We start from the raw sequence: 106,429 nt of genomic DNA, 5'->3' as shown, positions 1-106,429 counted from the left end.
TGGCATGCTGATCCACGATTACTAGCGATTCCACCTTCATGCACCCGAGTTGCAGAGTGCAATCCGAACTGAGACGGCTTTTGGGGATTGGCTCCGGCTCGCGCCTTCGCTGCCCACTGTCACCGCCATTGTAGCACGTGTGTAGCCCAGCCCATAAGGGCCATGAGGACTTGACGTCATCCCCGCCTTCCTCCGGCTTGTCACCGGCGGTTCCCTTTGAGTGCCCCGCCCCACCTGATGGCAACTAAGGGCAAGGGTTGCGCTCGTTGCGGGACTTAACCCAACATCTCACGACACGAGCTGACGACAGCCATGCAGCACCTGTGCGGGGTCCAGCCGAACTGATGTCTCCGTCTCCGGAGACTGCGACCCCCATGTCAAGGGCTGGTAAGGTTCTGCGCGTTGCTTCGAATTAAACCACATGCTCCACCGCTTGTGCGGGCCCCCGTCAATTCCTTTGAGTTTTAACCTTGCGGCCGTACTCCCCAGGCGGTGCGCTTATCGCGTTAGCTGCGCCACCGAGAAACTATGTCCCCCGACGGCTAGCGCACATCGTTTACGGCGTGGACTACCAGGGTATCTAATCCTGTTTGCTCCCCACGCTTTCGCGCCTCAGCGTCAGAAACGGGCCAGATGACCGCCTTCGCCACCGGTGTTCTTCCCAATATCTACGAATTTCACCTCTACACTGGGAATTCCGTCATCCTCTCCCGCTCTCAAGTCTGGCCGTATTGAAGGCACCTCCCAGGTTGAGCCCAGGGCTTTCACCTCCAACTGACCAAACCGCCTACGCGCCCTTTACGCCCAGTAATTCCGAACAACGCTCGCCCCCTCCGTATTACCGCGGCTGCTGGCACGGAGTTAGCCGGGGCTTCTTCTCGGGCTACCGTCATCATCGTCGCCCGTGAAAGAGCTTTACAACCCTAAGGCCTTCTTCACTCACGCGGCATGGCTGGATCAGGCTTGCGCCCATTGTCCAATATTCCCCACTGCTGCCTCCCGTAGGAGTCTGGGCCGTGTCTCAGTCCCAGTGTGGCTGATCATCCTCTCAGACCAGCTACCGATCGAAGGCTTGGTGCGCCGTTACCACACCAACTACCTAATCGGACGCGGGCCCCTCCCAAGGCGATGAATCTTTCTCCCTCAGGACACATCCGGTATTAGCCGCCGTTTCCAGCGGTTGTCCCGGACCTCGGGGTAGGTTCCCACGCGTTACTCACCCGTGCGCCACTCTCTCCGAAGAGAGCGTTCGACTTGCATGTGTTAGGCCTGCCGCCAGCGTTCGTTCTGAGCCAGGATCAAACTCTCAGGTTGACCTCGCCCCAACCAACCCAGCCCCCGATAAGGACCAGACCAGCCGGAGCTCGTCGACCAGGATCCGTCTACTCAAGCTTTGCGCATAAGTCGTCAGGACCCCATAACCCCACACCCGTCAACCCGAGATCGCTCCCAGATGACAAGGCGCAGAGCCAAAGGCCCCAACCAAAGATGCCCACTCGGCAGACGGTCCAATTCCAGCCGCTCTCGCTAGCCAGCAGAACCGCCGCCCAGGCATCCCTTCCTACTCACCAACAATGTCAAATAGCGTTGGAGCCCTTGGCTCCGGAAGCAAACAGCGCGGCCGGGGCGAACCCGGCGTCGCGCTGTGGGCCGGGTGTATATGGCGGCCTGCCGGGGGGTGTCAAGCGCTTTGTTGCAGCTTTCTTGCGGTCCGTCGCGGCGGCCGCCGCGGGCCGGGGCACGGCCGGCAAGCAGAGGGTCTCGCGGCGCGCGGCCCTCTCATGTTAACCATGAGGAAAGATCCTTCGCCTAGACCGGCGGCGGCGCCGGCTTCGATCGTTGACAAGCGCCGCGAAGCTTAGCATGGTGGCTGGATATCGGTTCAACTTCGTGTCGGAACCGTCTGGGAAACAAGACAGAATCGCGACTCGCCTTAACAGGTTGGTAACGCGACGGGACGTAAAGGGGCAGGGCGGGAGCGAGCGGATGCCCGGCAGGGCCGGTCGGTCCCTTGGATAAGAATCACTGGGGGTTACCATTCAAGCGAGAGACAACTCGAGGCCGTCGTATCGGACCAGGCTGCGTGCCGGGCTCGCGGCGTCTGCCATCGGCCTGGTCGGCGGCGTCCTGCTGCTCGGCCTCGCGCCGCTGTCCGGCATCCCCGATGCCGTCCGCCCGCAGCCCGGCCGGACGCAGGAGCAGGTCGCGGCGCCGCAGGCGGCCCACGACCTGGAGGCCGACCTGCCGGCCCTGCCGCAGGTCATGCTGGTCAGCGCCTACAACGTCGCGCACCAGTCTGCGACGCGCGCGCCCGAGACGCTGCAGCTGACCCTCGAGGTCTCGCGCGGCGACACGCTGATGGGCATGCTGACCGACGCCGGCGTCACGATGAGCGAGGCGCACGCCGCGATCGAATCCCTGCGCGAGGTCTTCAGCCCCCGCGACCTGCGTCCCGGCTTCGAGATCCGCCTGTCCCTGGAGAGCCCCGGCGGCGGCAAGGCCAAGGCCGCCGACGGCCAGGGCTTCAACCCGATCGCCGACGGCATGCGCGACGCCTTCCGCCTGGTCGGCCTGAGCTTCGCGCCCGACGTCGACCGCGACGTCAAGGTCGAGCGCAGCAAGGACGACGACGGCTTCGTCGCGAGCACCACCGAGAAGGTGCTGGCCCCGGTCGACGCCGGCGCCATCGGCCTCATCGACAGCTCGCTCTACGAAGCCGCGATGAAGGCCGACGTGCCGACCAACATCCTGCTCGAGGCGATCAAGACGCTGTCCTACGACGTCGACTTCCAGCGCGACATCCAGCCCGGCGATTCCTTCGAGGTGCTCTACCAGAACATGGTCGACGAGCAGGGCCGGCCGCTGAAGGCCGGCGGTCTCGACTACGTCGAGCTGATCACCGGCGGCCGCGACATCAAGCTCTACCGCTTCACGCCCTCGAGCGGCTTCGCCGACTTCTTCGACGACAAGGGCCGCTCGGTGCGCAAGACCCTGATGCGCACGCCGATCGACGGCGCCCGCATCTCCTCGACCTACGGCATGCGCCGGCATCCGATCCTCGGCTACAGCAAGATGCACAAGGGCGTCGACTTCGCGGCGCCGACCGGCACGCCGATCTATGCGGCCGGCAACGGCACCGTCGAGGTCGCCGGTCGGGTCAACGGCTACGGCAACTACATCCGGTTGCGCCACGGCGGCCCCTACAAGACCGCCTACGCCCACATGTCCCGCTTCGCCAGGGGCGTCCACGTCGGCTCGCGCGTCCACCAGGGCGACGTCATCGGCTACGTCGGCATGACCGGCCGGGCGACCGGGCCGCACCTGCACTACGAGGTGCTGGTCGACAACCACCAGGTCAATCCGGCGAGCGTCAAGCTGCCGGCCGGCGAGACCCTGACGGGCAGGGACCTGAAGGCTTTCGCCGAGGCCAAGCGCGCGATCGACCGGCGCCGCTCGGCGATCGCGCCGGTGCTGCAGGTCGCCGCGACCCCGGACGACAAGAGCAAGAGCGCCGATTCGGACGAGTGACCGGCCGGCCCTGCGGCCGGCAGACGGAAGGGCCCGCCTCGGCGGGCCCTTTGCCGTTCGGGCGGGACCGTCGTCCGAGCGGCCCCGCGCTCAGGGCCGGTAGTCCGGGGCGCGCCCCGCGGCGTCGTGGATCCAGCCGTTGAGCGTGATCCGGCCGTCGGCCGGATCGGTGCTGTCGAGGCGGATCGGCCGCACCTCGTGCAGCACGACGCTGGGAAAGAAGACCACCGAGTTGTCGTCCGGCTCGACCAGCGTGCCGTCGCGCAGCGCCTGGCCGCTCCGCGGATCGGTGTCGAACAGCAGCAGCTCGCCGCCGGAGAAGCGCCGGGGCCGCCGCGCGAAGTAGGCGACGAAGGAGATGCGGCGCGGGTCGGTCTCCTCGGCCGGCGCCTCCGGCCAGCCGGTGTCGCGGTGCTGGTCGTAGAAGCCGCCGTCGCCGTGAAAGGTCAGCTGCAGCTCGACGCGCCCGACCTCGAAGGCCGGCATGCCAAGCCGCCGCCGGACCTCGGGAAGCGACCGGCGGAGCAGCGGCACGAACCACTCCAGGATCGGCTCGGGCTCGTAGAGCACCGAGGCCCGGCGCACGCCGGTCATCGCCTTGTAGCCGTCCGGCTGCCAGACCGTCGCGTCGGCCATCTCGCTGCGGTGCGACAGGGCATAGGCGAAGACCTCGTCGCGCCGCTCCAGCGGCAGCCAGTCGGTCCAGCGCACGAAGGGGCTCGGCAGCACCAGGCCCGGCGCATGGAGGGCCGGCGGCTCGCCGGCGAAGAGCGCGGCACCGGCCCGGGCCAGGGGGTTCATCGGCCGGAGCGCCGCCAGCCGCCGGTAGTGGTCGAGCGCGGCCGGATAGTCGCCGGCGACGCGCGCCGCGTCGGCGCCCAGCCGGAGCGCCCGCTCGCTGGCCGGGTCGAGGGCCAGCACGCGCTGCAGCAGCGACCGCGCCTTGCCGGGCTGGCCGCGCGCCAGCAAGCCCTCGGCGACGTCGAGCAGCGGCAGGGCCTCCTGGCGGGCGGCCTCGCGCTCCGCCGCCTCGGCCTCCTGCATCCGCCCGGCCGCCTCCAGCAGGCCGGCCAGCGCCCGCCAGGCCGCGACATGGGCGGGCTGCCGCTCGAGCAGCTGCCGGTAGAGCCGCTCGGCCCGCTCCCGCTCGCCACCCGCCAGGGCGGCGCCAGCGGCGCTGAAGAGGTCCTCGGTCTCGGCCATGGCGGACACTCTAGAGCAAGAGAACGGCGGCAGTCATGAGACGGCCGCCGTCCGCTTCGTCGCGCCCCGGGTTTCCGCCGGGAGCCCTGCGGGCTCCTCGGTCAGGCGGCCTTGACCAGCTCGCCGTCGATCAGCAGGCCGCCGTCGCCGGCGGTGACCCGCACCCGGTCGCCCTCGCCGACCCGGCCCGCCAGAATCCGCTCGGCGAGCGGATTCTGCAGCTCGCGCTGGATTGTCCGCTTGAGCGGCCGGGCGCCGTAGACCGGGTCGTAGCCGGCCTCCGCGAGCCAGCGCTTGGCCGCCTCGTCGAGCTCCAGGGCGACGCCCCGGTCGGCCAGCAGGGCCTGCAGGTGCCTGAGCTGGATGTCGACGATGCCGGTCATCTGCTCGCGGGTCAGGCGCTGGAACAGCAGCACCTCGTCGATGCGGTTGAGGAATTCCGGCCGGAAGTGGCCGCGCACCACCTGCATGACCTGCTCGCGCACCAGGTCGCTGTCCTGGCCGCCGCCGCCGCCCTGCGCCGCCAGGATCTCGGAGCCGAGGTTCGAGGTCATGACCAGCAGGGTGTTGCGGAAATCGACCGTGCGGCCCTGGCCGTCGGTCAGGCGGCCGTCGTCGAGCACCTGCAGCAGCACGTTGAAGACGTCCGGATGGGCCTTCTCGACCTCGTCGAACAGCACGACCTGGTAGGGTCGCCGGCGCACCGCCTCGGTCAGCGCCCCGCCCTCGTCGTAGCCGACGTAGCCCGGCGGCGCGCCGATCATGCGGGCGACCGAGTGCTTCTCCATGTACTCCGACATGTCGAGGCGCAGCAGCGCGGTCTCGTCGTCGAACAGGAAGGCGGCGAGCGCCTTGGTCAGCTCGGTCTTGCCGACGCCGGTCGGGCCCAGGAACAGGAACGAGCCGATCGGCCGGTTCGGGTCCTGCAGGCCGGCACGCGCCCGGCGCACGGCCTGGCTGACCGCCTGGATCGCCTCGTCCTGGCCGACGACCCGGCTGTGCAGCATCTCTTCCATGTGCAGCAGCTTGTCGCGCTCGCCCTCGAGCATCTTGTCGACCGGGATGCCGGTCCAGCGCGAGACCACGCCGGCGATCTGCTCGGGCGTCACCTCCTCGTTGAACAGGCCGGACTCCTCGACCTGCTCGGCCTCGGCGAGCTTGCGCTCGAGGTCGGGGACGATGCCGTAGCGCAGCTCGGCGGCCCGCTCCAGGTTGCCCTGCCGCTGGGCCATCTCGATCTCGCTGCGCGCCCGGTCGAGCTCCTCCTTGAGCTTCTGGGCGCCGGCCATCTTGTCCTTCTCGGCCTGCCAGCGCAGGGTCAGCTCGCGCGACTTGGCCTCGAGCTCGCCGAGCTCGTCGCTGAGCTTCTCCAGCCGCTCCTTGGAGGCGCGGTCGCTCTCCTTCCTGAGCGCCGCCTCCTCGATCTTGAGCTGGATGATCCGGCGGTCCAGCTCGTCGAGCTCCTCGGGCTTGGAGTCGACCTCCATGCGCAGGCGGCTCGACGCCTCGTCGACCAGGTCGATCGCCTTGTCGGGCAGGAAGCGGTCGGTGATGTAGCGGTTCGACAGGGTCGCCGCCGCGATCAGCGCCGAATCGGTGATCCGCACGCCGTGGTGCAGCTCGTACTTCTCCTTCAGGCCGCGCAGGATCGAGATGGTGTCCTCGACCGTCGGCTCGGCGACGAAGACCGTCTGGAAGCGCCGCGCCAGGGCGGCGTCCTTCTCGATGTGCTTGCGGTACTCGTCCAGCGTGGTCGCGCCGACGCAGTGCAGCTCGCCGCGGGCCAGGGCCGGCTTCAGCATGTTCGAGGCGTCCATCGCGCCCTCGGCCTTGCCGGCACCGACCAGGGTATGCAGCTCGTCGATGAAGACGATGATCTCGCCGGCCGCCGAGGCGATCTCCTGGAGCACCGCCTTGAGGCGCTCCTCGAACTCGCCGCGGAACTTGGCGCCGGCGACCATGGCACCGAGGTCGAGCGCCAGCAGGCGCTTGTTCTTCAGGGTCTCGGGCACGTCGCCGTTGACGATGCGCTGCGCCAGGCCCTCGACGATCGCCGTCTTGCCGACGCCCGGCTCGCCGATCAGCACGGGATTGTTCTTGGTCCGGCGCGACAGCACCTGGATGGTCCGGCGGATCTCCTCGTCGCGGCCGATCACCGGATCGAGCTTGCCCTCGCGGGCCCGCTCGGTCAGGTCCTGGGCGTACTTCTTGAGGGCGTCGTAGCTCTGCTCGGCGCTGGCGCTGTCGGCCGTGCGGCCCTTGCGCAGCTGCTCGATCGCCTGGTTCAGGTTCTGCGCCGTGACCTTGGCGTCGGCCAGAGCCTTGGCGGACGGCGTGCCCGCGGCCATGGCCAGGGCCTGCAGCAGCCGCTCGGCGGTGACGAAGGAGTCGCCGGCCTTCTCGGCCAGGGTCTCGGCCTGCTCGAAGACCCGCGCCAGCTCGGGCGAGAGATAGAGCTGCCCGGCGCCGGCGCCCTCGACCTTGGGCAGCCGCGCCAGCTCGGCCTCGATGCCGGCCAGGGCCTGCTTCGGATCGCCACCGGCGGCGCGGATCAGGCCGGCGGCCAGTCCCTCGCTGTCGTCGAGCAGCACCTTGGCCAGGTGCTCGGGGGTCAGACGCTGGTGGCCGCGCCGCTGCGCCAGGGTCTGCGCCGACTGCAGAAAGCCGCGCGAGCGCTCACTGTACTTCTCGAGATCCATCTGTTCCTGCCCTCCTCGGTCGCGTCTCGTCGAGCCCGCGACGATGATGCCTTCGATCGACCGCTGCGCCCGGCATAGCGGCACACGGCGGCCGGCCGCCTTGATCCAGCTCAGCGGCCAGGATGCATATGGTCCTGTTGCAGAATTGCCACAAGCCCCGCCCGGCCATTCTTCCCGGCCCGCCTTCCAGGCAGATGGGCGGCCTCTAGCGCTCGCTCAATCCCAGGTGCAGGCCGAGGCCGACCAGCAGGCCGCCGCCGGCCCAGCGGGCGAGGCGCTGCAGGCCTTCGCTGCGCCGGATCCCCGCCAGCACCCGGTCGGTCAGCGCGACGGTCAGCAGGTCGGCCGAGGAGAAGGTGAGATTGACCGCCGTGCCGAGCAGCAGCAGCTGCGCCCAGACCGGCAGCCCGGCGGAGGGATCGACGAACTGCGGCAGGAAGGCCAGAAAGAACAGCGCGGCCTTGGGGTTCAGCACCTCGACCAGCATGCTCTCCAGGAAGGCGCGGCGCGCCGAGCGGCCGGCGACCGCCGGCAGGGCCGAGAGGTCGATCCGGCGCCGCATCGTCTGCAGGCCGAGCCAGACCAGATAGGCGGCGCCGGCCAGCTTGACGGCGGCATAGGCCGCCGGCACGTGCAGCAGGATCGCGGAGAGCCCCAGCGCCGCCGTCGCGACGTGGAGGTAGCCGCCGCAGTGGATGCCGAGCGCGGCCCTCAGCCCGCCGCGCCGGCCGCGCGCCAGGGTCTGGGCGGCGGTGTAGAGGATCGCCGGCCCCGGCAGGTAGGCGAAGACCAGGGTCGCGGCCGCAAAGGCCAGCAGGCTCTCGACGGGTGGCATGGCATCGCTCCTCGGCCGGCTCGCTCGATGCCGCCGATCTTCGCCCAGGCCGGCGCGCTCCGGAAGCCCCGGCCGGAGCGACGAGCCACCATCGGTTGACGAGGCCGCGCCGCTCGGATTGACTGGCGGGAACTCCTGAAGGCCCGCCCCATGCCCGCCCGCCCTGCGCCCCATCCCGAACCGCGCCTGGCCGCGATCCAGCGCTTCCCCGTCAAGGGCCTCTCGGCCGAGAGCCTCGAGCGCGTGTCCCTCGCCGCCGGCGCCATGCTGCCGGGCGACCGGCGCTTCGCCCTGGTCTACGGCGACCCCTCGTCGCCGGGCGGCAGGCCGCGCTTCGCGGCGCTGAAGAGCGAGCCGCGCCTCGCCGAGCTGGACTCGCGCTACGACGCGGCAAGCGGCGAGCTGGTGCTGTCGCGCCGTGGCCGGCCGGTCGCCCGCGGCGTGATCACCGAGCCGATCGGCAAGACCCTGATCGACCAGTTCCTGCTGTCGTTCCTGGGCGCCGGCGGCCGCGGCGCGGTCCGCCTGATCGAAGCCGAGGCCGGGGCCGCCGGCTTCGGCGACACTGGCGGCGGCCACGTCAGCCTGCTCAACCTCGCCAGCGTGCGCGACCTGGAGCGCGTGACGCGTGCGCCGGTCGATCCGCGCCGCTTCCGCGCCAACTTCTGGATCGAGGGCCTGCCGCCCTGGGTCGAGCGCGGCTGGGCGCACCGGGACCTGACCCTCGGCCCGGTGCGCCTGCACGGCATCGAGCCGATCGAGCGCTGCAGCGCGACCAACGTCGATCCGGAGACCGCCCAGGTCGACATGAACCTGCCGCTGACCCTGAAGCGCGCCTACGGCCACGCCCAGTTCGGCCTCTACTGCCGGGCGCTGACCGACGGCGAGCTCGCGATCGGCGACCGCCTGGAGCCGCCGGTCGAAGCCGCGGCCCGGGCGGACTAGCGGCGGTCAGCCGCGCCCGGCGGCATCCGGCCGGCGGCGCTTGCGCCGGCGCGTCAGGTTGACCGCCTCGACGGCTGCCGAGAAGGCGACGGCGAAGTAGAGGTAGCCGCGCGGGATGTGGAACTGCAGGCCGTCGGCGACCAGGGTCACGCCGATCAGCAGCAGGAAGGCCAGGGCCAGCATCTTGACGGTCGGGTGACGGTTGACGAAGTCGCTGACCGGCTCGGCGGCCCAGAGCATCACCGCCATCGCGGCGACGACCGCGGCGATCATGATCGCCAGCTCGCCGCTCATGCCGACCGCGGTCAGCACCGAGTCGATCGAGAAGACGGCGTCGAGCAGGACGATCTGCAGCACGACCAGGCCGAAGGAGGCCTTCCCCGCCCCGGCCGACGCCTCGTCCTCCTCCTCGGCCTCCATGTAGCCGTGGATCTCGCCGGTCGCCTTGAACAGCAGGAACAGGCCGCCGGCCAGCAGCACCAGGTCGCGCCAGGAGAAGGCGCGCCCGGCCAGCTCGAGGACCGGCTCGGTCAGGCCGATGATCCAGGTGATCGAGACCAGCAGCGCGATGCGCAGGGCGAGGGCGAGCAGCAGGCCGATCCGCCGTGCCGCCGGCTGGCGCGGCGCCGGCAGCTTCGCCGAGACGATCGACAGGAAGATGACGTTGTCGATGCCGAGCACGATCTCGAGCAGCGTCAGCGTCAGCAGGCTGGCCCAGGCATTGGGGTCGGCGAAGAGCTCGAACACCGGAAGGTCTCCCTGAATTGCGCGGGCATCGCGGGCGTTCCGGAGCGACAGGATCGGCAGCTGCCGCACTCAAGACAAGACCCGGGACGCCCGGAGCCGGAACGGCAGCGGGCGACCCGGGTCCTTGTCGCTTGCAGGCGGCCGTGCCGGAAGCCGGCCGGCCGTCGCCGTCAGTCGGCCGAGCCGTCCTTGGCCTCGGCTTCGGCCGCGATCTCGGCCTTGGTGCGGCGCCGGCGGCGCGGCTTGGCGGGCGCGGGCTCGGCTGCAGCCGCCTCGCCAGCCGGCACCTCGGCGGCAGCCGCCGCCACGGGCTCGGCCTTGGCCGGCTGCACCTCGGCGCGCGGCTCCTCGCCGAGCATCTTGCGCAGGCCGGCATCGACCTCCTCGTCGGCGTTGCCGTTCGGGCGCTCGCCCTCCTGGTTCTCGCCGCCGCGGCGCCGGGTCAGGATGCCTTCGCCGTTGCGGCGGTTGAAGCGCTCGCGCAGGCGGGTCTCGCGGACGTCGTCGCCTTCGCGCGGCGCGGCCTCGCGCCCACCGGATTCGCGGCCGCCGGCCTCGCGCCCGCCGGTCTCGCTCCTGGCCTCGTCGCCTTCCGGCGCGGCGGACGGGCGCGGCTCGCCGCCGCGCTCGGCCTGGCGCCCGCCGTTGTTGCCGCCCTGGCCGTTCGGCCGGGCCTCGTCCCGACGGCGCTCGTCCGGGCGCCGCTCGTCGGAGCGTCGCTCGTCCGGCCGGCGCTCGTCTGACCGGCGCTCGTCCGACCGGCGCTCGTCCGACCGGCGCTCCGGCGAGCGATCGCCGTAGCGATCGTCGCGCCGGTCGTAGCCCCGCCCGTCGCCGCGATAGTCGTCGTCCTCGTCGCGCTCGTCCCGCTCGTCGCGCTGGCCCTGGCCCTGCTGCTGCTCGCGCGGCCGCATGTCCGGGTCGGTCGAGTCGTTCATGACCCGGAAGTAGTGCTCGGCGTGCTGCTGGAAGGCTTCCGCGAGAACCCGGTCGCCGGCCCCATGAGCGTCGCGCGCAAGGGCCAGATACTTCTCGTAGACCTGCTGCGCGTTGCCCCGAACGCGGCCCTCTGGGCCGTTCGAGTCGAAGTTCTGTGAGCGCGTGGGAATGTTCGGACGCCGCCCGGAGCGGCCACGGCCTCGCCGCGGATTGTTCATGGGTCTCATCGATCCGTTACGGTTGAACCGGCAGTCTGTTCCTGCCCATTTCGGCCCCCCTGGCGCCAACCGACCCGCTCGAGAGCTGGAAAGGTTTCGGCGCAAGCGTCTCCGCGGCGGATGCCCGGCCCGACGAAGATCTCGGAGGACGGATAAGCGTCCAAGCTCCCCAGGACGCAAGAGCCAAACGGCTCGTCGCTTTCTCTTTAACGGTCCTAAGCTGTCATTCCAACCTCTTTTTTACAAGGGGGTGCCTGCGCTCGACGCATGGAACAGCAGGCCTCTCGGCCGGCCGGCGAGGTCGCTCAGCAGGCGCGGCGCCGGCAGGCCGCCGGCGGTCAGGACGGCGCCCGCCGAGGCCGCCTGCCCGGAGCCGATCTCGAGCGCGGCGACGCCGCCGGGTCGCAGCAGGCGGGGCAGCGCCGCGGCGAGGGCGCGATAGGCATCGAGCCCGTCCGGCCCGCCGTCGAGCGCCGCCGGGGGATCGTGCCGGGCGACCTCAGGATCGAGCCCGGCCAGCTCGTCGCGGGCGATATAGGGCGGATTGCTGACGATCAGGTCGAAGCGGCCGTCGAGCGCCGCGGCCCAGTCGCCGGCCAGGAAGGCCGCGCGGTCGCCGAGGCCGAGGGCCGCGGCATTGCGCCGCGCCGCCGCCGCCGCCGCAGGCGCGCGGTCGATGCCGAGGCCCCAGGCCGCCGGCAGCTCCGAGAGCAGCGCGAGCAGCAGACAGCCGCTGCCGGTGCCGAGGTCGAGCAGCCGCAGCGGCCGCTGCCGGTCCCCGACCTCGGCGAGCAGCGCCTCGACCAGGGTCTCGCTGTCCGGCCGCGGATCGAGGGTCGCCGGCGACAGGGCGAAGGACAGCGACCAGAACTCCCGGCGGCCGAGGATGCGCGAGACCGGCTCGTGGGCGGCGCGCCGCCGGACGTGGCTCTCGAAGGTCGCACGCGCCGGCCCGGCGAGCGGCCGCTCGGGCCAGGCGACGACGGCAGCGGGCTCCAGGCCGGCAGCGTCGGCGAGCAGCAGGCGGGCGTCGCGCCGCGCGCCCTCGACGCCGGCCGCGGCCAGCTCGGCCGTCGCCGTGGCCAGGGCGGCGCCGAGGCTGATCGCCGGGCCGGGCTCGGCGCGGCTCACGGCGGTCCCCGCGCTGGTCACCGGGCGGCTCACTGCAGGTGGGCCAGGCGCGCCGACTGGTCCTCGGCGATCAGCGCGTCGATGATCTCGTCGAGCTCCTCGCCCGACAGGATGCGGTCGAGTTTGTAAAGCGTCAGGTTTATGCGGTGGTCGGTGACCCGGCCCTGCGGGAAGTTGTAGGTGCGGATCCGCTCGGAGCGGTCGCCGGAGCCGACCTGCTGGCGGCGCGCCGCGGCCAGCTCGCTCTGCTGCTGCTGCCGGGCATGGTCGTAGAGCCGCGCCATCAGCACCTTCATCGCCTTGGCCTTGTTCTTGTGCTGCGACTTCTCGTCCTGGCACTGCACGACGATGCCGCTCGGCAGGTGGGTGATGCGCACCGCGGAGTCGGTGGTGTTGACGTGCTGGCCGCCGGCGCCCTGGGAGCGGTAGGTGTCGATGCGCAGGTCCTTGTCCTCGATCGCGACGTCGACCTCCTCGGCCTCCGGCAGCACGGCGACGGTCGCCGCCGAGGTGTGGATGCGCCCGCCCGACTCGGTGACAGGCACGCGCTGCACCCGGTGCACGCCGGACTCGTACTTGAGCTGGCGGAACACGTCCTGGCCGGCGATCTCGGCGCTGGCCTCGCGGATGCCGCCCAGCTCGGTCTCCTGGTAGTCCAGGGTCTCGAAGCGCCAGCCGTGCTTCTCGGCATAGCGCTGGTACATGCGGAACAGCTCGGCGGCGAACAGCCCGGCCTCCTCGCCGCCGGTGCCGGCGCGCACCTCGAGGATCGCGTTGCGCGAGTCGGCCTCGTCGCGCGGCAGCAGCGAGACCAGCACCCGGCGCTCCAGGTCGGGCAGCCGGTCGCGCAGCTCGTAGTATTCCTCCTCGGCCAGATCGCGCATCTCGCTGTCGCTGGCCGCGTCGTGGCGCAGCTGGTCGAGCTCCTCGAGCTCCTGCTTGGCGCCCTTGAAGTCGCGGATGCCCTCGACCACCGGCGTCAGGTCGGCATACTCCTTCATCATCCGGGTGTAGTCCTTGGAGCCCGGGTCGGGATGGCCCGACACCAGGGCCTCCAGCTCGGCGTAGCGCGACAGCACCCGCTCCAGATTCTGCTCCAGGCTCACTGATCCTCTCCTCTGGCCGGGGCGAGGCGGAACAGCCGCGCCAGGGCCTTCTCCAACAGGGCACGCTCGCCCGGATCGCCGGCTGCGGCCGCGCGCAGCACCTCCGACGGGTCGTGCAGCAGGCGGTTGAGCAGCAGGCGGGTCGCCGCCTCGGCGTCGCCGCCGCGCTCGGCCAGCACGTCGCGGCGCAGCGCCTCGGCGTGGCGGCGCAGGGCGAGCAGGGCGTCGAGCCCCTCGCGCTCGGCCTGCTCGCGGCGGAACTGCCGGAGCTCCTGGTCGATCAGCCGCCAAGCCGCGCCGGCCGCGCTCTCGCGGTGGCTGCGCCCGGCCTGCGCCAGGCGCTCCAGGTCGTCGAGATCGTAGACGAAGGCGCCGTCGATCTCCTCGACGCCCGGCTCGACGTCGCGCGGCAGCGCGGCGTCGACCAGGAACAGCGGCTTGCGCCGGCGCCGCTTGAGCACCCGCCGGACCAGCTCGCGGTCGACGGCGTAGCGGCCGCTGCCGCTGGCCGCGACGACGATGTCGGCGCCGACCAGGGCGGCCTCGCGCTCCTCCCAGCTGCGCCGGTGGCAGCGCAGCCGCAGCGCCGCCGACTGGGCACGCCGCTCCTGGGGATGGCAGACCGCAAGGTCGCCGAGCCCGGCGCTGCGCAGCTCGCCGGCCAGCAGCTCGCCCATCTCGCCGAGGCCGAGGATCAGCGCGCTGCAGCGGCCGAGGTCGCCGTGCAGGTCGCGCGCGACCCGCAGCGCCGCCGCCGCCAGGGTGACCGGCCGCTCGGCCAGCGGGGTCTGGCCGCGCACCTTGCGTGCCGCCTGCAGGGCGGCCTGGACCGCGCGGTCGATCAGCGGCCCGCCGAGCCCGGCCTCGCCGGCCAGGCGCAGGCTGTCGCGCAGCTGGCCCAGGATCTGCGGCTCGCCGAGGATCTGGCTGTCGAGCGCGGCGGCGACCGCGAAGAGATGGCGCAGCGCCGCCTCGCCGCTCAAGGCATAGGACTGCGCCTCGACCGCCTCGGCCGGCCAGCCCGCCCAGGCGGCGAGCCGGTCGCGCGCGACCGCGGCCTCGGCCTCGAGGTCGGCGGCGGCGAGCAGCAGCTCGACGCGGTCGCAGGTCGAGAGCAGCAGCGCTTCGCCGAAGCCCGCGGCGCGCAGCTCGGCCAGGCGCTCGGGCAGCGCCTCCTCCGGCTGGAACAGGCTCTCGCGGAGATCGAAGGAAGCGCTCTTGTAGCTGACGCCGACGATCAGCAGCTCGGCCGGGTCGCGCAGCCCCGCCGAGGGGGACACTGCGGACATGGCGCTAATGGCGACCGGACGGGCCGCCGCGGGACTCGCAGGATCGCCTTGGCCGGAGCGCCCCCACGCGCCGGCTTCCTACTGTGCGGCCGCCGGCGCGGCCTCGGCCCCAGTCAGACCGGCGGCCTCGGCGCGCGCCTTCTCGGCCTCGATCTCGGCGGCCTTGCGCTCGACCATCCCGACCAGGTGATCGACGATGTCGTCGTCCTTCAGGCGGTGGTCCGGCAGGCCGTTGACGTAGACCTGGTGGGTGCCCTTGCCGCCGCCGGTGAAGCCGATGTCGGTCATCGTCGCCTCGCCCGGTCCGTTGACGACGCAGCCGATCACCGAGACGGTCATCGGCGTGGTGATGTGGGCGAGGCGCTTCTCCAGCACCTCGACCGTGCGGATCACGTCGAACTGCTGGCGCGCGCAGGAGGGACAGGAGATCACGTTGACGCCGCGGTGGCGCAGGTTGAGCGACTTCAGGATGTCGAAGCCGACCTTGACCTCCTCCTCCGGCTCGGCCGAGAGCGAGACGCGCAGGGTGTCGCCGATGCCCGACCAGAGCAGCATGCCGAGGCCGATCGACGACTTGATGGTGCCGCTCCTCAGGCCGCCGGCCTCGGTGACGCCAATGTGCAACGGATAGTCGCAGGCCTCGGCGAGGCCCTGGTAGGCGGCGACCGCCAGGAACACGTCGGAGGCCTTGCAGGAGATCTTGAACTCGCGGAAGTCCTCGTCCTCCAGGTACTTGGCGTGCTCCAGCGCGCTCTCGACCATGGCCTCGGGGCAGGGCTCGCCGTACTTCTCCAGCAGGTGCTTCTCGAGCGAGCCGGCGTTGACGCCGATGCGCATCGAGCAGTTGTTGTCGCGCGCCGCCTTGACGACCTCGCGGACCCGCTCGCGCGAGCCGATGTTGCCCGGGTTGATGCGCAGGCAGGCCGCCCCGGCCTCCGCCGCCTCGATGCCGCGCTTGTAGTGGAAGTGGATGTCCGCGACGACCGGCACGGTGACCTCCGGCACGATCTCGCGCAGCGCCCTGGTCGAGGCCTCGTCCGGGCAGGAGACGCGCACGATGTCGGCGCCGGCCAGCTCGATGCGGCGGATCTGCTCGATCGTGCCCTTCACGTTGGTGGTCCGCGTGTTGGTCATCGACTGCACGGTGATCGGGGCGTCCCCGCCAACCGGCACCTTGCCGACCATGATCTGGCGCGACTTGCGGCGGATGATATCCCGATAGGGCCGGACGCTCATGACGTTGTTCGCTCCCGCTGACTGACTGGATGGCCGGCACCGGCCGACCGGCCGGACGGCTCTCTGCCTCGCAAAATGCCCTTTGGTCGGGGCGACTTCAAGGCCGGGCACCGGGCACCGGCCCCGCGGCTACTGCGCGCCGCGCAACAGGCTGTCGGGATCGAGCGTGATGTCGCGGCGCACCGCGCCGCTCGGCCCCAGCGCCGGCGCCGGCTTGCCGTCGACCAGCACCTGCAGGCCGCCGGCGTTGCCGGTCAGCAGGGTCAGGCCGGGCTCGTTCGGCACGTTGTAGCTGTCGCCGGCGCGCAGCACCTGGGTGAACAGCAGGTCGGAGCGGGCGTTGCGCACCTGCACCCAGCTGTCGGCGGTCGCGCGCAGCACGATCCTCGCGCCGGTGTTGGCGGTGCCGAAGACGCGCGCCGCGCGCCCCGCCTGGCCGGCCTCGCCGGTCGAGGGGATCGGCGGCACCGGGATCGCCTCCTCGCGCGCCACCGTGGTCTGGGGCGACGGCTCGCTCGCCGCCTGGGGCTGCGGCTCCGGCGCCGCCTGCGGGGCGACGTCCTGCACCGCCTCGCCGGCGGGCGCCTCGGCGAGCGCAGCGCGCGAGGTGGTCGAGGAGCTCGGCGGCGCGTTGCCCGGCGAGACCGAGGGCAGGGACTCGGCCGGCGCCGCGACCTCAGGGGCGCTCTGGCTCTCCGGCAGCGTCCCGGCCTCGGGCGCCGTCTCGCTCGACGGCTCGACGACCTGGGCCTGGCCGCCCGTGTCGGGCACGGTCTCCTCGACGACCGGCGCGACGTCCTCCTCCTCCGGCGGGCTGGCGGTCCCGTCGGCCGGCGCCGCGGACGGAGCCTCGGCCATGGCCGACGGCGCCGGGGCGGTCCTGGCGGTGCCCGCGGCGCCGGAAGCGGTCGCGGCCGGCGCGGCCGGCTTCGGAGCGGCGGGCGCGAGGGCGGTCTGGGCAGGTGCGGTCCGGGTGGGCGCGGCGGGAGCCGTCGCCTTGGGCGCCGCGGCCATGGGAGCGGCCGGCTTCGGCGCGGCCGGCTGGGTCGCAGGCTTGGCCGCCGTCGGCGTCTGCGACGTCGCGCCGGGCGGCGTCTCGCGCACGATCAGGCTGTTCAGCTCGTCGCCGAACTCGTTGAAGGCGTACCAGCCGCCGTAGGCGAGGCCGACCAGCAGCAGCGAGATCATCACCAGCGCGCCGCCGGGAATCTTGCCCTCGGGCTTCGGCGTCGGGAAGACCAGCTGGGTCGAGCGGGGGATCCCGCTCATCTCTTCCTTGAAGCGCTCGACCATGGCCCGCGAGTCGAGGCCGAGGTAGTCGGCGTAGGTGCGCACGAAGCCGACCGCATAGGTCTGGCCCGGCAGCTCCGAGAGCTGGCCTTCCTCGAGCGCGCGCAGATGGGCATAGCGGATGCGCAGGGTCTCGCTGACCTGCCGCAGCTCCAGCCCGAGATCCTCCCGGGCGTTGCGCAGCAGCTCGCCGACGGACCGGCTCGGTCCGCCGATGAAAGGCTCTACGTTGTCGGCCGCGTGCCGGTGCTCAGCTTCCGCCGTTGCCTTATGTCTCATCTCAGGCCTTCTCGTTTCCCGACCGCCGATAGACGTCCCCCCTCCGAGGCCCGGAAACCCGGTCGTTCTAGCAAACTCTTCGGCGCCGCGGCAAATGCCATCGAGGGCCGGTCAGATCGCCACGCCACGGTCGCGAGCATAGGCCCTGAGCTGTTCCCGCACACTGCGCGCCGGCTGCTCCATCAGGCGGTCGAGCAGGCGCTCCAGCGGCGCCAGCTCCAGCGAGCGGATGGTCGTGCGCACCGGTCCGATCTCGGCGGCCGGCATCGAGAGGATGCGGAAGCCGCAGCCGACCAGCGCCATCGCCTCGAGCGGATGGCCGGCCATTTCGCCGCACAGCGACAGCGGCACGCCGGCCGCGCCGGCCTGGCCGGCGACCGAGCGCAGGAAGGCCAGCGACGGCGGCGACAGCACGTCGTAGCGGCGCGCCAGGCGCGGGTTGCCGCGGTCGGTCGCGAAGAGGAACTGGAACAGGTCGTTGCTGCCGACCGAGATGAAGTCGACCCGCTTGAACAGCGCCGGCAGCTGCCAGACCAGGGCCGGCACCTCGAGCATGACGCCGGCCTGCAGGCGCGCCGGCGGCTCGCCGCCGGCGGCGACCTGGCGCTCGACCTCGCGGTCGAGCAGGGCGCGGGCGCGCACGAACTCCGAGACCTCGCTGACCATCGGGAACATGACCCGCAGGTGCCGGCCGGCCGCGGCGCGCACCAGGGCGCGCAGCTGCTGGCTGAGCAGCGCCGGCCGGTCGAGGCCGATGCGGATCGCCCGCCAGCCCATGATCGGGTTCTCGTCGACCTCGCTGTGCCAGTAGGGCAGCGCCTTGTCGCCGCCGATGTCGAGCGTGCGGAAGGTCACCGGCCGGTCCTTCGCGAGCTCCAGGATGCGGGCGTAGAGCTGGGTCTGGGCGCCGACGTCCGGGAAGGCCTCGCGCACCATGAAGGGGACCTCGGTGCGGTAGAGTCCGATGCCCTCGGCCCCGGCCTCGTGGAGCTGCGGCACGTCGATCAGCAGGCCAGCGTTGATCTGCAGCGAGACGCGCACGCCGTCCAGCGTCTCGGCCGGCAGGTCGCGGCTCAGCGCGAAGCTGGCGCGGCGCCGGGCGCGCGCCTCGATGGCGTCGGAGAAGGACTGGCGCACCGAGAGGCGCGGGCGCAGCAGGACCTGGCCGGTGTCGCCGTCGCAGACCACGAAGTCGCCAGGCTTGACCCGGGTCAGCAGGTCGCTGCAGCGCCCGACCATCGGGATGCCGAGGGCGCGCGCGACGATCGCGACATGGGCGGTCGGCGAGCCCTCCTCCAGGATCACGCCCTTGAGGCGCTTGGCGTCGTAGTCGAGCAGCTCGGCCGGGCCGAGCGCGCGGGCGACCAGGATCGAGTTCTCGGGCAGCACCGGTCCCTCGGCGCCGCCCTCGGCGCGCAGCAGGTGCTGCAGCAGGCGGTTGCCGAGGTCGTCGAGGTCGGCGTAGCGCTCGCGGATGTAGGGGTCGCGCACCTTGGCCATGCGCTGGCGGGTGTCGCGCTGGACGCGCTGCACCGCCGCCTCGGCGGTCAGGCCGCCGCGGATCGCCTCGCGGATGCGCTCCAGCCAGCCGCGGTCCTGGGCGAACATGCGGTAGGTCTCGAAGACCTCCAGGGACTCGCCGGCCTCGGCCAGCTCGCGGCGGGTCATCAGGTCGTCGAGCGCCTCGAGCATCGCGGCGAGGGCGGCGTCGAGCCGCTCCAGCTCGGCGGCGCTGTCCTCGGCGACGACCTGGCGGATGACGATGCCGCGCTCGTGCGGCACGGCCTCGCCCATGCCGATGCCCTCGTTGAGCACGACGCCGGAGAGGCGCGCCGGCAGGGTCGAGGCGGTGTCGAGATGGCGGCCCTCGACGCCGCCGATCAGCTCGCCCGCGGCGATCGTCTCGGCGAGCACCATGGCGACCGTCTCCAGCGCCTCGACCTCGTCGTCGGTATAGCTGCGCTGGGTCTTGTTCTGGACCGCCAGCACGCCGACGACGCGGCCGTCGCGCAGCACCGGCACGCCGAGCATCGAGTGGAAGATCTCCTCGCCGGTCTCGGGCCGGTAGGCGAAATTCGGATGGCTCTGGGCGTCCGAGAGGGCGAGCGGCCGGCCGCTCGAGGCGACCGCGCCGACGATGCCTTCGCCGACCGCCAGGCGGGTGCGGTGCACCGCCTCGGGCCTGAGGCCCCAGGTCGCGAAGAGCTCGAGCACCTCGCCGGGCCGGCGGACGTAGAGCGAGCAGACCTCCGCGACCATGTCGTCGGCGATCATGTGGACGACGCGGTCGAGCCGCTCCTGTCCGCCCGAGCCGCCCTTCATCAGGTCGCGGAGCTGACGGAGCAGACGACGCGACCCGACCCAGCTGACGGGTTGCGTCGTCACGGGACGCGTCTCCCCTCTATCCGCCGGGGCCCCGCGTCACGCCGCGTCGAGCCCGTAGGCCGAGTGCAGGCTGCGCAGAGCCAGTTCAGTGTACTCTTCGGCGATCAGCACCGAGACCTTGATCTCGGACGTGGTGATGACCTGGATGTTGATGCCCTTCTCGGCAAGGGCCGAGAACATCATCTGGGCGACGCCGGCATGGCTGCGCATGCCGACGCCGATCACCGAGACCTTGACGACGTTCTTGTCGATCGACATCGCCTTGAAATCGAACTTGTCGCGGTTCGCCTCGATGACCTCGACGGCGCGCTCGAGGTCGGCGCGGGTCACGGTGAAGGTCATGTCGGTGGTCTGCTGGTCGGCCGAGATGTTCTGCACGATCATGTCGACGTTGACCGAGGCCTCGGCCAGCGGCCCGAAGATGGCCGCGGCCACGCCCGGCCGGTCGGTGACGTTGCGCAGGGTGATCTTCGCCTCGTCCCGACTGTAGGTGACCCCGCTGACGACTGCCTGTTCCACGATCTCTTCCTCGTCCACGACCAGGGTGCCGGTGCCTTCCTGGAAGCTCGACAGCACCCGGACCGGCACCCGGTGCTTCATCGCCATCTCGACCGAGCGGGTCTGCAGGACCTTGGCGCCCTGCGACGCCATCTCCAGCATCTCCTCGTAGGTGATCCTATCGATCTTGCGCGCCCGCTGCACGATGCGCGGATCGCAGGTGTAGACGCCGTCGACGTCGGTGTAGATGTCGCAGCGGTCGGCCTTGAGCGCCGCCGCCAGGGCGACCGCCGAGGTGTCGGAGCCGCCGCGGCCGAGCGTCGTGATGCGCCGGCGCACCGGCTCGAAGCCCTGGAAGCCCGCGACCACGGCGACCTCGCCCGCGGCCATGCGGCGCAGCAGGTCCTCGACCTCGATCTTCTCGATGCGCGCCGAGCCGTGCGCCCCGTCGGTCAGGATCGGGATCTGCCAGCCCTGCCAGGAGCGGGCCTGGACGCCCCTGTCCTGCAGCACGATCGACAGCAGGCCGGCGGTGACGTTCTCGCCCGAGGAGACGACGGCATCGTACTCGCGCAGGTCGTAGAGCCGGGCCGCCTGGCCGGCATAGCCGACCAGCTGGTTGGTCACCCCGGCCATGGCCGAGACGACGACGGCGACCTCGTTGCCGGCCGCGACCTCGGCCGCGACCTTGTCGGCGACGTTGCGAATGCGATCCAGATCGGCGACGGAGGTGCCGCCGAACTTCATGACGATGCGGGCCATGGGTCTAGGGGCCTGAGAGCGGTGGACCAGCGGGCGACGGCGGGGCATGCCGGAAGCGCGGCGGCGGCAAGGCCGCCTTGCCGAGCGATTCGGCGCTATCCATACTGAAGAGGCACGCGAAAAGGCAAGCGAGGTCGTAGTGACGACAACCCGGGAACGGCAGAAGACCCACGCGACGGTCGATCCGGCCGAGGTCGAGAAGTTCTCGGCCCTGGCCGAGGACTGGTGGGACCCCGAAGGCCGCTCGCGGGCGCTGCACCGGCTGAACCCCGTGCGCCTTGCCTACATCCGCGACCGGGCCTGCCGGCGCTTCGGCCGCAACCCGCTGGCCGAGCGCCCGCTCGCTGGCCTGTCGGTGCTCGACGTCGGCTGCGGCGGCGGTCTGGTCACCGAGCCCCTGGCCAGGCTCGGCGCCCGGGTCACCGGCCTCGACGCGACGCCCGCGGCGATCGCCGTCGCGGAGGCTCACGCCGGCGCCCAGGACCTGGAGATCGAGTATCGCCAGGCGACCGCCGCCGAGCTGGTCGCCGAGGGCCGCGCCTTCGACCTGGTGCTGGCGCTGGAGATCGTCGAACACGTCGCCGAGCCGGCCGTCTTCCTGGCCGACTGCGCCGCCCTGGTCGCCCCGGGCGGCGGCCTGGCGCTCTCGACCTTCAACCGGACCGGCAAGGCCTTCCTGCTCGGCGTCGTCGCCGCCGAGTACCTGCTGCGCTGGGTGCCCCAGGGCACCCACGACTGGCGGCGCTTCCTGCGGCCCTCGGAGGTCGCCGGCGCGCTGCGTCCAGAGGGCCTGACGGTGCGCGACGTGCAGGGGCTGGTCTACAACCCGCTGACCGAGGCTTGGCGGCTGTCGCGCGGCGACCTCGACGTCAGCTATCTGCTGTGGGCGGAAAGGGACTAGCCGGGGCCGGCGCGGCTCAGGCGTCGCCGGCATCGATCCAGGGCAGGCGGGCGACCGCGACGCCCTCCTCGGCCAGGGCCTCGGCCTCCTCGCGGCTGCTCTCGCCGTAGATGCCGCGCGGATCGGACTCGCCGTAGTGGATGCGCCTGGCCTCCTCGGCGAAGCGCGGACCGACGTAGTCGCAGTTGGCCTCGACCTGGCGGCGCAGCTCCAGCAGCTGCGCGCGCAGGGCCCGGGCCTTCGGGTCGAGCGGGGCCGGATCGGCGGCCACCGCCTTGGTCTGCCCGGGGGTCGGCCCGCCGGACTGCTCGGGGGACTGCTCGGCGGCCTCGCCGCGGCCGCGCGCGACGCGCGGCGCCATGATCGCCTTCTGGACGGCGGTCGAGCCGCAGTGCGGGCAGGCGACCAGCTTGCGCTTCGCCTGCTTGTCGAAGGCGGCGCTGTCCTTGAACCAGCTCTCGAACTCGTGCTCGCTGTCGCAGCGGAGGGTGTAGAGAATCATGGCGCTCGGCCGCAGGTCCCTGGTTTCACCAAGATGATAGATGGCGATCTCATGACAGAAGGTAAAGCAGGTCCCGGCAGAGTCCACCAGGGAGTGCCAATGCCCTCGGCCTGGATCTGCCGCTTCGCGCCGCTGGCGCCGGCCGGCGGAGCGGTGCTCGACCTAGCCGCCGGCAGCGGACGCCACAGCCGGCTGTTCCTGGCGCGCGGCCATCCCGTGACGGCGCTCGACCGGTCCGTGGCGGACCTGGAGCGAATCGGCGACCCGCAGCTCGAGGTCGTGCGGGCCGACCTCGAGGACGGCAGCCCCTTCCCCCTCGCCGGCCGGCATTTCGCCGCCGTCGTCGTCGCGAACTACCTGCATCGCCCGCTGCTGCCGGCCCTGGTCGAGGCGGTGGCGCCCGGCGGGCTGCTGCTCTACGAGACCTTCGCCCAGGGCAACGAGGCCTTCGGCAAGCCGAGCAACCCGGCCTTCCTGCTGGCCCCCGGCGAGCTGCTGGAGGCCGTGCGCGGCCGCCTGCGCGTCCTCGCCTACGAGGACCTGACGGTCGCGGTGCCGCGCCCGGCCGCCGTCCAGCGCATCGCCGCGCAACGCTGCTGATGCGCCGGCCCGGCTCGTCTATGCTCGCGCCCGTCCCTGCCGCCACCCCCTGACCCCGGGAGCGCCGATCATGCCCGTCTTCGTGCCGATGCCGGGGGAGAGCCTCTGGTACGAGCATCACCATCCCGAGGGCGACGGCGTCACCTTCGTCTTCGTCAACGCCCTGCTCGGCAGCGCCGCGCGGTGGGAGGCGATCGTGGCGCCGGCCCTGCGCGCGGCCGGGCACGGCACCCTGGCCTGGGACTACCGTGGCCAGGCCGACAGCCACACCGCCGAGGAGACCGAGCTGACCCCGGACCTGATGGTCGGAGACCTGGAGCAGCTGGTCGCCGAGCTGGGACCGCGCCGCCCGGTGCTGGTCGGCCTGGCGCACGGCGGCCTCTTCGCGGCGCGCGCCGTGCTGGCCGGGCTCGAGGCCGAGGGGCTGGTGCTGATCGACGCCCTGCGCCGGCCCGTCGGCGGCACGGAGGCGGCCCGGCCCGGAGGCGGCGCGCGCCTCGCCCGCCTGCTGCGCGACGCCGACAGGGTGGACTGGGACCTGCCGTGGGAGCGGCTCGCCTTGCCGGTCCTGGTGATCGAGGGCCTCGCCGACAGGCCGTCCGGCGGTGCGTCGCCGGCGGCCGCGCTGGCGGCCCGGCTGCCCGACGCGCGAGCGGTCGAGCTGGCCGGCGTCGGCCACGACGTGCCGGGCGAGGCGCCGGAGGCGACGATCGACGCCCTGCTCGGCTTCGCCGACGACCTGGCGAGCCGGCGCGGCTGAGGCGCCGGGCCGCTCAGTCGGCCAGCCAGCGTCGCATCGCCGGAAAGGGGTCGGGCGCCGCCGGGTCGCCGAAGGGCGGCGGCGCGGCGCAGAAGCCGAAGCGGGCGAGCCACTGGATGCCGATGAACAGGCCCTGCTCGAGCTGGCCGGCCAGCTGGTCCGGCGTCTGCCCGGGCGGCATGCGGTAGGTGCCCGGCCAGAACAGGCAGGTGGCCGGCACGCCGATCCGGCGGGCCGCCGCGTAGGACCAGGCGATCGCCATGACCTCCGTGTGGGCCAGCGCCTCGCGCTCGGCCGCGTCGGGCGGCGCCTCGCCCTCGCCCGCGAGCAGGCCGGCGATGACGGCATCGACGTCGTCGTCGAGCTGGCCGCGAAAGCGCGCCGGCACCAGGGCGATATGGCCGGCCTCGTGCAGCAGGTCGCCCGGCGAGCCGAGCCTTTCGGAATCGTAGAGCAGCCGGCCCTCGGCGATGGCGACGCCGGGCAGGAAGCTGTCCGGCGGCACCGCGCCCGGCCCGCAGTCGAGGCCGAGATCCTCCAGGAAGCGGCAGATCGGCCCGAGCTGCCCCGGGAAGATCACCGGAGCCTCACTCGCCCGCCTGGCGCAGGGCCTCCTCCTCCGGGGTCGCGGGCGGCGCGAAGGGCCGGTCGTGCTGCAGCGAGGGCACCATGCGGCGCGCCTCGGCGACCTTGGCGGTGTCGATCTCGGCGGTGACGAAGCCGGGCTCCTCGCCGCCGTCGGCCAGGACTTCGCCCCAGGGCGCGACGATCAGCGAGTGGCCGTAGGTGCGGCGCTCGCCGGCGTGCAGGCCGCACTGGGCCGGGGCGAAGACGAAGCAGCCGGTCTCGATTGCCCGGGCGCGCAGCAGCACGTGCCAGTGCGCCCTGCCGGTGAACTCCGTGAAGGCGGCCGGGACCGAGAGGAAGGAGGCGCCGGCCTGGGCCAGGCTGCGGTAGAGGGCGGCGAAGCGCAGGTCGTAGCAGACCGTCATGCCGAGCCGGCCCCAGGGCAGCTCGGCCAGCACGGCCTGGCGGCCCGGCCGGAAGGTCGCCGACTCCCGGTAGGTCTGGCCGTCCGGGATCTCGACGTCGAACATGTGGATCTTGTCGTAGCGCGCGGCAACCGTGCCGTCGGGCGCGAAGAGCAGCGAGCGGTTGGCGCAGGTCTCGGGGCCGAGCTTGATCGTCGCCGAGCCGACCAGCAGCCAGCGGCCGAGCTCGGCGGCGAGCGCCGAGAAGGCGGCGACCGCCGGGTGGCTCGCCTCCGGATGGGCGTTGGCCAGGCTGTGGGCCCGGCGCGGCGTCACCATCGGCGTGTTCTCGGGCGTCATGATCAGATCGGCGCTGGCGGCCGCGGCCGCGCGGATCGTCTCGCCGGCCCGGGCGATGTTGTCCTGCAGGTCGTCGCTGCTGGTCAGCTGGACGCAGGCGGCCTTGAAGGTCGTGCCGGCGCTCATTGCGCCGCCGCTCCGGCGAGACGGGCATCGAGCTCGCCGCGCGCCTCGAGCGCATAGAGGCCGTCGCAGTCGCCGAGGTACTGGTCGTCGACGAAGACCTGCGGCACCGAGGTCCGGCCGCCGGCGCGCTGGACCATCTCGGCCTTGCGCGAGGGGTTCATCATGACGTCGATCTCCTCGAACTGGACGCCCTTGGACGACAGCAGCTTCTTGGCCCGGTAGCAGAAGGGGCAGAAGGCGGAGGAATAGACTTCGACCTTGGGCATCGCAAAGGGGCTCCTGGTGCCGGAAAGCAAGAGTGACGCTCCGCCCGGATATAGGCAAGGCCGGGCGCGATGCCAGGGGCGTCCCCGGACCCGGCCGCGGCACGCAGGCCCGACCGCCCACGGCCGGCGCTGTGCCGCTCTGCCGCTCTCAGGCCTCGGGTGACCACCTTCCTGCGTCAGGCATCCGCTCGACCCTGCGGAAGCGATGCGGGAGCCGGCTGCCGTCAGCTTCGTTGGCGACGTCGATTTCCGGCGGGCCCATTCCACGTCATCATGTGACGCAAGAGCCACTGGCTCGGGCTAGGAGACGAACGCCATGACCCCCACCATTACCGCCTTCGAACGCTCGCCCGACGGCGGCAAGGGCCTGGCGCGCGACACGCGCGTTCGCTGGGCGCTCGAGGAAGTGGGCCAGCCCTACGAGGTGCGCCTCGTCTCGTTCCCCGCGATGAAGGAGCCGGCGCATCTGGCGCTGCATCCCTTCGGTCAGATTCCGACCTATGAGGAAGGCAATCTCGCCCTGTTCGAGACGGGAGCGATCGTCTTCCACATCGCCCAGAGGCATGCGGGCCTGCTGCCGAAGGAGGCTGACGCGCGGGCGCGGGCGATCACCTGGATGTTCGCCGCGCTCAGCACGGTGGAGCCGCCGATCCTCGATCTCTCGACCGCCAAGACAATAGAGGCCGGCGAGCCCTGGGCCCGCGATCGCCTGCCGCTGGTCGTGGACCGAATCCGGGTCCGGCTGGGACAGCTCTCCGCTCGCCTGGGCGAGGCCGACTGGCTGGAGGGAGCGTTCAGCGCAGGCGACCTGCTAATGGTGTCGGTGCTGCTCCGCCTGCGGATGTCAGGCATCTTGGACGAGTACCCGAACCTGGCCGCCTATGTCGCCCGCGGCGAGGCACGGCCAGCCTATCGCCGGGCCTTCGCCGCACAGCTGGCGATCAATGCCCCGGCCGGCTGAAATCCCCCGCGAAGCGGGGCCCCTGGCAAGTCGATAGCCGGTGGTCACGTGCGTTCTCGCACGACCTGCCCCGGCGCCGTCACGGCCGGGCACGCACCACCCGGGCCAGCACCAGGGCGTCGACCGAGGCCGCGCCGGCTCGCTTGAGCGTCCGCGCGCAGGCCGAGAGCGTCGCGCCGGTGGTCAGCACGTCGTCGACCAGCAGCACGCGCTTGCCCTTGAGCGCGAGGCGCTGCTCGGCGGGTACGGCGAAGGCGCCGGCGACGTTGAGCCTGCGCCGGCGCCGGCTGAGCCGGCCCTGGGACGGCGTCGCGCGGCGCCGCACCAGCAGCAGCGGCGCGTAGGGCTTGCCGCCCAGCCGCGCCAAGCGCTGGGCCAGCAGGCCGGCCTGGTTGTAGCGCCGCAGGAACAGCCGGCGCCGGTGCAGCGGCACCGGCACCACCAGGTCGGCCTCGCGCAGCAGCTCGGCGCCGGCCTGGCGCATCCAGGCGGCGAAGGCCGGCGCCGCGTCGGTGCGGTCGGCATGCTTGAAGCGCAGGATCAGCGGTTTGGACGCGGCGTCATAGGCGAGCGCCGCGCGCGCCCGGTCGAAGGCCGGCGGGCTGCGCCGGCAGGCCGCGCAGAGCGCCTCGCCCGCCAGGTCGGGCGCCTGCTCGAACTCGAAGGGATAGCCGCACTGGCGGCAGCAGGGCGTGCCGAGGAAGCGCAGGCCCGACCAGCAGGCGGCGCAGACCCGGCCCGGCTCGCCGACCGTGCGGCCGCAGGCCAGGCAGCGCGGCGGCAGCAGGGCGTCGAGCGCGGTGCGCCAGAGCCGGTAGGAGAGGCGACGGGCGAGCCCGGCGGCGGCCATCATTGCCAGCGGCTCCGCGGGCTGCCATATCGCCGCCCATGTCCGAGCTCGAGCGTCCCTTCGACCGCGCCGTCGTGCGCCGCCACCGCGAGCGTGCCGCCGCCGGCTGGCCGCGGCACGACTTCCTGGTCCGCGAGGTCGCCGACCGCCTGGCCGACCGCCTGGGCGACATCCGCCGCGCCTTCCCGCTGGCCCTCGACCTCGGCTGCCACGGCGGCGAGCTGGCGCAGGCGATCGCCGGGCGCAACGGCATCGAGACCGTCGTCGCCTGCGACCTCGCGCAGGCGATGGCGCGCCGCGCCGCCCTCGTCGCGCCGGCCCTGGCCGCGGACGAGGAGGCCCTGCCCTTCGCCGCCGGCGGCTTCGACCTGGTCGCCAGCGCGCTCAGCCTGCACTGGGTCAACGACCTGCCCGGCACGCTGCTGCAGGTCCGCCGCATGCTCAGGCCCGACGGCCTGTTCCTGGCGGCGCTGCTCGGCGGCGAGACCCTGGCCGGCCTGCGCGCCGCCCTGGTCCAGGCCGACACGGAGACCGGCGGCGGCGCGATCGGCCCGCGGGTCTCGCCCTTCGCCGACCTGCGCGACTGCGGCGGCCTGCTGCAACGCGCCGGCTTCGCCCTGCCCGTCGTCGACAGCGACCTGATCGAGGTGACCTATCCGGACGCCCTGGCGCTGATGCGGGAGCTGCGCGGCATGGGCGAGAGCGGCGCCCTGACCGCCGGCCGCAAGTCCTTCACCCGGCGCGAGACCCTGCTGCGCGCCGCCGAGCTCTATGCCGAGCACTTCGCCGGACCCGACGGCCGCGTCGCCGCGACCTTCCAGGTCGTCTACCTGACCGGCTGGGCGCCGCACGCCTCGCAGCAGAAGCCGCTCAGGCCCGGCAGCGCGGCGCAGCGCCTGGCCGAGGCGCTCGGCACGGCCGAGCGGCCGGCCGGCGACAAGGCGGATCCGGGCACCGATCCAGGACATCGCGGGCGCTCCCCGGGCAAAGCCTGATCCTGGCGCCGGATCATCCGGCCTTCCCGCAAGGGCTGCAAGCCCGCGCGGCTGGTCAGAGCAGGTCGCGCAGCAGGGCGACCAGGGGGATGTCGGCCGGCGGCATCGGGTAGTCGGCGAGGCGCGCCGGACGGACCCAGGCCAGCGTCTGGCCTTCCAGCGGCTGCGGATCGCCCTGCCAGACCCGGCAGGCGAAGAGCGGCATCAGCAGGTGGAAGGACTCGTAGCCGTGCGAGGCGAAGGCGACCGGGGCCAGGCAGGACTGCCGGGTGTCGATGCCCAGCTCCTCCTTGAGCTCGCGGACCAGCGCCGCCTCCGGCGTCTCGCCCTCGTGCACCTTGCCGCCGGGGAACTCCCAGAGCCCGGCCATCGCCTTGCCCTCGGGACGCTGCGCCAGCAGCACCCGGCCGTCGGGATCGATCAGCGCCGCCGCGGCGACCAGCACGACCGGCTTCGGCGCCGGCTCGGCCAGGCGCGCCGCCGCCTCCCAGCAGCCGGAATCGGTCATGGGGCGGCCCGCCTGGTCATGTGGTTGTCTCCGTCAGGGCGCGCGCCTGCATGGTTCGCCAGGCTCACGAAGCGCGCGTCGGGTCTTGCGCCTACACATCCCTCGACAAGCTCGGGATGAAGCGAACGCCGGGCCGGCTCGAACAGTTGCTTCGTCCCGAGCTTGTCGAGGGGCGTGGAGGCACCGTCGGCCGCCCCGCGCGTCCTCAGCTCCGGTAGGAGCCGTTGATGTCGATGTAGCCGTGGGTCAGGTCGCAGGTCCAGACGCGGGCCTTGCCGCGGCCGATGCCGACGTCGACCTCGATCAGGATCTCCTGGCCCTTCATGTGGGCGGCGACCGGCGTCTCGTCGTAGCCCTCGACGCGCTGGCCGTTCTCGGCGACCGCGACGCCGCCGATGGCGATGCGCAGGCGGTCCCGGTCGGCCTTCTCGCCGGCCTTGCCGACAGCCATCACGACACGCCCCCAGTTGGCGTCCTCGCCGGCGATCGCGGTCTTGACCAGCGGCGAGTTGGCGATCGCGAGGGCGATGCGCTTGGCGGCACGGCCGCTGGCGGCCCCGGTCACCGCGATCTCGACCAGCTTGGTCGCGCCCTCGCCGTCGCGCACGACCTGCAGGGCGAGGTCGGTCAGCAGCTCCTCGAGGGCGCGCCGGAAGCCGCGCAGCAGCGGCGAGCCGGGGCCGTCGACCTCCGGGTTGCCGGCGGCGCCGGTGGCGAAGAGCAGCAGGGTGTCGCTGGTCGAGGTGTCGCCGTCGACCGTGATCGCGTTGAACGAGCGGTCCGCGCCGCGCCTCATCAGGCCCTGCAGGACGGCAGCCGGGATCTTCGCGTCGGTCGCGACGAAGGAGAGCATCGTCGCCATGTCCGGCGCGATCATGCCCGAGCCCTTGGCGATGCCGACCAGCGTGACCTCGGTCGCGCCGATCTTCGCCTTGCGCACGGCGCCCTTCGGGAAGGTGTCGGTGGTCATGATCGCGCGCGCCGCCCGGGCCCAGGCGTCGGCGGCGAGGCCGCGCTCCAGGCCGGCAAGGTGCTCGGCGATGCGCTGGTCGGGCAGCGGCTCGCCGATCACGCCGGTCGAGGCGACGTAGAGCTGCTCGCGGCCGCAGCCGAGGGTCGTGCCGAGCGCGCCGAGCAGGCGGTCGACCGAGGCCATGCCGCGGGCGCCGGTGAAGGCATTGGCGTTGCCGGCGTTGACCAGCAGGCCGGCGGCGGGGCGGCCGCTGGCCAGGGCCTCGCGGCACCACAGCACCGGGGCGCTGGCGGTCAGCGAGCGGGTCAGCACGCCGGCCGCCGTCGTGCCCGGCGCGAAGCGCATCATCAGGAGGTCGTCCCGGCCCTTGTAGCGGATGCCGGTCGCGGCCGTCGCGATCTCGACGCCGGCAACCGGCGGCAGGTCCGGAAAGCGCTCCGGTGCCAGGGGCGACAGCTTGCTCATGACGGCTCTCTCACCTGCAGTCTTCGGACGAGAAAGAAGACGGCCGGGCGCGGCGCCCGGCCGGAAGGGTCACTGGGCCTTGGGCTGGGTGCCGTCGGCCGGCGCCTCGCCGCCGGTCGCCGGAGCGGCGGCGTCCGGGGCGGCGGTACCGGGCGCGGCGGCCTGCTGCTTGATGTCGATCTTGGCGGTCTTGCGCAGCGCCTGGACCTCGTCGTCGATGACCTTGCGGGCGAGCTGCTCGCGCAGCTTGGACTCGACCTCGGCGAAGCTCGGCGCGGCCTTGGTGCGGCGATCCTCGACCTTGATCACGTGCCAGCCGAACTGGGTCTTGACCGGCGCCTTGGTGTACTCGCCCTTCTTGAGCTCGAAGGCGGCCTTGGAGAAGGGCTCGACCATCTGGTCCTTGGCGAACCAGCCCAGGTCGCCGCCCTGCGCCGCCGAGGGGCCGGTCGAGTTCTCCTTGGCCAGCTTCTCGAAGTCGGCGCCCTTGTTCAGCTGGTCGATGATCTTCTCGGCCGACTCCTTGTCCTTCAGCAGGATGTGGCGGGCCTTGACCTCCTCGCCGGCCGGGTTCTCGGCCAGATACTGCTTGTAGGCCTCCTGCAGCTTCTCGTCGGTCATCGCGGCGTCGATCTTGTCCTCCAGGTAGACCCGGCGGACGGCGTCGGTCTCGGCCTCGGCGACCAGCTCCTTGACCCGCTTGTCGTCGGCGAGGCCCTGGTCACGGGCCGCCTGGCTCAGCAGGGTCAGGTCGACCAGCCGCTGGATCAGGGCCGGAAACAGCATCGAGATCTGCGCCTGCATCTGCGGCGGCAGGTCCTTCGCCGAGCGCAGCACGTCGGACTGGTGCAGCTCCTGGCCGTTGACGACGGCGACGACCGGATCGTCGCCGGCCGGCGCCGTGGCGTCCTCGGCCACGGCCAGCGACGGCCCGATCAGGAGGGCGGCGCCGACCAGGGCCGAAACCAGGAAGCGGGAACGGGTCATGGGAGATCCTTTCGAGCAGGCCCGCCGCGGCAGCGCGGGCTGGAATTCTCTGTCGTGGCGGCGGCTGCCGCTGCGCCTCGGCGCGCGCCACGCTGTCCGCCGGCACTATGCAGATATAGCGCCGCGTAACAAGGGTCGCCTTGGCCGCGTCGCCGCCGCGGGCGCGCTCCCGCGGCTGCGGCCAGGACCCGCACGGACGGGGCGTTTCGTTGACAGTCCGGGCCCTTGCCCATATCTGTCACCACGCAGGGCTGGCGCCCGCTCGCGGCGCCCGGCCCGTCGCCCCGTGCCCCGAGGACTTCATGATCGGTTCCATCGCCAAGCGGCTGTTCGGTTCGGCCAACGACCGCTTCGTCAAATCGCTTCGCCCCCTGGTCGTCAAGATCAATGCCCTCGAGCCGGAGGTCGAGAAGCTCTCGGACGAGGAGCTGAGGGCGCGCACCCCGGCGTTCCGCCAGCGCCTGGAGGCCGGCGAGACGCTCGACGACCTGTTGCCGGAAGCCTTCGCGACGGTGCGCGAGGCGGCCAAGCGCACGCTCGGCCAGCGCCACTACGACGTCCAGCTGGTCGGCGGCATCGTGCTGCACCGCGGCATGATCGCCGAGATGAAGACCGGCGAAGGCAAGACCCTGGTCGCGACCCTGGCGGTCTATCTCAACGCGCTGGCCGGCAAGGGCGTCCACGTCGTCACGGTCAACGACTACCTGGCCCAGCGCGACGCCCAGTGGATGGGCCAGATCTACGAGTTCCTCGGCCTGACCGTCGGCTGCATCGTCCACGCCCTGCCCGACGAGGCGCGGCGCATGGAGTACGCCAAGGACGTCACCTACGGCACCAACAACGAGTTCGGCTTCGACTACCTGCGCGACAACATGAAGTTCCGCCTGGAGGACATGGTCCAGCGCGACTTCAACTACGCGATCGTCGACGAGGTCGACTCGATCCTGGTCGACGAGGCGCGCACGCCGCTGATCATCTCCGGCCCGGCCGAGGACTCCTCGGAGCTCTACCGCCAGGTCAACGCGCTGATCCCGAAGCTGATCGACGAGGACTACGAGAAGGACGAGAAGCAGCGCTCGGTCACGCTGACCGAGGCGGGCGTCGAGCACATCGAGGCGCTGCTCGCCGAGGTCGGCCTGCTCAACGAGGGCACGCTCTACGACATCGGCAACATCGGCGTGCTGCACCACGTCAACCAGGCGCTGCGCGCCCACAAGCTGTTCGCGCGCGACACCGACTACCTGATCAAGGACGACAAGGTCGTCATCGTCGACGAGTTCACCGGCCGCGCGATGGAGGGCCGGCGCTATTCCGAGGGCCTGCACCAGGCGCTGGAGGCGAAGGAAGGCGTCACCGTCCAGCAGGAGAACCAGACGCTCGCCTCGATCACCTTCCAGAACTACTTCCGGCTCTATCCGAAGCTCGCCGGCATGACCGGCACGGCGATGACCGAGGCCGAGGAGTTCGCCGACATCTACAAGCTCGAGGTCATCGAGATCCCGACCAACCTGCCGGTCGCCCGCCTCGACAACGACGACGAGGTCTACCGCTCGGTCGTCGAGAAGTTCGAGGCCATCGCCACGCAGATCGAGGAGTGCCGCCAGCGCAAGCAGCCGGTGCTGGTCGGCACGGTCTCGATCGAGAAGTCCGAGATGCTCTCGGCCCTGCTCAAGAAGAAGAAGGTGCCGCACCACGTGCTGAACGCGCGCCAGCACGAGCAGGAGGCCTTCATCGTCGCCCAGGCCGGCACGCCGGGCGCGGTCACCATCGCGACCAACATGGCCGGCCGCGGCACCGACATCCAGCTCGGCGGCAACGTCGAGATGCGCGTCGCCCAGGAGATCCCGGCCGAGGCCGACGAGGCGACCCGCCAGGCGGCGATCACGAGGATCCGCGCCGAGGTCGAGGCCGCCAAGCAGGTCGTCAAGGAGGCCGGCGGCCTGTTCGTGCTGGGCACCGAGCGCCACGAGAGCCGGCGCATCGACAACCAGCTGCGCGGCCGCTCCGGCCGCCAGGGCGACCCGGGCGCCTCGAAGTTCTTCCTGTCGCTCGAAGACGACCTGATGCGGATCTTCGGGTCCGACCGCATGGAGGGCGTGCTGCGCCGCCTGGGCCTGCAGGAGGGCGAGGCGATCGTCCATCCCTGGGTCAACAAGGCCCTGGAGAAGGCGCAGTCGAAGGTCGAGGCGCGCAACTTCGACATCCGCAAGAACCTGCTGAAGTTCGACGACGTCATGAACGACCAGCGCAAGGTCGTCTACGAGCAGCGCAAGGAGCTGATGCTCGTCGAGGACGTCAAGGACACGGTCGTCTCGATGCGCGAGGAGGTGCTCGGCGACATGGTATCGCGCTGCATCCCGGCGCGCGCCTATGCCGAGCAGTGGGACGTCGCCGGCCTGCACGAGGAGGCCCTGCGCCTCTTCGGCCTCGACCTGCCGGTCGCCGAGTGGGCCAAGGAGGAGGGCATCGCCGACGACGAGATCCGTCAGCGCATGACCCGCGAGATCGACCGCAAGATGGCCGCCAAGGAGGTCAACTTCGGTCCGCAGCTGATGCGCCTGGCCGAGAAGCAGATCCTGCTGAACGTGCTCGACCGGCAGTGGAAGGACCACCTGCTGAGCCTCGACCACCTGCGCCACGGCATCGGCCTGCGCGCCTACGCCCAGCGCGATCCGCTGAACGAGTACAAGAAGGAGGCCTTCGACCTCTTCGAGAACATGCTGGGCCGCGTGCGCGAGGAGACCACCGCGCTGCTCAGCCACATCGCGATCCGCAGCAGCGACCCGGCCGAGATGACGCCGCAGCGCCCGGCCCAGGAGATGCACGAGACCCGCCAGGATCCGGCCCTGCAGGGCACGCCCGAGGCCGCCCGCGAGCCCGAGCTGGTCGGTGCCGGCGGTCCGGCGCGGCCGGCCGAGGCGGCCAAGCCGCAGCCGATGCGCCGGCCGGCCGCGAGCGCCTTCGACCCCGGCGATCCGGCGACCTGGGGCAAGGTGCAGCGCAACGCCCCCTGCCCCTGCGGCTCGGGCAAGAAATACAAGCATTGCCACGGCAAGCTCTCCTGAGGCGAGCGGACGGGCGGCCATGCGCTGCCTCGTCCTGATCAATCCGAACAGCGGCCGCGCCCAGGAAGCCGAGGGCGCCGTCGCCTCGCTGCGCGACGCCGGCCTGGAGGTCGAGATCGAACGGCCGAAGGACCTGACCGCGGCGCGCGGCCTGATCAAGCGGCGCGCCGCGGACGTCGACGCGATCGTCGTGGCCGGCGGCGACGGCACGTTCCACGGCCTGGCCGAGCGTCTGGTCGCCGCCCGCAAGCCGCTCGGCATCCTGCCGCTCGGCACGGCCAACGACCTGGCCCGGGCCCTGCACATCCCCAACGACCTGAAGCAGGCGGCGAAGGTCGTCGCCGCGGGCCGGCGCAAGCGGATCGACCTGGGCCGCGCCGGCCACACCCTGTTCTTCAACGTCGCGACCATCGGCCTGGGCGCCGAGGTCCCGCGCTTCCACCGGGGCGAGCGCAAGCGCCATCTCGGCATCCTCAGCTATCCGATCAGCCTGTGGCTGGCTTGGCGCCAGAACCGCTCGTTCCGGGCCCGGATCGAATGCGACGGCACGACCGCCAGCGGCCGCTTCATCCACATCGCCGTGGGCAACGGGCCGAACTTCGGCGGCGGCCTGGTCGTCGACGAGGACTGCCGGATCGACGACGAGACGCTCTACCTCTACGCCATCAAGCCGGTCGGCCTGTGGCGCCTGATGCGGCTCGCGCCCTGGATCCGCGCCGGCCAGCTGCGGCCCTGGCCCGAGGTCCTGACCCTGCGCGGCAAGCGGATCTCGGTCTCGACGCCGGGGCACCGGCGCCGGCTCAACCTGGACGGCGAGCTCAACGGCCGCACGCCGCGGGTCTTCACGGTCGAGCCGAAGGTGCTTGAGGTCTTCGTGCCCAGGGCACAGGTATAGCGCTGCGCCGGGCGCAGCCGCCGAAGCAGATCCGACGGAAGGGACCGCGGGAGCCATGAGCACCATCAAGGACGAGTGGACCGTCGCCATGGAGGACGTGGCGCGGGCGCTGCACGGCACGATCGCCGTGCTGGGCCGCGTGCAGAAGTCGATCGAGGACACCCTGCTCGACGCCGACGTGCTGGCCGACGCGCCGCAGCAGCACGAGCAGGCGCTCAACCAGCTCGAGGCGATGATCCGCAGCCACGGCGAGCTGCCCGACGACTACGATCCGGAGCAGGACCTGGCGCGCGACGCCCTGGCCTCGCTGCGCGAATCCTTCGCGACCAGCGGCACGGTCGAGATCCTGCGCGAGGCCGAGGAGGCCGAGGAGGCCCTGGTCGCCGCGACCGCCGAGGCGTTGTCCCTGGAGGAGCTCGGCCCGGAATCCGAGGAGCTGCTGGCCGGGCTCGGCCGGCTCGCCGTCGAGACCGGCAGCGACCTCGCCCGCCTGCGCCTCGCCGCGATCCTGACCTGGGCCTGAGCCGAGGGCCGGCCTCAGCCCAGTCCCTTCTGGCCCATCGCCAGGAACTTGTCGCGGCGCTGCGCCTTGAGGGTGCCGCCGTCGAGCCGGCCGAGCGCCTGCAGCGCCTCCTCGATGGCGTCGCCGACCGCGGCCATGGTCTTGTCGCGGCCGCGGTGCGCGGCGCCCAGCGGCTCCGGCACGATCTGGTCGATGACGCCGAGCTTCTCCAGGTCCTGGGCGGTCAGGCGCAGGGCCTCGGCGGCCTCCTGGTTCTGCTCGGCCGAACGCCAGAGGATCGAGGCGCAGCCCTCCGGGCTGATCACCGAGTAGATCGAATGCTCCAGCATGATCACCCGGTTGGCGGTGGCGAGCGCGATGGCGCCGCCCGAGCCGCCCTCGCCGATCACCGTCGCGATCACCGGCACGCGGAGCTGCAGGCCGAGCTCGATGCAGCGGGCGATCGCCTCGGCCTGGCCGCGCTCCTCGGCGCCGATGCCGGGATAGGCGCCGGCGGTGTCGACGAAGGTGACGAGCGGCAGCTTGAAGCGCTCGGCCAGCTGCATCAGGCGCTGCGCCTTGCGGTAGCCCTCGGGCCGCGGCATGCCGAAGTTGTGGGTCACGCGGCTCTGCATGTCGTGGCCCTTCTCCTGGCCGAGCACGACGCAGGAGTGGCCGCGGAAGCGGCCGAGGCCGCCGAGGATCGCCCGGTCCTCGCCGTACAGCCGGTCGCCGGCGAGCGGCACGAAGTCCTCGATCAGCGCCGCCAGGTAGTCGGCCGAGTGCGGCCGCTCGGGATGGCGCGCGACCTGGCATTTCTGCCAGGCCGAGAGCTTGGTGTAGGTCTGGCGCAGCAGGCGGTCCGCCTTGCCCTGCAGCCGCGCGACCTCGTCGGCGATGTTGAGCTCGCCGCCGTCCGACAGGTGGCGCAGCTCTTCGATCTTGCCTTCGAGCTCGGCGATCGGCTTTTCGAAATCGAGATAGTGACGCATGGCGGGCCCGACATAGCACAGCCCGCGACGGCGTCACACCGGTTCCGTGGGCCGCGCGAGGGCGATTCGCCGCGCGCCGACGGGCCCGGACGGGCCGGCTCGGCCGGCAGCCTGTTGCGCCGCCGGCGCCGGCGCGGCATGCTGCCCGCCGTTGGTTCCTAGGGGTGTCCTCGCATGCGAGGGCTGAGAGTCCGCCGGCCGTGGCGGTGACCCTTAGAACCTGATCCGGGTCATGCCGGCGCAGGGAAGGAACCGGAAGCGGCCCGGCCCCCGCCCTCGCGCGTCCCGCCCGTCCCCTTCCGTCTTCCCAGGGAAACGCAGAGACGGAGGTTGGACGACCGATGAGAACGATTGCCCCCAGAACGCCTTTCACGCGGACGCTTTTCGCGTGGACACTCTTCGCGCTGCTGCTGGCCGGCGCGGCGCAGGCCACACCGGCCGCGCAGGCCGCAACCGGCAAGTACACGGTGCTGCTCGACTGGTTCCTCAATCCCGACCACGCACCGCTGGTCGTGGCGCTCGAGAAGGGCTTCTTCACCGAGGAGGGCCTCGACGTCGAGCTGGTCGAGCCGGCCGATCCCAACGACCCGCCGAAGCTGGTCGCCGCCGGTCAGGCGGACCTGGCGGTCAGCTACCAGCCGATGCTGCACATCCAGGTCGCGGCCGGCCTGCCGCTGACCCGCATCGGCACGCTGATCGCGACGCCGCTCAACGCGCTGCTGACCCTGGCCGACGGGCCGGTCAAGACGATCGAGAACCTGAAGGGCAAGCGCGTCGGCTATTCGGTCGGCGGCTTCGAGGAGGCGCTGCTGAAGACCATGCTGGAGCGCCACGGCCTGTCGCTCAAGGACATCACGCTGGTCAACGTCAACTTCGCGCTCAGCCAGTCGCTGCTGTCGCACCAGGTCGACGCCGTGATCGGCGCCTACCGCAACTTCGACAGCCACCAGCTCGAGCAGGCCGGCGCCAAGGGCCGCTTCTTCTACGTCGAGGAGGAGGGCGTGCCGCCCTTCGACGAGCTGATCCTGGTGGCCCGCAGCGACGTGCCGCCGGATCCGCGCCAGGCCGCCTTCCTGCGCGCGCTCGAGAAGGGGGTGCAGTTCCTGGTCAACCACCCGGAGGAGAGCTGGGAGCTCTTCGTCAAGTACAAGCCGGACCTGGACGACAAGCTCAACCGCGAGATCTGGGACGACACGCTGCGGCGCTTCGCGCTGCGGCCCGCGGCGAGCGATGCCGGGCGCTATCGCCGCTTCGCCAAGTTCCTGCAGGACCAGGGCGTGGTCGGCGCCCTGCCGCCGGTCGAGAGCTACCTGCGCGAGGCCGACTGAAACGGCACCGGGCCGGCGCGAGAGCGCCGGCCCGGTCACCGTCTCCGAATCGGGCCGCCGCGTCAGGCGGCGCGGATCTCCTTGAGGAAATCCGAGACCTGACGCTTCAGGTTCTCGGCGAGCTCGGACAGGCCGCCCGAGGAGCCGTGGATCTGCTGGGCCGCCTGGGTGTTGCGGCCGATGCTGTCCGACAGGCGCGCGACGTTGCCGGCCGTCTCCTGCGTGCCGCTCGCCGCCTCCTGAGCGTTGCGCGCGATCTCGTTGGTCGCCGCGGACTGCTCCTCGACCGCGCCGGCGATGGCCGTCGAGATCTGGCTCATCTCCTGGTTGGTCTGGCGGATCAGGTCCATCGCCTGGGCCGCCTCGACGGCGACCCCCTGCATCGCGGCGATCTGCTGGCCGATCTCGTCGGTCGCCTTGGCGGTCTGGGTCGCCAGGTTCTTGACTTCGGAGGCGACCACGGCGAAGCCCTTGCCGGCCTCGCCGGCCCGCGCCGCCTCGATCGTCGCGTTCAGCGCCAGCAGGTTGGTCTGCTCGGCGATCTCGTTGATCAGGTTGACGACCTCGCCGATCCGCTCCGCCGAGGTCTTGAGCGAGCCCACCGTCTCGCTCGTGCGGTCGGCCTGCGAGGCCGCGTTCAGCGCGGTCTTCGAGGCCTCCATCACCTTGGCGCTGACCTCGTGGATCGAGGCCGACAGCTCCTCGGCCGCCGAGGCGACGGTCTGGACGTTGCCGGCCGCCTGCTCGGTCGTCGCCGAGATCGCCGTGCTGCGCTCGCTGGCGTCCTGAGCGCTCGCCGCCATCTGGGCGGCGGTGTCCCGCATGCCCAGGGCCGAGCGTGCCGCGTTCTCGACCAGGCCGCCGACCGACTGCTCGAAGTGCGCGGCCAGCTTCTCGAAGGCCGCCTTGCGATCGATCTCGGCCTGGCGCCGCTGCTGCTCGGCGGCGGACTCGAGCTCGCGCTTCTCGACCGCCTGCTCCTTGAAGATCTGCAGCGCCTGGGCCATGCCGCCGATCTCGTCGCGCCGCTCGGCGCCGACCACCTCGACCGACAGATCGCCCTCGGCGAGCTGGCGCATGCGAGCCGACAGTACTGTCAGGCCGCTGACGATGTTGCCGCGGATCGCGAGGATCACGGCGGCCGCGATCAGCGCCAGCACCACGATCGCCCCGCCCAGCTTGCCGGCCAGCGACCAGAAGGCCGCGTCGACGTCGTCGATGTAGACGCCGGTGCCGATCGCGACGCCCCAGGGTGCGAAGCCGACCGCGTAGCTGAGCTTGCTGATCGGCTCGTCCGAGCCGGCGCGCGGCCACTCATAGGCCACGACGCCGCCCTCGGGCCGCTTGGCCGCCTCGACCAGATTGCGCACGAAGTAGGTGCCCGAGGTGTCCTTCACGTCCCAGAGGCTCTTGCCGACGAGCTTGGCGCTGCCGCCGTTGGCGACCGAGACGCCCTTGTCGTCGATGACGAAGAAGTACTCCTTCGTCGGCAGGTAGCGCATGCTGCTGACAGTCTCGAGGAAGCGCGCGTAGGCCGTGTCGTGGTCCAGCTTCCCGTCGTCGACCTGCTGCTGCAGGGAGACGGCCACGTTCCGGGCCGACTCGACCAGGGCGCGGAGCATCGTCACGCGGTCGTTGACCATCTGCGCCCTGGCGATCCAGAGAGCGACGCCGGCGGCGACGATCAGCGCGACCACCGTGAGGGCGAAAATCGTCATCAGCTTCGTGCCGATGCGCAGACGGCTCAGGAACATCTCGCTCCTCCGGAGGGCAGGGAAATTGGAGCCACCGATACCCTTCAGAAATGAAGAAACACTTTATTCACATCCCAATTGCATTCGTCAGACATATCAGCCCGCATGGAGAGAAATGCCCGGCGCGCCTCATCGAAGGGCGCGAGCGTGCAGCGACCGCCCGGCTTCCGGAGCGGATTCCCGGGGGCCCGTCTAGCCGAAGAGGGGCGCGAGCAGCGCGCGCAGCAGGTAGGCGAAGCCGGCCACCGTCGCCACGCCGGCGAGCCAGAGGCCGAGGAACCAGAGCAGCCGGCGGCCGCGCTCGCTCATCGGTCGGCCCTGGCTCCGCGCCTCAATGATAGCCCTCGTCGCGCACCTTGCCGCGGAACACCCAGTAGCTCCAGACGCCGTAGCCGAGGATCAACGGCATCAGCACGACGAAGCCGATCAGCGCGAAGCCCTGGGTCTCCGGCGGCGCCGCCGCCGCCCAGATGTCGACCTCGCGCGGGATCGCATAGGGCCAGAGCGAGATGCCGAGGCCGAAGAAGCCGAGCAGGAACAGCCCCGCGGCGCTGAGGTGGGGCAGCCACTCCGAGCGGCGCGCCAGCGCCAGCGCGTGCAGCAGCGCGACCGCCAGCACGGCGACCGGCACCGGCCAGAGGAAGGCGATGTTCGGCCAGGAGAACCAGCGCAGGGCGACGGCCTCGTCGGTGATCGGCATCCACAGGCTGACCGCGGCCATCGCCAGCAGCACGACCGGCAGCAGCAGGGCCGACCAGCGCCGGGCCCGGGCCTGCAGCGCGCCTTCGGTCTTCAGGATCGTCCAGCCGGCGCCGAGCAGCCCGTAGCCGGCGACGAGCGCGAGGCCGACGAACAGCGGGAAGGGCTCCAGCCAGTCGAAGCTGCCGCCGCCGAAGACGCCGTCCTCGACCGGCACGCCACGCACGAAGCCGCCGAGCACGATGCCCTGGCAGAAGCCGGCGACCAGCGAGCCGAGGAAGAAGGCCGCCGACCAGAGGTGCTTGCGGGTCGTCGAGCGGAAGCGGAACTCGAAGGCGACGCCGCGGAACACCAGGGCCAGCAGCATCGCGACCAGCGGCAGATAGAAGGCCGGCAGCACCACCGAGTAGACCAGCGGGAAGGCGGCCAGCAGGCCGGCGCCGCCGAGCACCAGCCAGGTCTCGTTGCCGTCCCAGACCGGCGCCACCGAGTTCATCATGCGGTCGCGCTCGGCCTCGTCGCCGGCGAAGGGATAGAGGATGCCGATGCCGAGGTCGAAGCCGTCGGCCAGCACGTAGACGACGACGCCGAAGACGATGACCAGCGCCCAGAGGACCGGCAGAATCGTGTCGAGATCCATGTCCCCCCTCCCCTACTCGCCCGGCAGGCGGATCGCCGGCGCGTCGATGTCGGACTCGGCCGCCCCGGACCAGGCCGGCCCCTGCGCCGCGATGCGTGCCAGGTACCAGACACCGGCGCCGAAGACGCCGCAGTAGACCAGCACGAAGCCGGCCAGCGACGCCGCCACGCTGCCGCCGGAAAGCGGCGCCAATGCGTCGGCGGTGCGCAGCTGGCCGTAGACCACCCAGGGCTGGCGGCCGACCTCCGTGGTGACCCAGCCGGCCAGCACCGCGACCAGGCCGAGCGGCGAGGCGAGGAGCGCCAGCCAGAGGAACCAGCGGCTGTCGTAGAGCTGCCGGGTGAAGTAGAGGATCGTGCCGACCAGGCCGAGGCCGAGCATCGCGAAGCCCGAGGCGACCATGATCCGGAACGACCAGAAGACGATCGTCACCGGCGGCCGCTCGTCCTCGGGCCAGGACTTGAGGCCGCGCACCACGCCGTCGACCGAGTGCGTCAGGATCAGCGAGCCGAGCTTCGGCACGGCCAGCTCGAAGCGGTTGCTCTCGGTCTCGGGATCGGGCAGCGCGAAGAGGATCAGCGGCATGCCGCTCCGGGTGTCCCAGTTGGCCTCCATGGCGGCGATCTTGGCCGGCTGGTGCGCCAGGGTGTTGAGGCCGTGCTGGTCGCCGGCGACGATCTGCAGCGGCGCCACCACCGCGACGAACAGCACCGACATGGCGAGCATCGTGCGCGTCCGCGTCTCCTCGCGGCCCTTCAGCAGGTGCCAGGCGGCGATGCCGCCGACCAGCAGGCCGGTCGAGAGGTAGGCCGCCAGCACCATGTGCACCAGGCGGTAGGGAAAGGAGGGGTTGAAGATCGCGGCCAGCCAGTCGGTCGCCCGGAACTCGCCGCCGACCAGGCTGTAGCCGGCCGGCGTCTGCATCCAGGAGTTCGCCGAGAGGATCCAGAAGGCCGACATCAGCGTGCCGGCCGCGACCAGGCAGGTCGCCAGGAAGTGCAGCCGCGGCCCGACCCGGTTCCAGCCGAACAGCATGACGCCGAGAAAGCCGGCCTCCAGGAAGAAGGCGCTCAGCACCTCGTAGGCGAGCAGCGGCCCCATGACGTTGCCGGCGGCCTGGGACAGCCCCGACCAGTTGGTGCCGATCTGGTAGCTCAGCACGACGCCCGATACGACGCCCATGCCGAAGCAGACCGCGAAGAGCTTGCTGAAGAAGCGGTAGAGGTCGCGGAAGCGGGCCTCGCCGGTGCGCAGCCAGAGCAGCTCGAGCAGCGCCAGATAGCTCGCCAGGCCGATCGTGATCGCCGGGAAGACGATGTGAAAGGCGATGGTGAAGCCGAACTGGATGCGCGACAGCAGGAGCGGGTCGAAGTCCATCGGGCGCGCCTCCGGAGCCGTTGCCTTCGGGTCGTCGTGGTCGGGAACCTATCACGACCCAGCGCCCGCGGTACCCCGTGCGCCGTCCGGCCGCGGCACGGCGGCGCTGGTCGCCCCCCCCGCCGGCGGCCGCTCCCGCCGGCGGCCGCTCCCGTCAGTCGGTCGCGGCGATCTGCCTCGCCTTGTCGACCAGCACCTCGGCCTGGCGGATCGAGGCGATGTCGATCAGCCGGCCGTCGAGGGTGACCGCGCCCTTGCCTTCCTTCTTGGCCTGCGCCATGGCCTCGATGATCCGCTGCGCCTTGCCGACCTCGGCCTCGGAGGGGCTGAACAGGCGGTTCGCCAGCTCGATCTGGCTCGGGTGGATCGCCCACTTGCCCTCGCAGCCCAGCACCGCGGCGCGGTTCGCCTGGGCCGTGTAGCCCTCGGCGTCGCGGATGTCGCCGAAGGGGCCGTCGACGGGCCTCAGGCCGTTGGCCCGGGCCGCCACGACCATGCGGGCGATCGCGTAGTGCCACATGTCGCCCCAGTGGAAGTCGCGCGCGCCGCCCGAGCCCGAGGCGCCCTCGGGTGCGTCGGTCAGCACGCCGTAGAGCGGGTTCGGACCGCCGATCGCGGTGGTGCGCGCCCGTGTCGAGGCGGCGTAGTCGGCGACGCCGAAGTGCAGCGATTCGTTGCGCGCGCTGGCCGCTGCGATCTCGTCGATGTTGGCCATGCCCAGCGCGGTCTCGATGATCAGCTCGAAGCCGATCCGCTTCTCGCGCCCGACCGCATCCTCGACCTGGGTCACCAGCATGTCGACGGCGTAGACGTCGGCGCCGGTGCCGACCTTCGGGATCATGATCAGGTCGAGCCGCTCGCCGCCCTGCTCGATGACCTCGACGACGTCGCGGTACATGTAGTGGGTGTCGAGGCCGTTGATGCGCAGCGAGACGACGCGCTTGCCGAAGTCGATCTCGTTGAGCGCCTTGACGATGTTCCTGCGGGCCTGGGCCTTGTCGTCGGGCGCCACCGCGTCCTCGAGGTCGAGGAAGATCACGTCGGCCGCCGAGTCGGCGGCCTTCTCGATGAAGCGGTAGTTGGAGCCGGGCACGGCCAGCTCGCTGCGGTTGAGGCGCGCCGGCGCCGGCTCGACGATGGTGAAGCTCATGGCGGTCCCTGCCCCTCTGCTGGCCCTCTGGTCTGCGCCCTGCTGTAGCCAGCGGGCCGGCCGAATTCAACCGCGTTCGCCGTCCGCCGCGCGACGCGGCGCCGGGGCGGCCGCGGGGCGGGCCAGGGGATGGTGCTCCTGGACCAGGGTCCTCAGGCGCTCGTCGAGCACGTGGGTGTAGATCTGGGTCGTCGAGATGTCGGCGTGGCCGAGCATCTGCTGGACCGCGCGCAGGTCGGCGCCATGGGCCAGCAGGTGGCTGGCGAAGGCGTGGCGCAGCACGTGCGGCGAGACCTTCGCCGGGTCGATGCCGGCCTCGACCGCCAGCTCCTTGAGCAGCTGGGCGACCCGGTGCCGGGTCAGGTGGCCGTGGCCGCCGCGCGAAGGGAACAGCCAGCGCTCGTCGCCGGCCCGGCGCAGGAAGCCGCGTCGCGCCGGCTCGTAGGCCAGCAGCGCGGCGCGCGCCGCCTCGTTGAGCGGCACCATGCGCTCGCGGCCGCCCTTGCCGCTGACGATCAGCAGGCGCGGGTCGCGCGCGACCGCTGCGGCCGGCAGGCCGACCAGCTCGGAGACGCGCAGGCCGGTCGCATAGAGCAGCTCCAGGATGGCGACCAGGCGCAGCCCTTCCGGGCCGTTGCGCCGGCGCGCCGCCTCGAGCAGGCGTGTGACCTCGTCCTCGCTCAGGATCTTCGGCAGGCTGCGGCCCTGGCGCGGGCTGGAGAGCTGCAGGGTCGGGTCGTCGGCCCGCCGCTCCTCGCTGACCAGGAAGCGGTAGTACTGGCGCAGGGCGGAGAGCCGGCGCGCCGCGGTGCGCGGCGCCATGCCGGCGGCCTCGAGCTGCGCCAGGTAGCCGCGCAGGTCGTCGGCCGTGGCGTTCGAGGGCGCCCGCCCGCGCCCGGCCAGAAAGCCGGCCAGATGTTCGAGGTCGCGCCGATAGGCCTCCAGCGTGTTGTCGGCGGCGCCGCGCTCGGCGGCGAGCATCTCGAGAAAGGGTTCCACCTGATCTAAGCGCGTCCTTTCGCGGTTCCCCCGGCCGCGATGCCCCCGCCCGCGCGCGGCGGCGTCCGTCACAAACCTCTGGCCACGGCCGCTTCCATCGCCAGAGCCCGCGCCTCGCCGGGACGGCCGACGCGATTCAGCGCCTCGACCGCCTTCGCCTCGACGTAGGGGTGGCCCTCAATGCCGTTCTCGGCGACCGCGGCGACGTCCAGCAGGACGGTCTCGCCGAGGCGGCCGCCGGCCGCCGCCTGTTCGAGCGCCAGCAGGGTCGAGGTGCCGGCCATCGACTCCGCGGGCGCACTGCCGAGCAGCTCGGCGAAGGTCATGGGATCGCTCTCGCCCAGGGCGTAGAGCAGGCTGCGCAGCAGCACGACGTCGGCTGCCAGGGCGCTCGGGTCGGTGCCGGCCTGCTGCCGCGCCGCGCGCCAGACCGACAGGTCGGCAGGTCCGCCGACGGTGCTGATGCCGGCCAGCTTGGCCAGCGGCCAGAGCTCGATCAGGGCTTGGCGCGCCAGCGGATTGACCGCGGCGCTGCGGCTCAGCTGCTCGACCCAGCTGCCGGCCAGCTCGTAGCGGCCGGACAGGAACAGGGTGCGCGCCGCGCTCGGCGCGAAGTCGGTGAGGGTCGCCGTGGCCGGGATCCCGGCGACCAGGGGCTCGAACACCCGGGCGACGCCGAGCTCGACGCCGTCGGCCCGCGCACTCTCCATGGCCTGGCGGATCAGCGCGCCGCGCGCCGGCCCTTCGGCGGCCGAGGCCGCGGCGAAGAGCAGGGCGCGCGCCTGCGGCCCCTTGAGCTTGGCGGCCTGAACGGCGGCCTGGCCGAGCTGCTCGGCGGTGAAGCTCCTGGCCTTGTAGAAGCCGACCAGCTCGTCGGGCTGGACGACGCCGGCCGAAGCCGCGCGCTCGGCGAGGGCGAGGCGCTCGTCGAGACCGAGGTGCTCGTCGCGCGCCGCCATCGCGACGACCGCGGGATCGCGGCTGTCGCGCCAGGACGGCGGCGGCACCAGCTTGCTGGCGCGCACCAGGGCGAGGTTGAGCGGCGTCGGCGCCGGCTCCTTCGGCGCCTTGCCGTAGCCGAGCGCCGCACCGGCGAGCTGCAGGAACCCGGCGTCGCCGCCCTCGCCGCTCTCGCGCAGCAGGTCGAGGCCGAGCATCGCCTGGTCGGCCTTGCCGGTCGCGACCTGGCAGGCGACCTGCGCCTTGGTCCAGAAGCTGTCGTTCGGCTCGCGCGCCACGCCGTCGCGCGCGGCGGCGCAGGCGCGGTCGTCGTCGCCGGTCAGCAGGCCGGCCTGGACCTTGAGCCGGAGCACCGCAGGCGCGGTCGCTGCCTCGCCCTGGATCAGGTTCATCAGGGCGCCCAGATAGGCGGGCTCGCCGAGCGCCAGCAGGGCGCGGCCGCGCAGCACCAGCAGGTTCTGGTCCGTGCCGCCGTCCGCGGCCACGGTGCGGACCGAGCGGCCGGGGGTCTCGGCCTCCGACAGCAGCACGCGCAGCGCCAGGGTGCGCAGGGTCGGGCTGGCGAGGCTGCCCGGGACGCGGTCGAGCAGGGCGGCGACGACCTCGCGCCGGCTGCCGCGCCACAGGTTGTAGTCGAGGCCGCCCTGGTCCTTGGTCCAGAGGCCGAGGTTCTCGGGCACCTCGGCGCTCTCGAGCGGGCCGCCCAGGCCGCTGCCCGACGGCAGCCCGCCACCGAGCGCCGGGCCGCCGCTGCCGCCCGGCGCCGCCGGGGACGGCGCCTGGGGCAGCTGGAACAGCTGGATCGGCTGGGAGCCCTGGGCCAGCCGCTGGAGGGTCGCCTGACGGGGCGCCGACTGCTCTGGCGCGAGCGGCGTGGCCGCGGCGCCGCCGCACGGCGTCAGGCCGGCCGCCAGGGCCAGGGCCAGGCCGCCGATCGCGGCGCTAGCGCGGGAAGCGGTCATCTGGCAGGACCTTGTCGACCTTCTGGGTCGGCGGCGGGATGTCGACGAACAGCAGGGCGACCGCCCCGCCGCCGATCAGCAGCACCACCAGCAGCAACAGCATCGCACCTAGCCGTCCCATAGCGTCCGTCGAACTCCCACCGACTGCGTTCGTACCCAGGTTCTAACAACCCACTGGAGTCGGGGCCAAGCGGCACCCGCCCCGGGACGGCGTTTCCGGGATTATGGTAGATTCGACTATGGCCGATTTACGGCAGACGCCGCCGCTCCCAGATCGCGTCACAGAGGTTATAGTCTGCCCCATCATGTCGACCGTCACCGACCCCCGCCCCCGACAGGACCTCGACCCGGCCGAGCGCAGCATCGTGCTGGTCGGCCTGATGGGCGCCGGGAAATCCTGTATCGGACGCAAGCTGGCGCAGCGTCTCGGCCTGCGCTTCGTCGATGCCGACAGCGAGATCGAGGCGGCGGCCGGCTGCTCGATCCCGGAGATCTTCGAGCGCCACGGCGAGGCCGCCTTCCGGGACGGCGAGCGGCGGGTGATCGCGCGGCTGCTGGAGAGCCACGACCGCCAGGTCCTGGCGACCGGCGGCGGCGCCTTCATGGATGCCGGCACCCGCCGGGCGATCGCCGGCACCGGCGTCTCGGTCTGGCTGCGCGCCGACCTCGAGCTGCTGCTGCGCCGGACCAGCCGGCGCTCGAAGCGGCCGCTGCTGCGCCGCGGCAACCCGCGCGAGACCCTGTCGCGCTTGATCGGCGAGCGCTATCCCGTGTACGCCGAGGCCGACATCACGGTCGACAGCGTCGACGGCCCGCCCGACGAGACGGTGGATCGCGTGCTCGAGGCCCTGAAGCGTCACGGAGCGGTACGGTGAACCAGATCGAGCGCCTGAGCGTCGCGCTGGACGACAGAAGGTACGAGATCCTGATCGGCGAGGAGCTGGTCGCCGGCGCCGGCCGCCATCTGGCGCCGCTGCTCGGCGACCGCCGGGTCATGATCGTCACCGACGAGACCCTGGCCGGGCTGCACCTCGGCACCCTGGAGCGTGCGCTCGAGGACGCCGGCATCGCCGCCGAGGCCTTCGTCGTGCCGGCCGGCGAGGCCAGCAAGGACTTCGCGACCCTGCAGCAGCTCTGCGAGCGGCTGCTCGCCGCCGGCATCGACCGCCGGACGGTCCTGCTCGCCTTCGGCGGCGGCGTGGTCGGCGACCTGACCGGCTTCGCCGCGGCGATCCTGCTGCGCGGCATCGACTTCGTGCAGGTCCCGACGACCCTGCTGGCCCAGGTCGACAGCTCGGTCGGCGGCAAGACCGGCATCGACACGCCCCAGGGCAAGAACCTGGTCGGCGCCTTCCACCAGCCGCTGCTGGTGCTCGCCGACACCGGCATCCTGTCGAGCCTGCCGCGCCGCGAGATGCTGGCCGGCTACGCCGAGGTCGCGAAGTACGGCCTGCTGGGCGATGCCGAGTTCTTCCACTGGCTGGAGGGCCACGGCCATGCCGTCGTCGAGGGCGAGCCGAACGCCCTGCGCCAGGCCGTGCTGATCTCCTGCCGCGCCAAGGCCGCGGTCGTCGCCGCCGACGAGCGCGAGACCGGCAGCCGGGCCCTGCTCAACCTCGGCCACACCTTCGCCCACGCCCTGGAGACCGAGTGCGGCTACGCCGGCGAGCTGCTGCACGGCGAGGCGGTCGCGATCGGCATGACGCTCGCCTTCGAGCTCTCGGCCCAGCTCGGCCTCTGCCCGCCCGAGGACGCCGACCGGGTGCGCCGCCACCTCGCCGCCGTCGACCTGCCGACCGGCTTCGAGCGGCTGGGCGGCCGGGCCTGGAACGCGGCGCGCCTGATCGAGCACATGCACAAGGACAAGAAGGCGAGCGGCGGGCACCTGACCTTCGTGCTGGCGCGGCGCATCGGCGAGGCCTTCGTCAGCCGCTCGGTCGAGGAGGCGCAGGTCGCCCAGCTGCTGACCGAGACGATCGCCGAGACGGCGCCGCCGCTCGACCTGGCCGGCGAGTAGCGCGCCCGGACCGACGCGCCATGACCCTGACAACGGAACAGTGCTTCGTGATCGGCGGCATCGTCCTGCTGCTGATCCTCTCCGCCTTCTTCTCCGGCTCCGAGACCTCGCTGACCGCGGCCTCGCGCGCCCGCATGCACACGCTGCAGCAGCAGGGCAACGCGCGCGCCGGCCTGGTCAACCGCCTGTGGCAGGAGAAGGAGAAGCTGATCGGCGCGATCCTGCTCGGCAACAACCTGGTCAACATCCTGGCCTCGTCGCTGGCGACCTCGCTGATGATCTCCTGGGTCGGCGACACCGGCGTCGCCTACGCGACCCTGGCGATGACCCTGCTGGTGCTGATCTTCGCCGAGGTGCTGCCCAAGACCTATGCGCTGCACCATGCCGACAAGCTGGCGCTGGTCGTCGCGCCGCTGATCCGGGTCGTGATCGTGCTGTTCAGCCCGGTGACCCGCCTGGTCCAGCTGGTCGTCACCGGCACGCTGCATCTGTTCGGCGCCAAGTTCGACGCGACCTACGGGGCCGAGCGCTGGGAGGAGGAGGTGCGCGGCGCGATCGAGCTGCACCGCGACACCGGCGATGCCGAGAATCTCGAGGAGCGCGCCATGCTGCGCTCGATCCTCGACCTCGGCGACGTCGAGGTCAGCGAGATCATGGTGCACCGGCGCAACGTCGTCGCCATCGACATCGAGCAGCCGCCCGAGAAGATCGTCGAGCAGGTGCTGGAGAGCCCCTACACGCGCATCCCGCTGTGGCGCGGCAAGTTCGACGACATCGTCGGCCTGCTGCACGTCAAGGCGCTGCTGCGCGCCGTGCAGGCGCGCGCCGGCAAGGTCGAGGGCCTGGACGTCAGCGCGATCGCCGCCGAGCCCTGGTTCATCCCGGACTCGACCGACCTCCTCTCCCAGCTCCAGGCCTTCCGCCTGCGCAAGGAGCACTTCGCGATCGTCGTCGACGAGTACGGCGAGGTGCTCGGCATCGTCACGCTGGAGGACATCCTGGAGGAGATCGTCGGCGAGATCAGCGACGAGCACGACGTCAAGGTCGCCGGGGTCGAGATCCTGTCGGACGGCGGGGCGATCGTGCACGGCACCGTCACCCTGCGCGACCTCAACCGCCACAGCGGCTGGCGCCTGCCCGACGAGGAGGCCTCGACGGTCGCCGGCCTGATCCTGCACGAGGCGCGCTGCATCCCCGAGATCGGCCAGCGCTTCGCGTTCCACGGCTTCGCCTTCGAGATCCTCGGCCGCCAGCGCAACCAGATCACCCTGGTCAAGATCGCCAAGCTGACCGACGAGGCCGCCGCCGAGAGCGGCGAGGCCGGCGCCGCCACGTGAGGCCGCCAGGTAGGGCCGCCAGGTAGGGCCGCCGGGTAGGCCCGCCGGGTGGCACGGCCGCGCGCCGCGCGAGTCGCCGCGCCCGAAAATGCCACCTTTGCGCTGCGCTTTCTTGACCCCTGCACCGCCCAGGGCCCACACTGCTGGACTGGGGCGGTAGCCTCCGTCCGGCGGCTGCCGTCCCCCACCGGGCAAAACCGGCCGCGCAGTGGGAGGATACCGTGCAGTACCACATCGTCCCCGACATCGTGCACGATCAGGCACTCTACTTCCTGCAGCCCGACAACAGCGTCGCCGAAGCGGTCGCGCTGATGAACGAGCAGCGCATCGGCGCCGTGATGGTGGTCCGCGACGGCCGGCTGGCCGGCATCTTCACCGAGCGCGACGTCGTGACCCGCGTCGTCCACCCGGGCCGCGACGCCCGGGCGACCAGGCTCGCCGAGGTGATGACCGGGCAGCCGCGCACGATCACGCCGCGCGAGACCGCCGGCGACGCCCTCGAGCTGATGGCCGAGCTCGGCTGCCGCCACCTGCCGGTCGTCGACCGGGATGAGATTGTCGGCATGGTCTCGATCCGCGATCTGTTCGGCGCGGTGCGCCAGCAGCTCGAGCAGGACCTGCGGCAGCGCGACGCCCTGCTCTTCGACACCAGCTACGGCGTCGGCTGAGCGGCGCGCAGGCCGGCCCTTTCGAACGGGGCGGCCGGCCGGAGTTGACGCTTCGGGGCGGCATCCTATGATCCTGGCGTCTTCAGATAGCGCCGGAAAAGCCCCTATGCCCCTGTCGCCGCCCGTCGCGCGCGAGCCGATGCACACCCGCCGCTACAGCTTCGAGGCGTTCCGCCGGGCCGATGGCCTGTGGGACATCGACGCCCAGCTGACCGATACCAAGACCTACGGCTTCGACAACGACTACCGCGGCCGGATCGAGGCCGGCGAGCCGCTGCACGGCATGTGGCTGCGCCTGACCCTCGACGAGGACTTCCTGGTCCACGCCATCGAGGCGGTCTCGGACCACACGCCCTATGCGGTCTGCCCCGCGGTCACGCCGAACTTCCAGAGGATCGTCGGCCTGCGCATCGGCCCGGGCTGGCGCAACAAGGTGCGCCAGCAGGTCGGCGGCGTCGAGGGCTGCACCCATCTGGTCGAGATGCTCGGTGCGCTCGGCACCGTCGCCTACCAGGCGCTCTATCCGGTGCGCGTGCGGCGCGAGAGCGAGGCACCCCAGCCCGGCCGCCGGCCGCCGCTGCTCGGCAGCTGCCACGCCTTCGCCCCGGACAGCCCGGTCGTCAGGAAGCAGTGGCCCGAGTTCTATACCGGGCCCGGGGCCGCGACCGACGACGCCGCCGAGTAGGCTCAGGCAGGCCCGGCCTCGGCCGGCGTCCTGGTCGAGAGCTGCAGGGCGTGCAGGCCGCTCTCGAACTCGGCGCTCAGCAGGCCGTTGACCAGGCGCTGCCGCTCGACCCGCGACAGGCCCTCGAAGCGCTCGGCAACGATCGTCACGCGGAAGTGCGTCTCGCCTTCGGGCCGGGCCCCGGCGTGGCCGGCGTGGCGGTGCGAGTCGTCAGCGATCTCCAGCCGCTGCGGCGCCAGCGCCTCGCGCAGGGTCCGCTCGATGCGGCCGGCACGGCCGGCAGGCTGGCCGGGGGCGCGGGGGGCGGTCTCGGGCATGGCGGGCTCTCCCATTCGGCAGGTCGGGGCAGGAGCCGCCGGTGTTAGGGTGCCGCTCCCCTGGACGCAAGTCCCGAGCGAGGCCATGACCGACCCTTCCGAGCCGGCGCCGCGCCGCCGGGCGATTCTGCTGCTGCTCGGCATCGTCCTGATCTGGGGCGCCAACTGGCCGATCATGAAGGTCGGGCTGGGCTACATCCCGCCCTTCTGGTTCGCCACGGCGCGCCTCGCGCTCGGCGCGCTGACCCTCTTCGCCCTGCTCGCCGCCCTCGGCCGCCTGCGCCTGCCGCCGCGCGCCGACCTGCCGGTGCTGCTCAGCGTCGGGCTGCTGCAGATGACCGGCTTCCTGGCGATGGCCAACCTGGCGCTGCTGACCGTCGCCGCCGGCCGCTCGGCGGTGCTCGGCTACACCACGCCGCTCTGGGTGACGCCGGCCGCCGTGCTGCTGTTCGGCGAGCGGCTGACGCCGCTCAAGGCCCTGGGGCTGCTGCTCGGCCTGACCGGCCTCGCCGTGCTGTTCAACCCGCTGCACTTCGCCTGGGACGACCGCCGGCAGCTGCTCGGCAACGGTGCGCTGCTGCTCGGCGCGCTGCTCTGGTCGGGGGCGATCCTGCACATCCGCCGGCACCGCTGGGCGGCCAGCCCGCTCGACCTGGCCCCCTGGCAGATGCTGCTGGCGACCGTCATCCTCGCCGCCGTCGCGGTGCCGCTGGAGGGCTTCGGCTGGGCGCGCTGGTCGTGGCAGCTCGGCGCCGTGCTGGCCTACAACGGCCCGCTCGCCACGGCCTTCTGCTTCTGGGCCTCGACCATGGTCAGCCGGGACCTGCCCTCGATCACCACCTCGCTCGGCTTCCTCGGCGTGCCGCTGTGCGGCGTGCTGATCTCGGCGCTCTGGCTCGGCGAGCCGCTGACCGCCAGCCTGACGGCCGGGCTGGCCGCGATCCTGGCCGGGCTCGCCCTGGTCAACCTGGCCGACCAGCGTGCCGGCTGAGCAGGTCAGACCGGCTGCCGCACGATGGCTGGCATGCCTTGCCGCGCTGCAGCAGGCTGGCCATAATTCCTCCATGGCCAGCTCCTGCCAAGAGGCGCTCAACTCCCCGTTCGACCGCGCGGCGCCCCAGGCCTGCGCGCATCCGGGCTGCGCCGAGCCGGGCGACTATCGGGCGCCGGTGGCACGCGACCGCCTGAATGACTACATGTGGTTCTGCCTGGAGCACGTCCGCGCCTACAACAGCGGCTGGGACTATTTCGCCGGGCTGTCGGCCGACCAGATCGAGCAGATCCGACGCCAGGACTGCACCTGGGGCCGGCCGACCTGGAAGCTGGGCGGCGGCCCCTATGCCGAGGCCTGGAAGCAAGGCGGCCCGTTCCACGAGGATCCGGGCCGCGGCGAGCGGCGCCAGCGCGCCCGGCGCAGCGGCGGCGAGGAGGCCAAGGCGCTCGAGGTCCTGGGCCTCGAGCCCGGCGCCGACTGGGCCGAGGTGCGCAGCCGCTACAAGGAGCTCGCCAAGCGGCTGCATCCGGACCGAACCGGCGGCGACCGCGCCAGCGAGGAGCGCCTGAAACGGGTCAATCGGGCCTACGCCACCCTCAAGGCCCTTCACGCGGCCAGCCGCGCAAGCTAGGTAAGAGAAACGGCCGGCTTCACCACCGGCGACCGCACTACGAGGACCATCCGACTTCATGTCCCTGCACAGCGAAGACCAGATCCGCGAGATGCCGACCGGCCTGCCCGACATCAAGGTGTCGGTGCGCCAGACCTTCAATCTGGACAGCGACATGGAGGTCCCGGCCTTCTCGCAGGGCAGCGACTACGTCCCCGACGTCGACTCGTCGTACCGCTTCGACCACGACACGACCCTGGCGATCCTCGCGGGCTTCGCCCGGAACCGCCGGGTCATGATCCAGGGCTACCACGGCACCGGCAAGTCGACCCACATCGAGCAGGTCGCGGCCCGCCTGAACTGGCCCTGCATCCGCATCAACCTGGACAGCCACGTCAGCCGCATCGACCTGATCGGCAAGGACGCGATCGTGCTGCGCGACGGCAAGCAGGTCACCGAGTTCCGCGAGGGGCTGCTGCCCTGGGCCCTGCAGCGCCCGACCGCGCTGGTCTTCGACGAGTACGACGCCGGCCGCGCCGACGTGATGTTCGTGATCCAGCGGGTGCTCGAGGTCGAGGGCCGCCTGACCCTGCTCGACCAGAACAAGGTGATCCGGCCGCACCCGGCCTTCCGCCTGTTCTCGACGACCAACACGGTCGGCCTCGGCGACACCACCGGCCTCTATCACGGCACCCAGCAGATCAACCAGGGCCAGATGGACCGCTGGAACATCGTCGCGACGCTGAACTACCTGCCGCACGAGGAGGAGGAGGCGATCGTCCTGTCCAAGCTGCCGGGCTACGACAGCAAGGAGGGCCGCGAGAAGCTGAAGGCCATGGTCGCGGTCGCCGACCTGACCCGCTCGGGCTTCATCAACGGCGACATCTCGACGGTGATGAGCCCGCGCACGGTGATCACCTGGGCCGAGAACGCCGACATCTTCGGCGACATCGGCTTCGCCTTCCGCCTGACCTTCCTCAACAAGTGCGACGAGGTCGAGCGGCCGATCGTCGCCGAGTACTACCAGCGCAGCTTCGGCACCGAGCTGCCGGAGAGCGGCGTCCGCGCCCACTTGGTCTGAACCGGCGCCGAGGCGGAGCAGCAGGCTTGTCCCAGGCCGAGACCCCGATCGAGCGTTTCAAGCGTGCCACCGGAGCGGCGATCCGCGCGCTCGCCGAGCAGGCGGAGCTGACGGCCAACTTCGCGCCCTCGGGCCAGGGCCTGGTCGGCAAGGAGGTGCGCCTGCCGATGCCGGCGCGCGACCTGCCGGCCGACGAGGTCGCCCAGGTCCGCGGCGAGGCCGACGCCGTGGCCCTGCGCCTGCGCTTCCACAATGAGAAGCTCCACGCCAGCCAGCGGCCGCAGAACCAGGCGGCACGCGAGATCTTCGACGCCGTCGAGCAGGCGCGCTGCGAGTCGCTCGGCGCCCGGCGCATGGCCGGCTGCAGCCTCAACCTCGACGCCGCCCTGGAGGAGCGCTACCGGGCGCGTGGCTACGCCCGTGCCCAGAACCGCGACGAGGTGCCGATGGCCGAGGCGCTGCGGCTGCTGGCCCGCGAGGCCATGACCGGCCACGCGGCGCCGCCGTCGGGCCAGCGCATCGTCGACCTCTGGCGCCCGCACTTCGACGCCGAGGTGCTGAAGGACATCCACGCGCTCGATGCCATGGCCGGCGACCAGAAGGCCTACGGCCGAACGGTGCGCCGCCTGCTGCAGCACCTCGACATCGAGGCCATGGCCGACCAGGAGCCGATGGACGAGGACGAGTCCGAGGAAGGCGGCGACGAGGCCCAGCAGGAACCCTCGCAGATGCGCGGCGAGGGCGGCGAGCAGGACAGCAGCGAATCGGCCTCCTCCGAGGCCGGCGAGCAGGCCGAGCTGGGCGAGGCCGAGGGCGACGACGACGAGGCCGCCGAGGCCGACGGCGAGATGATGGCCGGCATGGCCGACGAGCAGCCGGGCCGCCCCGGCCGCCGGCCGAACTGGGACCCCAGCGAGACCATCGACGAGGCCTACAAGCCCTTCACCACCGAGTTCGACGAGATCGTCGAGGCGGCCGAGCTCTGCGACCCCGACGAGCTGACGCGGCTGCGCCAGATGCTCGACCAGCAGCTCGCCCACCTGCAGGGCGTGATCGCGCGCCTGGCCAACCGCATGCAGCGCAAGCTGCTGGCCAAGCAGCAGCGTGCCTGGGAGTTCAACCTCGAGGAAGGGCTGCTGGACACCTCGCGGCTGTCGCGCGTGGTCACCAACCCGGGCCACTCGCTGTCCTTCAAGGTCGAGCGCCAGACCGACTTCCGCGACACCGTCGTGACCCTGCTGATCGACAACTCCGGCTCGATGCGCGGCCGGCCGATCTCGGTCGCGGCGATGAGCGCCGACATCCTGGCGCGCACCCTGGAGCGCTGCGGCGTCAAGGTCGAGGTGCTCGGCTTCACGACCCGCATGTGGAAGGGCGGCCAGGCGCGCGAGCGCTGGATCTCCGCCGGCAAGCCGCAGCTGCCGGGCCGGCTAAACGACCTCAGGCACATCATCTACAAGTCGGCCGACGAGCCCTGGCGGCGCGGCCGCAAGAACCTCGGCCTGATGCTGCGCGAGGGCATCCTCAAGGAGAACATCGACGGCGAGGCGCTGATCTGGGCGCACAACCGCCTGATCGCGCGCCCCGAGCAGCGCCGCATCCTGATGGTCATCTCCGACGGCGCGCCGGTCGACGACTCGACCCTCTCGGTCAACCCGGGCAACTACCTGGAGCGGCACCTGCGCGAGGTGATCGCCTACATCGAGACCCGCTCGCCGGTCGAGCTGGTCGCCATCGGCATCGGCCACGACGTGACCCGCTACTACCGCCGGGCCGTCACCATCGTCGACGCCGAGCAGCTCGGCGGCACGATGATGGAGAAGCTGGCCGAGCTGTTCGACGAGGATCCCGGCCTCGCCACCGGCGGCCGCCGCCGCGGCCGCCGCGCCGCCTGATCTCATGGCACCCCAGGACGCGCCTTCCCGCGACGCATTGCCGGAGGGCGTCGGCGTCGTCGATCCCGACACGCTGAAGCGCCTGTCCGGCCTGGAGCTGCTGCGCGGCTGGTCCGACGGCAGCCTGCCGATGGCGCCGATCGCCCACACCCTGGGCTTCCGGCTCGCCGAGGTCGAGGCGGGCCGCGCCCTGTTCGTCGGCACGCCGCACTGGGGCCTCTACAACCCGATCGGCAGCGTCCACGGCGGCTACGCCGCGACGCTGCTCGATTCCTGCATGAGCTGCGCGGTCCATTCGCTGCTGCCCGCCGGCAGCGGCTACACGACCGCCGAGATCAAGGTCAACTTCGTGCGCGCGATCTCGGCGGACAGCGGCGAGCTCCGGGCCGAGGGCAGGATCATCCATCCGGGCCGGCGTCTCGCGACCTCCGAGGGCCGCATCACCGACGCCAAGGGCCGCCTGCTCGCCCACGGCACGGCAACCTGCTTCGTCTTCGAGCTCTGACGCCGGTCGCCGCGCCGCGGCGAGCGGCTACTCCGCGGGATGGACGCCGCGCCGGCGCCCGGGCAGCATCCGGACCAGCACGTCGTCGCGCCGCACCCAGTGGTGCCAGAACGCGGCCAGGGCGTGCAGTCCCGCCACGATCAGGATGCCGTTGGCCGCCAGCTCGTGGAGCCCCTTGATCGAGCGCGCCGTCTCGCGGTCGGCGACGACCGGGGAGGGAATGGTGAACAGCCCGAAGAAGCTGAGGGCGTCGCCGCGGTACCAGGTCAGCAGGATGCCGAGCACCGGCAGCGCGATCAGCAGGGCGTAGAGCCCCAGATGCCCGGCGTGCGCCAGCAGGCGCTCGGGACCGCTCATCGCGGCAGGCAGGGAGGGCGCGCCGCGCGACAGCCGTACGGCCAGGCGCCAGGCGACGAAGGCCGCGAGCAGCAGCCCGAAGGAGATGTGCAGCCACCACACGAGGTCGCGCCCCGGATCGCCGCGCGGGAAGAGGTCCTCGGCGAGGCTCAGGCCATAGAGCAGGGCGACGAGGCCGAAGATCGACCAGTGCAGGAGCTTCTGGGTCGGGCTGTAGGACATCGAGGACATGGAGGGCTCCGGTAGTGGCTGGCGTGTGGGGGCCGGGCAGGCCTCCGGGTCGGCGTCTCGGGCAAGATCGGTCCGAAACGTGAATCTTCATCTAATCCGGGCGCGCCGGAGACCGGGCCCCGGACGGCTCGGGCCGGTGCGGCTTGCCCGGACTCTAGACTGAAACGGGCGATCCGCCGCGCTCCGTCGCTGCAGCGCAGCAATGCGAGCAAGGATCGATTGCAGTTGCGTCTTATTCTCCTTTTTGCGCTTAATTGCGGCACCAAGAGGCCCGCGAAAGGCGGAACTCGAGGTTGCCCGGCGGCAACCGGCGGCAGCGCCTCGGGCGGCCGCACCCAGGGAGGAAACGACCTTGCCGAAGCCCCTGTTCCTGCTGCTGGCCTTCGCCCTGCTCGCCCTGCCGCAGCAGGCCGCCGCCCAGGCCGGCCTGTTGACCGGCGTCACCGAGCTCGCGCCGATCAAGCTCTCGGTCATGGCGCCCATGGCCGAGGCGCCCTACGAGCTCGAGGCCGGCAAGTACTATCGCCTGAAGATCGTCTGCGACGGCTCCGGCGAGCTGGGCCTGTCCGGCGCCGAGTTCTTCCGCAACCTCTGGATCAACGAGGTGGTGATCGACAAGGTCGAGGTGCGCCCGCTCGGGCTCGATTCGATCGAGTTCGACGACGCGGGCACGGCGACGATCACCTTCGTGCCGATCCGCCCCGGCCGCTTCGTGCTGCGCCAGCCCGGCACCACCGCCGAGTCCCAGCAGGCGGTGTTCCTGGTGAAGTAACCCTCCCCTGCTTCACCTCTCCCCGCCGGGGGAGAGGTCGAAACTGCGAGAGCGGTTTCGGGTGAGGGCCTGCCGGCCAATCAGCCCGCACGGTCCGAGACTGTCTCAAGGAATGGAGCCGGCCCTCACCCGGATCGGCCATGCCGATCCGACCTCTCCCCCGAGGGGAGAGGTAAGGTCGGCGCTCGCTTCACGCCGCCGCGCGCTGGCTCGCCTCGACGACGGTCAGGATCTCGGCCAGGATCGCGGTCAGGTCGTAGTCCTTGGGCGTGAAGACCGCGGCGACGCCTGCCGCCTTCAGGGCCGCGGCGTCCTCGGCGGGGACGATGCCGCCGACGACCAGCGGCACGTCGGTCAGGCCGAGCGCGGCGAGCTTCGACGCCGTCTCCTTGACCAGCTCCAGGTGGCTGCCCGAGAGGATCGACAGGCCGACGACGTGCACGCCCTCCTCCAGGGCGGCGCCGGCGATCTGGCCGGGAGTCAGGCGGATGCCCTCGTAGACCACCTCGAAGCCGGCGTCGCGGGCGCGCACGGCGATCTGCTCGGCGCCGTTCGAATGGCCGTCCAGGCCCGGCTTGCCGACCAGCATCTTGACCCGCCGGCCGAGCCGCGCCGAGACCGCGGCGACGCGCCGGCGCAGCTCCTCCAGCTCGGCCTTGCCGCCGCGCACCGCGACGGCGCGCGCGACGCCGGTCGGCGCCCGGTACTCGCCCCAGATCTCGCGCAGGGCGCCGGCCCATTCGCCGGTCGTGACGCCGGCATGGGCGCAGGCGATCGAGGGCTCCATGACGTTGCCGCCCTCGGCCGCGGCGCGCTTGAGCCCGGCCAGCGCCGCCTCGACCGCCGCGTCGTCGCGCGCCGCGCGCCAGGCCGCCAGGCCTTCGAGCTGCAGCCGCTCGGCCTCGGGGTCGGGCGCCAGGAAGCCGCCGTCGGCCGAGGCGGTCAGCGGCGAGGGCTCGGTCGCGGTGAAGCAGTTGACGCCGACGACCTGCAGCCGGCCGCTCTCGATCTCCTGGAAGCGCCGGGTCGCGCTGTCGACCAGCCGCTCCTTCATGTAGCCGCTCTCGACCGCGGCGGTAGCACCGCCCAGGGCCTCGATCCTCGCCAGCTCGGCGCGCGCCGCCGCGCAGAGCGCCTCGACCTTGGCCTCGACCACGGGATTGCCCTCGAAGAGGTCGCCGTACTCCAGCAGGTCGGTCTCGTAGGCGACGATCTGCTGCAGGCGCAGGCTCCACTGCTGGTCCCAGGGCCGCGGCAGGCCCATCGCCTCGTTCCAGGCCGGCAGCTGCACGGCCCGGGCGCGGGCGTCCTTGGACAGCACGACGGCCAGCATCTCCAGCAGGATGCGGTAGACGTTGTTCTCCGGCTGCTGCTCGGTCAGCCCCAGGGAGTTGACCTGCACGCCGTAGCGGAAGCGCCGGTACTTCTCCTCCTCGACGCCGTAGCGCGTGCGGCAGAGCTCGTCCCAGAGCCGCACGAAGGCGCGCATCTTGCACATCTCGGTGACGAAGCGGACGCCGGCGTTGACGAAGAAGGAGATGCGCCCGACGACCTTCGGCAGGTCCTCCGGCGGCACCTGGCCGGCATCCCGCACCGCGTCGAGCACGGCCACGGCGTTGGCCAGGGCGAAGGCCAGCTCCTGCTCCGGCGTCGCCCCGGCCTCCTGCAGGTGGTAGCTGCAGACGTTGGTCGGGTTCCACTTCGGCACCTCGCGGTAGGCGAAGGCGACGACGTCGGTGGTCAGCCTGAGGGAGGGCTTGGGCGGGAAGATGTAGGTGCCGCGGCTGAGGTATTCCTTGAAGAGGTCGTTCTGCACCGTGCCCGAGAGCGCGCTGCGCGCCACGCCCTGGCGCTCGGCGCAGGCGATGTAGAGCGCCAGCAGCCAGGGCGCCGTGGCGTTGATCGTCATCGAGGTGTTCATGCGGCCGAGCGGGATGCCGTCGAACAGCGTCGCCATGTCGCCGAGGTGGCCGACCGGCACGCCGACCTTGCCGACCTCGCCCTTGGCCAGCGGATGGTCGGCGTCGTAGCCGGTCTGGGTCGGCAGGTCGAAGGCGACCGACAGGCCGGTCTGGCCCTTCGCCAGGTTGGCCCGGTAGAGCGCGTTCGAGGCCCTGGCCGAGGAATGGCCGGCGTAGGTGCGGATCAGCCAGGGCTCGTCGCGCTGCGCCGCAGCGGCGGTCTGCTGCGCTGCTTCCTGTAACCCTTTGTCCTCTGTGTGCTTTTCCGCCATCCCGCCGCTTCCGTTTCGTTTATAACCTTGGTTTGGAACGAAAATTAGTAACCCAGGCGCCGCATTGAAACAAAATTGAATTGTGCATTGCAATAGAAAGATCGCTGCGCTATGCAGCTTGCAAGGACGCCACGAAGCGACCGCGAAAAACAAGCCTGCCGAAGGACGGAGCCGGCAGCTGGACCGAGGAGCCGACTATCCATGAGCGAACCCGCCGAAGTGATCGAGTTGCGACCGGGGCAGACGCAGAAGGACCTCTACGAGGTCGGCGAGATCCCGCCGCTCGGCCACGTGCCGAAGCGCATGTACGCCTGGGCGATCCGCCGCGAGCGGCACGGCGAGCCGGAGACCGCCATGCAGCAGGAGGTCGTGCCGGTTCCCGAGCTCGACAGCCACGACGTGCTGGTCATGGTGATGGCCGCCGGCGTCAACTACAACGGCGTCTGGGCCGCGCTCGGCACGCCGATCTCGCCCTTCGACGTGCACAAGGCCGAGTATCACATCGCCGGCTCCGACGCGACCGGCGTGGTCTGGGCGGTCGGCAGCAAGGTCAAGCGCTGGAAGGTCGGCGACGAGGTCGTGGTCCACTGCAACCAGGACGACGGCGACGACGAGGAGTGCAACGGCGGCGACCCGATGTTCTCGCCCTCGCAGCGGATCTGGGGCTACGAGACGCCCGACGGCTCCTTCGCCCAGTTCGCCCGCGTCCAGGATCGCCAGCTGATGCCGCGCCCCCGGCACCTGACCTGGGAGGAGTCGGGCTGCTACACCCTGACGCTCGCGACCGCCTACCGCATGCTGTTCGGCCACCGCCCGCACATCCTGCGGCCGGGCCACAACGTTCTGGTCTGGGGCGCCTCGGGCGGCCTCGGCTCGATGGCGATCCAGCTGATCTCGACCGCCGGCGCCAACGCCATCGGCATCATCTCCGACGAATCGAAGCGCGACTTCGTCATGGGTCTCGGCGCCAAGGGCGTCATCAACCGCAACGAGTTCAAGTGCTGGGGCCAGCTGCCGACGGTCAACTCCGACGAGTACAAGGCCTGGTTCGGCGAGGTCCGCAAGTTCGGCAAGGCGATCTGGGACATCACCGGCAAGGGCAACAACGTCGACTTCGTCTTCGAGCACCCCGGCGAGGCGACCTTCCCGGTCTCGACCTTCGTCGTGAAGCGCGGCGGCATGGTCGTCTTCTGCGCCGGCACCACCGGCTACAACATCACCTTCGACGCCCGCTACGTCTGGATGCACCAGAAGCGCATCCAGGGCAGCCACTTCGCCAACCTGCTGCAGGCCAGCCAGGCCAACACCCTGGTCGTCGAGCGCCGCGTCGATCCCTCGATGAGCGAGGTCTTCAGCTGGGCCGACATTCCGCGCGCCCACACCAAGATGCGCAAGAACCAGCACAAGCCCGGCAACATGGCCGTGCTGGTCCAGGCCAGGACCCCGGGCCTGCGCACCCTGGAAGACGCGATCGAGGCCTGACCCCTGCCAGCCTCGCCGCGGCCGGCGCCCCCCGATCCCCCCGGGGCGCCGGCCGCGGCTTCTTCTTTCCCGCCGCTTCGGGTAGAGCTGCCTCATGACCGATGCCCTCATTGCCCCCGAGGACGCCGGCGACGGCGAGTCGCCGGCCCTGCCGCTTTCCGACCTGCTGCCGCTGTGCCGCGACGCCCTGGGCGCTGCCGAGGGCCTGGAGCTGGCGGCGCGCCGCGCCGTCGCCCGTCTGGTCGCACCGGACGGCAAGGTCGATCCGGCCCTGCTGGAGCGCGAGCAGTTCGCCGCCCACGGCTTGGCGTGGCTCGCGACCTACGTCGCGGCGCTGCGCGAGACGCTGCACTGGGTCGAGCGGCTGGAGCGCGAGAGCCGCTGCGGCGAGCTCGAGACGCTGATGCTGCAGGCCGCCTTCGGCGAGTACCTGGGGCAGCTGGCCGGCGGCCTGCCGCTCAGCCAGGTCGAGGTGCTGCGCCCGGCCGACCTCGGCCTCGACCGCGCGGCGGTCCAGGACTTCCTGACGCCGGCGGTGACCGGGCTGATCGGCCGCGGCGACGGCGCGGCGGTGCGGGCGCGCATCGCCCTGCTGATCACCGAGGACCGCTTCGGCACCGTCGGCCTGGACGAGACCGACGCGCTGATCGCCGAGCAGTTCCGCAAGCTGGCCGACGCCCATGCCGAGGCGGCCCACGGCTGGCACCTCAGGGACGAGCTGATCCCGATCGAGGTCGTCGAGCAGCTCGCCGAGCTCGGCGTCTTCGGCCTGACGGTGCCGGAGGAGTACGGCGGCCTCGGCCTCGGCAAGACCGCGATGTGCGTGGTCACCGAGGAGCTGAGCCGCGGCTACATCGGCCTGGGCTCGCTCGGCACCCGCACCGAGATCGCCGCCGAGCTGATCCGCCTGGGCGGCACCGAGGAGCAGAAGGCGGCCTGGCTGCCGAGGCTGGCGAGCGGCGAGATCCTGCCGACCGCGGTCTTCACCGAGCCGGGGGTCGGCTCGGACCTGGGCAGCCTCAGGACCCGGGCGGTGCGCGACGGCGAGGTCTACCGGATCCACGGCAACAAGACCTGGATCACCCACGCGGCGCGCACCGACCTGATGACCCTGCTGGCGCGCAGCGATCCGGCGAGCCGAGACTGGCGCGGCCTGTCGATGTTCCTGGCCGAGAAGCCGCGCGGCACGGAGTCCGACCCCTTCCCGGCCGACGGCATGACCGGCGGCGAGATCCCGGTGCTCGGCTACCGCGGCATGAAGGAGTACGAGCTCGCCTTCGACGGCTTCGAGGTCAAGGCCGAGAACCTGCTCGGCGGCGTCGAGGGCGAGGGCTTCAAGCAGCTGATGGCGACCTTCGAATCGGCGCGCGTGCAGACCGCCGCGCGCGCCGTCGGCGTCGCCCAGAACGCCCTGGAGCTCGGCCTCGGCTACGCCCGCGAGCGCATCCAGTTCGGCAAGCCGATCCTGGCCTTCCCGCGGGTCGCCGGGAAGCTGGCCTGGATGGCGGTCGAGACCATGGTGGCGCGCCAGCTGACCCTCTTCGCAGCCCGCGAGAAGGACAGCGGCCGGCGCTGCGACATCGAGGCCGGCATGGCCAAGCTGCTCGGCGCCCGCGTCGCCTGGTCGAACGCCGACGCCGCGCTGCAGATCCACGGCGGCAACGGCTACGCCCAGGAGTACCGGATCAGCCGGGTGCTGTGCGACGCCCGCATCCTCAACGTCTTCGAGGGCGCCGCCGAGATCCAGGCCCAGGTCATCGCCCGCGGCCTGCTGGCACGCGGGCGCAACTGACCGCCGGGAGGCGGCCCCGGCTTCGTTCCCTTGACATGGCGCGCAAAAACACGCGCTTTCGTAGGGGAATGAAACGGAAGGTCGGGCGATGCGCCTCAGGCCCCTTCTGCAGGGCCTCTTGCTCCTGTTGCCGATGGCCTGCGCTCCGGCAGCCAGCGTACCCTGGTGGCCCTACGATACGCCGGCGCCGATCCTGCAGGATCCGCCGTCCTTCGGCGAGGTCCAGTTCCGTCGCTCCTGCGTCGACTCCCGCGGCTACGCTCACAGCCAGTGCGACTGCGCCCTGCGTTCGATCCGGCAGCGCTTCGACGGCAAGGACCGCAAGATCGCTCTGCTCTACCTGCAGCTCACCATGGTGGCGGAGCACGACGTCCAGGCGATCATGGCCTGGCTCGACCCCGAGGACACCGGGACCTGCCCGCCCCAGCCGGTCGGCTCGGTGGCCGGCCAGATCGGCCGCCTGCACCGGGCACCGGCCTATCTCTACGGCGTGCTGAAACTGATCGAGGTGTCGCCGGACCAGTTCGAGGACTGGGCGCACCGCGACGAGATCCAGGAAGTGCGCAATCACTGCCTGCCGCCGCCGCCCTCGATCACACATCAGGCCCAGCGGATCGAGAGCTGCATCGCCGACGCCCTGAAGATCAGGCACTGCTCGCGCTGCCACGACTACCGCGGCGTCGACCTCACACAGTGAGCCTTTGACAACTGCGATGATGCGCGACCGGGTGGGCGATCCTGTTTACAAAAAACTCGCACGCATGGCCGGACCAATTCTGTCCGTACACGCACGCAGGAATTGCCACAATTGTCAATAACTTGCCAAAAATTTTACGATTGTGCCAATGGTTGGAAATCGCGTTTGACCGGCTCGGGATACAGGTGATAGGGGGTTGTGGGCATTTTCGCCCTAGATCTGCCTCTTGACTGGACTCGGCCGCATTCATTTATTGGCCGTAATGCGCGAAGGGCGGGGTCCCTTCACAGACCCCGCCCTTGGTCCATGCAATGGACAGTCATAGCGGCCGACGTCCAGTGTATGGATCACGTCCGTAGACGTGGCAACGCACGAATCTTAGCGGTCGGTGCGCAGCCTTTCAACCTGCCGCTTTTGGAGGGAAGCCTGATGGCTCCCATTGGAACGACCGCACGTACGGGCGAACGTTGCCCTGAGTCCGGGGTCTGGAAGGTCGTTGGCACGCCGACGACGACTGCCCCGATCGCAAAGGGCAACGTGATGCCTCCCTACAACAACCGCGCGGTCACTTGGTCTCTGACCCAGTACGCGTGACGAGACGGAGAGGGCTGCTTCTGTCCGGAGCAGCCCTCTTTGCATCGGGAATTCCTTCATAAACTCAGCGGCCCATCGTCGGGATGCTCCGGCAGATCGTCGGCGGTGCGGAACCACGAGAGGCGGCTGGTCACCCAGGTATGGCGGCGCGGCGCCAGCCGCTCCGGCACGTCGAGGGTCGGCAGGTTGATGTCGAGGGTCGCTGACGGCCCGGCCGTGCGAAAGGCCAGCTGGCTGCCGCAGTCGCCGCAGAACTCGCGCCGGCCCCAGTCGGAGGAGCGGTAGATCCGCGGCCGGCCCTTGGTATAGCGGAAGGCGCCGAGCCGCACGCTGGCCCAGACCATGGCCGGCGCGCCGGACAGCCGCTGGCAGATCCGGCAGTGGCAGTAGCCGCTGTCGAGCGGCGCGGCGGTCACCTCGTAGCGCAGTGCGCCGCAGTGGCAGCCGCCGGCCAGGGGCAAGTCGACGGACGGCAGGGCACCCGACGGCGGGTCGCTGGTCATGGGCAGCCTCCGATGCGGAGCCGCCATCATGGCACAGCAAAAGCCGCGCGGCCCAGAGGCGGCGCGGCTGCCGAAGAACGCTACAGGAGGGATCCGCCAGGAAGACCGGAGGCGCGCCCGCGAGCGCGCCCGGCGGACTCAGCCCTGGCGGGCCTTGTAGCGCGGGTTCTTCTTGTTGATCACGTAGACGCGGCCCTTGCGGCGCACGAGGCGGCAATTCTTGTCGCGCATCTTCGCGGTCTTGAGCGAGTTGATGACCTTCATCGTCGTAACCCTTGCCGGCCCTGGGCCGGATCTGTCGGCTTGTCGGAAGGCGCGGTTTATATCGGCCGCCTGACGGGCTGTCAACGCGGACTGTGGCCGCTCGGCTACCAGTCGGACAGCAGCTTGTTGGCCCGCGTCGACAGCGCGTGGAAGCGGTAGATCCTGAGCTCGCCGGAATCCAGGGCCGCCTTGCGCAGGCTCCAGAACTCGGCCTCCTCCTTGACGGTCTGGGCCTGATCGGCATCGAACTTCTGCTTGCCGACGTCGGCCATGAAGCCGCTCCAGCCCTCGACCAGGGCGGCCCGGTAGTCGGCCGTCACGTCAGCGGCGACGCGCAGGTCGAGGCCGAGCTCTTTGATCGTGTCGGCATAGTCTTCCGGACTCCAGGGCTCGCCCTTGCTGGCCTCCGCGTTGCGCCACTGCTGGAAGGCGCGGCCGGCGGTCTCGCCCTTGACGAAGTCGGTGATGATCAGCTGGCCCTTGGCCTTGAGGCCGTTGGCCATGGCGGCGAGAGCGCCGAGCTTGTTGTCGACCGCGAACAGCGCCTGGCGGGCCAGGATGCAGTCGTAGCCCGCGCGCTTGATCTCAAGATTCTCCATGTCGCAGCCCGTCACCGAGGCCTTGCGCGACAGGCCGGACATCTCGGACAGCGCCGCCCCGGCCTGGGCCAGGCCGGCGTTCGGCTCGAGCGCGGTGACCCAGCTGCCGAACTCCTGGGCGATCAGGCGGGCCGAGCCGCCGAGGCCGGCGCCGATCTCGAGCACGCTCATCGATTCGTCCAGGCCGACCGGCTTGACCAGGTCGCGGGTCTGCTCGGCCTCGCCCGGGCTGTTGAAGCCCTGGCCCCAGAGCTGCTGCGCCAGCTCGATGCGCGGAGTCTCCCAGGCCAGGCGCTCGCGCTCATAGCGCACCTCGTGGCCGCTCCCGCTGTCGTCGGCGACCAGGCGGCGGTGGACCTCCAGCTCGTAGCCGTCCCACCACGCCTTGAGTCTCATGCCGAGCGGCACCTTGCCGGCGAGCTTCAATTTCCGTTGACTGTTGTCGGCAATTGCCATGCCGTTTCGCCCGCCTCACAAGGTCCTGACCCTGGCATACACTGTAAGGCGGTTATCGTGAAGCGACCGTTAACATACCTACGAAGCGACCCGGGCGCGGGGCCGCTTCACGGCGGCGATCGCAGCGCCCTGCGGAGCCTTGCCCGGCTTCCGGAATCGGCCTGGCTAGACCTCTCCACCGGCATCAACCCCTGGTCCTATCCGCTGCCGGAGATCCCGGCCGAGCGCTGGCAGCGCCTGCCGGAGGCCTCGGCCGAGACGGCCTTCGCCGAGGCGGCGCGGCACTACTACGGGCTGGCCGGCGCCGTCGGCCTGGCCGCCGCGCCGGGCTCCCAGGCGCTGATCCAGTGGCTGCCGCGCCTGCTGCCGCGCGCCGCCGTGGCGGTCGGCGGCTTCACCTATAAGGAGCACGCCCGCGCCTGGGCGGCCGCCGGCCACGACCTGCTCGCCGCCGAGGACGGCCGGATTCCGGCGGAGGCGGCGATCGTGGTGCTGGTCAACCCGAACAACCCCGACGGCACGCGGCACGCGCCGCGGCAGCTCGCGGAGCTGGCGCGCCGGCTGCACGACCGGGGCGGGCTGCTGGTCGTCGACGAAGCCTTCGCCGACCTGGCGCCGGAGCTGTCGCTGGCCGGGCAGCTGGAGACCGCGGCCGATGCCGCGGGCCTCGTCGTGCTGCGCTCCTTCGGCAAGTTCTTCGGGCTCGGCGGCCTGCGACTCGGCTGCGCCTTCGGCGACCCCACGGTGACCGCTCGCCTCGCCGAAGCGCTCGGGCCCTGGGCGCTGTCCGGCCCGGCCCTCGAGATCGCGACCCGTGCCTTCGCCGACACCGCCTGGATCGCCGCGACCCGGCAGCGGCTCCGGGAGGCCGCCCGGCGGCTCGAGGCGCTGCTGGCGGCGGCCGGGCTGGAGCCGCTCGGCGGCACCGACCTCTACCGCCTGGCCGCCCATCCCGAGGCGCCGGCGCTGTTCGAGCGGCTGTGCCGGGCCGGCATCCTGGTCCGCCGCTTTCCCGAGCGGCCGGCCTGGCTGCGCTTCGGCCTGCCGCCCGACGGCGAGGCCGAGCGGCGCCTGGCCGACACGCTCGGCGTGCCGGCCGCCGCGCCGGAGCGGCGCTGAGCCGTGGACGGGACGCGCGGCCTGCTGCTGCTCGCGGCCCTGCTGCTCGACGCCCTGGTCGGCGACCCCGACTGGCTGTGGCGCCGGCTGCCGCACCCGGTGGTGCTGCTCGGCCGGGCGGTCGCGCGGCTCGAGCGGGACCTGAACCGGCCCGGCGCCGCACCGGCCTCGGCACGGCTCGCCGGCGTCGCCGCGCTGGCGCTGCTGCTGGCCGGCGCGATCGCGGTCGGCCTTGCCGTCGAGGCCCTGGGCTGGTGGCCCCTCGAACTCGCCCTGGCCGCGGCCCTGCTCGCCCAGCGCAGCCTCTACGAGCACGTCGCCGCGGTCGCCGAGGCGCTGGGCCGCGACGGGCTCGCCGGCGGCCGTCGCGCGGTCGCGCGGATCGTCGGCCGCGATCCCGAGCGGCTCGACACGGCCGGGGTCTGCCGCGCCGCGATCGAGTCCCTGGCCGAGAACTTCTCCGACGGCATCGTCGCTCCGGCCTTCTGGTACGCCGTCGGCGGCCTGCCGGGCCTGATCGCCTACAAGGCGCTCAACACCGCCGACTCGATGATCGGCCATCGCAGCGAGCGCCATCGCCACTTCGGCTGGGCGGCGGCGCGGCTCGACGACCTCGCCAACCTGCCGGCCTCGCGGCTCTCCGCCCTGCTGGTGGCGCTCGCCCGGCCGCGCCGCCTGGCCGCCGCCCTGGCCGCGGTCGCGCGCGACGCCGGGCGCCACCGCTCGCCGAACGCCGGCTGGCCCGAGGCGGCGCTGGCCGGGGCCCTGGGCCTCGCCCTCGCCGGGCCGCGGCACTACGCGGCAGGCGCGGTCGAGGACGCCTGGATGAACGCCGGCGGCCGCCGGGAGGCCGGCCCCGGCGACATCGAGCGGGCGCTGGCGCTCTACCGGGATGCCTGCCGGCTCGGCTGGCTGCTCGCGGCCCTACTCGCAACGGCTGCCGTCCTTGTGTGAGAAGAACATCCAAAAGTCGTTGCGTTCGGGAACAATTCCGATTTTAATGATTTATTGACTGTTCTGGTTGTAAAGCATCACAGGGTGAGCCCGCGACACGTCCTCCGACGAACGGGCTCATCGTTCGGACCTTCGAGTCCGTTCCTTGTGACGCCTCCCTGTTCAACTTGCCGCCGGACCCTGTCCGGCGGCGTTTTTATCTGCTCCGTGACGGTTCAAGGGGCGGAGCTATGCGCCTCGCGCAAGAGTCCCTTGACCGCGGGGGCGCACCCTCATAGGCTTCGTCCCGGCAAGTTGACAGGGTAAGGCTTCGAATAACGAGAGGGCCGCGGGCGGCACGCCAAGCGGCCCTCCGCTTTTCCGGGCCATCGCCCTCCCCGTCCCCCGCCTTTCCCGAGCATCCCCCTGTCCCTCGGCCGATTTCCGGCTAAGGTGGCGCCGCCCCGTTCCGAGGGCTCGGACGACACCAGGCGGGATCCGCGACCGATGGCCGAAGCCAAGTTCCTGAAGCTCGACACGCTGGCGCTGCATGCCGGCCAGCGCCCCGATCCGGTGACCGGCGCCCGCGCCGTGCCGATCTACCAGACGACCTCCTACGTGTTCCAGGATGCCGACCACGCCGCCGCGCTCTTCAACCTCGAGCAGCCGGGCTACATCTACAGCCGGATCGGCAACCCCACGGTCGCCGTGCTGGAGGAGCGCATAGCGGCGCTCGACAAGGGGGTCGCCGGCATCGGCACCGCCTCCGGCCACGCCGCCCTGTTCCTGCTGGTCACCACGCTGATGGGCCAGGGCGGTCATATCGTCGCATCGGGCCGGCTCTACGGCGGCTCGGTCAACCTCTTCGTCCACACCCTGCCGCGCTTCGGCATCGAGACGACGCTGGTCGATCCGCGCGATCCCGGGGCCTTCGAGGCGGCGATCCGGCCCGAGACGCGCCTGGTCTTCGGCGAGCTGGTCGGCAATCCGGGCCTCGAGGTCATGGACCTGCCGGCGATCGCCGAGGTCGCCCACCGCCACGGCCTGCCGCTGGCCATCGACAACACCTTCCTGACGCCCTGGCTGGCGCGGCCGCTGGAGCTGGGCGCCGACCTGGTGCTGCACTCGGCGACCAAGTGGCTGGGCGGCCACGGCCTGGCGATCGGCGGCCTGCTGGTCGACGGCGGGCGTTTCGACTGGGAGGCCTCGGGGCGCTTCCCGACCCTGACCGAGCCCTACGCCGGCTACCACGGCATCGACTACGCCGAGGAGTTCGGCCCCGCCGCCTTCGCCATGCGGGCGCGCACCGAGGGCCTGCGCGACTTCGGCGCGGTGATGGCGCCGCAGACCGCCTTCTACCTGCTGCAGGGCGTCGAGACGCTGCCGCTGCGCATGGAGCGGCACATGGCCAACACCCTCAAGGTGATCGACTTCCTGCTCGCCAGCGACGCCGTCTCCTGGGTCCTGCACCCCTCGATCGCCGAGCACCCGGACCACGCCCTGGCCGAGCGCCTGCTGCCCAAGGGGGCCGGCTCGATCGTCTCCTTCGGCGTCAAGGGCGGCCGCGAGGCCGGGCGCAAGTTCATCGAGGCCTGCCGCCTGGCCTCGCATCTCGCCAACGTCGGCGACGCCAAGACCCTGGTGATCCATCCGGCCAGCACGACCCATTCGCAGATGACCGCCGAGGAGCTGACTTCGGCCGGCGTCGGCGAGGACATGATCCGCCTGTCGGTCGGCCTCGAGGATCCCGACGACATCGTCGCCGACCTCAAGCAGGCGCTGCGCGCCTCGCAGCGCTAGGAGATCCGGATCATGGAGCTGACGGTCGACGGCCGGCGGGCCTTCGCAGCCACCGGCGGACAGGCGTTCGACGCGGCCAGGGTGCAGGAGGGCCGCCCGGTCTTCCTGCTGGTGCACGGCGCCGGCATGGACCGCACGGTCTGGGCCGCCCAGAGCCGCTACCTCGCGCACCACGGCCGCGCCGTGCTGGCGGTCGACCTGCCCGGCCACGGCCGCAGCGAAGGACCGCCGCTCGCCTCGATCGGGGCGATCGCCGACTGGCTGGTCCGGCTGCTCGATGCCGCCGGCGTCCGGCAGGCCGCTCTGGTCGGCCACTCGATGGGGGCGATCGCCTGTCTGGCCGCCGCCGCGCGCCATCCGGAACGGGTCCGCGCCCTGGGCCTCTGCGGCTGCGCCGCCGCCATGCCGGTGCATCCCGACCTGCTGGCCGCCGCCGCGGCCGACGACCATGCCGCGATCGACATGATCAACGCCTGGGCGCACGGCGAGGCGAGCCACCGCGGCGGCCATCCGCAGCCCGGGACCTGGCTGATCGGCGGCGGCAACCGCCTGCTGGAGCGCGCCGCCTCCGGCGTGCTGTCCGCCGACCTGCAGGCCTGCGCCGGCTTCGCCGAGGGCGAGGCGCTGGCCGCCCGGGTCGGCTGCCCGACGGTCGTCGTGGTCGGCGAGGACGACCGCATGACCCCGGCGAAGGCCGGCCGCAGGCTGGCCGCCGCGATTCCGGGCGCCAGCGTCGCGGCGATCCCGGACTGCGGCCACATGATGATGACGGAGAAGCCGCGCGAGACGCTGGCGGCCCTGCTGACGCTCGCTTGACCGGCTGCCGCCCGGCCTCAGCGCTCGTCGCGGCTCGGCCGCGACGGCACCCGCTCCGCGACCTCCCGCGGATCGACGTCGAGGTAGTGCTCGACGGCGATCGCCTTGTCGATGGTCCGGCCGTCTCCGGCCAGCGGAAAGATCGCCGACTCGTAGGTCAGCGTCATGTCCGCGCGGGCGAGCCAGAGGATCCGTCCGAAGACCGGCGCGCGCGTCGCGAGCAGCAGCCGGTAGCCCGCCTCGAAGATCGACCGCTCCCGCGGCTCGTCGAAGCGGATCTCGTCGAGGTAGAGGCCGGTGATGTCGCGCCGCGACAGCTCGGCGATCGCCGTGCCGACCAGACGGTAGCGGACCCTCAGCGGGTCTTGCTCGATGTCCATGAGCAGGATGTTCGGCAACAGCGCCTTGATGTCGGTCGGCTCGACGTCCCGCCGGGCCGGCAGCAGGCCGTCCCGGCAGAGCGAGCGCCAGTAGGCGTGAAGCTCGCCGACGCGCTGCGAGCAGCAGACCGAGGGGTCGCTGACATAGGGCTGGAAGCCTCCGCTGGCACGGGTCATCGGCACGACGTCCCGGCCAGGACCGGCGCACGCTCTGGGCGTGGCGCCCCGGCCTTGCTATAGGCTGCCGCCACGACGCGCCCGAACGCACCGGAGGTCCAGAGCCTTGTCCCAGAAGCCGGCCGCACCCCTGTCACGCAGCGCCTATCCCCATTTCCTGCGCATCCCGACCCGCTGGAAGGACAACGATATATACGGCCACGTGAACAACGTCGTCTACTACAGCTATTTCGATACGGCGATCAACGAATGGTTGATTCGCGAGGGCGGACTCGACATCCATGGCGGGGAGACGATCGGCATCACGCCGGAAAGCTTCTGCCAGTTCCGCGCCTCCTTCAGCTTTCCGGAAGTCGTCGAGGCCGGCGTGGCGGTCGGCCGGCTGGGCCGCAGCTCGGTGACCTACCTGATCGGGCTGTTCAAGGAAGGGCTCGACGAGGCGGCGGCGACCGGCCACTTCGTCCACGTCTTCGTCGACCGCCGGACCATGCGCCCGGCCGAGGCCATGCCGGCCGGCATCCGGGCCTGCCTGGAGCGCCTGGTCATCGACTGGCCGACGGCCGAATGAAAGGAAAGCGGCCGGGCGTCGCCGCCCGGCCGCTCGATCGGCTCAGCTCGAGACCGGCGTGACTCAGGCGGCGGCCTGGTTCTCGATGGTCTTCGGCTGCTGGCGCTGGATCCGCTCGATCTCGACCGACCGCGGCTTCATCGCCTCCGGGATCTCGCGATAGAGCTCGACGTGCAGCAGGCCGTTCTCCAGCTTGGCGCCCTTGACCTGGATGTGGTCGGCCAGCTGGAAGGTCCGCTGGAAGGCGCGGGTCGCGATACCGCGATGCAGGAAGGCGGTGGGCACCTCCTCCTCGCTGGTCGCCTTGCGGCCCTCGATCAGCAGCTGGTTCTCGCGAACCGTCACCGAGAGATCCTCGTCGGCGAAGCCGGCCACCGCCATGGAGATGCGGTAGGCGTTCTCGCCGGTCTTCTCGATGTTGTAGGGCGGGTAGCTCGGCGCCTCGTCGACCCGGCCGACCGTGTCCAGGACGTTCATGAGGCGATCGAAACCGACGGTCGCGCGCAGGAGCGGCGACAGATCGTAGCTGCGCATGGCTCAATCCTCCTTAGAGAGCGATTTCACAACGGCCGCCCACCCTTCGGGTCGAGCAGCCTCGTCTGCGTGTCGTCGGCACTGGACAGCCGCTTGCGGCCTGTCCTGCCGACGCTAGATAGGTGGGGAGGCCCGCGGCCCGGTCAAGAGGTGGGAGCCGAGGCTTGAGCCCACGATGATGCTGGCGGAAAGTGCTGTTCCAACAGGATTTTAACTTTTGGCACCTATGACCGACGATCGAGATCCGCAGAACGGACCTGCCGTGCCCGCCGCCGAACCCGCCATCTCCTTCCTGGACGGCACCTACCGAGAGGCGCTCGCGCTGACCCGCGAGGCCCGGGACTACGTGCTGCACCAGGAGCGCCGCGACAAGGCCGGGCTGCCCCCGGATCAGCAGCTGGTCGCCAGCTGCGAGAGCCTGCGCCTGACCGCACGGCTGACCCAGGTCGTCTCCTGGCTGCTGGTCCAGAAGGCGGTGCAGGCCGGCGAGCTGAACCGCGAGGAGGCGGCGGCGCCGGAGCTGCGCCTCTCCGGCCGCGAGGTCTGCGCGGTCACCGAGCCCGCCGGGGCGATCGAGATGCCGAACCGCCTGGCCGAGCTGCTGGAGCGCAGCCACGCGCTCTACAGCCGCGTCGAGCGGCTCGACGCCCTGCTCGACCAGCGGGCCTGAGCAGGCCTCCGCCCCCTGCGCAAACCATGCATCGGGCGCATGGCTTGTCGCCCACCCATTCCGAAAACACGCTGCTGGCCGGGCCGCCCGCGTGCCACCTGAAGCGCTGACGACGCCGTCCCGGCGCCGACGCAGGGGGGAGTCCGCCGTGCCCGCCATCGTTGCCTTGGTCCGTCGTCGCCGCGCCGGGCGAAGCGGCCGCCTCGGGCTCGGCCCGCTGATCGCCGTCCTGGCGACCTTCCTGCTGGTCGCGCTGGTCGTCGGCAGCCTGGCGGCGGGCGTGGTCTGGGGCATCGCCGGCCTGCTGCACCTGCCCCGCGCGGCGATCTATGCGGCCTTGGGCGCCAGCGGCACGATCGCGGTCCACCTCGCCGCCAGGACCGCGCAACGCTCCCGGCCGACCGGAGGGCCGCTGGACGGAGCACCGGCCGATCCGGAGCCGGAGCGGCCGCGGCTCGTCGCCTGACCGGCACGACGCGGACACGACAAAAGGCGCCGCCGTGGTCACGGCAGCGCCCCTGCGAAACGGACCCGGAAGGGTCGTTAGCTCTTCAGGCCGAAGCCGGCGAACTTCTTGTTGAACTTCGCCATCTGGCCGCCGCGGTCGGAGACGCGGTGGACGCCGGTCCAGGCCGGATGCGTCTTGACGTCGATGTCGAGACGCAGCGTGTCGCCTTCCTTGCCGTAGGTCGACCGCATCTTCATCTCGGTCCCGTCGGTCTGCACCACGAGGATGTCGTGGTACTCCGGGTGAATGTCCTTCTTCATCGCTGGCTCGCTCCCGGTGCCGGCCCCTTCGAAAGGCCCAGGCACCTCGTGACCGGTCTGACGCCCGCCTCGCAGGCCGGCCGCGGGTCTGACGACCCCCGCCGCGCGCGATCGGGCAGTTGGAAGGCGCGGGGTATAGCCGAGCCGGCCCGGCAAGGCAAGAGCCGGCGCTCGCCAAATTCGGAGCGTCGCCGCCGGCCGGGCGCGGCATGCCGTCCCTTGCCCCGGCCCGGCAACTATGCTTGGTCAGAAGCGGCCGCATCGGAGATATGATGATCGGCCCGTCGCCGTCGCCCGGGACAGCGGGCGCAGGACGGCGGCGGGCCGATTCTGCGTGAGTGCGGGCGGGGCCGTCCGGACGGGGGCGGCGGGCGAGCATCAGAGGTGAAAGAGTCCAGAGCGACCGAACGATGAACCGACAAGAATTGCGTGCCGCCGTGTCCCTCGCCGGGGTGTTCTCCGTCCGGCTGCTCGGGCTGTTCATGATCTATCCGGTCTTCGCGGCCTATGCGCGCAACCTGAGCGGCGCGACGCCCTTCCTGATCGGCCTGGCGCTCGGCGCCTACGGCCTCAGCCAGGGCCTGCTGCAGATCCCCTTCGGCCTGCTGTCCGACCGCGTCGGCCGCAAGACCATGATCGTCATCGGCCTCGGCCTCTTCGCGCTGGGCAGCGCGGTCGCCGCGCTCTCGACCTCGATCGAGGGCGTGCTGATCGGCCGCGTGCTGCAGGGCACCGGCGCGGTCGGCTCGGTGATCCTGGCGCTGGTCGCCGACCTGACCCGGGAGGAGAGCCGGACCAGGGCGATGGCGCTGGTCGGCATCACCATCGGCTTCTCCTTCATGGTGGCGCTGGTCGTCGGGCCGATCCTGTCGGGCCTGGTCGGCGTGCCGGGCATCTTCTGGCTGATGGTCGGTCTCGCCGCGCTCGGCGTCGCCATCGTGCTCTGGGCCGTGCCGACGCCGCGCCGCGTCCAGGCGCATCGCGACGCCGAGACGGTGCCGGCGCTGCTGCTCTCGGTGCTGCGCAACCGCGACCTGCTGCGCCTCGACTTCGGCATCTTCGCGCTGCACGCGATCCTGACCTCGAGCTTCCTGGTGGTGCCCCACCTGCTGCGCGGCAGCCTGGCGTTGCCGGCCGAGCGCCAGTGGGTCGCCTACCTGCCGATCCTGGTCGTCTCGGTGCTGCTGATGGTGCCGGCCGTCGCCTTCGCCGAGCGCCAGCGGCGCATGAAGCCGGTCTTCGTCGGCGCGGTCGCCCTGCTGGCCGCCAGCCAGGCCGCCCTGCTGCTGATCGCGCCCGGCGACCCGGTCGCCGTCGTCGCCGCGATCATCGCCTTCTTCGCCGCCTTCAACACCATGGAGGCGACACTGCCCTCGCTGGTCACCAAGGCCGCCCCGGCCGGCGCCAAGGGCACGGCGACCGGCGTCTACTCGAGCGCCCAGTTCGTCGGCATCTTCGTCGGCGGCGCGGGCGGCGGCTGGGCGCACCAGGCGGCCGGCGCCGAGGGCGTCTTCGTCTTCGCCCTGGCCTTCGCCCTGCTCTGGCTGCTGGTCGCCGCGACCATGCCGAAGCCGGCGCCCTACTCGACCCGGCTGGCGCGCATCGGCGAGGTCAGCGGCGCCGAGGCCGACGCCCTGGTCGCCCGCCTCGCGGGCCTCGCCGGCGTCGTCGACGTGGTCGTCGTCGCCGAGGAGCACGTCGCCTACCTCAAGGTCGATTCGCGGACCTTCGACGCCGCCGACCTGGAGGCCGCCCTGGGCCGCGTCCAGCCGGCCTGAGCCAGGGCGCGGAAGCCGTCAGACCCTGTCGTAGCCGCAGCTGCGGAAGAAGGCGGCAACTTCTTCGGTCAGGAAGCCCTCGCCGGTCGCGAGCTGCGGCAGGTCGAACCCGCCGCCGGTGTTGATCTCGATCAGCACCGGTCCTTCGCCGGTGACCGCTATGTCCATCGACTGGTAGCGGAGCGGCCGGAAGATCGGTGCACAGGTCTCGGCCAGGCCGAGCACCGCATCCCACATCGGCACGGTCCGTCCGGTCAGGGGACGACCGGTCTCGGGATGGCTCTCGTAGTCGGTCGTGCCGAGCGCGTCCTTGCTGCGCGCCGTCCGGATCAGCCCGCTCGCCGGGTCGAGCCCGCAGGCGAGGTTGCGCGGCCGCCAGAAGTTGTCCGCGAGGTTGCCTGCCGCGGGCAGCTTCAGCACCGCGAACGGCACGCGCACACCCTGGTCGGTCATCAGGATGCACAGGCGCACGGTCGCGAGGCTTTCGGTGTAGTCGTCGAAGAAGGCGTGGTTGCGCTGCGCCGGCTGGAGCAGATAGGGCACGTCGCCGATGAAGCGCTCCAGCAAGGTGTCGTAGTCGAGCCAGCCCTCGCCCTTGAGGTGGATGCGCGATCCTTCTGCCTCGAGGGCGAGGAAGGCGCCGTAGCTGCCGATGCCGCGGTTCTCCTTGCCGAAGAAGGGCAGCGTGCCCGGAATCGCCGCGAAGGCGCGCAGCTCCTCCGCCGTCGCGATCCTGCGGGTACCGGGATAGGCGCGGTTGCTGCGGTCGATGACGCCGAGCGTCTCCGGGATGGCCACGGCCGAGCGCTCCAGGAGGTGGGAGCAGAGCCACTTGTCCTCCGTCGTCGCCTGCCAGGTCATGTCGCAGCAGCGATGCGTGATCGGCCAGTGAAGCGTGTCGCTGAGGAAGCGCTCCTGCTGCTCCCGGCCGTAGCGGTCGGTCCGGTAGACGCCGTACTGCACGTACTCCGGCAGGGTCAGCCTGCCGCGCGCGCGGCGCAGCCGGTTGAACTCCCGCGACAGCTCGAAGGCGCCGCGACCGCTCGCCCGGCTGGCATGGCGCAGGTAGTCCGCCTTGCCGGGGGCCTTGCTCTCGCCCGGCTTGCCGTCGCGCGCCTGCCGGTCGCGCAGGGTCGCGTTCATCTCGATCACCGCCATCACGCCCTCCCGCCACGGTATCGGCCCCGACGCACCGCGTCCGGGCCGTGGCCGAAGTCTAGCGAGCCAAGACTTTATGAACCCCTAAGCGGAATAAATAAAATGCCGCGGAACTCTGAAAGAAAATGCATCGAATTTCCAAGTATCGTTAGGAAATTGTCGACGAAGACGCGCGTCTACTGAAGGAAAGGCCGCAGGGCCGAAGGGCATCCGCTCGAAAGGAAGGCAACGGATGACGAGCGAGAGCAGGGCGGTGCTGCCGCCGGCCGGCATGCTGTCCCAGGCGCGGGCTGAGCCCCCCCGGCAGGCGGCCGGGCAGGCGGCGTCCGGTCGCGCGATCGTGCACCCGCTCGTCGACTTCCTGTGCCTCGGCGGCGGGTCGCTGCTCGTGCTGCCCCTGGTCATGGCGGCGCCGGCGAGCGCCGTGCCGGCGCTCGTCGCGCTGATGTGGATGCTGGCCGACGTCCTCAACCACCCGCACTTCGCGGCCAGCTACCAGATCTTCTACCGCGGCTATCGAGAGAAGGCCTTCGGCGGCACCCTGCCGCGCCCGCTGCGCCGGCGCTATCTCGTCGCCGGGATCGCCGTGCCCGCCGTCCTGGCCGGATGGATCGCGGCCAGCTTCCTGGCGGGAAGCGCCTATCTGCTGGGGCTCGCCGGGAACCTGATGCTGCTGCTGGTCGGCTGGCACTACGTCAAGCAGGGCTACGGCATGCTGATGGTCGATGCCGTCTACCGGCGCCGCTTCTTCGGCCGCGCCGAGAAGAGGGTCCTGCTCTGGAACGCCTATGCCTGCTGGATCCTGTTCTGGCTCGCCATGAACGCGGCGGTCGCCGAGCGCAAGATGTGGGGCATCAGCTACTATGCCGTCGAGGTACCGCACGCGCTGCTGCTGCTGGCCTTCTGCGCGGCCGTGGCGACGACGACGATGACGCTGGTGATCTTCGCCCGGCGGCTGCTCGGGGGCGGCGGGCTGCCGGTCAATGGCGCCGTCGCCTACCTGACCACGCTCTATGCCTGGGCCCTGGCGCGCTTCAACCCGCTCACGATCCTCTTCGTGCCGGCCCTCCACTCGCTGCAGTACCTGACCATCGTCTGGCGCTTCGAGAAGAACCGGGCGGCGCTGCGCGCTGCGGCGGGGGCCGCGCCGCAGGGCACCGGGGCAAGCGACGCGCGGAACGGGCGCCGGCAGGTCCTGCTGGCCCTTGCCCGCTTCGGCGCACTGGCGGCGGTGATGGGCCTCGCCGGCTTCTGGTGGCTGCCGCGCCTGCTCGGCGGCAGCGTCGGCTACGATCACGAGCAGCTCGGCGGCACGGCCTTCATGTTCGCCTTCTGGATCTTCATCAACGTCCACCACTACTTCATCGACAACGTCATCTGGCGCAGCGACAACCCCGAGACCGCGAAGGCCCTGTTCGGCACCGGGCGGTAGGGCGGCGGTCCGTCCGGCCGCGCCCACGTCGCGGGGTCGCGCCCGGATCGGCAGGAGCGCTCTCGCCGATCAACGGCAGTAGGTCGAGCCAGATCGGCCGTCGCTGCAGCCGGGACGGCAGTCGCCGTGGCTCTGGCACAGGGAGCGGCCCCACTCTGCGACCGCCCGCTCCAGGTCCAGCGTCGAGCAGCCCGCCAGCAGCACGGCGGCGAGCAGCAGCAACGCGAGTTGCCTAGTCATCGGCAGCCTCCCGGGCGGCGGGCGGATGATAGGCGAGCAGGTCTCCCGGCTGGCAGTCCAGCACGGCGCAGATCCGTTCCAGCGTCGCGAAGCGCAGGCCTTTCACCTTGCCCTGCTTGAGCAATGACAGGTTCGCCTCGGTGATGCCGACCGCCTCCGCCAGGTCCTTCGAGCGCATCTTGCGCCGTGCCAGCATGACGTCGAGCGTGACCACGATCGGCACGGTCAGACGAAGCTCGCGTTCTCGTCGGCGAGCCGGCTCGCCTCGCGCATGACCCGGCCGATCACCAGGAGCACCAGCCCGATCGCCAGCGCACCAAGCTCACCGGTACCGAGCGAGAGCGCAAGCGCGCGCTGACCCGGCGGGTTGCCGAGGGTGAGGATCGCGCCGGCCGCGCCGTTGGCGAGCGGCTGGAGCAGGGCCCAGACCAGGACCGCGCGGGCGAAGCCAGACAGGCAGAGCGCGGCGTCAACCGAGAAGACCTCGCCCTGGGCATAGTGCAGGAACAGGCGGCGCAGACGATGGACACCCCACAGCAGGACGACGAGCGGCAGCAGCAGCACCAGCCAGCCAGCTACCATCAGCCCCGGCTCCGGCTCGGCCGGAATCGGCAGGATCGCGAAGGGCGGCCAGGTCCGCTTCAGCTCGGGCAGCGCCAGCCAGGCGCCGGTCAGCAGCAGGGGCAGCGCGATCATGGCCGCGAGACAGGCAAGGGCCATCGCGCGGCCCATACGGCGGATTGCGGCGAGATCGGACAAGGCCAGGGTCCTCCGGCTGGATCGACAGCCGAGACGCTAGCAGGAATTTATCGTTTTACAATAATTTCTTTTCGCAGTGCGATGACTAGCGCTCGGTCAGCTTGAACTCGATGCGGCGGTTGCGGCGGAAGGCCTCTTCGCTGTTGCCGGTATCGATCGGCTGGTACTGGCCGAAGCCGGCCGCGACCAGGCGGTTCGGCGGGATGCCTTCGTCGATCAGCACCTTGACCACGGCGATGGCGCGCGCCGAGGAGAGCTCCCAGTTCGACGGGAACTCCGGGGTCGAGATCGGCCGGATGTCGGTATGGCCGTCGACGCGCAGCACCCAGTCGATGTCCGACGGAATCTTCGCCGCGACCTCGCGCAGCAGGCCGGCCAGCTCGGCGATCTGGGTCCGGCCCTCGGGCTCGAGGGTCGCCGAGCCGGTCGGGAACAGCACCTCGGCCTGGAACACGAAGCGGTCGCCGACGATGCGGATGTTCTGGTTGTCGCCGAGGATCTCGCGCAGCCGGCCGAAGAACTCCGAGCGATAGCGGGCCAGCTCCTGGACCTTAGTCGCCAGCGCCGCGTTCAGCCGCTTGCCGAGGTCGAGGATCTGGGCCTGCTGGGTCTCGTTCTTGTGCTCGCTGTCCTCGAGCAGGGCATTGAGCTCGCCGAGGCGGCGGCGCAGCGAGGCGAGCTGGGCGTTGAGCAGCGATACCTGGCGCCGCGCCTCCTCAGACAGCGACTGCTGCTCGAGGGCGAAGTCCTCCGACGTCGACAGGCGCTTCTCGATGATCTCGAGCTGGCTGGCCAGCTTCTGCTTGTCGAGCTCGCTGCTGTCCAGCTTCTCCTTCAGGCCCTTGGACTGCTCGGCGAGCGCCTCCAGGGCCTTCTGGCGCTTGGCCAGCTCGGAGTCGAGCTCGTCGCGCAGGTCCTTGAGGGTCGCCAGCTCGGCGAGCTGCGCCTCGATCTTCTCCTTGTCGGCCTGGATCGTCGAATAGGCCTGCTTCAGGTTCCTGGCCTGCTCGTCGTTGACCGACTGGACCTGCTGCAGCTGGTTGCGCAGGGCGTCGCCGGTCTCCAGCGCCTTGGCCAGGTCGCCCTCCTGGCCCTTGTCCTGCTTCTGCAGGGCGGCGAGCTGGCTGGCCAGGCGGTCGCGCGCCTGGGAGGCCGCGGCGAGCTCTGCGTTCAGCTGGTCGCGCTTGTCGGTCAGGCTGCGCAGCTGCGTCTGCAGGTCGTCGCGCGCCTCCAGCGAGGTCTGCAGCTCGCTCGACAGCTGGGCGATGTTGATGCGCAGGTCGGCGTTGGCGTTGCGCTCCAGGATCAGCAGCTGGTTGGCCTCGCCGAGGTCGCGGTTCGCCTTGCTGAGCTGCTGGTCGCGGCCGGACAGCGCCACCGACAGGTAGTACTGCGCGATCATGAAGACCATGAGCACGAAGATGACGACCATGACCAGGGTCGAGAGGCCGTCGACGAAGCCCGGCCAGATGTTGACGCTGCGGTTCCGGCTGGTGCGCCCGAGCGTGTACATCCTCTAGCGTCCCGGAAGCGGGGCCATCTAGCTCTCCGCTTCCTCCGCCAGGGCGGCGATGGTGCGCGCCAGCAGACGGATCTCGCTGCGGATCTGCTCGACCGTGTGGTCGCGGTTGACCGACAGCTCGCCGGCGATCCGGGCGAGATTCATGTTCATCGAGCGGATGTGGTCCTTGGTCGCGTCGTCCAGGCCGCCGGCCTGGAAGTTCGCCTCGGCGAGCTGGCCCAGGATCGGGCGCAGCGCGCTGTGCGTCTCGGCCAGGCGGCGCAGCACCTCCTGCTCGGTGCGCATCTGGTCGGTCATCAGGCTCATGCGCTCGGTCAGCTGCGCCAGGTTGCGGTTCGCCTCCTGGCGATCCTCCTCGCCGCGCTCGATGGTCCGCTGCAGGCCGTCCAGGCTGTCCGCGGTCTGCTCGAGCAGGGCCGAGAGATAGGCCGGCACCGAGCCGCCCTCGCTGTCGCCGCCCGCCGGGCCGCCGCCGCTGAGGCGGGTGATGCCGGACAGCCACTCCTCGAGCTCGTTCATGAAGCGGTTGTGGGCCTGGCCGGCCTGCAGCTCCAGGAAGCCGAGCACCAGCGAGCCGGTCAGCCCGAACAGCGACGAGGAGAAGGCCGTGCCCATGCCGCCCAGCGGCCGCTGCAGGCCGGTCTGCAGCTGCTGGAACATGCTCGCCGGGTCGCTGCCGGCGGTCGCCAGGCTGCCGATCGTCTGGCCGACCGAGTTGACCGTCTCGACCAGGCCCCAGAAGGTGCCGAGCAGGCCGAGGAAGATCAGCAGTCCGACCAGGTAGCGCGAGATGTCGTGGCTCTCGTCGATGCGCGAGCGGATCGCGTCGACCAGGGTGCGCATCGACAGGGTCGAGAGGGTCAGGCGGCCTTTGCGCTCGCGCAGCATCTTGGCCATCGGGCCGAGCAGGTGCGGCCCGCGCCGCTCCCGGCCCTCGCCGGGGAAGATCAGGCCGCCGCTCGACTCCTGCTTCAGCCGCTCCAGGTAGTCGATCTCGCTCCGCAGCAGCAGCACCTGGCGGAAGGAGTAGACCACGCCGAGCAGCGCGACGCCGAGGATCATGCCGTTGAGCACGGGATTGGCCATGAACGGCGCGGTCAGGCGCGGCGCCAGCACGGCGCCGGCGATCAGCACCAGCACCAGGAACACCGACATGCGGATCAGGTAGGTCTGCGGCCGGGTCATCTCGACGCTACGCTGCCTTCCTCGGGGCCCGCGGCGCCGCGCGGGTCGTCGCCGGCGGCCCGGTCAGGCCCGCCCGACGCCTCATCGACGCGCCGCGAGGATGTCGACACGGTCGGCCGGCCCGTCGCCGCTCTTGTTGCCCTGGGCGCGCACGTCCATGCGCCGCGAGCCGATGCCCGCGTCGACCAGGAACTTGCGGACCGAGAGCGCGCGCGCCAGCGACAGGCGGCGGGCCTTCAGCACCTCGCTGTCCGAGCCGGCGGCGTAGGCCAGCAGCTGGATCCGCGCGTCCGGATTGGCCTCGAGATAGTCGACGACCTTCTTCAGCTGGTCCTTGGCGTCGGCGTTGAGATCGTCGGACTCGGCCGCGAAGTCGAGCCGGGCGAGCTGCTGTTCGGCGGGCGTCTCGGTCGCGGGGGGCAGGGCCGAGGTCTGGGTCTGGGGCACGCTCTGGGTCGCCGGCGGCGGCGCGGGCGGCTCGGCCGTCGCGGTCCTGGTCTCGCTCTCCGGCTTGGCCGGCGCTTCGGCCATCGTGCTGCTCGGCGCCGCCGCGGGAGGTGGCGGCGGCGGGCTGGCGCTGCTCGTCGCGCTCGAGGGGCTCGGCGGCGGGGGCGGCGGCGGAGGCGGCGGCACGGCGCCCGACGACGAGCCGCTGCTCGACCTGCTCGCGGCACTGCTCGAGCGGCTGGTCCCGGTGCTTCCCGAGCCCGGGCTGCCCGAGCCCGGGCTGCCCGAGGCCATGCTGCTCGAGCTCATCGGGCTCGATGCGGTCGCGCTCGGCGCCGTCGTCGCGCCGGCGCCGCTCGGCGCCTCGGTTGGCGCGGCCTCGGCGCTGCGCTCGCTGCTGGCGATCATCGGCGGCGGAGGCGGAGGCGGAGGCGCGACGCGCGCCGCCGTCGAGGGCGACGACAGGCTGCGGCTCTCGCTCAGGCTGGTGCCGCTGCTCGGCTCGGGCGGCGTCGTCCGCTGCAGCGAGACCGGCGGGCTCGGCGGGCCGTTCGGCACGCTCGTCGCCACCTGCGCCTGAGGCGCCGGCTGGGCGGCGCGCGCCATCACCGGCGGCTGCAGCAGCGGTGTCGGATGGACGCCCTGGTAGGGGCCGGCGGGTGCGCCGTAGGGCGGCACGTAGGCCTGCTGGTAGGGCGCCTGTCCATAGGGCGCCTGCGCGTAGGGCTGGCCGTAGGGCGGGACGGCGGCCTGCGGGTAGCCCGGTGCCGGATAGGCGCCATAGGCCGGCGCGCGGGCGACGAACTCGGAGCTCGGCGCCCGCTGCGGCGGGAACAGCAGCGGTCCGCTCGGCTGCGGGAAGGGGCTCGGCTGCGTCGGATAGGGCGCGCGCGGATAGGCCGGCTGGTACCCCGGATAGGCGCCGGGCGCCGCATAGGGCGCGGTGTAGGGCTGGCCGTAGGGCACCTGACCGTAGGGCACGGCGGCGCCGGGCCCGAGCTGGCCGAGCACGTTGGGATCGACGTAGACGTCGCTGGGCGCCAGGTTCTGCGCGGCGGCGCGGTCCTGCCAGGCCGGCGCCGCGAACAGCGCTGCCGCAGCGACGCCGAGGGCGAGCAGCTTCCGGCGCCAGGCGAGGCGGTGCGCGCTGCCGGTCAGGCGATTGGTCCTCAAGAGCTGGATCCTCGGCCGATTCGTCACGCGGCGTCCCCGTTTCGCGCCCCCGGATTCACGGCCGACAGACTAGGCCGAATCGGCCGTGAGCGACAACCGCTTTGCCAGCGACCGATACGCCCCCCGATCGTGGCGCCAGGACGCCTTGCGGGCAGGCGCTGCCACGGCGCGTTAACTCGGGCCCCGGACCGCGGAGCGACGGCGCCCACCCGCGAGGATGGCGGCGAAGCCGTTGAGCGATGGTTAACACCGCCGCGCCGCCTGCCGGGCGCGGCTCAGCGCTTCTGGGCGCCGCCGACCAGCTTGGCCAGGCTGCGGTGCAGATGCTCGTTGGCGGCCAGCACGGTATGGCCCTCGAGCGAGACGCTGCGGCCCTCGATGTCGGTGACGATGCCGCCGGCCTCGCGCACCAGCAGGATGCCGCCCGCGAAGTCCCAGGGTGACAGGCCCTGCTCCCAGAAGCCGTCGAAGCGGCCGGCCGCGACGTAGGCCAGGTCCAGCGAGGCGACGCCCCAGCGCCGCACGCCGGCCGAGTTCTGCATGACCGCGGTCAGCTCGCGCAGGAACACGCCGTCGTCCTTCTTCGAGCCGAGGAAGGGGATGCCGGTAGCGAACAGGCTGTCCGAGAGGTTGCGCCGCGACGAGACGCGCAGGCGGCGGTCGTTGAGAAAGGCGCCGCCGCCCTTCTCCGCCCAGAACAGCTCGTCCTTGATCGGATCGTAGACGACGGCGGCGATCACCTCGTCGCGCTCGGCGAGACCGATCGAGATGGCGAAGTGCGGCAGGCCGTGCAGGAAGTTGCTGGTGCCGTCGAGGGGATCGACGATCCAGCGCCGCTCGCAGCCGGGCTGCGGGTCGGTGCCCCCCGACTCCTCCATCAGGAAGCCGTAGTCGGGCCGGGCGCGCGACAGCTCGTTGCGCAGCACCTGCTCGGCCTTGGTGTCGGCGGCCGAGACGAAGTCGGCGGGCCCCTTCTTGGAGACCTGCAGGTTCTCGACCTCGCCGAAGTCGCGCTTCAGGCCGCGCGCCGCCTGGTTGACGGCGCGGACCATGACGTTGATCAGAGCGGAACGGACTGCCATGACACGTGCGGGGACCGGCGCGCCAGGGCGGCCGGAGCTCCCGGACTCTCCTTCCTGTTAGTCCTTGGCGCGCTCGACGTAGGAGCTGTCGGCGGTGTTGACGACGATGCGCGTGCCGGATTCGACGTGCGGCGGCACCATGACGCGCACGCCGTTGGCCAGGATCGCCGGCTTGTAGGAGCTGGAGGCCGTCTGGCCCTTCACGACCGGCTCGGCCTCGACGATCTCCTCGACCACGGTCTCGGGCAGCGACACCGAGATCGGCTCGTCCTCGTACATCTCCATGGTCACGGTCATGCCCTCGCGCAGGAAGGGCAGCGGCTCGCCGACCAGGTCGGCGGCGACGGTGATCTGCTCGTAGGTCTCGTTGTTCATGAAGGTCAGCAGGTCGCCCTCGGCGAAGAGGAACTGGTACTGGACCTCGTCCATGCGGGCGCGCTCGACCGTGTCCGCGGCGCGGAAGCGCTCGTTGAGCTTGGTGCCGTCGCGCACGTCCTTCAGCTCGACCTGCAGGAAGGCGCCGCCCTTGCCGGGCTTGACGTGCTGGATCTTGACGGCGCGCCAGAGGCGGCCGTTGTGCTCGATGAGGTTGCCGGGTCGGATGGCGTTGCCGTTGATCTTCATGGCGGTCTTGCTCGCAGGTTTCACTTGCGCCGGGCAGCGGCGACGCACGACAGGTGGGGGTGCGGGGGCCGGATCTGCAACAGCGCGCTAGCGGGAGAAGGCGCGCGGGTTATAGCGGCGCGGGCGGGCCGGAGCAAGCCGGGCCGGCCGGCGGCCCGGCCGCTAGGAGGCGCGGCGCACCGGCACGAAGCGCATCGTGAAGTGCTGCCAGAGATCGTAGGACTCGCGCGGCAGGTCGAAGGGGCTGCAGTCGGTCAGCGCCTGGCGCGCCGCGAGCGCAAAATCCTTGAAGCCGGCGTCCGAGACCATGCGGCCGGGCTGCTTGATCAGCGCCTTCAGCAGCTGGCCCTTCGTATCGAAGGCGACGTCGATGTCGACCCGGAAGCGGCGCGACGCGCTCTCGCTGCCGACCGTCCAGCAGCGGGCGATCTGCCGGCGCACCGCGCGGATCACCGCCCAGAGCTCCGGGTGCTCCTCGGCCTGCAGACTCTCGTCCCGCAGCGCGTCGAGGCGCGCGAGCAGCGATTCCGGGGAGTCGGGAGCGGTCGCGCCCCGGGGCGCGCGCTTCGCGGCAGGCCGGGCGGTCGCCGCGGCCGGCGGCGGCTGGTCCGTCGCGGCAGCCTCGGCGAGCACGGACCGAGCCGGCGGCTCCGGCAGGTCGGACGGCTTCGGCGGCGCCGGCGCCGGTCTCTCGGCGCGCGCCAGCTCCTGCGCCGGAACGGCGGCGTCGGGCGCCGCCGCGACGACCTCGCCCGGCCGGCTGTCCTCGATCGCCTCCGGCTCGACGGCCGCCAGCGCTTCCGTCACCGTCAGCGGCGCCTCCGCGGCCTCGGCCGGCGTGTCGGACGAGACCGCGGGCGGCGGTCCGACCGAGCCGGCGACCGCGACCGCCACCTCCGACGGTGTCTCGGCCGGCGTCACCGGCTCGCTGACCCTGGCCTCGGCCGATGGCGCCAGCGCTTCGACCGGCTCGACCGCAGGCAAGGGCGCCGACTCGCCGCGTGCCGTCGGCTCCGGCCGGCTCTCCTCGACGCGATCCGGCTCGGCCGCGGCCAGCGCCTCCGGCAAAGGCACCTCGGGAGCCTCGACCGACGTCTCGCCAGCCACGATCCGGGCCGGTTCGGCCGGCTCGGCCACGACCGGCGCCTCGGGCGCCGTCGAAGGCATCTCCAGGGCCTCGATCGGCGTGTCGGGCGTGACGTCGGGCGGCGGCCCGATCGACGCGGCCACCTCGGCCGCCACCTCGGGTGCCGCCGCCGGCTCGCCGGCTACGGCCTCGGCCGGCTGGTCCGCCGGAACCGGGACGGCAGCGTCCGCCGGCGCGTCTGCAGCGGGCGAAACCGCCGCAGCCGGCGCATCAGCGGGCTGCAGCACCTCCGGCGCCTCGGCTTCTGCCGTCTGCCCCGCGACGCCCGTCGCCGGCTCCGAAGGCGCGAGCATGGCCAGCTCGACGACGACCGCCGGCGGTTCGGGCGCCGGCCGGTCCGGCGCGAAGCGCAGCAGCGCCGCGAAGACCGCGAGGTGGATCGCCAGGGAGCCGACCAGCGCCACGGTCAGGGCGGAGCCGTCGCCGCCGGCCCGTGACGGGCGCGTCAGGCCGCGGCGCACCGGCGTCATCGGCCGCGCCCCGGGTAGACCTCGATGACCAGCTTCTCGCTCGGCACGCCCGCCGCCTCGAGCAGCTGCGCCACGGAGACGTCCTTGGCCTGGGCGAACAGCTGGTCGCCGGCCGTGAAGTCGCCTTCGGCGTAGGCCTCGAAGATGCGGGCGCTCTCGGCAGTGTCGGCGAGCTGGTAGCGCGCCCGGAAGGTCTGCCAGGCCGCCACCGAATCGAGGCAGGGGCGCACGCCGTAGGGATTGAGCGAGCAGTCGCCGGCCTCGCCGGGCGAAGCGGGGCGCAGGCCGGCGACCGCCGCGTCACGGCCGATCGTGGTGGTCGGCTCGTCGTAGTGCGGGATCGGCTTGTTGCTGGCGAGCGCGTAGATGGTGTCGCCGCGCCGGAAATCGCCGACGGCATAGGCGGCGAACATCTGGGCGGTCGCCGCCCCTTCCGGCAGGCCGTGGCTCGCGATGAAGCTGTGGTAGACCCGATCGATCTCGGGGCAGGGCTTGGTTCCGTAGGCGTCGAGGTCGCAGGGATTCTCCATGTTGGTCTGGTAGCGCCCGAGGTTGAGGGCATCGACCTCGGCCTGCAGCTCGTAGACGCTCTCGGTGACCGGCGGCGGCTCGCCGAGGGCGGAGGCGAGCAGACGCTCGCCGATGCGCACGTCCTCCTGGGCGAAGGCCTCGAAGATCTCCGCGCTCTCCCGGTTCTTCGGCAGGCCGTAGATCTCGGAGAACTCGGTCCAGCGCCTGGCCGTGTCGAGACAGGGATTGGGGGCGAAGTAGTTGTAGACGCAACGCTGGCCGCCGCGGCCGTCGTCGTCGACGACGCCCGGCTGCCTGGCCGGCGGCTTGCCGTGGCCGACCAGCTTCAGCTCGCCGCCCTGCCACTGGAACTCGAAGAGCAGGCGCCCCAGCGTGGCGTCCCAGGCGGCCTTGCCGGCCGTGATGCGTCCGATCAGGAAGACCCGGTCGCCGTCGAAACGCTGCAGGGTCCAGAAGGCGGACAGCACCTTGGTCAGGCCGGTGGTCACGCCGCGGACCAGGCCGTGCTCGCGGTTGTAGTCCTGCAGCTGGTCCTGGAGGTCGCTGGCGTGGCTCGAGACGTAGGCCTCGATCTCGGCCTGGGAGCGCAAAGGCGGCTGGGCCGCCTCGCCGCTCGCCGCGAGACAGAGGATCGCCAGCACCGCCGCCAGCAAGCAGGAAATGGTACTGACAGGAGCCATGGCCCGCCCCCAGCCGAGGTCGGCGAAAATCCTACGGCCAAACCGTCCGGGCAACAACTCCGGGTGTCGCCGGCAGCCGGGCTAACTAGCGCCGCCCGACAGAAGACCGCTGGCGCCGATGCCGTCGAAGACGAACTGCACGGCAAGGGCGGCGAGCAGGATGCCGGCGACGCGCGAGACGACGTGCAGGGCCGTGACGCCGATCAGCTTCTGCACCTGGGTCGCGGTCAGCAGCAGCGCCAGGGTCAGCAGCATCACCGCCAGCATGGCGCCGACCACCGCGGCGATCCGCGTCGCGTCGCCCTGCGCCTGGGCGACCAGCAGGATCGCGGCGCCGATCGCGCCGGGCCCGGCGATCAGCGGCATGGCCAGCGGAAAGACCGCGATGTCGCGCTTGCCCTCGGCCTCGGCGACTTCGTCGCGGGTCGTGGTGGTGCCGCCGGAGGAGCGGGCGAAGACCAGGTCGACGGCGATCAGCAGCAGCAGGATGCCGCCGGCGGTGCGCAGCGCCGGCAGCGAGATGCCGAAGGCGGCCAGCACCGGCTTCCCGAACAGCGCGAAGAACAGCAGGATGCCGCTGGCGACGGCGACGCCCCGGATCGCCATGGCCCGGCGCTCGCGCGGCCGGTGCTCGTTGGTCAGGCCGGCGAACAGCACCGCGACGTCGAGCGGGCCGACGGTCGCGAAGAAGGTCGCCAGGGCCACCAGGGCCGTCTCACGCATCTTGGGAATCCCCCCGGGGAGCGGGGCGCGCCCGCACCCCGCGTCCATCAGCCGGGCCCAGCCTCGGGCCGATCGGCCTCCGGGTCAACCCGCGCGCCCGGCGGACCTGCGCGGCGGACCTGCGCGGCGGACCTGCGCGGCGGCCCGGCGGCCGCGGCACGGCTCAGGCGTCGATCGCCGCCTGGACCCCGGCGACGAGCGCCGCCGGATCGGCCGCCTGCCACAGCGCCGGCGCCAGGGCGATGAACTCGGCGCCGGTCTCGACCAGGGCCGCGGCATCCGCCGGATCGGCGTCCCAGGCGACGCAGGGCACCTCCATCAGCTCGGCCCACCAGGCCAGCGCCTCGGTCGCCGAGGCCGGGAAGGCGACGTAGTCGGCCTCGGCCTCGCCGGCCTCCATGGCGGCATGGCGCAGCCCCTCGCCCTCCGCCGTCGCGGCGCAGAGCGCGCCGACGATGGCGTCGGCGCCGAGCGCCCGGCGCACCGCCTTGACCGTGGTCCGGTTGGCCGGCACCTGCACGCCGTCGCAGCCCAGCTCGACCGCGAGATCGGCGCGGCCCTCGACCAGGAAGGCGACGCCGGCCTCCTGGAGCGGGCCGCAGAGCGCCGTCACGGCCGCGCGCACCGCGGCGTCCGGCGCGGCGGCGCCCTCGGTGCGCAGCACGAAGGCGGCGACGTCGCCCCGGGCGACGGCCGCGAGAAGGCGCCTCAGGAAGCCCTGCAGGTCGCTGCCGTCCCCCGCATCCTCCTGGAGCAGGTCCGGCGGCGAGGACAGGATCAGCCGGCAGCGCAAGGCCGGGTCAGGCCTTGCCCTGGTAGATCTTGACGATGGTGTCGAGCAGGGCCAGGGCGTCCTCGCGCGAGCGCTGGAACGAGTTGCGGCCGATGATCGAGCCGTTGGCGCCGCCCGCGGCGATCTGGCGGATCTCCTCCAGCACGCCCTCGGTGCCCTTGGCGGCACCGCCCGAGAAGACGACGATGCGGCGGCCGGCGAAGGCCGACTGCATGACGTGGGCGATGCGCTTCTCCAGGGTCGAGAGGTCGACCTTGGCCTTCTCCAGCGCCTTCTTCGCCTCGTCCTGCTCGACGTGGTCGGTCGGCGGCTTGACCTTGATGATGTGGGCGCCGAGCAGGGCCGCCAGATGCGCGGCGTAGGCGGTGACGTCGACCGCCGTCTCGCCGGCCTTCGACAGGTCGCCGCCGCGCGGGTAGGACCAGAGCACGACGGCCAGGCCGACGGCCTTGGCCTCCTCCGAGAGCTCGCGGAACTCCTCCATCATCTCGAACTGGTCGTCGGCGCCCGGATAGATCGTGAAGCCGATCGCCGAGCAGCCGAGGCGCAGGGCGTCCTGGACCGAGCCGTAGACGGCCTGGTCCTTGACCGTCGCGTGGCTGTCCGAGGAGTTCAGCTTGAGGATCGTCGGGATCGCGCCGGCGAAGGAGTCGGCCCCGGCCTCCAGCATGCCGAGGGGTGCCGCATAGGCGTTGAGCCCGGCGTCGATCGCCAGCTGGTAGTGGTAGTGCGGGTCGTAGGCCGGCGGGTTCGGCGCGAAGCTGCGGTCGGGCCCATGCTCGAAGCCCTGGTCGACCGGCAGGATGACCATCTTGCCGGTGCCGCCGAGCCGACCGTGCATCAGGATCCGCGCCAGGTTGGTCTTGGTGCCGGGACAGTCGCTCTCGTAGTTCGCCAGGATGCGCTTGACGCGCTGGGTGATCCGCATGGTGTTCCTCGTCGCCGCCAGTTCCCGTTGGTTACGCCCCTCGGCAGCCGGGTCGCTGTCCTGTCAGGGGGCGCGGCGTTGCATAGCCGAGCCGCGCCGCCTTTTCAACGTTCGGCACCGGGCGCGGTGCCGTCCCGCAGCCAGCCGAGCGCGGCCTCTTCCGGCTTTTCGAGGTCGAGGAGGTCGAGGGCCGGCGGCCGCCGCTTGACCAGACGGGCGCCGCCCGCGGCCGCGATCGCGGCCAGACGGCCGCGCTGCGGCTCCGGTCCCTCGAAGACGATCGCCTCCAGCCCGCTGTGCAGCGCCTCCAGGGCCCGGCCCGGGGCGGCGCCGCAGTCGAACAGGGCCAGCGCCGCGGCCCCGGGCACCGCGGTGCGGGCCAGCGCGACCATCTCGCGGAAATAGAGCGGCCCGACGGTAAAGGCGGCCGCGGGAGCCGAGAGCAGCGTCACCGCCCGGCCGGCCGACGCCGCGGCGCGCAGCGCCGCCTCGGCATGCTCGAGCCAATGCACCGTGATCGCCGGGCCGGGCAGGTCGCCGCTGGGGGACATGGCCGCAGAATAGCGGAAACCCCGGCGCGCTGTCGCGGCGCCGGGGTTTCCGGAAGCAGGCGGGCCGGACGGGCCGGCGCCCAGCCGGTCAGGCTGCGCGCACCTTCTGCAGGAAGGCCTCCATCGCCGTGGACAGGCGCTCGGAGTGGCCGATCAGCTCGCCGGTCGAGGCCGCCATCGTGCCGACGACCTGCTTGGCGTCGCGGTTGCCCTCGCTGACCTCGTTGATGCCGGCGGCGGCGTGGCTGACGCTGGCCGAGGCGCCCTGGGCGCTGCGCGCGATCTCGGAGGTCGCGGAGTTCTGCTCCTGCACCGCGGTGCCGACCGTGGTCGCGATGGAGCGCACCTCCTCGATGGCGCCGCCGATGCCCTCGATGGCGGTCACCGCCTCCTTGGAGATCGACTGCATCTCGCCGATGCGCTGGGAGATCTCGTCGGTCGCCTTGGCGGTCTGGGTCGCCAGGTTCTTGACCTCCGAGGCGACCACGGCGAAGCCCTTGCCGGCCTCGCCGGCCCGCGCCGCCTCGATCGTCGCGTTCAGCGCCAGCAGGTTGGTCTGCTCGGCGATCTCGCTGATCAGGTTGACCACGTCGCCGATCTTCTGCGCGGCGTCGGCGAGGGCCGCGACGGTGCCGTTGGTGTCGCTGGCGCGCTGCCCGGCGTCGCCGGCCAGGGCGTTGACCTGGTCCATCTGGCGGGTCACCTCGGCGATCGAGGCGGCCAGCTCCTCGGCGGCGCTGGCCACCGCCTGGACGGCGTCCGAGGCCTCGTGGGTCGAGGCGGAGACGCTGGCCGAGGTCGATTCGGCGCTGTCGACCTTGCCGGTCACCGTCGTCGCCTCCTGGCCGAGCGCCGCCGAGGCGCTGGCCACCGAGGCGACGATGCGGCCGATCTCGGCCTCGAACTCGCCGGCGAGCTGGCGCATCGCCTCGGCCTTCTCGGCCTGGGCGCGCTGCTCGGCCTCGCGCTGCTCGACGCGCAGCTTCTCGTTCTCGTGCATGCGCTCCTTGAAGACGTGGAGCGCCCGGGCCATCTCGCCGACCTCGTCGCGCTTCGACTGGTAGGGCACCTCGGCGTCGCTGTCCTCGCGCGACAGCCGCTGCATCAGCTCGGCGAGACGCGGGATCGGCCGCAGCATGGCGCGGAACAGCAGGTAGGCCGCGATCACCGAGAGCAGCAGCACGACGGCCGAGGAGGCGACCAGGTTGAACGACAGGTCGTCCAGCACGCCGGTCAGCTGCGCCTTCAGCACGCCCGCGTAGAGGATGCCGATGACCTTGCCGGCGGGATCGAAGATCGGCTGGTAGATCGTGTAGTAGTCGCGGCCCAGGATCGTCGCCTCGCCGCGAAAGGTCCTGCCGCTCGACACGACCGGGAAGACCTTGCCCTTCTTGCCCAGCTGCGTGCCGACCGCGCGGCTGCCGTCGGGCTTCACGATGTTCGTGGTGCGCCGCCAGAAGTCGCCGTCGCCCGGCTGCAGGGCGAAGACCGTCGCGGTCTCGCCGGTGTAGCGGCCGACGCGGTCGATCATGTCGTGGTCGGCGAAGTCGGGGATCGCCGGCATGACCAGGCGCTCGACGTTGCCGTCCTTGGCGTAGGTCACCTTCAGCTCGGGGAAGCGCTCGCTCATGACCAGGGCGGCGGCGCGCAGGCTGGCCGACTGCCGGTCGATGACCTGGCGCTCGATCTCGTGGGTGATCTCCAGGATCGTCACCGTCCCGACCGCAGCCACCGACAGAGCGATCAGCAGGATCGTCAGGGCCGTCGTCCGGGTGGTCAGGCGCAGGCGGGAAAGAAGGCGGAGGCTGGGCATGCTCTGGGGTCCTCGCAACGGGACGGTGCGGGCGAGACCCGCAAGACTGCCCTACCGGGATACCAACAGCCTGCTTAACGGGAGGTAAAATCCGTTCGTACACACCCTCAGGAAGGCCTGAGCGAACACTGCGCCGTGCAGAAAGCGGAACGCGGAGCCGTGGCCACGGCTCCGCGTTCCGGCAGATCGGCGCGCGCCGCCCGGTCCGGGCGGCCGGGCAGCCTAGAGCAGCTTGCCCATGGCGACGGCGGTGTCGCTCATCCGGTTCGAGAAGCCCCACTCGTTGTCGTACCAGCTCATGACGCGGACGAAGCGGCCCTCGATGACGTGGGTGCCGCCGGCGTCGAAGACCGAGCTGGCCGAGGAGTGGTTGAAGTCGACCGAGACCAGCGGCGCCTTGTTGACCTCCAGGATACCCTTGAGGCGGGCGCTCGCCGCAGCCTCCTCGACCGCCGCGTTGATCGCCTCGGCCGAGGTCTCGCGCGCGGCGTCGAACTTCAGGTCGACCAGGCTGACGTTGGGCGTCGGCACGCGCAGGGCGACGCCGTCGAGCTTGCCCTTCAGCTCCGGCAGCACCAGGCCGACGGCGCGCGCCGCGCCGGTCGAGGTCGGGATCGTCGAGACCGCCGCCGCACGGGCCCGGTGCAGGTCCTTGTGCAGCGTGTCGACCGTGCGCTGGTCGCCGGTGTAGGAGTGAACGGTGGTCATGAAGCCGCGCTCGATGCCGACGGCCTTGTGCAGCACGTGGGCGACCGGCGCCAGGCAGTTGGTCGTGCAGCTGGCGTTGGAGACCACGGTGTGGCCGGGCTCCAGCTTGTCGTCGTTGACGCCGAAGACGACGGTCAGGTCGACGCCGCTGGCCGGCGCCGACACCAGCACCTTCCTGGCGCCGCCCTTCAGGTGCAGGCCGGCCTTCTCCTTGTCGGTGAAGATGCCGGTGCACTCCAGCACGATGTCGACGCCGAGGTCGCCCCAGGGCAGCTTGGCCGGGTCGCGCTCGGACAGCGACTTGATGGAATGGCCGTCGACGATGATCGAGTCGTCGGTCGAGCCGACCGTGCCGGGATAGCGGCCGTGGACCGAGTCGTAGGTCAGGAGGTGGGCGTTGTCGGACGGCTTGCCGAGGTCGTTGATCGCCACGAACTCGATGTCGCTGCGCTTCGCCTCGTGGGCGGCGCGGAGCACCAGGCGGCCGATCCGGCCGAAACCGTTGATACCGACGCGAACGGGCATGGTGTTCGATCCTCCTCCAGCTGGTCCCAGGCTTGCCGCCCGCGTGCGGGCGGCTCCGTCTCTGCTCTCTCTAACGACTGCGCCCTACAGATGGGTGCGCACGGCCGACACGACAGCCTCGGCGGTGATGCCGAAGTGCTCGTAGAGCGCCGTGTGGGGCGCCGAGGCGCCGAAGCCCTTCATGCCGACCACGACGCCCTCGGCGCCGACCCAGCGCTCCCAGCCGAACGGCACGCCAGCCTCGATGGCGACCTGCAGGCTGCCCGGATAGAGCACCTCGTCGCGATAGCTGCTGGGCTGCTCCGCGAACAGCTCCCAGCAGGGCATCGAGATGACGCTGGCGGCGATGTCCTGCTCGCGCAGCAGCTTCTGCGCCTCGAGCGCGATGCTGACCTCGGAGCCGCTGGCGATCAGCGTGACCTGGCGCGCGGCATGGGCCGGGGTCAGGATGTAGGCGCCGTAGCGGCACCAGTTCTCCTCGCCGGCGCCGCCGCGCACGGTCGGCACCGACTGGCGGGTCAGCGCCAGCACCGAGGGCCCGTCCTTCCGCTCCAGCGCCAGCTCCCAGCACTCGGCCGTCTCCATGGTGTCGGCCGGCCGCATGACCCACAGGTTCGGGATCGCGCGCAGCGCCGCCAGGTGCTCGACCGGCTGGTGCGTCGGACCGTCCTCGCCGAGGCCGATCGAATCGTGGGTCATGACGTAGACGACCGGCTGCCGCATCAGCGCCGACAGGCGGATCGACGGCCGGCAGTAGTCGCTGAACACCAGGAAGGTGCCGCCGTAGGGCCGGAAGCCGCCGTGCAGCGCCAGGCCGTTCATCGCCGCCGCCATGGCATGCTCGCGCACGCCGTAGTGCAGGTAGCTGCCCGTGTAGCCCGGCGGCACGATGTTCGCCTGCGCCTTGGCCTTCGTGTTGTTCGAGCCGGTCAGGTCGGCCGAGCCGCCGATCAGCTCCGGCATCAGGCCGGCGACCGCCTCGATCGTGCGCTGCGACGACTGGCGCGTCGCCAGGGTCGGCTTCTCGGCGTCGATCTCGGCCTTGAGCGTCTTGAAGGCCGCGGCCAGGTCGGCCGGCAGCTCGCCCGACAGGCGCCGCCGGAACTCGTCGCGGTCGGCCGCGGACAGGCCCTCGAGGCGCTCCAGCCAGGCCTGGCGCCGCGCCGCGCCGGCGGCGCCGATCGCCCGCCAGGCGCCGAGCACCGGGGCCGGCACCTCGAAGGGCGCGTAGGGCCAGCCGAGCTTCTTGCGGGCACCGGCGATCTCCTCGGCGCCGAGCGGCGCGCCGTGGGTCGCCGCCGTGCCCTCCTTGGTCGGCGCGCCGAAGCCGATGCGGGTGCGGCAGGCGATCAGCGAGGGCCGCTCGTCGGCACGCGCCGCCTCGATCGCCGCCCGGATCGCCTCGGGATCGTGGCCGTCGACGCGCTGGGTGTGCCAGCCGTAGGCCTCGAAGCGCAGCAGCGCGTCGTCCGACAGGGCCAGCGAGGTCGGGCCGTCGATCGAGATCTCGTTGTCGTCGTAGAGCGCGATCAGCTTGCCGAGCTTGAGGTGGCCGGCCAGCGAGGCCGCCTCGTGGCTGATGCCCTCCATCAGGCAGCCGTCGCCGACCATGACGTAGGTCCGGTGGTCGACGACCGACTCGCCGAAGCGCGCCGCCAGCAGCCGCTCGGCGATCGCCATGCCGACGGCGTTGCCGAAGCCCTGGCCGAGCGGCCCGGTCGTCGTCTCGATGCCGAGGGCATGATCCGCCTCGGGATGGCCCGGCGTCTTGCTGCCGAGCTGGCGGAAGCGCTTCAGCTCCTCGACCGTCATCTCGGCATAGCCGGTCAGGTAGAGCAGCGCGTAGAGCAGCATCGAGCCGTGGCCGGCCGACAGCACGAAGCGGTCGCGGTCGGCCCAGTCGGGCGCCGAGGGATCGAAGCTCAGGAAGTCGCGGAACAGCACCGTGGCGACGTCGGCCATGCCCATCGGCATGCCCGGGTGGCCGGACTTGGCCCGCTCGACCGCGTCCATCGCGAGGAACCGGATGGCGTTGGCGAGCTCGCCGTGGGAAACGGCCCCACGGGCCGCGGCGGCAGCGGGGGTCTGGGGGTCCTGATGATCCACTCGTCGCACTTTCCGGAGAATTGACGGGCCTCGACGGCCGGCAGGCGGCGCCCGACTCTGGCCCCTCCTGGCGGCGAAGGGACGGCCGGTCGCAGGAACGCTGGGCCAGCGGCGCTGTACGGGCGCGCACAATGCCGCCGGCCCCCGGCGGGGTCAACCGCGATATGGCGGTCGAAATCCGGCCCGCGCCGGCCGCCCGCCGGGCAGCCTCGGCCGGCCCTGGCCGATTGACCCGCGCGCGGCGCACCGCTTACCTTCCGACGGGCCCCGGCATCCGCGGGGAGCCCCGATGGAGAGGCGGTGGCCGGTGTCGGCTTTGCAGGACAGCAGCGAGAGACTGGAGGCCGCGCTCGCGCGGCTCGAGGCCGTGCTCGCCGAGCGCGCCGGCGAGACCGGGGAGCTGCGGGCCGCGATCGCCGAGGCGCGCGCCGAGAACGAGCGCCTGCAGAAGCTGGCCGGCGAGGCCGCGAACCGGCTCGACCGCACCATCGCCGAGCTCGAGCGCGTCATGAAGGAGGCCTGAGGCGATGGGTCAGGTCGCGCTGAAGATCAACGGACGCAGCTACGAGATCACCTGCGACGACGGCCAGGAAGAGCACCTGCGCGAGGTCGGCGCCTATTTCGACAGCCGCGTGCGCGAGCTGGCCGGCGCGGTCGGCCAGGTCGGCGAGGGCCGGCTGCTGGTCATCGCCGGGCTGCTGGTCGCCGACGAGCTGTTCGACGCCAAGGACCGGCTGGAGCGCCACGGCGCCCGCGAGGCCGAGGCGGCGGCCGACGAGGCGGCCGAGGTGCTGGACGGCGCCGCCAGCCGCATCGACACCCTTGCCCGCAAGCTGGCCGAAGCCTAATTAACGAGGCTCGGCATCTGCCGACGAGGGACGGGCTGCGGGGTGCGTCAGGTCGCGTCGATCCCTGGGGCCAATACGAACCTCTAGGGAGCTGTCCCTGCCGGGGCCCTGGTCCCGGCACTACGGCGCCCACCTGTCTCGGACAGGCCACAGAGGATGATCATAGACCAACGGCCTTCGCGGCTCCCCTCGATGTCTTCCGCCGCCGATCCGGACGCCGCCGACCTGGCGGCCGAGAAGAAGCGGCTGCGCGCGGCCCTGCTGGCCCGGCGCGCCGCAGCCCATGCGGCCGACCCCGAGGCCGGGGCGCGGCTGGCGGCGCGGCTGGCCGACGTCGCCCTGCCCGAGGGCGCGGTCGTCGCCGGCTACTGGCCGCTGCGCGACGAGATCGACCCGCGCCCGGCGATGCTGGCGCTGCTCGGCCTCGGCCATCCGCTCTGCCTGCCGGTCATCGTCGGTGCCGGAAAGCCCCTGGCTTTCCGTGCCTGGACGCCGGACGCTAGACTGCAGGCCGCGGGCTTCGGCACCCAGGTGCCGGGCCCGGAGGCCGAGGAGCGGGTGCCGTCGGTGCTGCTGGTGCCGCTGGTCGGCTTCGACGACGAGGGCTTCCGCCTCGGCTACGGCGGCGGCTTCTACGACCGGACCCTGGCGAAGCTGCGGGCCGGGGGCCTGCAGGCGCTGGCCATCGGCCTCGCCTACGCGGCGCAGCGCGCCGAGCGCCTGCCGCGCGAGACGACCGACGAGCGGCTGGACTGGATCGTCACCGAGGCGGGCGCCCGCGCCCTCGCCCCGGCGACCTGAGGAGACGAGATGCGCTTTCTGTTCTGCGGCGACATCGTCGGGCGCTCCGGCCGCGACGTCCTGGTCGAGCGGCTGCCGGCGCTGCGTCGCGAGCTCGGCCTCGACTTCGTCGTCGCCAACGCCGAGAACGCGGCCGGCGGCTTCGGCGTCACCGAGAAGATCTGCGGCGAGCTGTTCGAGGCCGGCGTCGACGTCGTCACCGGCGGCAACCACTCCTGGGACCAGAAGGAGGCGCTGTCCTACATCGAGCGCGAGCCGCGCCTGCTGCGCCCGCACAACTTCCCGGCCGGCACGCCGGGCCGCGGCGCCGCGCTGTTCCAGACCGTGCAGGGACGCAAGGTGCTGGTCGTCAACCTGATGGGCCGGCTGTTCATGGACCCGCTCGACGATCCCTTCGCCTGCGTCGAGCGCGAGCTGTCCCGCCACCGACTGGGCGCCACGGCCGATTTCGTGCTGGTCGACATGCATGCCGAGGCGACCAGCGAGAAGATGGCCATGGGCCACTTCCTCGACGGCCGGGTCTCGCTGGTCGTCGGCACCCACACCCACGTGCCGACCGCGGACACGCAGATCCTGCCGGGCGGCACCGCCTACCAGAGCGACGCCGGCATGTGCGGCGACTACGATTCGGTGATCGGCATGGACAAGGCCGTACCGCTGCAGCGCTTCACGCGCAAGCTGCCGACCGAGCGGCTGTCGGCGGCGACCGGCCCGGGCACCCTGTGCGGCGTGTTCGTCGAGACCGATCCGAGGAGCGGCCTGGCCCGGCGCGTCGAGCCGCTGCGGCTCGGCGGCCGCCTGCAGCAGCAGATGCCGAAGGCCGAGGCGCTGGCCGGCTAGAGCCGGGGGCCCAGAGTCGGGGGCCTAGAGTCGGCCGGCGGTCTTCAGGAAGCGGCCGACCTCGTCGTCGAGCAGGGCAGCGCGGTCGACCGCCTCGGCGGCCAGACCGGCCGCGGCGCGGACATCGCCGCCGTCCTCGCAGAGTATCAGCAGGCGGTCCAGGCCGGCAGCCGCGCTCTCGGTCGCGAAGTCGCCGACCAGCGCCGCCGCGGCGACGAGGTTGCGGCTCGCCGCCTCGCCGTCGGCTGCCTCCTGGCCGACCATCTGGCCGGTCAGCTGCATGACGTCGACGAGTTCACGAGGCAGGGCCATGGGTCTGGATCCTTCGCTGTTTCGGACACCGCGCTGCCCGCGCTCGGGGACGATGCCGGCCCGCAGAATGGCCGTCCGCCCGTTAATCCGCGGTTAACGCAAACGGCCCGCGCGCGGCGGCCCCGCCCACCGCTCCGGCGACGGGGCTTCCGAAACCCCTGGCATCCCTGCTAGAAGGCAGCCGCGCGATGCCGGGACGGATGCAGACACGGTCTGGGCGTGGCCTGAAGTGCGTCGCGCCGTACCCCAAGATGTGGTATGAAATTCGCCACGCCCTTCCGCATTTTGGGGTGAAAAGGTCATGGCCGGCCACAGCCAATTTAAGAACATCATGTTCCGCAAGGGCGCGCAGGACAAGAAGCGCGCCAGCCAGTTCGCCAAGCTGACGCGCGAAATCATCGTCGCGGCCAAGGCCGGACTGCCCGATCCGAACATGAACGCCGCCCTGCGCAGCGCCATCGCGACGGCGCGTGCGGCAAACATGCCGAAGGACAACATCGAGCGCGCGATCAAGAAGGCGACCGGCAGCGGCGACGCCGACAACTACGAGGCGGTGCGCTACGAGGGCTACGGCCCCGGCGGCGTCGCCGTCATCGTCGAGGCGCTGACCGACAACCGCAACCGCACCGCCTCCGAGGTGCGCAGCGCCTTCTCCAAGCACGGCGGCAGCCTGGGCGAGACCAACTCGGTCTCCTTCATGTTCGAGCGCGTCGGCCAGATCGTCTATCCGGCCGAGGTCGCCGGCGCCGAGGCGATGTTCGAGGCGGCGGCCGAGGCCGGCGCCAGCGACGTCCAGTCGAGCGCCGACGGCCATGAGGTGATCTGCGCCCCGGACGACTTCTCCGAGGTGCGCGACGCCCTGGTCGAGAAATATGGCGACCCGCGCGAGGCCCGGCTGACCTGGAAGCCGCTCAACACCACGCCGGTCACCGAGGATCAGGCCTCGACCCTGTTCAAGCTGCTCGACGCGCTGGACGACAGCGACGACGTCCAGCAGGTCGCGGCCAACTTCGACATCGCCGACGAGGTGATCGAGCGGCTGACCGCGTGATCCATGGTCGGGGCGACCCGGCAGGAGGCGACGCGATGCGGGTGATCGGGCTGGACCCGGGACTGCGACTGACCGGCTGGGGCGTCATCGAGGCCGAGGGCAACCGCCTGAGCCACGTCGCCCACGGTGTGCTGCGCACCGACGAGAAGGCCGATCTGGCCGAGCGTCTGGTCGCCCTGAAGCACGCCCTGGAGGAGGTCATCGCCGCCCAGCGCCCGGATGCGGCGGCGGTCGAGGAGACCCTGGCCAACCGCAACCCGGCCTCGACCCTCAAGCTCGGCATGGCCCGCGGCATCGCCCTGCTGGTGCCGGCCCTGGCCGGCCTGCCGGTCAGCCAGTACCTGCCGATGATCGTCAAGAAGTCGGTCGTCGGCACCGGCCACGCCGCCAAGGAGCAGGTCGCCGCGATGGTCGGTGCCCTGCTGCCCGGCTCCGGCCACGCCTCGGCCGACGCCGCCGACGCGCTGGCCGTGGCGATCTGCCATGCCCACCACAGCGCGACCCGCGCCCACTGGGCCGGCTCGGCGACGACGGAGATCGGCTTCTCCGCGGCGCGCCGCGCCGGGGCGAGGCGCCGCCCATGATCGGCAAGCTGAGCGGCCGGATCGACAGCGTCGGCGAGGAGCAGGCGATCCTCGACGTCGGCGGCGTCGGCTACCTGGTCTTCGCCTCGAGCCGCACGCTCGGCCTGCTGCCGTCGCGCGGCGAGGCGGCGAGCCTGCTGATCGAGACCCACGTGCGCGAGGACCACATCCATCTCTACGGCTTCCTGGAGGCCGCCGAGCGCGACTGGTTCCGCCTGCTCTCGACGGTCCAGGGCGTCGGCTCGCGCAGCGCGCTGGCCATCCTCTCGGTGCTGTCGCCCCTGCAGCTCGCCCAGGCGATCGCGGCGCAGGACAAGGCGGCGGTCAGCCGGGCCAACGGCGTCGGCCCGAAGCTGGCGGCGAGGATCTGCGCCGAGCTCAAGGACAAGGCCGGGCGCATCGCGCTGGCGAGCGAGCTGCCGGGCCGCGGCCGGGCCGTCGCCGACGGCACGGCGGCCCCGAGCGCCCCGAACGCCGAGGCCGCGGCGGCCGCCGAGGACGCCGTCTCGGCCCTCGAGGCGCTCGGCTACAAGCGCGGCGAGGCCTTCGCGGCGGTCGCCCAGGCGGCCCGCAACCTGGGCAGCGAGGCGCCGCTCGAGGAGCTGATCAAGGGCGGGCTGCGGGAGCTGGCGCGATGAGCGACTCCCGGCTGGTCTCCCCCCGGAACGCCCCCGGGACAGCCGAGGGCGACGGCGACGCGGCCCTGCGGCCGCAGAGCCTGGAGCACTTCGTCGGTCAGGAGCGCCTGCGCGCCAACCTCAAGATCTTCGTCGCGGCGGCGCGCCAGCGCGACGAGCCGCTCGACCACGTGCTGTTCTTCGGCCCGCCGGGCCTGGGCAAGACGACCCTGGCGCAGATCGTCGCCCGCGAGCTCGGCGTCGGCTTCCGCGCGACCTCGGGCCCGGTCATCGCGCGCGCCGGCGACCTGGCCGCGATCCTGACCAACCTGCAGCCGCGCGACGTGCTGTTCATCGACGAGATCCACCGCCTCAGCCCCGCGGTCGAGGAGATCCTCTATCCGGCCATGGAGGACTTCCAGCTCGACCTGGTGATCGGCGAGGGCCCGGCGGCCCGCTCGGTGCGGATCGACCTGCCGCCCTTCACCCTGGTCGGCGCGACGACCCGCAGCGGCCTGATCACCCGGCCCCTGCGCGAGCGCTTCGGCATCCCCCTGCGCCTGGAGTTCTACACGCCGCCCGAGCTCGAGCGGATCGTCTCGCGCGGCGCCCGGGTGCTCGGCTTCGACCTGACCAGCGAGGGGGCCATGGAGGTCGCCCGGCGCAGCCGCGGCACGCCGCGCGTCGCCGGGCGCCTGCTGCGCCGGGTGCGCGATTTCGCCGCCGTCGAGGGCGCCGCCACGGTCGACGCCGGGATCGCCGACGCCGCGCTGCGCCGGCTCGAGGTCGACGCCCGCGGCCTCGACGCGATGGACCGGCGCTACCTCACCTGCCTCGGCGAGAGCTACGGCGGCGGGCCGGTCGGCGCCGAGACCCTGGCCGCCGCCCTGTCCGAGCAGCGCGACGTCATCGAGGAGGTCATCGAGCCCTACCTGCTGCAGCAGGGCCTGCTGCAGCGCACGCCGCGCGGCCGCATGCTGAGCCGCGGCGGCTTCGAGTACCTCGGCCTGGACGCGCCGCGCCACCTCGCCGAGCAGTTCGACCTGCTGGCCGATCCCGAGGGCGACACCGGCCCCGGCAGCGACGAGGCGGCTCCGTGAGCGGTGCGGTCAGCGCGGAGGCGCCCGGCAGCGGCTTCTTCGAGGACCGGGAACACTGCCTGCCGCTGCGCGTCTACTACGAGGACACCGACGCCGCCGGGATCGTGTACTACGCCAACTACCTGCGCTTCGCCGAGCGCGGGCGCAGCGAGTTCCTGCGCCTGGCCGGCATCGACCAGCGCCCGCTCTTCGACAGCCAGGACCTGGCCTTCGCGGTGCGCCACGCCAGCCTGGACTACCGCTGGCCGGCGCGGCTCGACGACCGGCTGGAGGTGCGCTCGCGGCTGGTGCGGCTTGGCGCCGCCAGCGTCGAGATCGCGCAGCGGATCGTCCGAGATCGCCAAACATTGGTCACGATTATGGTGAAAGTGGCCTGCGTCGCCCTGTCCGACGGCAAGCCGAAGCGCCTGCCGGCGGCGGTCCGCACCGCCCTTGAGCCCTTTGCCCAGCACGCAACCGGGGAGTCTGCCTGAATGGAGAATGCGACGGTCGACGCGGCAGCGATCGCCGACGTGGCCCATCACAGCCTGTCGATCTGGAGCCTGTTCCTGCAGGCCGACATCGTCGTCAAGATCGTGCTGCTGCTGCTGCTGGCGGCATCGTTCTGGAGCTGGGCCATCATCTTCGACAAGGTCATCCGCCTGCGCCGCCTGCGGCGCGAGGCCGACCGCTTCGAGGAGACCTTCTGGTCCGGCGGCTCGCTCGACCAGCTCTACGACCGCATCGGCGACGAGCCCGCCGACCCCTTCGCCGCGGTCTTCGCCGCGGCGATGCGCGAGTGGCGGCGCTTCACCCGGCGCGGCGGCCAGGTCGGCGAGGACGGCGGCCATGCGCTGAAAGAGCGCATCGAGCGGGTCATGGGCATCGCCATCGGCCGCGAGATGGACCGCCTGGAGCGCCACATGATCTTCCTCGCCTCGGTCGGCTCCTCGGCGCCCTTCGTCGGCCTGTTCGGCACGGTCTGGGGCATCATGAACGCCTTCACCTCGATCGCCGGCAGCGCCAACACCTCGCTGGCCGTGGTCGCCCCCGGCATCGCCGAAGCGCTGTTCGCCACGGCCTTCGGCCTGGTCGCGGCGATCCCCGCGACGCTCGGCTTCAACAAGCTGAACAACGACGTCGGCCGCTACGGCCAGCGCCTGGAGGCCTTCTCCGGCGAGTTCACCGCGATCCTGTCCCGCCAGATCGAAGAGGCGCGCTAGGCATGGCCGGACCGATCATGCACCGTCGGGGCGAGCGCGGCTGGGGCGCCCGGCGCCGGCGCTGGCAGCCGATGAGCGACATCAACGTGACGCCCTTCGTCGACGTCATGCTGGTGCTGCTGATCGTGTTCATGGTCACCGCCCCGCTGCTCACGGTCGGCGTCCAGGTCGACCTGCCCAAGGCCAAGGCGCCGGTCATCCCCGATCCCGTCGAGCCGCTGGTCATCTCGGTGCGCGCCGACGGCAGCATCTTCATCGAGGACGCGCGGGTCGACGAGGACACGCTGGTGCCCAAATTGCGTGCCATCACCAACAACAAGCCCGATACCCGCATCTATGTGCGCGGCGACCAGCGGCTGCAGTACGGCACGATCATGCAGATCATGGGACTGGTGAACCTCGCCGGCTTCACCCACGTTGCGCTGATTACCGAGATGCCGACCCCGAAGCAGGCGGCGCCGTCGGGGCAGCAGCCCCCGAGATCGCCGAGCAAGCCGCCTGCCCAATAGCCGCCGCCAGCCGAGCCCGCGCGCCCGATGAGCCTCGTCACGAGCATCGAACTGAGACCGCTCTCTTCCTCGGGGAAGATGTGGAGCGGCATGGTCGCGTCCGGCCTGCTGCACCTCGCCATCGCGCTGTTCGTGGTCGTCGGCGTGCCGCAGCTGTTCCGGCCGAAGCCGCCGCAGATGATCGTGCCGATCGACATCGTCAACCTCGACCAGGTCTCCGAGCTGGCCTCGCTGCCGGCCGAGCAGATCGGCCCGGTGCAGTCGGCCGAAGAGAGCAAGCCGGTCGACGCGGTCGACGAGGTCGCGCGGCCGCAGCAGGCCAATCCGCAGCCGGCGCCGGCGGTCGAGCCGACGCCGAGCCGCGCGCGCGAGCTGCCGGCGCCCGAGCCGGTCGTGCAGCCCGACAAGGCGCCGGTGCCGGCGGCGACCGAGGCCAAGGAGCCGGCACCGACCCCGGCTCCGCCGGCGCCGGCCCCCGCCGAGCCGGTCCAGGCCAAAGAGTCGCAGGCCAAGCCCGTCCAGGCCAAGCCGGTCGAGCCGACCCCGCAGCTCAGCCCGGTGGCGCCGACGCCCGAGACGCCTCGGCCGAGCCCCGAGCCGAAGCCCGCCGAGACCGTCGAGACGCCGCCGGACAGCGCCCGGCCGGTGCCGGAGCCGGCCGCCGAGCAGGCCCAGCCGAGCGAGGACAAGCCGCTGATGGCCGGCATCGTGCCGCTGCCGACTCCGCCGCGCCCGGACGACACGCCGCCGGCCAAGCAGCCGGAGGCCAAGCCGGCCCAGCCGGTGCCGCCGCCCGCGCCGGTGCGCGCCCAGGAGCCGAGCAAGGAGAAGCCGACCGACGACCTGCTGGCCGGCGTGCTGCGCAACGTCGACAAGAACCTCAAGCCGGCGGTCAAGCAGGAGCAGCAGACCCAGGTCGCCAAGCGCACCGGCAACGTCACGCAGTCGATCGACCTGACCCGGCGCGCCGCCGCCCTCGGCCAGATGATCCGTGGCCAGATGCAGCGCTGCTGGCGCATCGACCCGGGCGCGCGCAGCGCCGAGCGCCTGCGCGTCTCCGTGCGCGTACGCCTGAAGCCCGACGGAACGCTGGCGGCGCCGCCGGAGTTCGAGAACGTCGGCCAGCTCGCCGACAATGCCTACTATCGCGCGGCCGCCGAGAGCGCGCGCCGGGCGATCCTCGAGTGCCAGCCGTTCAGGCTGCCCCAGGAGGACTACAACCTCTGGCAGGACCTGGTCCTCAACTTCGACCCCCGGGAGATGTTCTGAGCATGCCCTACGTTGCCTCAAGCCCGCTCACGACCGCCCCGCTCACGCCCCGGCTCCGGGCGCCGGCCCGCTCCCTGGGCCGGACCCTGGGCCGCGCCGTGGCCGGGGTCGCCCTGCTGCTGACCGCCGCCGTGCTGACCGTCGGCGGCGCCGGCAGCGCACAGGCGCAGCTCAACGTCGACATCACCAAGGGCTTCGTCGACCCGATGCCGATCGCGGTCAGCGACTTCCAGCCGGCACGGCCGGAGCTGGCCCAGACCGGGATCGACATCGCCGGCGTCGTCGGCAACGACCTGGCGAGCTCCGGCCTGTTCAAGACGATCGAGAAGTCGGCCTTCCTGCAGACCAGCCAGGAGCTGCAGAACGGACCGCGCTACGGCGACTGGCGGGCGATCGGGGCCCAGGCCCTGGTCAGCGGCTCGGTCGACC

General features: G+C 71.9%; 103 protein-coding genes, 1 rRNA gene, 1 other RNA gene and 1 riboswitch (1 of these 106 running past the window's edge). Of the genes, 48 read left to right on the top strand and 57 right to left on the bottom strand.

What is annotated here, in order from left to right; translation table 11 throughout:
* Window positions 1-1,314: ribosomal RNA gene (locus B9O00_RS15160) — 16S ribosomal RNA — on the bottom strand; the annotation flags it as partial.
* A gap of 948 nt (window positions 1,315-2,262) precedes the next feature.
* Between B9O00_RS15160 and B9O00_RS15155 the strand changes: the two genes are divergently transcribed.
* On the top strand, window positions 2,263-3,528 hold the full coding sequence (locus tag B9O00_RS15155) for a M23 family metallopeptidase (protein ID WP_085123532.1): 1,266 nt from the start codon (window positions 2,263-2,265) through the stop codon (window positions 3,526-3,528).
* Window positions 3,529-3,618: 90 nt separating this feature from the next.
* On the opposite strand, the gene B9O00_RS15150 is transcribed toward B9O00_RS15155, so the two are convergent.
* The 3 genes from B9O00_RS15150 to B9O00_RS15140 form a co-directional block, all read right to left on the bottom strand.
* Window positions 3,619-4,731 carry a 2OG-Fe(II) oxygenase gene (locus B9O00_RS15150; RefSeq protein ID WP_085123531.1) on the bottom strand — a complete coding sequence of 371 codons (1,113 nt, stop codon included), beginning with the start codon at window positions 4,729-4,731 and terminating at the stop codon, window positions 3,619-3,621.
* Window positions 4,732-4,832: 101 nt separating this feature from the next.
* Entirely contained in the window at window positions 4,833-7,430 is a 2,598-nt protein-coding gene (clpB, locus tag B9O00_RS15145) for an ATP-dependent chaperone ClpB (RefSeq protein WP_085123530.1), read from the bottom strand.
* Between the two features lie 205 nt (window positions 7,431-7,635).
* The gene (locus B9O00_RS15140; RefSeq protein WP_085123529.1) at window positions 7,636-8,265 is read right to left on the bottom strand and encodes a LysE family translocator; all 630 of its coding nucleotides are present in this window, start codon (window positions 8,263-8,265) and stop codon (window positions 7,636-7,638) included.
* A gap of 150 nt (window positions 8,266-8,415) precedes the next feature.
* On the opposite strand from B9O00_RS15140, the gene B9O00_RS15135 reads away from it, so the two are divergent.
* On the top strand, window positions 8,416-9,210 hold the full coding sequence (locus B9O00_RS15135) for an MOSC domain-containing protein (RefSeq protein WP_085123528.1): 795 nt from the start codon (window positions 8,416-8,418) through the stop codon (window positions 9,208-9,210).
* Between the two features lie 6 nt (window positions 9,211-9,216).
* On the opposite strand, the gene B9O00_RS15130 is transcribed toward B9O00_RS15135, so the two are convergent.
* The 9 genes from B9O00_RS15130 to B9O00_RS15090 form a co-directional block, all read right to left on the bottom strand.
* Window positions 9,217-9,957 carry a TerC family protein gene (locus B9O00_RS15130; protein ID WP_085123527.1) on the bottom strand — a complete coding sequence of 247 codons (741 nt, stop codon included), beginning with the start codon at window positions 9,955-9,957 and terminating at the stop codon, window positions 9,217-9,219.
* A gap of 170 nt (window positions 9,958-10,127) precedes the next feature.
* Window positions 10,128-11,114 carry a DUF4167 domain-containing protein gene (locus B9O00_RS15125; RefSeq protein WP_159460224.1) on the bottom strand — a complete coding sequence of 329 codons (987 nt, stop codon included), beginning with the start codon at window positions 11,112-11,114 and terminating at the stop codon, window positions 10,128-10,130.
* A gap of 240 nt (window positions 11,115-11,354) precedes the next feature.
* Window positions 11,355-12,266: a peptide chain release factor N(5)-glutamine methyltransferase gene (prmC, locus tag B9O00_RS15120; protein WP_235017132.1), complete on the bottom strand. Its 912-nt coding sequence runs from the start codon at window positions 12,264-12,266 to the stop codon at window positions 11,355-11,357.
* A gap of 8 nt (window positions 12,267-12,274) precedes the next feature.
* Window positions 12,275-13,351: a peptide chain release factor 1 gene (prfA, locus tag B9O00_RS15115; protein ID WP_085123525.1), complete on the bottom strand. Its 1,077-nt coding sequence runs from the start codon at window positions 13,349-13,351 to the stop codon at window positions 12,275-12,277.
* Window positions 13,348-14,640, bottom strand: coding sequence for a glutamyl-tRNA reductase (hemA, locus tag B9O00_RS15110; protein WP_085123524.1), 1,293 nt, complete (start codon window positions 14,638-14,640; stop codon window positions 13,348-13,350). Before hemA ends, prfA begins: the two co-directional genes overlap by 4 nt.
* A 78-nt stretch (window positions 14,641-14,718) precedes the next feature.
* Entirely contained in the window at window positions 14,719-15,876 is a 1,158-nt protein-coding gene (ispG, locus tag B9O00_RS15105) for a flavodoxin-dependent (E)-4-hydroxy-3-methylbut-2-enyl-diphosphate synthase (protein WP_085123523.1), read from the bottom strand.
* Between the two features lie 129 nt (window positions 15,877-16,005).
* Entirely contained in the window at window positions 16,006-17,445 is a 1,440-nt protein-coding gene (locus tag B9O00_RS15100) for a RodZ domain-containing protein (protein WP_085123522.1), read from the bottom strand.
* Window positions 17,446-17,556: 111 nt separating this feature from the next.
* Window positions 17,557-19,830 (bottom strand): phosphoenolpyruvate--protein phosphotransferase, encoded by a 2,274-nt coding sequence (ptsP, locus tag B9O00_RS15095; protein WP_322111199.1) that lies wholly within the window; start codon window positions 19,828-19,830, stop codon window positions 17,557-17,559.
* A gap of 36 nt (window positions 19,831-19,866) precedes the next feature.
* Entirely contained in the window at window positions 19,867-21,090 is a 1,224-nt protein-coding gene (locus B9O00_RS15090) for an aspartate kinase (RefSeq protein ID WP_085123520.1), read from the bottom strand.
* A 139-nt stretch (window positions 21,091-21,229) separates the two neighbouring features.
* Between B9O00_RS15090 and ubiG the strand changes: the two genes are divergently transcribed.
* Complete coding sequence (ubiG, locus tag B9O00_RS15085) at window positions 21,230-21,991, top strand: bifunctional 2-polyprenyl-6-hydroxyphenol methylase/3-demethylubiquinol 3-O-methyltransferase UbiG (protein WP_235017131.1); 762 nt, start codon at window positions 21,230-21,232, stop codon at window positions 21,989-21,991.
* Window positions 21,992-22,007: 16 nt separating this feature from the next.
* Here the strand turns inward: ubiG and B9O00_RS15080 are convergent, their stop codons facing one another.
* The gene (locus tag B9O00_RS15080; RefSeq protein WP_085123518.1) at window positions 22,008-22,493 is read right to left on the bottom strand and encodes a DUF1178 family protein; all 486 of its coding nucleotides are present in this window, start codon (window positions 22,491-22,493) and stop codon (window positions 22,008-22,010) included.
* A gap of 99 nt (window positions 22,494-22,592) precedes the next feature.
* On the opposite strand from B9O00_RS15080, the gene B9O00_RS15075 reads away from it, so the two are divergent.
* Window positions 22,593-23,093, top strand: coding sequence for a class I SAM-dependent methyltransferase (locus tag B9O00_RS15075; protein WP_218822872.1), 501 nt, complete (start codon window positions 22,593-22,595; stop codon window positions 23,091-23,093).
* Between the two features lie 70 nt (window positions 23,094-23,163).
* Window positions 23,164-23,853, top strand: a complete 690-nt coding sequence (locus tag B9O00_RS15070; protein ID WP_085123516.1) for an alpha/beta fold hydrolase — start codon at window positions 23,164-23,166, stop codon at window positions 23,851-23,853.
* Window positions 23,854-23,866: 13 nt separating this feature from the next.
* Here B9O00_RS15070 and B9O00_RS15065 read toward each other — a convergent pair whose 3' ends face one another.
* From B9O00_RS15065 to grxC, 3 genes are read right to left on the bottom strand one after another with little or no spacing between them, the layout of a single operon-like run.
* Window positions 23,867-24,433 (bottom strand): hypothetical protein, encoded by a 567-nt coding sequence (locus tag B9O00_RS15065; RefSeq protein ID WP_085123515.1) that lies wholly within the window; start codon window positions 24,431-24,433, stop codon window positions 23,867-23,869.
* A 7-nt stretch (window positions 24,434-24,440) separates the two neighbouring features.
* Window positions 24,441-25,310, bottom strand: a complete 870-nt coding sequence (locus B9O00_RS15060; RefSeq protein ID WP_085123514.1) for a carbon-nitrogen hydrolase family protein — start codon at window positions 25,308-25,310, stop codon at window positions 24,441-24,443.
* Entirely contained in the window at window positions 25,307-25,576 is a 270-nt protein-coding gene (gene grxC, locus B9O00_RS15055) for a glutaredoxin 3 (RefSeq protein WP_085123513.1), read from the bottom strand. The genes B9O00_RS15060 and grxC overlap by 4 nt, the downstream gene beginning before the upstream one ends.
* Before the next feature lie 316 nt (window positions 25,577-25,892).
* Here grxC and B9O00_RS15050 point away from each other — a divergent pair, with 316 nt between their 5' ends.
* Window positions 25,893-26,537, top strand: a complete 645-nt coding sequence (locus B9O00_RS15050) for a glutathione S-transferase family protein (RefSeq protein ID WP_085123512.1) — start codon at window positions 25,893-25,895, stop codon at window positions 26,535-26,537.
* 79 nt (window positions 26,538-26,616) lie between these two features.
* Here the strand turns inward: B9O00_RS15050 and B9O00_RS15045 are convergent, their stop codons facing one another.
* Window positions 26,617-27,390 carry a ComF family protein gene (locus B9O00_RS15045; protein WP_218822871.1) on the bottom strand — a complete coding sequence of 258 codons (774 nt, stop codon included), beginning with the start codon at window positions 27,388-27,390 and terminating at the stop codon, window positions 26,617-26,619.
* Between the two features lie 35 nt (window positions 27,391-27,425).
* On the opposite strand from B9O00_RS15045, the gene B9O00_RS15040 reads away from it, so the two are divergent.
* Window positions 27,426-28,382, top strand: coding sequence for a methyltransferase domain-containing protein (locus B9O00_RS15040; RefSeq protein ID WP_085123511.1), 957 nt, complete (start codon window positions 27,426-27,428; stop codon window positions 28,380-28,382).
* Window positions 28,383-28,437: 55 nt separating this feature from the next.
* Here the strand turns inward: B9O00_RS15040 and B9O00_RS15035 are convergent, their stop codons facing one another.
* The 3 genes from B9O00_RS15035 to B9O00_RS15025 all read right to left on the bottom strand — a co-directional run bounded on the left by B9O00_RS15035 (window position 28,438) and on the right by B9O00_RS15025 (window position 31,315).
* The gene (locus B9O00_RS15035) at window positions 28,438-28,890 is read right to left on the bottom strand and encodes a (deoxy)nucleoside triphosphate pyrophosphohydrolase (RefSeq protein ID WP_085123510.1); all 453 of its coding nucleotides are present in this window, start codon (window positions 28,888-28,890) and stop codon (window positions 28,438-28,440) included.
* A gap of 205 nt (window positions 28,891-29,095) precedes the next feature.
* A complete protein-coding gene (gene argJ / locus B9O00_RS15030) occupies window positions 29,096-30,328 on the bottom strand; it encodes a bifunctional glutamate N-acetyltransferase/amino-acid acetyltransferase ArgJ (protein ID WP_085123509.1) in 1,233 nt (410 codons plus the stop codon).
* Between the two features lie 69 nt (window positions 30,329-30,397).
* On the bottom strand, window positions 30,398-31,315 hold the full coding sequence (locus B9O00_RS15025) for a peptidylprolyl isomerase (protein ID WP_085123508.1): 918 nt from the start codon (window positions 31,313-31,315) through the stop codon (window positions 30,398-30,400).
* A gap of 302 nt (window positions 31,316-31,617) precedes the next feature.
* On the opposite strand from B9O00_RS15025, the gene secA reads away from it, so the two are divergent.
* From secA to B9O00_RS15010, 3 genes are read left to right on the top strand one after another with little or no spacing between them, the layout of a single operon-like run.
* Entirely contained in the window at window positions 31,618-34,380 is a 2,763-nt protein-coding gene (secA, locus tag B9O00_RS15020; RefSeq protein WP_085123507.1) for a preprotein translocase subunit SecA, read from the top strand.
* 19 nt (window positions 34,381-34,399) lie between these two features.
* Window positions 34,400-35,275 (top strand): lipid kinase, encoded by an 876-nt coding sequence (locus B9O00_RS15015; protein ID WP_085123506.1) that lies wholly within the window; start codon window positions 34,400-34,402, stop codon window positions 35,273-35,275.
* 55 nt (window positions 35,276-35,330) lie between these two features.
* Entirely contained in the window at window positions 35,331-35,798 is a 468-nt protein-coding gene (locus tag B9O00_RS15010) for a hypothetical protein (protein ID WP_085123505.1), read from the top strand.
* 14 nt (window positions 35,799-35,812) lie between these two features.
* Here B9O00_RS15010 and B9O00_RS15005 read toward each other — a convergent pair whose 3' ends face one another.
* Window positions 35,813-36,769: an acetyl-CoA carboxylase carboxyltransferase subunit alpha gene (locus B9O00_RS15005; protein WP_085123504.1), complete on the bottom strand. Its 957-nt coding sequence runs from the start codon at window positions 36,767-36,769 to the stop codon at window positions 35,813-35,815.
* A gap of 150 nt (window positions 36,770-36,919) precedes the next feature.
* Window positions 36,920-37,033: riboswitch (TPP riboswitch) on the top strand.
* 77 nt (window positions 37,034-37,110) lie between these two features.
* On the opposite strand from B9O00_RS15005, the gene B9O00_RS15000 reads away from it, so the two are divergent.
* Window positions 37,111-38,097, top strand: coding sequence for an ABC transporter substrate-binding protein (locus B9O00_RS15000; RefSeq protein ID WP_085123503.1), 987 nt, complete (start codon window positions 37,111-37,113; stop codon window positions 38,095-38,097).
* Between the two features lie 62 nt (window positions 38,098-38,159).
* On the opposite strand, the gene B9O00_RS14995 is transcribed toward B9O00_RS15000, so the two are convergent.
* The 7 genes from B9O00_RS14995 to B9O00_RS34025 all read right to left on the bottom strand — a co-directional run bounded on the left by B9O00_RS14995 (window position 38,160) and on the right by B9O00_RS34025 (window position 46,741).
* The gene (locus B9O00_RS14995; protein WP_085123502.1) at window positions 38,160-39,851 is read right to left on the bottom strand and encodes a methyl-accepting chemotaxis protein; all 1,692 of its coding nucleotides are present in this window, start codon (window positions 39,849-39,851) and stop codon (window positions 38,160-38,162) included.
* A gap of 331 nt (window positions 39,852-40,182) precedes the next feature.
* Window positions 40,183-41,190 (bottom strand): cytochrome d ubiquinol oxidase subunit II, encoded by a 1,008-nt coding sequence (gene cydB / locus B9O00_RS14990; protein WP_085123501.1) that lies wholly within the window; start codon window positions 41,188-41,190, stop codon window positions 40,183-40,185.
* Window positions 41,191-41,202: 12 nt separating this feature from the next.
* Window positions 41,203-42,567, bottom strand: a complete 1,365-nt coding sequence (locus B9O00_RS14985; protein WP_085123500.1) for a cytochrome ubiquinol oxidase subunit I — start codon at window positions 42,565-42,567, stop codon at window positions 41,203-41,205.
* A 154-nt stretch (window positions 42,568-42,721) separates the two neighbouring features.
* On the bottom strand, window positions 42,722-43,717 hold the full coding sequence (locus tag B9O00_RS14980; RefSeq protein WP_085123499.1) for an HpcH/HpaI aldolase/citrate lyase family protein: 996 nt from the start codon (window positions 43,715-43,717) through the stop codon (window positions 42,722-42,724).
* Between the two features lie 66 nt (window positions 43,718-43,783).
* A complete protein-coding gene (gene xerD / locus B9O00_RS14975) occupies window positions 43,784-44,716 on the bottom strand; it encodes a site-specific tyrosine recombinase XerD (RefSeq protein WP_268810763.1) in 933 nt (310 codons plus the stop codon).
* A 68-nt stretch (window positions 44,717-44,784) separates the two neighbouring features.
* On the bottom strand, window positions 44,785-46,638 hold the full coding sequence (locus tag B9O00_RS14970; protein WP_085123497.1) for a hypothetical protein: 1,854 nt from the start codon (window positions 46,636-46,638) through the stop codon (window positions 44,785-44,787).
* Window positions 46,619-46,741: a hypothetical protein gene (locus B9O00_RS34025; protein ID WP_268810762.1), complete on the bottom strand. Its 123-nt coding sequence runs from the start codon at window positions 46,739-46,741 to the stop codon at window positions 46,619-46,621. Before B9O00_RS34025 ends, B9O00_RS14970 begins: the two co-directional genes overlap by 20 nt.
* 202 nt (window positions 46,742-46,943) lie before the next feature.
* Here B9O00_RS34025 and B9O00_RS14965 point away from each other — a divergent pair, with 202 nt between their 5' ends.
* The 5 genes from B9O00_RS14965 to B9O00_RS14945 all read left to right on the top strand — a co-directional run bounded on the left by B9O00_RS14965 (window position 46,944) and on the right by B9O00_RS14945 (window position 51,345).
* Window positions 46,944-47,513 (top strand): shikimate kinase, encoded by a 570-nt coding sequence (locus B9O00_RS14965; protein ID WP_085123496.1) that lies wholly within the window; start codon window positions 46,944-46,946, stop codon window positions 47,511-47,513.
* Window positions 47,510-48,655, top strand: coding sequence for a 3-dehydroquinate synthase (gene aroB / locus B9O00_RS14960; RefSeq protein ID WP_085123495.1), 1,146 nt, complete (start codon window positions 47,510-47,512; stop codon window positions 48,653-48,655). The genes B9O00_RS14965 and aroB overlap by 4 nt, the downstream gene beginning before the upstream one ends.
* Window positions 48,656-48,675: 20 nt before the next feature.
* Window positions 48,676-49,992, top strand: coding sequence for an HlyC/CorC family transporter (locus B9O00_RS14955; RefSeq protein WP_085123494.1), 1,317 nt, complete (start codon window positions 48,676-48,678; stop codon window positions 49,990-49,992).
* A 221-nt stretch (window positions 49,993-50,213) separates the two neighbouring features.
* Window positions 50,214-50,660: a CBS domain-containing protein gene (locus B9O00_RS14950; protein ID WP_089229715.1), complete on the top strand. Its 447-nt coding sequence runs from the start codon at window positions 50,214-50,216 to the stop codon at window positions 50,658-50,660.
* Between the two features lie 106 nt (window positions 50,661-50,766).
* Window positions 50,767-51,345, top strand: a complete 579-nt coding sequence (locus B9O00_RS14945) for a DUF2889 domain-containing protein (protein ID WP_085123493.1) — start codon at window positions 50,767-50,769, stop codon at window positions 51,343-51,345.
* A 2-nt stretch (window positions 51,346-51,347) separates the two neighbouring features.
* On the opposite strand, the gene B9O00_RS14940 is transcribed toward B9O00_RS14945, so the two are convergent.
* Complete coding sequence (locus B9O00_RS14940) at window positions 51,348-51,662, bottom strand: BolA family protein (protein WP_200808519.1); 315 nt, start codon at window positions 51,660-51,662, stop codon at window positions 51,348-51,350.
* An 85-nt stretch (window positions 51,663-51,747) separates the two neighbouring features.
* On the opposite strand from B9O00_RS14940, the gene B9O00_RS14935 reads away from it, so the two are divergent.
* From B9O00_RS14935 to B9O00_RS14915, 5 genes are all read left to right on the top strand, one after another.
* Window positions 51,748-52,653, top strand: coding sequence for a DMT family transporter (locus tag B9O00_RS14935; protein ID WP_085123491.1), 906 nt, complete (start codon window positions 51,748-51,750; stop codon window positions 52,651-52,653).
* 73 nt (window positions 52,654-52,726) lie between these two features.
* Window positions 52,727-53,287, top strand: coding sequence for a J domain-containing protein (locus B9O00_RS14930; RefSeq protein ID WP_085123490.1), 561 nt, complete (start codon window positions 52,727-52,729; stop codon window positions 53,285-53,287).
* Between the two features lie 58 nt (window positions 53,288-53,345).
* Complete coding sequence (gene cobS / locus B9O00_RS14925; protein ID WP_085123489.1) at window positions 53,346-54,347, top strand: cobaltochelatase subunit CobS; 1,002 nt, start codon at window positions 53,346-53,348, stop codon at window positions 54,345-54,347.
* A 26-nt stretch (window positions 54,348-54,373) separates the two neighbouring features.
* Window positions 54,374-56,242 carry a cobaltochelatase subunit CobT gene (cobT, locus tag B9O00_RS14920; RefSeq protein WP_085123488.1) on the top strand — a complete coding sequence of 623 codons (1,869 nt, stop codon included), beginning with the start codon at window positions 54,374-54,376 and terminating at the stop codon, window positions 56,240-56,242.
* Window positions 56,243-56,246: 4 nt separating this feature from the next.
* A complete protein-coding gene (locus tag B9O00_RS14915; RefSeq protein ID WP_085123487.1) occupies window positions 56,247-56,747 on the top strand; it encodes a PaaI family thioesterase in 501 nt (166 codons plus the stop codon).
* Between the two features lie 27 nt (window positions 56,748-56,774).
* Here B9O00_RS14915 and B9O00_RS14910 read toward each other — a convergent pair whose 3' ends face one another.
* The gene (locus tag B9O00_RS14910) at window positions 56,775-57,335 is read right to left on the bottom strand and encodes a cytochrome b (protein ID WP_085123486.1); all 561 of its coding nucleotides are present in this window, start codon (window positions 57,333-57,335) and stop codon (window positions 56,775-56,777) included.
* Between the two features lie 352 nt (window positions 57,336-57,687).
* On the opposite strand from B9O00_RS14910, the gene B9O00_RS14905 reads away from it, so the two are divergent.
* Window positions 57,688-58,107 (top strand): cupredoxin domain-containing protein, encoded by a 420-nt coding sequence (locus tag B9O00_RS14905; protein ID WP_085123485.1) that lies wholly within the window; start codon window positions 57,688-57,690, stop codon window positions 58,105-58,107.
* A gap of 190 nt (window positions 58,108-58,297) precedes the next feature.
* Here the strand turns inward: B9O00_RS14905 and B9O00_RS14900 are convergent, their stop codons facing one another.
* Window positions 58,298-60,340, bottom strand: a complete 2,043-nt coding sequence (locus B9O00_RS14900) for a methylmalonyl-CoA mutase family protein (RefSeq protein WP_085123484.1) — start codon at window positions 60,338-60,340, stop codon at window positions 58,298-58,300.
* Between the two features lie 201 nt (window positions 60,341-60,541).
* Between B9O00_RS14900 and ccrA the strand changes: the two genes are divergently transcribed.
* From ccrA to B9O00_RS14885, 3 genes are all read left to right on the top strand, one after another.
* On the top strand, window positions 60,542-61,822 hold the full coding sequence (gene ccrA, locus B9O00_RS14895) for a crotonyl-CoA carboxylase/reductase (protein ID WP_085123483.1): 1,281 nt from the start codon (window positions 60,542-60,544) through the stop codon (window positions 61,820-61,822).
* A 94-nt stretch (window positions 61,823-61,916) separates the two neighbouring features.
* Window positions 61,917-63,614: an acyl-CoA dehydrogenase family protein gene (locus B9O00_RS14890; RefSeq protein ID WP_085123482.1), complete on the top strand. Its 1,698-nt coding sequence runs from the start codon at window positions 61,917-61,919 to the stop codon at window positions 63,612-63,614.
* Between the two features lie 88 nt (window positions 63,615-63,702).
* On the top strand, window positions 63,703-64,311 hold the full coding sequence (locus tag B9O00_RS14885; protein ID WP_085123481.1) for a hypothetical protein: 609 nt from the start codon (window positions 63,703-63,705) through the stop codon (window positions 64,309-64,311).
* A 650-nt stretch (window positions 64,312-64,961) separates the two neighbouring features.
* Here B9O00_RS14885 and B9O00_RS14880 read toward each other — a convergent pair.
* From B9O00_RS14880 to B9O00_RS14870, 3 genes are all read right to left on the bottom strand, one after another.
* Complete coding sequence (locus B9O00_RS14880) at window positions 64,962-65,408, bottom strand: GFA family protein (RefSeq protein ID WP_085123480.1); 447 nt, start codon at window positions 65,406-65,408, stop codon at window positions 64,962-64,964.
* Window positions 65,409-65,546: 138 nt separating this feature from the next.
* Entirely contained in the window at window positions 65,547-65,672 is a 126-nt protein-coding gene (gene ykgO / locus B9O00_RS14875; RefSeq protein ID WP_085123479.1) for a type B 50S ribosomal protein L36, read from the bottom strand.
* A gap of 104 nt (window positions 65,673-65,776) precedes the next feature.
* Window positions 65,777-66,667 (bottom strand): class I SAM-dependent methyltransferase, encoded by an 891-nt coding sequence (locus B9O00_RS14870; protein WP_159460223.1) that lies wholly within the window; start codon window positions 66,665-66,667, stop codon window positions 65,777-65,779.
* 117 nt (window positions 66,668-66,784) lie between these two features.
* Between B9O00_RS14870 and cobD the strand changes: the two genes are divergently transcribed.
* The 4 genes from cobD (at window position 66,785) to B9O00_RS14850 (ending at window position 71,395) form a co-directional block, all read left to right on the top strand.
* Entirely contained in the window at window positions 66,785-67,846 is a 1,062-nt protein-coding gene (gene cobD / locus B9O00_RS14865; RefSeq protein ID WP_085123477.1) for a threonine-phosphate decarboxylase CobD, read from the top strand.
* A 3-nt stretch (window positions 67,847-67,849) separates the two neighbouring features.
* Window positions 67,850-68,800 carry an adenosylcobinamide-phosphate synthase CbiB gene (cbiB, locus tag B9O00_RS14860; protein ID WP_200808518.1) on the top strand — a complete coding sequence of 317 codons (951 nt, stop codon included), beginning with the start codon at window positions 67,850-67,852 and terminating at the stop codon, window positions 68,798-68,800.
* 486 nt (window positions 68,801-69,286) lie between these two features.
* Window positions 69,287-70,579, top strand: coding sequence for an O-acetylhomoserine aminocarboxypropyltransferase (locus tag B9O00_RS14855; protein WP_085123476.1), 1,293 nt, complete (start codon window positions 69,287-69,289; stop codon window positions 70,577-70,579).
* Between the two features lie 12 nt (window positions 70,580-70,591).
* Entirely contained in the window at window positions 70,592-71,395 is an 804-nt protein-coding gene (locus tag B9O00_RS14850; RefSeq protein WP_085123475.1) for an alpha/beta fold hydrolase, read from the top strand.
* Window positions 71,396-71,412: 17 nt separating this feature from the next.
* Here the strand turns inward: B9O00_RS14850 and B9O00_RS14845 are convergent, their stop codons facing one another.
* Window positions 71,413-71,952, bottom strand: a complete 540-nt coding sequence (locus B9O00_RS14845; protein ID WP_085123474.1) for a PAS domain-containing protein — start codon at window positions 71,950-71,952, stop codon at window positions 71,413-71,415.
* 106 nt (window positions 71,953-72,058) lie between these two features.
* Here B9O00_RS14845 and B9O00_RS14840 point away from each other — a divergent pair, with 106 nt between their 5' ends.
* Window positions 72,059-72,520 (top strand): acyl-CoA thioesterase, encoded by a 462-nt coding sequence (locus tag B9O00_RS14840; protein WP_085123473.1) that lies wholly within the window; start codon window positions 72,059-72,061, stop codon window positions 72,518-72,520.
* Window positions 72,521-72,583: 63 nt separating this feature from the next.
* On the opposite strand, the gene B9O00_RS14835 is transcribed toward B9O00_RS14840, so the two are convergent.
* Window positions 72,584-73,054 (bottom strand): Hsp20 family protein, encoded by a 471-nt coding sequence (locus tag B9O00_RS14835; RefSeq protein ID WP_085123472.1) that lies wholly within the window; start codon window positions 73,052-73,054, stop codon window positions 72,584-72,586.
* A gap of 262 nt (window positions 73,055-73,316) precedes the next feature.
* Here B9O00_RS14835 and B9O00_RS14830 point away from each other — a divergent pair, with 262 nt between their 5' ends.
* Both B9O00_RS14830 and B9O00_RS14825 read left to right on the top strand, forming a co-directional pair.
* Complete coding sequence (locus B9O00_RS14830; RefSeq protein WP_218822870.1) at window positions 73,317-73,724, top strand: DUF1465 family protein; 408 nt, start codon at window positions 73,317-73,319, stop codon at window positions 73,722-73,724.
* A gap of 148 nt (window positions 73,725-73,872) precedes the next feature.
* Window positions 73,873-74,190 carry a hypothetical protein gene (locus B9O00_RS14825; RefSeq protein WP_143596244.1) on the top strand — a complete coding sequence of 106 codons (318 nt, stop codon included), beginning with the start codon at window positions 73,873-73,875 and terminating at the stop codon, window positions 74,188-74,190.
* A 77-nt stretch (window positions 74,191-74,267) separates the two neighbouring features.
* On the opposite strand, the gene rpmE is transcribed toward B9O00_RS14825, so the two are convergent.
* A complete protein-coding gene (rpmE, locus tag B9O00_RS14820; RefSeq protein WP_085123469.1) occupies window positions 74,268-74,492 on the bottom strand; it encodes a 50S ribosomal protein L31 in 225 nt (74 codons plus the stop codon).
* A 437-nt stretch (window positions 74,493-74,929) separates the two neighbouring features.
* Here rpmE and B9O00_RS14815 point away from each other — a divergent pair, with 437 nt between their 5' ends.
* Window positions 74,930-76,270, top strand: coding sequence for an MFS transporter (locus B9O00_RS14815; protein WP_200808517.1), 1,341 nt, complete (start codon window positions 74,930-74,932; stop codon window positions 76,268-76,270).
* Window positions 76,271-76,288: 18 nt separating this feature from the next.
* Here B9O00_RS14815 and B9O00_RS14810 read toward each other — a convergent pair whose 3' ends face one another.
* A complete protein-coding gene (locus tag B9O00_RS14810) occupies window positions 76,289-77,428 on the bottom strand; it encodes a sugar-transfer associated ATP-grasp domain-containing protein (protein ID WP_085123467.1) in 1,140 nt (379 codons plus the stop codon).
* Window positions 77,429-77,660: 232 nt separating this feature from the next.
* On the opposite strand from B9O00_RS14810, the gene B9O00_RS14805 reads away from it, so the two are divergent.
* Window positions 77,661-78,860 (top strand): hypothetical protein, encoded by a 1,200-nt coding sequence (locus B9O00_RS14805; RefSeq protein WP_085123466.1) that lies wholly within the window; start codon window positions 77,661-77,663, stop codon window positions 78,858-78,860.
* 69 nt (window positions 78,861-78,929) lie between these two features.
* Here B9O00_RS14805 and B9O00_RS33085 read toward each other — a convergent pair whose 3' ends face one another.
* The 17 genes from B9O00_RS33085 to tkt form a co-directional block, all read right to left on the bottom strand.
* Window positions 78,930-79,100 carry a hypothetical protein gene (locus tag B9O00_RS33085; RefSeq protein ID WP_159460222.1) on the bottom strand — a complete coding sequence of 57 codons (171 nt, stop codon included), beginning with the start codon at window positions 79,098-79,100 and terminating at the stop codon, window positions 78,930-78,932.
* Window positions 79,093-79,323 carry a helix-turn-helix domain-containing protein gene (locus tag B9O00_RS14800; RefSeq protein ID WP_085123465.1) on the bottom strand — a complete coding sequence of 77 codons (231 nt, stop codon included), beginning with the start codon at window positions 79,321-79,323 and terminating at the stop codon, window positions 79,093-79,095. The genes B9O00_RS33085 and B9O00_RS14800 overlap by 8 nt, the downstream gene beginning before the upstream one ends.
* A 2-nt stretch (window positions 79,324-79,325) precedes the next feature.
* Window positions 79,326-79,859, bottom strand: coding sequence for a DUF2975 domain-containing protein (locus tag B9O00_RS14795; RefSeq protein WP_143596243.1), 534 nt, complete (start codon window positions 79,857-79,859; stop codon window positions 79,326-79,328).
* A gap of 85 nt (window positions 79,860-79,944) precedes the next feature.
* A complete protein-coding gene (locus B9O00_RS14790) occupies window positions 79,945-81,372 on the bottom strand; it encodes a peptidoglycan -binding protein (RefSeq protein WP_085123463.1) in 1,428 nt (475 codons plus the stop codon).
* Window positions 81,373-81,399: 27 nt separating this feature from the next.
* Window positions 81,400-82,566, bottom strand: coding sequence for a flagellar motor protein MotA (locus B9O00_RS14785; protein ID WP_085123462.1), 1,167 nt, complete (start codon window positions 82,564-82,566; stop codon window positions 81,400-81,402).
* 81 nt (window positions 82,567-82,647) lie between these two features.
* Complete coding sequence (locus B9O00_RS14780; protein ID WP_085123461.1) at window positions 82,648-84,186, bottom strand: OmpA family protein; 1,539 nt, start codon at window positions 84,184-84,186, stop codon at window positions 82,648-82,650.
* A 275-nt stretch (window positions 84,187-84,461) separates the two neighbouring features.
* A complete protein-coding gene (locus B9O00_RS14775; protein WP_085123460.1) occupies window positions 84,462-85,268 on the bottom strand; it encodes an inositol monophosphatase family protein in 807 nt (268 codons plus the stop codon).
* A 57-nt stretch (window positions 85,269-85,325) separates the two neighbouring features.
* Window positions 85,326-85,892, bottom strand: coding sequence for an elongation factor P (gene efp / locus B9O00_RS14770; RefSeq protein WP_085123459.1), 567 nt, complete (start codon window positions 85,890-85,892; stop codon window positions 85,326-85,328).
* 162 nt (window positions 85,893-86,054) lie between these two features.
* Window positions 86,055-87,509: a cell envelope integrity protein TolA gene (gene tolA / locus B9O00_RS14765; protein WP_085123458.1), complete on the bottom strand. Its 1,455-nt coding sequence runs from the start codon at window positions 87,507-87,509 to the stop codon at window positions 86,055-86,057.
* Window positions 87,506-88,720 carry a hypothetical protein gene (locus tag B9O00_RS14760; protein WP_143596242.1) on the bottom strand — a complete coding sequence of 405 codons (1,215 nt, stop codon included), beginning with the start codon at window positions 88,718-88,720 and terminating at the stop codon, window positions 87,506-87,508. The genes tolA (B9O00_RS14765) and B9O00_RS14760 overlap by 4 nt, the downstream gene beginning before the upstream one ends.
* Window positions 88,721-88,801: 81 nt before the next feature.
* Window positions 88,802-89,443, bottom strand: coding sequence for a MarC family protein (locus B9O00_RS14755; RefSeq protein WP_085123456.1), 642 nt, complete (start codon window positions 89,441-89,443; stop codon window positions 88,802-88,804).
* 163 nt (window positions 89,444-89,606) lie between these two features.
* Window positions 89,607-90,236, bottom strand: a complete 630-nt coding sequence (locus B9O00_RS14750) for a thiamine phosphate synthase (protein ID WP_085123455.1) — start codon at window positions 90,234-90,236, stop codon at window positions 89,607-89,609.
* 7 nt (window positions 90,237-90,243) lie between these two features.
* Window positions 90,244-91,164, bottom strand: coding sequence for a class I fructose-bisphosphate aldolase (locus tag B9O00_RS14745; protein ID WP_085123454.1), 921 nt, complete (start codon window positions 91,162-91,164; stop codon window positions 90,244-90,246).
* A 104-nt stretch (window positions 91,165-91,268) separates the two neighbouring features.
* A complete protein-coding gene (locus B9O00_RS14740) occupies window positions 91,269-91,715 on the bottom strand; it encodes a hypothetical protein (protein WP_085123453.1) in 447 nt (148 codons plus the stop codon).
* Window positions 91,716-91,803: 88 nt separating this feature from the next.
* Window positions 91,804-93,528, bottom strand: coding sequence for a methyl-accepting chemotaxis protein (locus tag B9O00_RS14735; RefSeq protein ID WP_085123452.1), 1,725 nt, complete (start codon window positions 93,526-93,528; stop codon window positions 91,804-91,806).
* 222 nt (window positions 93,529-93,750) lie between these two features.
* Window positions 93,751-94,761: a type I glyceraldehyde-3-phosphate dehydrogenase gene (gap, locus tag B9O00_RS14730; protein WP_085123451.1), complete on the bottom strand. Its 1,011-nt coding sequence runs from the start codon at window positions 94,759-94,761 to the stop codon at window positions 93,751-93,753.
* 84 nt (window positions 94,762-94,845) lie between these two features.
* Window positions 94,846-96,867: a transketolase gene (gene tkt, locus B9O00_RS14725; RefSeq protein WP_085123450.1), complete on the bottom strand. Its 2,022-nt coding sequence runs from the start codon at window positions 96,865-96,867 to the stop codon at window positions 94,846-94,848.
* 307 nt (window positions 96,868-97,174) lie between these two features.
* Between tkt and B9O00_RS32510 the strand changes: the two genes are divergently transcribed.
* From B9O00_RS32510 to B9O00_RS14700, 5 genes are all read left to right on the top strand, one after another.
* A complete protein-coding gene (locus tag B9O00_RS32510; protein WP_143596241.1) occupies window positions 97,175-97,390 on the top strand; it encodes a hypothetical protein in 216 nt (71 codons plus the stop codon).
* A gap of 4 nt (window positions 97,391-97,394) precedes the next feature.
* Entirely contained in the window at window positions 97,395-97,715 is a 321-nt protein-coding gene (locus B9O00_RS14715; RefSeq protein ID WP_085123448.1) for a cell division protein ZapA, read from the top strand.
* A gap of 29 nt (window positions 97,716-97,744) precedes the next feature.
* Window positions 97,745-97,905: non-coding RNA, 6S RNA (gene ssrS, locus B9O00_RS14710), on the top strand.
* Window positions 97,906-97,907: 2 nt separating this feature from the next.
* Window positions 97,908-98,516 (top strand): 5-formyltetrahydrofolate cyclo-ligase, encoded by a 609-nt coding sequence (locus B9O00_RS14705; RefSeq protein ID WP_085123447.1) that lies wholly within the window; start codon window positions 97,908-97,910, stop codon window positions 98,514-98,516.
* 9 nt (window positions 98,517-98,525) lie between these two features.
* Window positions 98,526-99,356, top strand: a complete 831-nt coding sequence (locus B9O00_RS14700) for a TIGR00282 family metallophosphoesterase (RefSeq protein ID WP_085123446.1) — start codon at window positions 98,526-98,528, stop codon at window positions 99,354-99,356.
* Between the two features lie 24 nt (window positions 99,357-99,380).
* On the opposite strand, the gene B9O00_RS14695 is transcribed toward B9O00_RS14700, so the two are convergent.
* Window positions 99,381-99,668 (bottom strand): hypothetical protein, encoded by a 288-nt coding sequence (locus B9O00_RS14695; RefSeq protein ID WP_085123445.1) that lies wholly within the window; start codon window positions 99,666-99,668, stop codon window positions 99,381-99,383.
* Between the two features lie 301 nt (window positions 99,669-99,969).
* Between B9O00_RS14695 and B9O00_RS14690 the strand changes: the two genes are divergently transcribed.
* From B9O00_RS14690 to tolB, 9 genes are all read left to right on the top strand, one after another.
* The gene (locus B9O00_RS14690; protein ID WP_085123444.1) at window positions 99,970-100,719 is read left to right on the top strand and encodes a YebC/PmpR family DNA-binding transcriptional regulator; all 750 of its coding nucleotides are present in this window, start codon (window positions 99,970-99,972) and stop codon (window positions 100,717-100,719) included.
* A 35-nt stretch (window positions 100,720-100,754) separates the two neighbouring features.
* Window positions 100,755-101,303, top strand: a complete 549-nt coding sequence (ruvC, locus tag B9O00_RS14685; RefSeq protein ID WP_085123443.1) for a crossover junction endodeoxyribonuclease RuvC — start codon at window positions 100,755-100,757, stop codon at window positions 101,301-101,303.
* Entirely contained in the window at window positions 101,300-101,941 is a 642-nt protein-coding gene (gene ruvA, locus B9O00_RS14680) for a Holliday junction branch migration protein RuvA (protein ID WP_085123442.1), read from the top strand. The genes ruvC and ruvA overlap by 4 nt, the downstream gene beginning before the upstream one ends.
* Window positions 101,938-103,020 (top strand): Holliday junction branch migration DNA helicase RuvB, encoded by a 1,083-nt coding sequence (gene ruvB, locus B9O00_RS14675; RefSeq protein ID WP_085123441.1) that lies wholly within the window; start codon window positions 101,938-101,940, stop codon window positions 103,018-103,020. Before ruvA ends, ruvB begins: the two co-directional genes overlap by 4 nt.
* The gene (gene ybgC, locus B9O00_RS14670; protein ID WP_085123440.1) at window positions 103,017-103,493 is read left to right on the top strand and encodes a tol-pal system-associated acyl-CoA thioesterase; all 477 of its coding nucleotides are present in this window, start codon (window positions 103,017-103,019) and stop codon (window positions 103,491-103,493) included. The genes ruvB and ybgC overlap by 4 nt, the downstream gene beginning before the upstream one ends.
* Entirely contained in the window at window positions 103,494-104,222 is a 729-nt protein-coding gene (gene tolQ / locus B9O00_RS14665; RefSeq protein ID WP_085123439.1) for a protein TolQ, read from the top strand.
* Window positions 104,223-104,224: 2 nt separating this feature from the next.
* A complete protein-coding gene (gene tolR / locus B9O00_RS14660; RefSeq protein WP_085123438.1) occupies window positions 104,225-104,731 on the top strand; it encodes a protein TolR in 507 nt (168 codons plus the stop codon).
* Window positions 104,732-104,821: 90 nt separating this feature from the next.
* Window positions 104,822-106,000, top strand: coding sequence for a cell envelope integrity protein TolA (gene tolA, locus B9O00_RS14655; protein ID WP_143596240.1), 1,179 nt, complete (start codon window positions 104,822-104,824; stop codon window positions 105,998-106,000).
* A 2-nt stretch (window positions 106,001-106,002) separates the two neighbouring features.
* Window positions 106,003-106,429 carry the 5' end (the start) of a Tol-Pal system beta propeller repeat protein TolB gene (tolB, locus tag B9O00_RS14650; RefSeq protein ID WP_085123436.1) on the top strand. The gene runs 992 nt beyond the window's last position, so only the first 427 of its 1,419 coding nucleotides appear in the window; the start codon lies at window positions 106,003-106,005; its stop codon lies beyond the right edge, outside the window.

Origin of the sequence: Tistlia consotensis USBA 355, assembly GCF_900177295.1 — a bacterium.
GTDB lineage: Bacteria > Pseudomonadota > Alphaproteobacteria > Kiloniellales > DSM-21159 > Tistlia > Tistlia consotensis.
This window is presented reverse-complemented; position numbering and strand designations above follow the sequence as displayed.

Excerpts from the sequence above, each read along its gene's own strand:
- ccrA (WP_085123483.1), top strand. The coding sequence starts at position 60,542 with ATGAGCGAACCCGCCGAAGTGATCGAGTTGCGACCGGGGCAGACGCAG.
- B9O00_RS14940 (WP_200808519.1), bottom strand. The coding sequence starts at position 51,662 with ATGCCCGAGACCGCCCCCCGCGCCCCCGGCCAGCCTGCCGGCCGTGCC.
- B9O00_RS14695 (WP_085123445.1), bottom strand. The coding sequence starts at position 99,668 with ATGGCCCTGCCTCGTGAACTCGTCGACGTCATGCAGCTGACCGGCCAG.
- B9O00_RS14785 (WP_085123462.1), bottom strand. The coding sequence starts at position 82,566 with ATGACCCGGCCGCAGACCTACCTGATCCGCATGTCGGTGTTCCTGGTG.
- B9O00_RS15070 (WP_085123516.1), top strand. The coding sequence starts at position 23,164 with ATGCCCGTCTTCGTGCCGATGCCGGGGGAGAGCCTCTGGTACGAGCAT.
- B9O00_RS14755 (WP_085123456.1), bottom strand. The coding sequence starts at position 89,443 with ATGCGTGAGACGGCCCTGGTGGCCCTGGCGACCTTCTTCGCGACCGTC.
- cobS (WP_085123489.1), top strand. The coding sequence starts at position 53,346 with ATGTCCCTGCACAGCGAAGACCAGATCCGCGAGATGCCGACCGGCCTG.
- B9O00_RS14835 (WP_085123472.1), bottom strand. The coding sequence starts at position 73,054 with ATGCGCAGCTACGATCTGTCGCCGCTCCTGCGCGCGACCGTCGGTTTC.
- B9O00_RS15040 (WP_085123511.1), top strand. The coding sequence starts at position 27,426 with ATGTCCGAGCTCGAGCGTCCCTTCGACCGCGCCGTCGTGCGCCGCCAC.
- tolQ (WP_085123439.1), top strand. The coding sequence starts at position 103,494 with ATGGAGAATGCGACGGTCGACGCGGCAGCGATCGCCGACGTGGCCCAT.
- B9O00_RS14910 (WP_085123486.1), bottom strand. The coding sequence starts at position 57,335 with ATGTCCTCGATGTCCTACAGCCCGACCCAGAAGCTCCTGCACTGGTCG.
- ruvA (WP_085123442.1), top strand. The coding sequence starts at position 101,300 with ATGATCGGCAAGCTGAGCGGCCGGATCGACAGCGTCGGCGAGGAGCAG.
- argJ (WP_085123509.1), bottom strand. The coding sequence starts at position 30,328 with ATGAGCAAGCTGTCGCCCCTGGCACCGGAGCGCTTTCCGGACCTGCCG.
- B9O00_RS14690 (WP_085123444.1), top strand. The coding sequence starts at position 99,970 with ATGGCCGGCCACAGCCAATTTAAGAACATCATGTTCCGCAAGGGCGCG.
- B9O00_RS14965 (WP_085123496.1), top strand. The coding sequence starts at position 46,944 with ATGTCGACCGTCACCGACCCCCGCCCCCGACAGGACCTCGACCCGGCC.
- B9O00_RS14870 (WP_159460223.1), bottom strand. The coding sequence starts at position 66,667 with ATGAGACTCAAGGCGTGGTGGGACGGCTACGAGCTGGAGGTCCACCGC.
- B9O00_RS14805 (WP_085123466.1), top strand. The coding sequence starts at position 77,661 with ATGACGAGCGAGAGCAGGGCGGTGCTGCCGCCGGCCGGCATGCTGTCC.
- gap (WP_085123451.1), bottom strand. The coding sequence starts at position 94,761 with ATGCCCGTTCGCGTCGGTATCAACGGTTTCGGCCGGATCGGCCGCCTG.
- B9O00_RS15000 (WP_085123503.1), top strand. The coding sequence starts at position 37,111 with ATGAGAACGATTGCCCCCAGAACGCCTTTCACGCGGACGCTTTTCGCG.
- B9O00_RS14930 (WP_085123490.1), top strand. The coding sequence starts at position 52,727 with ATGGCCAGCTCCTGCCAAGAGGCGCTCAACTCCCCGTTCGACCGCGCG.
- ispG (WP_085123523.1), bottom strand. The coding sequence starts at position 15,876 with ATGAGCGTCCGGCCCTATCGGGATATCATCCGCCGCAAGTCGCGCCAG.
- B9O00_RS14885 (WP_085123481.1), top strand. The coding sequence starts at position 63,703 with ATGCGCCTCAGGCCCCTTCTGCAGGGCCTCTTGCTCCTGTTGCCGATG.
- B9O00_RS14935 (WP_085123491.1), top strand. The coding sequence starts at position 51,748 with ATGACCGACCCTTCCGAGCCGGCGCCGCGCCGCCGGGCGATTCTGCTG.
- B9O00_RS14745 (WP_085123454.1), bottom strand. The coding sequence starts at position 91,164 with ATGCGGATCACCCAGCGCGTCAAGCGCATCCTGGCGAACTACGAGAGC.
- B9O00_RS14810 (WP_085123467.1), bottom strand. The coding sequence starts at position 77,428 with ATGGCGGTGATCGAGATGAACGCGACCCTGCGCGACCGGCAGGCGCGC.
- B9O00_RS15100 (WP_085123522.1), bottom strand. The coding sequence starts at position 17,445 with ATGAGACATAAGGCAACGGCGGAAGCTGAGCACCGGCACGCGGCCGAC.
- B9O00_RS15125 (WP_159460224.1), bottom strand. The coding sequence starts at position 11,114 with ATGAACAATCCGCGGCGAGGCCGTGGCCGCTCCGGGCGGCGTCCGAAC.
- efp (WP_085123459.1), bottom strand. The coding sequence starts at position 85,892 with ATGAAGATCAACGGCAACGCCATCCGACCCGGCAACCTCATCGAGCAC.
- tolA (WP_085123458.1), bottom strand. The coding sequence starts at position 87,509 with ATGACGCCGGTGCGCCGCGGCCTGACGCGCCCGTCACGGGCCGGCGGC.
- B9O00_RS14880 (WP_085123480.1), bottom strand. The coding sequence starts at position 65,408 with ATGACCAGCGACCCGCCGTCGGGTGCCCTGCCGTCCGTCGACTTGCCC.
- B9O00_RS15045 (WP_218822871.1), bottom strand. The coding sequence starts at position 27,390 with ATGATGGCCGCCGCCGGGCTCGCCCGTCGCCTCTCCTACCGGCTCTGG.
- B9O00_RS14945 (WP_085123493.1), top strand. The coding sequence starts at position 50,767 with ATGCCCCTGTCGCCGCCCGTCGCGCGCGAGCCGATGCACACCCGCCGC.
- B9O00_RS14790 (WP_085123463.1), bottom strand. The coding sequence starts at position 81,372 with ATGTACACGCTCGGGCGCACCAGCCGGAACCGCAGCGTCAACATCTGG.
- B9O00_RS15075 (WP_218822872.1), top strand. The coding sequence starts at position 22,593 with ATGCCCTCGGCCTGGATCTGCCGCTTCGCGCCGCTGGCGCCGGCCGGC.
- B9O00_RS14735 (WP_085123452.1), bottom strand. The coding sequence starts at position 93,528 with ATGCCCAGCCTCCGCCTTCTTTCCCGCCTGCGCCTGACCACCCGGACG.
- grxC (WP_085123513.1), bottom strand. The coding sequence starts at position 25,576 with ATGCCCAAGGTCGAAGTCTATTCCTCCGCCTTCTGCCCCTTCTGCTAC.
- ruvB (WP_085123441.1), top strand. The coding sequence starts at position 101,938 with ATGAGCGACTCCCGGCTGGTCTCCCCCCGGAACGCCCCCGGGACAGCC.
- B9O00_RS15010 (WP_085123505.1), top strand. The coding sequence starts at position 35,331 with ATGAGCACCATCAAGGACGAGTGGACCGTCGCCATGGAGGACGTGGCG.
- B9O00_RS14890 (WP_085123482.1), top strand. The coding sequence starts at position 61,917 with ATGACCGATGCCCTCATTGCCCCCGAGGACGCCGGCGACGGCGAGTCG.
- B9O00_RS15155 (WP_085123532.1), top strand. The coding sequence starts at position 2,263 with ATGCTGGTCAGCGCCTACAACGTCGCGCACCAGTCTGCGACGCGCGCG.
- B9O00_RS15035 (WP_085123510.1), bottom strand. The coding sequence starts at position 28,890 with ATGACCGATTCCGGCTGCTGGGAGGCGGCGGCGCGCCTGGCCGAGCCG.
- rpmE (WP_085123469.1), bottom strand. The coding sequence starts at position 74,492 with ATGAAGAAGGACATTCACCCGGAGTACCACGACATCCTCGTGGTGCAG.
- B9O00_RS14700 (WP_085123446.1), top strand. The coding sequence starts at position 98,526 with ATGCGCTTTCTGTTCTGCGGCGACATCGTCGGGCGCTCCGGCCGCGAC.
- B9O00_RS14845 (WP_085123474.1), bottom strand. The coding sequence starts at position 71,952 with ATGACCCGTGCCAGCGGAGGCTTCCAGCCCTATGTCAGCGACCCCTCG.
- B9O00_RS15090 (WP_085123520.1), bottom strand. The coding sequence starts at position 21,090 with ATGGCCCGCATCGTCATGAAGTTCGGCGGCACCTCCGTCGCCGATCTG.
- B9O00_RS15135 (WP_085123528.1), top strand. The coding sequence starts at position 8,416 with ATGCCCGCCCGCCCTGCGCCCCATCCCGAACCGCGCCTGGCCGCGATC.
- B9O00_RS14740 (WP_085123453.1), bottom strand. The coding sequence starts at position 91,715 with ATGTCCCCCAGCGGCGACCTGCCCGGCCCGGCGATCACGGTGCATTGG.
- B9O00_RS14995 (WP_085123502.1), bottom strand. The coding sequence starts at position 39,851 with ATGTTCCTGAGCCGTCTGCGCATCGGCACGAAGCTGATGACGATTTTC.
- B9O00_RS14980 (WP_085123499.1), bottom strand. The coding sequence starts at position 43,717 with ATGAGCTTCACCATCGTCGAGCCGGCGCCGGCGCGCCTCAACCGCAGC.
- B9O00_RS14705 (WP_085123447.1), top strand. The coding sequence starts at position 97,908 with ATGTCTTCCGCCGCCGATCCGGACGCCGCCGACCTGGCGGCCGAGAAG.
- B9O00_RS15025 (WP_085123508.1), bottom strand. The coding sequence starts at position 31,315 with ATGACCCGTTCCCGCTTCCTGGTTTCGGCCCTGGTCGGCGCCGCCCTC.
- B9O00_RS15140 (WP_085123529.1), bottom strand. The coding sequence starts at position 8,265 with ATGCCACCCGTCGAGAGCCTGCTGGCCTTTGCGGCCGCGACCCTGGTC.
- B9O00_RS14900 (WP_085123484.1), bottom strand. The coding sequence starts at position 60,340 with ATGGCGGAAAAGCACACAGAGGACAAAGGGTTACAGGAAGCAGCGCAG.
- B9O00_RS15005 (WP_085123504.1), bottom strand. The coding sequence starts at position 36,769 with ATGCGTCACTATCTCGATTTCGAAAAGCCGATCGCCGAGCTCGAAGGC.
- B9O00_RS15060 (WP_085123514.1), bottom strand. The coding sequence starts at position 25,310 with ATGAGCGCCGGCACGACCTTCAAGGCCGCCTGCGTCCAGCTGACCAGC.
- B9O00_RS14760 (WP_143596242.1), bottom strand. The coding sequence starts at position 88,720 with ATGGCTCCTGTCAGTACCATTTCCTGCTTGCTGGCGGCGGTGCTGGCG.
- B9O00_RS14970 (WP_085123497.1), bottom strand. The coding sequence starts at position 46,638 with ATGACCGCTTCCCGCGCTAGCGCCGCGATCGGCGGCCTGGCCCTGGCC.
- cydB (WP_085123501.1), bottom strand. The coding sequence starts at position 41,190 with ATGGATCTCGACACGATTCTGCCGGTCCTCTGGGCGCTGGTCATCGTC.
- B9O00_RS14915 (WP_085123487.1), top strand. The coding sequence starts at position 56,247 with ATGGCACCCCAGGACGCGCCTTCCCGCGACGCATTGCCGGAGGGCGTC.
- B9O00_RS15050 (WP_085123512.1), top strand. The coding sequence starts at position 25,893 with ATGACCCCCACCATTACCGCCTTCGAACGCTCGCCCGACGGCGGCAAG.
- B9O00_RS14715 (WP_085123448.1), top strand. The coding sequence starts at position 97,395 with ATGGGTCAGGTCGCGCTGAAGATCAACGGACGCAGCTACGAGATCACC.
- B9O00_RS14850 (WP_085123475.1), top strand. The coding sequence starts at position 70,592 with ATGGAGCTGACGGTCGACGGCCGGCGGGCCTTCGCAGCCACCGGCGGA.
- B9O00_RS14985 (WP_085123500.1), bottom strand. The coding sequence starts at position 42,567 with ATGGACTTCGACCCGCTCCTGCTGTCGCGCATCCAGTTCGGCTTCACC.
- tolA (WP_143596240.1), top strand. The coding sequence starts at position 104,822 with ATGGTCGCGTCCGGCCTGCTGCACCTCGCCATCGCGCTGTTCGTGGTC.
- clpB (WP_085123530.1), bottom strand. The coding sequence starts at position 7,430 with ATGGATCTCGAGAAGTACAGTGAGCGCTCGCGCGGCTTTCTGCAGTCG.
- tolR (WP_085123438.1), top strand. The coding sequence starts at position 104,225 with ATGGCCGGACCGATCATGCACCGTCGGGGCGAGCGCGGCTGGGGCGCC.
- B9O00_RS33085 (WP_159460222.1), bottom strand. The coding sequence starts at position 79,100 with ATGACTAGGCAACTCGCGTTGCTGCTGCTCGCCGCCGTGCTGCTGGCG.
- B9O00_RS34025 (WP_268810762.1), bottom strand. The coding sequence starts at position 46,741 with ATGCTGTTGCTGCTGGTGGTGCTGCTGATCGGCGGCGGGGCGGTCGCC.
- B9O00_RS15150 (WP_085123531.1), bottom strand. The coding sequence starts at position 4,731 with ATGGCCGAGACCGAGGACCTCTTCAGCGCCGCTGGCGCCGCCCTGGCG.
- B9O00_RS15015 (WP_085123506.1), top strand. The coding sequence starts at position 34,400 with ATGCGCTGCCTCGTCCTGATCAATCCGAACAGCGGCCGCGCCCAGGAA.
- B9O00_RS14775 (WP_085123460.1), bottom strand. The coding sequence starts at position 85,268 with ATGGCAGTCCGTTCCGCTCTGATCAACGTCATGGTCCGCGCCGTCAAC.
- B9O00_RS14855 (WP_085123476.1), top strand. The coding sequence starts at position 69,287 with ATGGCCGAAGCCAAGTTCCTGAAGCTCGACACGCTGGCGCTGCATGCC.
- ykgO (WP_085123479.1), bottom strand. The coding sequence starts at position 65,672 with ATGAAGGTCATCAACTCGCTCAAGACCGCGAAGATGCGCGACAAGAAT.
- B9O00_RS14955 (WP_085123494.1), top strand. The coding sequence starts at position 48,676 with ATGACCCTGACAACGGAACAGTGCTTCGTGATCGGCGGCATCGTCCTG.
- secA (WP_085123507.1), top strand. The coding sequence starts at position 31,618 with ATGATCGGTTCCATCGCCAAGCGGCTGTTCGGTTCGGCCAACGACCGC.
- B9O00_RS15080 (WP_085123518.1), bottom strand. The coding sequence starts at position 22,493 with ATGATTCTCTACACCCTCCGCTGCGACAGCGAGCACGAGTTCGAGAGC.
- hemA (WP_085123524.1), bottom strand. The coding sequence starts at position 14,640 with ATGTCCGCAGTGTCCCCCTCGGCGGGGCTGCGCGACCCGGCCGAGCTG.
- ruvC (WP_085123443.1), top strand. The coding sequence starts at position 100,755 with ATGCGGGTGATCGGGCTGGACCCGGGACTGCGACTGACCGGCTGGGGC.